Source organism: Mesorhizobium sp. M1252 (assembly GCF_040318265.1).
Lineage (GTDB): Bacteria > Pseudomonadota > Alphaproteobacteria > Rhizobiales > Rhizobiaceae > Mesorhizobium.
Map to the genome: position 1 here is coordinate 1 of NZ_JAMYLX010000020.1, position 81,096 is coordinate 81,096.

Here is an 81,096-nt window from a genome sequence, read left to right on the forward strand (position 1 = left end):
CCCCCACCGCGGCGTGGGGGGTGGCTGGGGGCCCCCTTCGTCGCCCGGGTGGCCCCCCCCACCGTCCATCACATCCGCCTGATTGCCTGCTTGCCGGCGTTTCGCGCTCGCTTCCGTCGCTCCTGTTTTGCGGCGACCGTGGGTTCATGAGCGCCTTCCCCCATTCCGTCGCCGCTTCGCGGCGCCACCTCTCCCCCTTCCGGAGGGAGAGGAAAATGCCAGCTCGCATAAGCTTGCGCCCTTCCTCGGGGGAGAGGAAAAGAAGCTAGCTCGCCAGCCCATACACCAGGCTCACACGTCCATCCGAAAGCGCCTCGGCCTTGCGCAGTTCCAGTCCGTGCCGGGCGTGCACCATGCCGAACAGCGCCTTGCCGTCGCCGGCGAGCAGCGGATAGACGATCAGCCGCATTTCATCGACCAGGCCGGCTTCGATCAGGCTGGCGGTGATGCGGGCGCCGCCCATGAGGTAGATGTTCTTGCCGGGCTCGCGCTTCAGCGCTGCGACGTCGTCGAGGCGGCGCAGGAAGCGCGTCGAGGCCCAGGCTGACGTCGTCATGGTGTTCGACAGCACATAGTGCGGGGTTTTCGCGGCAAAGCGCGCCCATTCGAGTTCGGCCGGGTCGACCAGTCTGCCGGTCATCGGCAATGGCTGGTCCGGCTCGTTCTGTTGGATCGCGCTCCAGTAGCGCTCATAACCGGCATACATGACGCCGCCGAGCAGGCAGGCGTCGATCTCAGGCATCAGGCCGTATTCCTCCGACCAGTTGTCGACCCAGTCGGCGAAGCCTTCGGGGCCTTCGATCTTGCCGTCGATGGAGATCTTCATTCCGGTGATCAATTTACGCATGACTTCCTCCTTCGGGCTTGCGGGATGCAAGCACGTTGCCTGGTTTCACTTCCGATGACGCGCCGCGGTGTCTGGCGAAGGCGCGTGTTTCGCCGGCCCTTGCGCCGGCATCCGGCGCAAGGGATCGATGGTGCCCGGTTGGACCGGGCGATGCGTCAGGTCAGGTCAGGCCGGCAGGCGCCGGTCGTAGTCCGCCACGAGACGGCTAAAGCTGTCCCAGAACGGTTCGGGTTTCTCGGCCGCCACGCGGGCAACCAGGAGGTCGAGATGCACGTGCCAGCCTGCGGCATGCATCATCAGGCTCGAGCGGTCCGGCAGGCGGCGGTGGACCAGGGTGAGCAGAACGTCGTCGCCGCGCTGCGCCAATTCGAAGGTGACATTGCCGCTGCCGTTCCAGGTGATGGTGAGCTTGCGCGGCGGATCGCACTCGACGATCTGGTTGTGCATCCGCTGCTCGCCGCCACTGAAGCTGGCCGGCCTGTCGCCGGGCGGGTCGGTCAGTTCGTCATTGCGCCAGACCAGCTCGAAGGAAGAGCCTTCCTCCATCTCCATGTCGCCGGCCGCCAGCCATTGGCGGCGCAGGTCGCTCTGCGTCAGATATTCCCAGACGCGCTCCCTGGTTCCGGGCAAAAGCCGTTCGATCCTCAAAGTGGCCGGCTGGATCAGCTGGGCGTAGCCGTCGAAGCTGTTCATCTGGTTCATCGGTCGTCTCCCTTGGAAGGTGTTGGCCTGGGTGATTCCGGCTTCGATGGTTCTGGATTTGCCGGTGCCGGCGTCGTCGACGTTTTGCGCCCCGCCTCCTCGCGCAAAAGCTGTTCGAGGACATCGAGGCGGCTGTTCCAGAAACGCGCGTATTGGCCGAGCCACTGATAGGCGGTGGCCAGCGGGCGGGCCTCGAGGCGGCAGACATGGGTGCGCCCGCGCACTTCGCGCCGGATCAGCCCGGCATGCTCCAGCGCCTTGATGTGCTTGGAGGCGGCGGCCAGCGACATGGCAAAGGGCTGCGCCAACTCGCTCACCGTACGCTCGCCGCCGGCGAGGTGGTTAAGCATGTTCCGGCGCGTGGCGTCGCCAAGGGCGTGAAAAACCTGGTCCATCTGGGGCGTCTCTAATTCAACCATGTAGTTGAATATAGAGGCGAGATTTTAGATAGTCAACTAGTTGGTTGAATGTTTTTTGGGGAGAGGCGCTGGCCCCCTACCTCCCCCTTGTGGGGAGGTCGGACCGTAGGTCCGGGTGGGGGTGCTTGGCGCAGGCGAGCGCGAGGAGCGCAATCTCCCCCCTCGTGGGGGAGATGTCCGGCAGGACAGAGGGGGGCGCGAAGGATCGCTACGTCTCAGCGAATCCAGATCTTCGGCAAAGCCGTTGCTACATGTAATTGACAGGCCAGCGGGACAGCGCCCCCCTCTGGCCTGCCGGCCATCTCCCCCACAAGGGGGGAGATCAGCAGCTTCAATCTCACCCGGCCATGGCCAGCGGCACTGCGCTCTTGTTGGGGATCTGGATGTCGATCTCCAGCGTCGACATGGTCTCGCCGCGGTCCATCGAAACTTGCAGATAATCCTGGTCGATCTGCACATGCTTGGCGATCACCGCCATGATCTCTTCGCGCAGGATGGAGACGAGATCGGGCTGGCTGCGGTTGCGGCGCTCATAGGCAAGCAGCACTTGCAGCCGTTCGCGCGCCACCGGCGCGCTGGTGCGCCGCTTGAAGATGTCGAGCAGGTTCATGCCGCCCTCCTTCCCAAAAGACGATCCAGGAAGCCCTTGCGCTCGAAGGGCACGATGACCGGCAGCTGTTCGCCCTCGAGCCGCTTGGCCGCGTCGATGTAAGCCTTGGCAGCGGCATTCAGCGGCTCCGACAGCGTCACCGGCGAACCGAGGTTGGAGGCGCGCAGCACATCCTGGCTCTCGGGAATGATGCCGAGCAGCGGCACCGACAGGATCTCCAGCACGTCGTCGATCGACAGCATTTCGCCCCGCGCGGCGCGTCCCGCGTCGTAGCGCGTGACCAGCACATGCTTGGCGATCTGCTCGCCCTCCTCGGCCCGCAAGGTGCGGGAATCGAGCAGGCCGATGATGCGGTCGGAATCGCGCACCGACGACACTTCCGGATTGGTGACGATGACCGCCTCGTCGGCAAAGCGCATGGCGAGCTGCGCGCCGCGCTCGATGCCGGCCGGGCTGTCGCAGAAGACATAGTCGAACACCGAGCGCAGCTTGCCGATGACCTCGGCCACGCCCTCCTCGGTCAGCGCATCCTTGTCGCGCGTCTGCGAGGCCGGCAGCAGGAACAAAGTCTCGACCCGCTTGTCGCGGATCAGCGCCTGCGACAGCTTTGCCGAGCCCTGGATGACGTTGACGAGGTCGAACACCACGCGCCGTTCGGCGCCCATGATCAAATCGAGGTTGCGCAGGCCGACATCGAAATCGACCAGCGCCACCTTCTTGCCGGTCTTGGCGACCGCCGCCCCCAGAGCCGCGGTAGAGGTCGTCTTGCCGACGCCCCCCTTGCCCGAGGTGACCACCACTACCTTGCCCATCAATAAAGCCTCCGTTGTTGTTCGTTATGTCGTTGTCGGGCGAGACGCATTAGCTGAAAGGGGCGATGCGCAGCATGCCGTTGTCGAGAAATGCCTGCACAGGCTTGCCCCGGACTGACGGGTCCATCTCCTCGGCCGTGCAATACCAGCCATCGACCGAGAGAAGCTCGGCCTCGTTCCTGCGGCAGAAGACACGCGCGGCGGTATTGCCCTGCGCCCCTGCCGACGCGCGGCCGCGCAGCGTGCCATAGACGTGGATCGAGCCGGTGGCGACGATCTCGGAGCCGGACGCGACGGAGCCCAGCACGATGACATCGCCATGCGGGTGGAAGATCAGCTGCCCTGAACGGATCGGCGAGCGGATCATCAGCGTGCCAGCGTCGGGTGCGGCAATTTTGGCGTCTTTCGGCTGTGCCTTGGCATCGCTCGCCGATTTCAAATCGCCCGCCTTCAAATCGCCGGCCTCTGCCTTGATGTCACCGGCCGCCTTCATGTCGCTTACCGCAGTGTCCTCCTCCGCCCTGCCCGCCTTGCGGCTCGGCTGCAGCAGCCCGTCGGTGGTCGCCTCCTTGGCGCCGACCAGCACCGGCGGCAGATGCGTGCCAAGCTCGGCGCCACCATCGAGTTCCATGGCATAGATGCGGATTCCGCGCTGGCCGAGCAGATCGACCAGCGCTTCGATGGCCACGACATCGGGCTTCAGCACGTTCAGGTCGAGCACCACCGGGCGCCCGGCAAAATAGCCCGGCGAATTGCCGACCCAGCGATCGAGGCTCTCCAGCCAAACGTCCAAAGGCGCCTCCGGCGTCAGCGTGAATGCGACGAAGGAGCGGGCGCGAAAGCGAATGGATTTGGCCTCGAGGGGAGCGGCAAAGGTCACAGCGGGCGATTCCTTACTGAGAGGTAAACGCTAGCCGTGGTATGGTTAATGAAAGGTTAATGAACTGAATAACCGCATGGCAGATCGGACGCCAATTGGCGACACAGACCGCGACATTCACGAAACTAAGCGCGATTGCTAAGGAACAACGCTGGCGTTGCAAGGGCTATCTAAAGTATCACCACTGGGTGAAATCTGGGGCTTGGCGAGATGAAGTTCTTTCGTGTGGCGTTGGCGGCAATCACCGCCGCGGCAATCTACCTGCCGTCCGCGGCAAGCGGCGGCGAGATCGCTTGCGCAACCACCTACGCCGGCCGGCGAATCACCCTCGTTGTCCCCAACGCTGCCGGCGGCGGCTATGATACCTATGCCCGTGCATTTGCGCCGGCCCTTGCCAGCACGACCGAGCTCGATGTCAGGGTCGTGAATATGCCCGCGGCAGGCGGATTTGCGGCGCTAAAGCGTGTAACCAATGCGCCATCCGACGAACTGGTCCTTATGATTGAAAGCGTCTCCGACATAATTTCGCAAGGTGACATTCCGGCTGGCGTCGACAACTGGATGAATCGGCTAAATCCGATAGGACTGATTCACATCGATCCCGAAGCGTGGATCGTTCGGAACGATGTCGATTTGCAAAGCGCCAAACATCTGGTCGCGTCGGTTTCATCGCTTGAAGCCGGCATCCTGCCGATAGTGCTCACCGCGCACCTCCTCGATATCAAGGTCGACGTGGTCTCGGGCTATGAAGGCAGCGGCGCACTCATGTCCGCGCTCCTGCGTGGCGAAGGCGATATGACATCCAATTCATTGACGACAGGCTTGCGCTCGACCGCCGCAGGCGAAGCCAAAGTCGGTCTGGTTCTCACGGAGGGACCTGACCCGAACGCGCCAGGCGTGGCTTTCCTGGCGGGTGAAGGAGGGTTGGTGTGGCAGCGCAGCCAAGGCCTTTCCAAGGAGAAGCAGGAAGAACGATTGCGGTTGGCCATCGCCGTCGCGAAAGCTTCGGCGACAGCGCGGGGATTTTTTGCCCCTGCCGACATGGAGCAGAAATCGCTAGGTTGTCTTCGTGACGCCGTCTCCGCCGCGGTCAAGAGCGATGGGTTCAAGGTGGCGCTTGAAGCTCAGAAACGTCCAATCGAGCCGCGCGACGCCGACGAGACCGTCATCGTGATCAACGATATGCTCAGTGCCTTCCATGAGGCGGAAGCGTATCTGAAAAAACACCCGGAACTCGAGCGGGATGCGCGAGCAACGCGCTGATGACCGGATATTGGGCTGCCCTCGGCACTGGACTGGGCAATGTATTCTCCTGGCCGAACATACTGATCCCGGTGCTTGGCACCTTGGTTGCCATGGCTACGTCCTTTCTTCCAGGGATTGGCGGCGCCAGCCTTGCAACCCTTCTGCTGGTCGCAACCGTGCATTGGGATCCGGTATCGGTGTTGTTGCTGTTTGGCGCCCTGACCGGCGGCGCGACCTTCATGGGATCTATAACGGCTATCCTCTTCAACATACCTGGCAACGCGCCAAGCGCGGCAACCCTGCTCGACGGCCATCCGATGTCCAGGGCCGGCCTGCCTCGCACCGCGATAGCCGCCGCGGCAACGGCCTCGGCCGTCGGATCGGTTTTTGGCGTCCTCGTCCTCATAGCGCTCATGCCGATCATTCGGCCGTTCATCCTGCAATTCGGACCGTTTGAATACGTGCTGCTCGGCGTGTGGGGCCTGTCGACGATCATTGCGGTTCCAAGCGCGTCCCGTCTGAAAGCGCTGGCGATGGCGCTGCTGGGGCTTTTGGTCGGTCTTGTCGGAACTGATCCGACCTATGGCCAACCACGCTGGACGTTTGGGAGCATCGCTCTCTTCGACGGCGTCGACATGGTCGCGCTGCTGCTTGGCTTTTTCACCGTTTCTGAAATCATCTCGTGGCGAAAAAGATTGCAGCTTGAAAAAGCGGCTGGCCTGGAAAACGCGAACGACTCGATCTGGACCGGTATGCTTGCTGTCTTTCGTCATTGGGGACTAACAATGCGATCGTCGGCCATCGGCGTGTTGGTCGGCATCATTCCAGGTGTTGGAGGAACGGTCGCCAGCTTCGTTGCCTACGGGCAGGCGATCCAGACAACCCCCAAGGACCAGCGCTCAAGGTTCGGATCTGGTGATATCAGGGGCATCATTGCGCCGGAAGCGGCCGTCGATTCGAAGGACGGAGGCTCGCTTCTGCCGACCGTTGCCTTCGGCCTTCCCGGCAGCGAGGGCGGCTTGATCCTGCTGACAGTCCTGACGGTACACGGCATCGTTCCGGGCATACCGATGCTGACGACCGGCTTGCCCCTGACGTTCACGTTGATTACCGCGCTGCTGCTGTCGAACCTGCTGACGTCCGCAGTGGGATTGGTGTTGACACCATATTTTGCGCGCCTGACTGCTCTCAGGATCGACCGCATCGCGCTCCCGATCATTGTCGTCAGCTTCGTGACGATCGTGCAGCTAAACGGGCTGCTGATCGATCTGTACGTAGCCGTCGCTTTCGGGCTGGCCGGCTACATGCTGAAGCGCCTCGCCTGGCCGCAAATTCCTTTTGTCATATCATTCGTCCTGGGCGGCTTCATCGAGCGAAACCTGGCGCTCAGTGTGGAGTTGGCCCGTGTCGGCAGGCTGAACCCTCTACAACGGCCGGCGTCGTTGACGATCATGGTCATAATCGCGCTTTCCCTCGCATGGATCGTGCGCGGTGGTGTTTTGCCGCCGCGACGTGTCAAGCCAAAGCGTGCCGATGCCGCAGTCGCATGGCTGTTGACCGGTGGATGCGCTGTGATGGCAGCGATATCGCTCCAAGGGCAGCCAGGCTATTCGATCTTCGCGCAGGCCGTGGCCTGGTGTTGTCTGTTTGCGATGCTCGCGGTCGCCCTTGTGCAAACGATCTCGCTTGTTGGCCACGAGAAACAGGGAGGCGAACGGACCCATACGATCCCGGAAAGCCATCGTGTGCCGTTGATGATGATGCTCCTGTTGCCGGTCGCTGTCTGGCTGGCGGGCCTCCCGCCGGCGCTGTCCCTGTTTACCCTGGTATGGATTTCAGCCGGTCAGAAGCTGACCTTGAAGTTGGCGACACTGGCATCTTGCACCTCGGTTGCGGTCGCAGTGGCGACCTGGTTTTATCTCGATCGGATAGCCGCTATCGACCTTCCCGCTTCTGCGATGTCGCACTTATTCTAGTGGTCGGGCTACATCCTGACGGCGACGATTTCGTATCTTGGAATTGTCTGGACGCTGTCGGCAGCGGCAAGCGGGGAAACGCTTTTCCCGGTATGATGCTGCTCCGAGCCGACAATCGTCAGGTTGGATTGCTTCAGCATATCCGCAAGGTCTGAATATGTAGTGCGATCTTCATGCAGCGGTTCACCCCAGAGCGCTTCGACGGCCGTCTTCAGCTCCGCCACGGCAGCGGCAGGAAAATGCGCCGCGACGGCGGCCTTCTCGATGGTCGAAAGCCTTCGGCCGATTTCAGCGCTGCCGCGAGGCCCCCTCGGCTGGTCTTTTTCCGATAGCAACCTCTGGGAGAGAAGCAGGCGTCCGCCAGGCTTGAGACTACGCGCCCAACTGTCGACCACCTGCTGGCGTGCGCTGCGGTCGAAGAAATTAAGAACGCTATGCGCGACAACTGCCTGCACCGGCGCACAGTCGCAACCGCGAATGTCGGCGCGGTGGGTCTCGAGCGCAAAACCGGCGGAGCGGGCAAACAGCCTGTTCTGTTCGACCGTCGTTTCACAGCGATCGATCAGCACAAATTCGGGCTCGATGCCGACCGGCCTCGTTTGGCCCAGAACCATTGCCGCCAGGCCGGTGTCGGCCGCGCCCGACAGGAGAATGCGACAGCGTCCCTCCTGGGCCACGGCAGCCAATTCACGCCCAAAGAACCCCCCGCCGGCCGGCTTGGCACCTTTCGATTCCAGCAGGCGGATCATGCTCCACGTGCGATGGTAGGGCATACACCCATGGCTCGGGTCACACAGCACCTCAGCCCAATCAAACGAAAAACGGGCAAGTTGCGTGAGTGGTTCGTCGGTGTAAATCGAGAGCCGTTGTCCTGCCGGTGGGCTTTCTCGCGGGCCGTTCATTGCGATTGCATCTTCCTTCGCCGGGCCATTCTTGTTCTCCAAAGCCATCTCACCGGCCATATCCAGCGGCCCGACTGAATGAATTGGTAAGATCCGGCTGAAGGCAGGAAGTCGATTCTCCCGGTGCCGGAACTGTCGATTGCCTCGAATGCAACTTTCAACGCCGCGATAATGTGGCCACGTCGTTCCTCACGGGCGGCTGCGCCACCTTTGAACTTCGGAAAAGTCGGATTGGGGTTGACCTCGAATATCACCAATGCGCCGTCTCGCAACGTGTAGTCCACGCGGCCGAACTGGATATGGCCCGTATTGCAGGCGCGAAGCAGGTCCTCAGCGTGCGGATTGTCCTTTACGAAGGCGAGTTCCTCGCGCACGAAATCCGGGTCGGTGCTGCTTGCCGATGACTTAACGTTCCAGTCGACGGACCTAAGTATGTGCTGAGACACAATCGCGTCCCCAATGCGGAATGCGCCATACTTTCGATAGTAGCCGTTCGAATCGCGATCGGCTTCGAAGGAGACGGCGATGCGCCGCTTCATCGGCTTGGCGTTGCCCTGGAGCACGGCGATCGCCTCTTCAAGTTGGCGTGGGTTTTCCAGAAGCTTGGTTTCCGGCCCCCAAAAGCCATCTTCCATCCGGATAAAAACAGGGTAACGGGTTGGTCGCTCATCCTGCTCCAGACGCGATACTTCGACCGGGTTGCTTCCTCTAATACGAAGCCGGCGGAGCAGGGCGAACCGCTCCAGGACAGTCGCGGGATGGTTTAGAATTCGAGCATCAGGGTCGGCGCGCTTTGCGGCTTCGGCAATATCCGCCGCCGCCATCATTTCCATGCCATTCAGATACTCAAAATCAGTAAAAACCAAGGTACCCGCGGGAAAGTTTAGCCGGCGGAAGACTGACTGATAGGTTTCCATGCGCAAAAGCGGCAACAAGTGCCCTGCCGACGAAATCAGCCGCCGCATCGGCGTCTGATTCAACTCGTGCACCAACACTGTGATCATCGTTGCTCGCCACCCCGTCTCGACGTCGTATAGAGAAAGTGGCGAGAGTGTCTACAGGCACGCTGGTGCCGCGAAGTGGTTGGCACTTCGTATCGCGGCATCTGGGCTGCTTCGCCGGCGTCGGCACCGTCCGCTTACGGATGTTGCTATGGCCAGCACGGATCAATTTGGGCGCAAAGCTGTCGGAAATGACGGCCTCTGTCGCGACTGCCAAGTGATAAGTGTCAACAAGACACTCTGAAAGATCGTCCTAGCCCTCCGATCAGGACGTTGCCCGCCTCTTTCCCTCAATCCCCCTCGCCGCCTGCTCAACCGCCGCCCTGTCCGTGTCCAGTCTGTCGATCAGCTCCTGCGCCTCGTCGCCCGATATGCCGGTGCGCACGGCGAGTTCCTCGACGGTCAGGACGTCGGTGCTGGCGATCTCGCGCGGCAGGGCGTCGTCGGCGGTCAGCGGCAGCGCCGCCTCGCGGTCGATCTCGGCCTCGGCCCGGTGCCAGTGGTGCTCGGGGTCGCCAGTGCCTTCGCGCTCCCAGATCTGATAGGCGCGCTGCTGTATCTTGTGATGCCGGTCGTCTTCCATGGTGGTTCCTCCCCTGGGCTTCGAGGACGATCCGAACGATCCCAGAAATCGCGCGGTCGCAATCGTTCGCGGCGCCCTTCGCGCTGGCTACTCGCATTGCCGTCTCGGCCCGCCGGAGTATGGCTGGTAGCTGTTGTCTTCCGGACGGTACGAGCGATAGCGGCTGAAGCAGGAGGCGACATGGTCCGGTTCGCCGCCGGCAGCCGCGTAGGCGCCCGCGCCCTCGACATAGCTTGCCTCTCGCGGCGCGACGCGGTCGGCGGCGAGATAGGGCGAGACGCAGGTGCGCTGCTGTCCGCTATAGGACATGTAGCTGTTGTCGTCGGGATCGTAGGAGCGGTAGCGGCTGGCGCACCAGGCGAGATGCGGCGGCGGCAGTTCGGTCCGCGCGATGGCGCCGGTGACTGTGGGATCGGGCTGCTGCCTGGCCGGGTCCTGGGCTGGCTCCCTGGCGGCGATGTCGGCAGGCGCGGACTGCCCGGGCGGCACACGTTCGAAGTCCTGCGCCGTCTTGTTCACCGGCCGCGCTTTCCGGGTCCACAGTTCCGCCACGCTGACGGTGGGCCTTGCCTCCCGCGCTGGCTTGGCGGCAAGCAGCCAGGCTGCGAAAACCAGCCCGCTGCCGAACACCGCAAGGGTCAGCACGAAGCCGCCGACCAGTCCCAAAATCGCTTTCACTCGACACTCCTTGTGTCCCTGCCAATAAAATGCGGGACATCACGGCTTGTTCCAGAAAAGCAGGCGCGAGGGACCTAAGTCTGACCGACCGACGACCGGCAGCTCGCCGAGAACCGGGTGCGGCGCGATTTTTTTCGACGGTGAAAAATCAAGGGAGCGGTCGAGCAGCCATTGGGCCACGTCGCAGCCGCTATTCCGCCGCCTCGGCATAGTGCTGAGGGACATAGTTGAGGATCGGGCCGAGCCAGCGCTCGACATCGGCCAGCGGCATGGCTTTGCGGCGGGCATAGTCCTCGACCTGGTCGCGTTCGACCTTGGCGACGCCGAAATAATAGCTTTCGGGATGGGCGAGATAGATGCCGGAGACCGACGAGCCCGGCCACATCGCATAGCTGTCCGTCAGGCTGACGCCGGCATTGCGCTCGCCGTCGAGCAGCCGGAACAAGGTCGCCTTCTCGGTATGATCGGGCTGCGCGGGATAGCCGGGCGCCGGGCGGATGCCGCGATAAGGCTCGCCGATCAGTTCGTCGGGCGCCAGCTTCTCGTCTGATGCATAGCCCCAGAATTCCTTGCGCACCTTCTCGTGCATGCGCTCGGCAAAAGCTTCGGCGAAACGATCGGCCAGCGCCTTGACCATGATCGAGGAATAATCGTCATTGGCGCGCTCGAAGCGCTCTGATATCGCCACCTCCTCGATCCCCGCGGTGACGATGAAGCCGCCGATATAGTCCGGCTTGCCGCTGTCGGCCGGCGCGACGAAATCCGACAGCGCGACATTGGCCTTGCCGTCGCGCCTGGTCAGTTGCTGGCGCAGCGTGAAGAAGCTTGCCAGTTCCTGCGAGCGTGCCTCATCCGTGAACAGCCTGATGTCGTCGCCGACGGCGTTCGCCGGCCAGAAGCCGATGACGGCGCGCGGCGCGAACCATTTTTCCGCGATGATCTTTTTCAGCATCGCCTGCGCATCCTCGAACAGCTGGCGCGCCGCCGGTCCCTGCTTCTCGTCGTCGAGGATCTTGGGGTAACGCCCCTTTAGCTCCCAGGTCTGGAAGAACGGCGTCCAGTCGATGTAGCGCGCGAGCTCCGTCAGGTCCCAGTTGCCGAAAACCTTGACGCCGGTGAAGGACGGCTTCGGCGGCTCATAGGTCGACCAGTCGACCTTGTGCGCATTGGCCCTGGCCTTGGCCAGCGGCAGCCGCTGCTTGTCGGCCTCGGAGCGGGCATGCGCGTCGGCGACCTTTTTGTACTCGGCCCGCACTGTGTCGACGTAGCCGCCCTTGGTCTCGTTCGACAGCAAGGACGAGACGACGCCGACCGCCCGGCTGGCGTCATTGACATAGACCGTCTGTCCCCTGGAGTAGCGGGGATGGATCTTCACCGCCGTGTGCACGCGGCTGGTTGTCGCGCCGCCGATCAGCAGCGGAATGTCGAAGCCTTCACGCTCCATCTCGGCGGCCATGTGCACCATCTCGTCCAGCGACGGGGTGATCAGGCCGGACAGGCCGATGATGTCGACATTTTGCTCACGCGCCGTCTGCAGGATCTTCGCCGCCGGCACCATGACGCCGAGATCGATGATCTCGTAATTGTTGCAGGCCAGAACGACGCCGACGATGTTTTTGCCGATGTCGTGGACATCGCCCTTCACCGTCGCCATCAGGATTTTGCCGGCCGTCTGGCGCTCGCCATTGTCGATCCCATTGGCGGCATTCGCCAGTTTTTCCGCCTCCATGTGCGGCAGCAATCCGGCCACCGCCTGCTTCATCACGCGCGCCGACTTCACCACTTGCGGCAGAAACATCTTTCCAGCGCCGAACAGATCGCCGACGACATTCATGCCGGCCATCAGCGGGCCTTCGATGACATGCAGAGGCCGCTCGGCCGCAAGCCGCGCCTCTTCGGTGTCGGCGTCGATGAATTCGGTGATGCCGTTGACCAGCGCATGCGAAATCCGCCGCTCGACCCTCCAGTCGCGCCAGGCGAGATCGCGCTCCCTGGCTTCCTTGCCGGCGGTGCCCTTGAAGCGCTCGGCGATCTCCAGCATGCGTTCGGTGGCGGTGCCGCCGGCCCTGGGCACCCGGTTGAGCACGACATCCTCGCAAGCCTCGCGCAGTCCCGGTTCGATCGTGTCGTAGACGGCAAGCTGGCCGGCATTGACGATGCCCATATCCATGCCGCGCTGGATGGCATGGTAGAGGAACACCGCGTGCATCGCCTCGCGCACCGGCTCGTTGCCGCGGAAGGAGAAGGACAGGTTCGAGACGCCGCCCGAGATATGCACATGCGGCAGCGTGGCGGTGATCTCGCCGGCGGCCTCGATGAAGTCGACGCCGTAATTGTCGTGCTCCTCTATGCCGGTGGCGACCGCGAAGACATTGGGGTCGAAGACGATGTCTTCGGGCGGGAAACCCGCCTGTTCGGTGAGCAGCTTGTAGGCGCGGGTGCAGATCTCGACTTTGCGCGCCTTGGTGTCGGCCTGGCCGGCCTCGTCGAAGGCCATGACGACCACCGCCGCGCCGTAGGCGCGCACCAGCTTCGCATGATGCAGAAAGGCTTCCTCGCCTTCCTTCATCGAGATGGAGTTGACCAGTGGCTTGCCCTGCACGCATTTCAGCCCGGCCTCGATGATCTCCCATTTCGAGGAGTCGACCATCACCGGAACACGGGCGATGTCGGGTTCGGCGGCGATCAAATTGAGGAACTCGACCATCGCCTTTTTCGAATCGATCAGGCCTTCATCCATGTTGATGTCGATGATCTGTGCGCCATTGGCGACCTGGTCGCGCGCCACGTCGAGCGCCGGAACATAGTCGCCCGCCGTGATCAGCTTTCGGAACCTGGCCGAGCCGGTGACGTTGGTGCGTTCGCCGACATTGACGAAGGGAATCTCATCAGTCAGCGTGAACGGCTCCAGCCCGGACAGGCGCATCTTGCGCTCGATCTCGGGGATGGCGCGTGGCGGATATTTCTTGACAGCCTCGGCGATGGCGCGGATGTGGTCCGGCGTCGAGCCACAGCAGCCGCCGACGACGTTGACGAGCCCTTCCCGCGCAAAATCCTCGATCTGCGCGGCCATGAAGTCCGGGCTCTCGTCATAGCGGCCGAATTCATTGGGCAGGCCGGCATTCGGATAGGCGCAGACGAAGGTGTCGGCGGCGCCTGAAATTTCGGCCAGATGCGCGCGCATCGCATTGGCGCCGAGCGCGCAGTTGAGGCCGATGGTGAAGGGGCTCGCATGGCGCACCGAATGCCAGAAGGCGGTCGGCGTCTGGCCCGACAGGGTGCGGCCGGAGAGATCGGTGATGGTGCCGGAAATCATCACCGGCAGGTGCACCTCTTTCTCGAAGATCTCGTTGCAGGCGAAGATTGCCGCCTTGGCGTTCAGCGTGTCGAAGATGGTTTCAATGAGAATGATATCAGCGCCGCCGGCGATCAGGCCGCGCAGCTGCTCGCTATAGGCCAGGCGCAATTCATCGAAGGTCACGGCGCGATAGCCGGGATTGTTGACGTCGGGCGACATCGAGGCGGTGCGGTTGGTTGGCCCGAGCGCGCCGGCGACGAAGCGCCGCTTGCCGTCTTCCTGCTCGGCGCGAATGGCGGCGCGCCGCACCAGCCGCGCGCCGTCGCGGTTCAGCGCGTAGACGGCATCCTCCATGCCGTAATCGGCCTGGGCGATCGAGGTCGAGGAGAAGGTGTTGGTCTCGAGGATATCAGCGCCGGCGATGGCGTATTGATAATGTATCTCCTCGATCGCCTTCGGCTGCGTCAGGATCAAGAGGTCGTTGTTGCCCTGCTGGTGGCAGGCGCAGCCGGCAAAAGCCTCGCCACGGAAATGCTCCTCGTCGAAACCGAGACCCTGGATCTGCGTGCCCATGGCGCCGTCGAGGATGAGGATGCGCTCGCGTGCCGCTGCCGTCAGCGCCGCAAGCACTTCGGACCCATCGGGTCTGGCCGCGACGGGGCCGAACAATGCGTCCAGCGATGCAGAATTCTGCGACATTTTTTATCCTTGAGGCGACAACCATCACATAAGGATATCTTTATGTCAACATACGGAATGCAGGCGAACGCGTCGTGGCGATAGTTTGGTGCGATCGGTCGTTCTGATCGACAATGTGGGGCGGTCATTGGCGCCGCTGCGCCGTGCCTACACCACCACCTCCCGATATACCCTCACCTCGCCATCCTGGCCGCGGATGCGCCAGTCCTGCCCTTCCCGTCCCTCGACATGGCATGGCCCGAGCGGCACCTTGCCGCCGCCTTCCGGCAGGTCCAGCACATAGATCGGATTGCAGATGCCCGACAGGCGGGCGCGCAGCGCGCCGGCCAGCGCCTGTCCCTGCGCAATCGTGGTGCGCCTGTGCGCCATGCCGCGCGCGAGGTCGCCATGGTGCAGGTAATAGGGTTTGACGCCGAGCCGGTACATCAGTTCGCGGCAGAGTTCCTCCAGCACCTCGACCGTATCGTTGACGCCCTTGAGCAGGACGGTCTGGTTGAGCAGCACGAAGCCTGCCTGGCGCATGACGCGACAGGCCAATTCGGTGGCCGGCGTGATCTCCCGCGCATGGTTGAAATGGGTGACGATTGTGACCATCAGCCGGCCCTGCAAGGCGCGAACCAGCCCCGACGTGATGCGCGCCGGCAGCACGACAGGCACGCGCGTGTGGATACGCAGCAGCCTGACATGCGCGATCGCCTCGATGCGGGCGCGGATTTCAGCCAGCGCCTTGTCGGGCAGCGAAAGCGGATCGCCGCCGGTCAGGATCACTTCGCGGATTTCGGTATGGGCTTCGATATAGGCAAAGGCGTCTTCGAGCGCCTCGCGCGTATAGCCGCGGCCGATCGAGGTCAGAGACTCCTTGCGGAAGCAGAAGCGGCAATAGACCGCGCATTGGTAGGTCGCAAACAACAGCACGCGGTCGGCGTGGCGATGCGTCAGTCGCGGCACCGGACCGAAGGCATGGTCGGCGATCGGATCGTCGAGCTCGCCTTCCGTTTCCGTCAGCTCATCCGGCGATGGAATGATTTGCGCGCGGATCGGGTCGGCGGGATCGTTCCAGTCGATCAGGTCGAGATAGGTTTTGGGGGCACGCACCTTGTGGCGTACGACCGCCTCCTGCGCCGCCGCGCGCTCGGCGGGTGACAGCGGCAGGGAGGCGAGATCGCGGACGCGGCGCACGCCCGCGCGGATGTCGTTTTGCCAGGCGGTGTCGGCATCGCGTTCTTCGTCGGCTGTGGCCGCGTCATCGAAAGTTGAGTCTGGGGTCATTGGGGCCTCGGGGCAATTCTGGCGGTGCTATCGGCCGGATGGACGGTTCGGTCAACTCCAGTGGCTGCGCGCGGATTGTCGCTGCGCTGCGATCCTTCGCATCCCCCGACTATCGCCGTAATCGACCAGCGCAGCAATTTCAGGCAATCTGACCGATAAGGCGCTCCAAGGGGAGATGGGCGCCGCCTAGGGGAGGACCGCCATGAGCAAAATGCCGCGCTATGAGGATGCCGCTCAGCGCTTTCGCATCGAAGATGAGATCGCGCGGTTGTATGGCAACCCTGGAACAGGCATCAATGCCTATGTCGAATGCTGCGGCCGCTACACCGGAGAAGACCGGCTGGCGCTGCGCGCGATCTCGGCCGGCGGTGAGCTTCGCGAATTCAGCTTCGACGATCTCGCCGACATGTCGGGGCGCGCCGCCAATGTGCTCAAGGCCGCCGGCGTCGGTGCCGGCGATGTCGTCGCCGGCATGCTGCCGCGCGTCCCCGAACTGGTGGCGCTGATCCTCGGGACGTGGCGCATCGGCGCGGTCTACCAGCCGCTGTTCACCGCCTTCGGTCCGAAAGCCATCGAGCACCGCCTCGGCTATAGCGGCGCCAGGATCGTGGTGACCAACCCGGCCGATCGCGGTAAGCTCGACGAGGTCGAGACATCAGCGCAAATCGCCACCATTCTTGGCAATGGCGATGTGCTGCCTGCAGGCGACATCGATTTCCGCGCCGCGCTTGCCGCCGCCTCGCCCGACTGCCAGCCGGTGATGCGCAAGGGCGACGACTTGTTCATGATGATGTCGACGTCGGGAACGACCGGCCTGCCCAAGGGCGTGCCGGTGCCGCTCCGCGCCCTGCTCGCCTTCGGCGCCTATATGCGTGACGCGATCGGCTTGCTGCCCGACGACATCTTCTGGAACATCGCCGACCCCGGCTGGGCCTACGGCCTCTATTACGCCATCACCGGCCCGTTGCAGCTCGGCATCGCCACGACCTTCCATGAAGGCGCCTTCAACGCCAAGAGCACTTACGACATCATCGAGCGGCTCGGCGTCACCAGCCTTGCCGGCTCGCCGACCGCCTATCGCCTGCTGATGGCGGAAGGCGCGGAAGCTGCGGCCCGCGTCAAAGGCAGACTGCGCGTGGTGAGCAGCGCCGGCGAGCCGCTCAACCCGGAAGTCATCCGCTGGTTCGACGCAAATCTCGCCGCGCCCATTCACGACCATTACGGCCAGACCGAGAACGGCATGATGGTCAACAACCATCATGGGCTCTCGCATGTCGTTCGCGCGGGCTCGGCCGGCTTCGCCATGCCCGGATATCGCATGGTGGTACTGGACGAGGCCGGCAACGAGCTCGGCCCCAACCAGCCCGGCATCCTCGCCGTCGACATCGCGAAGTCGCCGCTGCGCTGGTTCGACGGCTATCACCAAGCCGAGACGCCGGCGATCAGGGGCGGCTACTACCGCACGGGCGACACGGTGGAGTACGAGCCGGACGGTTCGGTCTCCTTCATCGGCCGCGCCGACGATGTCATCACTTCGGCCGGCTATCGCATCGGCCCGTTCGACGTCGAAAGCGCGCTGATCGAGCATCCGGCGGTCAACGAGGCGGCCGTGGTCGGCGTACCCGATCCGCAGCGCACAGAGATCGTCAAGGCCTTCGTCGTGCTGGTGCCGGCTTACAAGGGCAACCCCGACCTCGCCGAAGAGCTTGCCCAGCACGTCAAGAAACGGCTGTCGGCGCACGCCTACCCGCGCGAGGTCGAGTTCATCACCGAACTGCCGAAGACCCCGAGCGGCAAGATCCAGCGCTTCCTGCTGAGGAAGGCGGAGGTGGAGAAGCGCAAGGCGTGACTAGGCGCCAATCTCCCCCCTCGAGGAGGAGATGTCGCCGAAGGCGACAGAGGGGGTCGTTGCGCGTGAAGCGCTAACGTCGTCTCGCGCTGCAAAAGGAGTCAGCGCTTCACGCGCGGCGACCCCCTCTGGCCTGCCGGCCATCTCCCCCTCAAGGGGAGAGATCTGCAGCTCCAACGCCGTCTTTTTTCAGCCCAATGTTGTCATGTATCCTTGGAATCGAACGTAGAGCAGGGTTTATATCATGCGGTGGGTCTGGACGTTTCTGTTTGCGCTGGTGAGCAGCGTGGCTTTCGCGGCCTCGCCGGAGGACGACTATGTGGCCGCGCGTGACAAGGCGATTGCTGATATCGCGGCGCTGAACAGTGCGAACGCGGCAATCGAGACCATCGACGCTGAGAACGAGAAGGCGCTGGCCGACCTCCAGCAGCGTCTTGCCGGCATTATCGGGCCGCTGGCGGTCAAGGACTTTCCGCCAACCGGCACAATCAATATCGAAAGCCTCAGCGACTCCGATATCGGTTATGGCATGCTCGATGGGCTGCGATACACCAAGGGCGACGACGGCCCCAGCCTGGTGGCAACGACGCGAGGGCTGCTGGAGCGCTGGCTCCAGTCCAGAACCGCCGAGACCGACGAAAGTTTCAAACTGCCCGCCGGCATCGATGAGGCGCTTAAGCTCGATGCCTTCTACACCCAGGCGATCAACAGCGACGCCGCCTTCGAGGGAACGCTCGACTTTCCATTGAAGAAGCCCGAGGGCGCCGACATCGCCTTCGCACGGCTCGGCGGCTGGACGCAGGACGTCGGGCCGATCTACGAGCAGGAAGTCGTCGTTACGCTCGTCAAAGGCAACAGCGTGAGAATTATCGCAGCGCCGGCAGCCCCTGCAGTTCCGAAGATCGCCGCCTGCGACGCCGTGTGGGCTGCTGCGGACGCCGCCGCGCAGAAATTCCAGGAGGCCTACCAGGCATCGGACCTGAAGGACGAAAAAGCGTTCGATTCCTCCAACGCCGCCTGGGACAAGGGCGACAGCGACTACCGGGCCTGCATGGCGCAGCGCCTGCCGGCTGACCCGGCTTTCCCGGCGCTGCTCGCCCAGGCGCAGGCGCTGGCCGATCAAATGGCTGGGAAGTAAGCCTACCGCAAGGGCCCGCGCGGCAAGATCAGGCGGCTTGTTGCAATCTCCGACGAATATGACTCGCCGCTGGGTTGCAGAACTCTGCAACCTGGCGTCCTACTTTCGGACACTCATTCAGATTTCGGCTGGACCCTGGCAGCCAAAAGCTTACCGTTTGTTCTCGGATTCGTCTCGAAGCTCAAACTTAAGCTTTAGCTACTATGGTCGACCGAAGGACTACTGTCCTGGAAAGGTCTTCGGATCGAGTTGGCAGGTGCAATGCTCAATTCCGGCCGGTTGAAACGGGCCGTTTTTTCTTCCGCCAACTTGCCGGCGGCGATTGCCTTTGTCGTGCTTCTCGTCTGCGCCCTGGTTGCCGACCAGAGGAACAGAGAGGTCTCCGATCAGCTGGCGCGCGCCGACGTCCTGGCAAAGGTCAACATCATACGCGCCAAGCTCGAAGGCAACATAGGCGGCAATCTCCAGCTGGTTCAGGGTCTCGTTTCGACAATTGTTACCGAGCCCTATATGGGCCAGCAAAGATTTGCGGCACTCGCCCGTAATTTGTTCGAGCAAAAATCGCAGTTGCGCGATATTGCCGGCGCCCCCGACCTCGTCATCGCGCTGATGTATCCGCTGGAAGGCAATGAAAAAGCCATCGGGCTGGACTACCGCAAGAGCGATACGCAACGCATGGCCGCGCTTCGCGCCCGTGACCAGCGCGCGCTGGTGCTCGCCGGGCCGGTCAAACTGGCGCAAGGCGGACGTGGCTTCATCGGCCGTATCCCGGTCTTCGTGCCGACGGCGGGTGGCGGCGACCGTTTCTGGGGTATCGTCTCGGCCGTGATCGATGTCGATCGGCTCTACGCTGCCAGCGGACTGACCGACCCTGATCTGGATATCGATGTGGCGCTTATCGGCAAGGATGCGCTCGGCGGCGGCGGGGAACTGTTCTTCGGCGGCGACAATGTCGTGTCCGGCAATCCGGTGACGGCAGAGGTGCAATTGCCTTCAGGCTCCTGGCAAATTTCGGCCATACCGAAGGGCGGTTGGCCGACCGCTCCGAAAAATGAGTGGCTGTTGCGTCTGCTCATGGCGCTTGCCGGCGCGCTGGTCGTGCTGCCGATCCTCGTGGCAGGACGTCTTTTCGGTGAGCGGCAGAAAAGTGACGCCGAGTTGAGGCGCCTGTCCCGGCGGCTGGAGTTGGCGTTGGAAGCCTCTGCTATAGGCGTGTGGGAGCACGATACCGTCAGCAACGAACTCGTATGGGACGACCGCATCAACGAAATCTATGGCAAACCCGGCGGCGGCAAGACCCGTAGCTATGACGACTGGGCGCTGGCGATCCATCCCGAAGACTTCGAACGGGCTAAAGCAGATTTCGATTCGGCTGTTGCAACACAAGGCCCCTACTCTTCGCAGTATCGGCTCCTGCGGCCGGACGGCACCATTCGCCATGTGCGCACCCGCGCCAGTTTCTTCCGGGACATCGACGGCACGCCAAAAATGATCGGCGCCGAATGGGATGTGACAGGCGACGTGCTGCTCAACGAGAATCTCGTGCGTGAACGTCGCCTTTCAGAATCGAAAAATGCCGAACTGAACCTGGCCAAAGCCCGCATCGAGCATGTCGCGATGCATGATTCGCTGACCGGTCTGCCCAACCGTCGGTATCTGGACGAGATGCTTGCCGAAAACCGCGAAGCCGACGGCCGCGCGGCGTTGCTGCATCTCGACCTTGACCGGTTCAAGCAGATCAACGACACGCTCGGCCATGCAGCGGGCGATGCATTGCTGGTGCATGCTTCGAAAGTCATCAAGGCCAGCGTCGGCAGTGCCGATTTCGTTGCGCGCATCGGCGGCGACGAGTTTGTCGTGCTGAGCCATGGACGCGACGACAAGAAACTCGCCGCGCTGGCCGACCACATTATCGATGCGATGCGCCAGCCGGTCGACTATCTGGGTCACCAGTGCCGGTTCGGCGTCAGCATCGGCATTGCGGCCAATAGCGGCGTCGATGCAAGGCAGTTGCTTGTCAATGCCGATCTGGCGCTGTACCGGGCGAAAGGCCGCGGCCGCAACCGCTACGAGTTTTTCAACGAAGAGCTGCAGAGCGAGATCGTGCGGACCAAGCAGACCGCCGACGAGATTCTGGGCGGGCTCGAGCGGAACGAATTCATCGTCTACTATCAGCCGCAGTTCGACGCCAAGACGCTGGAGATCGTTGGCGTCGAGGCGCTGTCGCGTTGGGATCATCCGCAACGCGGCATGCTGACTCCCGACGCCTACATCAAGGTGGCTGAAGAACTCAATGTCGTGTCGCTTATCGACCGCACCGTCCTGGAGCAGGCGCTCGATAATTTCGAGCGTTGGTCGCGCAGCCACCTCAACATCCCGCGCGTCTCGGTCAACGTTTCCGCCAGGCGCCTGGAAGACAGGGATCTGATCAAGGGTTTGCGCAAGCTTCCCATCAAGGAAGGGACCGTGTCGTTCGAACTGGTGGAGTCGATTTTCCTCGACGAAAACGACGAGCTGGTCAGCTGGAACATCGAACACATCAAGGGGCTCGGCATCGACATCGAGATCGACGATTTCGGCACCGGGCATGCCTCGATCGTCTCGCTGTTGAAGTTGCGGCCGCGTCGCCTCAAGATCGACCGCCAACTGGTCACCCCCATCTCCAGCTCAATCGCACAGCGGCAGCTGGTGTCGTCCATTATCGACATCGGCAAGTCGCTCGGGATCGAAGTGATCGCCGAGGGTGTCGAGACGATGGAGCACGCGCGCATTCTGAAAGAGCTTGGCTGCGATATCCTGCAAGGCTTCCTTTTCGGCTACCCGATGGACGCAAAAGCCTTCAAGACGTTCGCTCAGTCCCGCAAATGGCTGGCGGCGAGCTGACGGACCCGGGGCTTTGTTTGATGCAGAAGCGGACGCAGGAACTGCGTCAGCTGCGCAGGCCCGGCGCTTCCTGCCCGGTGCGCTCGACATATTCGGTGTAGCCACCGCCATAGGTGTGGATGCCTTCGGGTGTCAATTCCAGCACGCGGTTGGAGAGTGCGGCCAGGAAATGGCGGTCGTGCGAGACGAACAGCATCGTGCCTTCGTATTGCGACAGCGCTGTGATCAGCATCTCCTTGGTGGCGATGTCCAAATGGTTGGTCGGCTCGTCCAGCACCAGCAGATTGGGCGGGTCGAACAGCATCAGCGCCATTACCAGGCGCGCCTTTTCGCCGCCCGACAGCACCCGGCATTTCTTCTCGATCTCGTCGCCGGAAAAGCCGAAGCAGCCGGCGAGTGCCCTGAGCGGCGCCTGGCCGGCTTGCGGAAACGCGTCCTCCAGCGTCTGGAACACGGTGCGCTCGCCCTCCAGCACCTCCATGGCGTGCTGGGCGAAATAGCCCATTTTCACACTCGGCCCCCGAGCAACTGTGCCGGCATCCGGGTCAGACGCGCCGGCCACCAGCTTCAGCAGCGTCGACTTGCCGGCGCCGTTGACGCCCATGATGCACCAGCGCTCGCGGCGGCGGACCTGGAAGTCCAGCCCCTCATAGATCGAGCGGCTGCCATAGCCCTTATGGACGTTCTTCAGCGTCACGACATCCTCGCCGCAGCGCGGCGCCGGCTGAAAATCGAAATTCACGATCTGACGGCGCTTGGGCGGCTCGACGCGATCGATCTTGTCGAGCTTCTTCACCCGGCTCTGCACCTGGGCGGCGTGTGACGCCCGCGCCTTGAAGCGCTCGATAAAAGCGATCTCCTTGGCCAGCATGGCCTGCTGGCGCTCGAACTGCGCCTGCTGCTGCTTGTCGGCGATCGCCCGCTGCTGCTGGTAGAATTCGTAATTGCCGGAATAGGCGGTGAGCGAACCGGCGTCGATCTCGACCACCTTGTTGACGATGCGGTTCATGAACTCGCGGTCGTGCGAGGTCATCAGCAGCGCGCCCTCATAACCCTTCAGGAACTGCTCCAGCCAGATCAGGCTTTCGAGATCGAGATGGTTCGACGGCTCGTCGAGCAGCATCACGTCGGGCCGCATCAACAGGATGCGGGCCAGCGCGACGCGCATCTTCCAGCCGCCGGACAGTTTGCCGACATCGCCGTCCATCATTTCCTGGGAAAAGCCGAGGCCGTCGAGCACTTCGCGGGCGCGGCCATCCAGCGCATAGCCGTCGAGTTCCTCGAAACGGTGCTGCGCCTCGCCATATTTCTCGATGATCTCATCCATCCGGTCGGCCTGGTCGGGATCGGCCATGGCCGCCTCGAGTTCCGCCATTTCGGCCGCCACGTCGCTGACCGGCCCGGCGCCGTTCATCACTTCGGCCACAGCACTGTGGCCGGCCATGTCGCCGACATCCTGGCTGAAATAGCCGATGGTGACACCGCGATCGACCTGGACCTGGCCCTCATCAGGCTGCTCCTGGCCGGTAATCATGCGAAACAGCGTCGTCTTGCCGGCGCCGTTCGGCCCGACAAGGCCGACCTTCTCGCCCTTCTGTAGCGAGGCCGAGGCCTCGATGAAGACAAGCTGGCGGCCGTTCTGCTTGCTGATGCTTTCAAGACGGATCATGCGACTGGAAGAACCTTGGAGGATTTTCCCCGGCCCTTACGCGATCGGCCGCGCCAGAGGAAGCGCCCATTTGACGCCGCGCGCAAAAGCCGCTGCGGTCCGCACCTCCAGAATGCAAAACAGCCCGCCGCGCGATTTTGCGCAACGGGCTGTTTTTGAACCAGCTTCTGTACTCAGTTCCGTGCGGGCACTTCCGCTTCTATTGACGGCACCTGCTGGGCGGCGAGCGAGGCGAGCTTGCCCCGTCTGACGAGTGTCGGCTTCTCATAGGATCGTTTCATAAATTCCCCTCTCTTACACAAGCGGAGACTGTTCCGCCGAACTCGCCATGTCAATAAGCAGCCGGTAGTGAAGTGCTTTGGCTGTGTCCGACGAATTGTCACTTCGCGTCGTGGAAAATGATTCCCACCGTATGCCGCCGTCCCGAGCGCAGGCGGCTGACGCCGTGCCTGAGGTTGACGCGGTAATGGCCTTTCGTGCCTTGCACCGGGCGGTTGTGGACAGCAAAGATCACCGCATCGCCCCGGGTCAGCGGCACCACTTCGGCACGGCTTTGCATGCGCGGGCGCTGCTCGGTCAGCACGAATTCGCCGCCGGCGAAATCCTCGCCCGGCTGCGACAACAGGATTGCGACCTGCAACGGAAAAGCGAGGTCGCCATAGAGGTCCTGATGGAGGCAGTTAAAGTCGCCGGGGCCATACTGGAGGAGAAGCGGCGTCGGCCGCGTTTGGCCGCTTTCGTGGCAAAGCTGGAGGAAGGCGGCGTGGTCATCGGGATAGCGCTGTGCCACGCCCATGCGTTCGTTCCAGTCGTTGGCGACGCCGGCCAGCCTCGGATAGAGCGCGGTGCGCAGGCCACCGACCAGATCCGGCAGCGGATAGCGGAAATAGCGGTACTCGCCCTTGCCGAAGCCATGGCGGGCCATCACCACATGGCTGCGGAAATGGTCCTCATGCGGATAGAGACCGGCGATCTCGGTGCACTCCTCGGGTGAAAGCAGCGCCGGCATGACGGTGCTGCCGTGGCTGTTCAGTTCGCCGATCAGAGCACTCCAGTCCTGCGCTGCGACGCGCGCTTCGGCCGAATGGGCTGCGCGTTTGGTGCTTATCGAATGGATGGTCATCGATGCCTCCTTTGATGTGATCAAAGTGGGGCGAACGGCGGGCGTGAACCACCCGATTCCTGCGGAGGTGAAGCGCGATCTTCCCCTTCGCCCCCTGTGGGAGAAGGGAAAACGCGCTTCACCGCTTGCGATACACCTCCAGCTCCGGGTCGAGATCAACGCGCACCGCATTCGTGAACAAGCAGGTCGCCACCATGATGCCGGCGAAGGCGACGAGGTTGACCAGCAGTGTGTCGTCGTAGCTAGCCTTGAGTGCCGCCCAGACATCGTCGGGAACGGCGTTGGTATCGGCAGCGACTGCGTTGCCGAATTCGATCAGCAAAGCTTCTTCAGCGCTGGGCTCGATCGCCTCGGGATCAAGACCGCTGTCGATCAGCGCGCGGCGGAAGAAGGTAAGCGGTATCTCGGCGCGGCATCTCTCGGAGATCGCCAGCGACAACAGCCAGACAGCGCGGTCGTCGAGTGCGGGCTTGAGCAGATCGCGCAGGGTGAACCATTCGGCATAGATGCGGTGGGCCGCCGGTGAATGCAGCAGGATGCGCTTCATGTTGGTCATGCGTCCGCGCAGGCCAAGCTCCCTGTCGTGCTCGGCGCGGATGTCATGCGATGCCGAGGCGTAGTCGATCGGCGGGATCATGGCCATGGGACGGTCCTTGGTTGGTGGCAGCGAGGCATTCTGCGAAGCCCTCACCCAAGCGTCGTATGCAATTGCGGCGCGGCGCGCAGCGTGTTGGACACCGTGCAGATCGCTTCGGCGTCCTCGACGATCCGCTGCTTGGTCGCAGCGTCGAGATCGCCTGAGATGTCGAGCCTGATGTTGAGCCTTTCGACGCGCGACGGTTCGTCCTTCGCCTTCTCGCCGCTGACCTCGGCGCGTACTTCGCCAAGCGCGGCGGCGACGCCGAGGCGTGAGGCGGCGATGCGCGCGCTCAGCACCATGCAGGCGGCGAGCGAGGCGTAGAGCAGGTCGAGCGGATTGAGGCCCGGCGCGCTGACGCCGGTGACGACATCGACTGCACCGCCGGTCGGAGTGGTGATGGAAGGCAAGCCGCCGGGCTGCAGCGTCGCCGTCGCGCCGGTGACGCGGGTCCTGACCTTCAACTCAGCCATCGCAAAAACCTTTCAGCCGGCAGCCCGGCAAAGATCAGGGGCACTGTGGCGCGCACACGAGTGCGATTTGCACACGCGTTGCGGTGCCGAACAACATGCATGTGATTAGACACGACCGGCAAACAGGTGCCTACTGCATTGTCCACGGGGATGCGGATAACCGAGGAGAGGGCCATGATTGCGCTCAATGTAAATGGCGAGGATCGCAGTGTCGACGTGCCGGACGATATGCCATTGCTGTGGGTGCTGCGCGATGTCATCGGCCTGACCGGCACGAAGTTCGGTTGCGGCATCGCCCAGTGCGGCGCCTGCACGGTGCAGCTTGACCGGCAACCGGTGCGATCCTGCGTGTTGCCGGTCGCGTCGGTTGGGTCGCGCCATGTCACCACCGTCGAGGCGATCGGTGCGACGTCGGCGGGCAAAAAAGTGCAACAGGCATGGCTCGACCTTGAAGTGATCCAGTGCGGCTATTGCCAGTCCGGCCAGATCATGTCGGCCTCGGCGCTGCTGGAGCGCAACCCCGACCCGAGCGACAGCGATATCGATGCCGCCATGTCCGGCAATATCTGCAGGTGCGGCACCTACACGCGAATAAGAGCGGCCATAAAACAGGCCGCGAAGGCCTGAGGGAGATAGCCAGCCATGAGCAAGCCGTCCTCCTCCCCCACCCAAAAACTCACCTCGCGCCGTGCCTTCCTGCAGGGCAGCGGCCTTCTGCTCGGCTTCACCATGCTGGGCGCCGGCACCAGGCCCGGTTTTGCCGCCGCCGAACCCGTCGAGGGCGACGTCACCGCCGCCTTTTCACCCGATGCTTTTATCCGCGTCGACAGCGACGGCAAGATCACTTTCATCCTGCCCAACATCGAAATGGGCCAAGGCACGCACACCGGCGAAGCGACGTTGATTGCCGAGGAACTGGAAGTCGGCCTGGACCAGGTGAAGGTCGTCGACGCGCCGCCCAACGACAAGCTGTACGCCACCGCTGCGCTTGGCGGCCAGGCAACGGGCGGCTCGACCTCGATGCGGGCAACCTGGGAATCGCTGCGCAAGGCAGGCGCCGTTGCCCGCACGATGCTGGTTGCGGCAGCAGCCGCGCAATGGGCGGTTCCGATTTCGGAATGCAGCGCCAAGCTTGGCGTGGTCACGCATCTGCCGACAGGCCGGCAGCTGGCCTATGGCGCGCTCGCCGACGCGGCCGGCAAGCAACCGGTGCCGAGCGACGTCAAGCTCAAGGACCCCAAGGATTTCCAGCTAATCGGCAAGTCGCTGCGCCGGGTCGACACGGCGGGCAAGGTCAATGGCGCGGTGGTCTACGGCATCGATGTGCGCGTGCCCGGCATGAAGGTGGCGACGGTCGCCGCCTGTCCGGTGATCGGCGGCAAGCTCGGCGATGTGGACGAGACGGCGGCACGCGCCGTTCCAGGCGTGCGCGATATCGTCAGGCTGGACAATGCGGTCGCCGTGATCGGCGATCATTTCTGGGCGGCCAAGAAAGGCCTCGAGGCCCTCACCATCACCTGGGACGAAGGCGCCAACGCCAGGCTTTCAAGCGACGATATGATGAACACATTGAAGGCTGCGTCCAAAAACAAGACACCGATCATGGCGCGCCAGGAAGGCGACGTCGCCGGCGCGCTGAAAGCCGCCGTCAAGACGGTCGAGGCGAGCTATGAGCTGCCGTTCCTCGCCCATGCGCCGATGGAGCCGGTCAACTGCGTCGTGCATGTGCGCGCCGATGAATGCGAGATCTGGCTCGGCACCCAGGTGCCCACCCAGGCGCAAGGCTGGGCGGCACAGGTCACGGGCTTTCCGCTCGACAAGATCATCGTGCACAATCACCTGATCGGCGGCGGTTTCGGCCGCCGGCTGGTCGCCGAATATGTCGGCCAGGCGGTGGCGATCGCCAAACAGGTGAGCTACCCGGTCAAAGTTATCTGGACGCGTGAAGAAGACATCCAGCACGATCTCTACCGGCCGACCTACTACGACCGGATATCAGCCGGTCTCGGCGCCGACGGCTTGCCAACCGTGTGGATCGACCATGTCGCCGGCGGTTCGGTGTTGGGTAATTACATCCCCGGCGGCTGGCCTCAGGACAAGCTTGACGACGATGCCGTCGAGGGCGCCGCCAAACCGCCCTATGATCTGCCGGTCATCCAGGTCGACTGGGTGCGCGAGGACCCGCCGGTGCCGATCACCTGGTGGCGCGGCGTCGGACCGACGCACAATGTCTTCGTGGTCGAAAGTTTCATGGACGAACTCGCCAATGCGGTGGGCAGGGATCCGGTAGAGTATCGCCGGGCGCTGACGAAGAACCAGCCGCGGGCCGCAGGCGTGCTCGAGCTGGCGGCCGAAAAGTCGGGCTGGGGCTCGCCGCTTCCGGCCGGCAGCGGCCGCGGCATTTCCCTGCACGATGCCTTCGGCAGCTTCATGGCCGCGGTGCTGGAAATCTCGGTGTCAGCGGCCGGCGAGATTACGCTGCAGCGCGCGGTGGTGGCCGTCGATTGCGGCATCGCCATCAACCCAAACACGGTCGAAGCCCAGATCGAAGGCGGGTTGATCTTCGGCCTGTCGGCGGCGCTCTACAGCGGCATCACTTTCAGCAATGGCCGCGTCGACCAGAGTAATTTTCACGACTACCGCATCCTCCGCAACAATGAGGCGCCGAAGATCGAGGTCTATCACGTCAAGAGCCTGGAATCGCCCGGCGGCATCGGCGAGACGGCAACGGTTTCGGCCGGTCCCGCCCTTGCCAACGCGATCTTTGCCGCGACGGGAAAACGCCTGCGCAGCCTGCCCATCGACCGCAACCAGCTGAAGAGCGACGGCGCCGATAAGACCAGCGTGTCGATGGTGCCGCCGCCCTCAGCACCCTTGCTGGCGGTGCTGGCGAACAGCAGGGAGCGCCCGGAGACCGGCATCGAAACCGAAGCCGAAGCGCTGTGAGGGCCAGGCCATGAGAAGCTTGGTCCGCATCCTCCTCGCTGTCGTGGTCGTCATCGCTGTCGGCGTTGCGATCTTCCTGTTCAAGCCGGCGCCGCTGCCGGACGTCTCCGCGGCGGAGGCAAAGCTGCCGGCCGGCCAGGCGCTGATCGATCGCGGCGAATATCTGACGCGCGCGGCCGATTGCGTCGCCTGCCACACAAACGGCGGCGGCACGCCCTATGCCGGGGGCCTTGCCTTCAAACTGCCGTTCGGCACCGTCTATTCCCCAAACATCACCGCCGACAAGGAAACCGGCATCGGCGACTGGAGCGACGCGGAGTTCGTGCGTGCCTTGCATCAGGGCATCGACAAGCAAGGCCGCAATCTCTATCCGGCCTTTTCCTATGCGGCCTACGCCAGGATGACCACCGAAGATGCGCTGGCGATCAAGGCCTATCTGTTCAGCCTGCCGCCGGTGCACGCCGAGGCGCCGAAGAACGATCTGAGTTTTCCGTTCAACCAGCGTTATGTCCTGCGGTTCTGGAACCTGTTGTTCGTTCCCGACGGTCCGTTGCCGCAAGACGAAAAGCAGAGCGCGGAATGGAACCGCGGCGCCTATCTCACCGAAGCGATGGCGCATTGCGGCGAATGCCACACGCCCCGCAACCTGTTCTATGGGCTAGACAACGGCAAGAAATTCGCAGGCGCCGAACTGCAGGGCTGGAAGGCCTACAACATCAGTTCGGACAAGACGACCGGCATCGGCAGCTGGAGCGATGAGCAGTTGTCCAACTATCTGTCCAAGGGTCATGCGGAAGGGCGTGGTGCGGCCACCGGCAGCATGGGCGAAGCCGTCGACTACAGCCTGCGCCATTTGACGCCGGAAGACATCAAGGCGATCGTCGCCTATGTGAAAACCGTGCCGCCGCAAGTCAGCAGCGACAAGGCGATCGTCGAAGTCGAGCCGCCGGCAACACTGACGACGTCCATCGCCTACGCTCCGTCTGCCGATTCAGTGGCGCAAGGCGGGCTCGGCCTGAAGCTGTTCCAGGGCGCCTGTGCCAGCTGTCACGGATGGAACGGCGAAGGGCTGCAGACCCTTATGCGGCGCTGCGCGGCAGCCGCACGGTCAATGACCCCGATGGCACGAACCTCATCCAGGTCATCCTGAAGGGCGCGCATATCACGACGCCGCTCGGCAAGCAGGCGATGCCGGCTTTCGCCAATGCCTATTCGAATGTCGAGATCGCGGCGCTCGGCAACTATGTGCTGGCGCATTTCGGCGGCAAGCAATCCGCCATCACGCCGGCCGACGTCGCCAAGGCGCGGGCGCAGTGAGGACGGCGGTGGTGGTCTCTTGGCTCACCGCCAGCCACGCAAAATGTGTTTCTGGATCTTGCCGGAGGCGGTGCGCGGCAGGGCGTCGGTGAGCAGGAATTCCTTCGGCACCTTGTAGCGGGCGATACGGTCCGCGCAGTGCGCCGCGAGCGCGGCCGGATCGAGGACGCAGCCAGCCTTCAGTACAACGAAGGCGCGACCGACCTCGCCCCAGCGCCCGTCGGCGATGCCGATGACGGCGACGTCCGAAATGTCGGGATGATCGAGCAGCGCCATCTCGACCTCGGCTGGATAGACGTTCTCGCCGCCCGAAATGAACATGTCCTTGCGGCGGTCGACGAGGGTGACGAAACCATCTTCGTCGCGGCGCGCAATGTCGCCGGTGCGGAACCAGCCATCCGATGTAAAGGCCTGCGCCGTCTCATCGGGCCGGTTCCAGTAGCCCGGCGTGACATTGGGGCCTGACAGCCATATCTCACCCGGCTCGCCGGCTGCGGCGTCCTGGCCATCTTCGTCCACGATGCGCAGCGACAAAGACGGCGCCGGCAGGCCGGCGGAGCCGGCCTTGCGGGCGATCTGGTGTGCCTCGACCGGCATGCCGAGCACGGTGCCGGCTTCGGTCATGCCGAAGCCGTCGACCATGCGCACGCCCTGCTCCAGCCACCAAAGGATGTCGGCGGCGGGATTGGGCGCGCCACCGGTAAAGATGGCCGTCAGCGTGGTCCAGTTCGCCGGCGCGAACGCGGTGCCGTCGCGCAGCATCCGTGCCATTTGCGGGACGCAGAAATAGTGGGTGACGCCGAGGTCCGGGTCTGCCAGACGGCGGTTGGTGAGACCGGCCTCGAAGCCGGGCGAGATCAGCACGGTGCCGCCCTGCAGCAAGGGCGGACGCAGGCTGGTGATGAGGCCTATGACATGGAACATCGGCGCGTCGCAGAGGAAGATGCTGGAATTGCCGACCCGCCCCAGCACGCCGAAATTGACCGCGGTGGCGAACGCATTGGCCTCGGTCAGGATGACACCCTTGGGCCGGCCCGATGTGCCGGAGGTGTAGAGGATGATCGACGGTACATCGCCCGCCGGCAAAGCGCGTCGTAGCGCGGGCGCTTGCGCTTCGACCGCCGCGGCAAAGGCCCTGACCTCCACAGGTACACAGCCTTTTGGCAGCGCCGTAATCAGCGCCGCGTCGTGCAGCAGCAGCACCGGCTCGCAATCGGCCAGGACCGTCTGCTGCTCGACGGCGGAAAGGCGCCAGTTGACCGGCACGAAGATGGCGCCGAGCCGCATGGCGGCCTGCTGAGCGATGAGTAGATCGGCGCTGTTGCGGGCGAGCGTCGCGATGCGTTGTCCCGGCTCGATGCCGTAGTCTTCCAGCACAGCCATGGCGCGCTGGATGGCCTCGTCGAGCCCGCGATACGTCCAACGCCGCCCGGAAGCCAGGTCGACGCAAGCGAGGCGCTCGGGCTGCGTCGCGGCATGCAAGGCCACGGGATCGGGCGTCGTCCAGGCCGGCATCTCGCTTCTCCTCCCCGATTGGATATTGGCTGATCACCTCGCCTTGTCATAGGCGCCGAGCCCGGGCTTGTAGCTCTTTTCGTCGATGAACTGGCGGATGCCTTCCTTGCGGCCGTCATTGTCGAAGGAATTGGCCGCTTCCTGCGCGCGCACCAGATAGTCCTCGGCATTGTCATAGGTCATCTCGCCGACGCGGCGGATGGCGTCCTTTGTCGCCTTCAGCGCCACCGGGTTTTTCTTCAGCAGGATGTTCGCCACCTCGGTAACTCGTGGCTTCAGCTCCGCCAGCGGCAGGCTTTCATTGACCAGCTTCCAGGCCGCCGCCTTCCTGCCGTCGATCAGCTCGCCGGTCAGCGCGTGATACATGGCGTCGCGCATCGACAGGAGATCGACCACCACCTTGGTGGCGCCGCCGCCGGGCAGGATACCCCAGTTGATCTCCGACAGAGCGAATTGCGCCTCGTCGGCGGCGAAAGCGAGGTCGCAGGCAAACAGCGGGCCGTAGCCGCCGCCAAAGCACCAGCCATTGACCATGGCGATGGTCGGCTTGCGATACCAGCGCAGCCGCCGCCACCAGCCATAGGCCTCGCCTTGCGCCTTGCGGACGGCGCCCAGCCCCTTGGCCTCGGTCTCGCGGAAATACTCCTTGAGGTCCATGCCAGCCGACCACGCACTGCCCTCGCCCGACAGCACCAGCACGCCGACATCATCGCGGTATTCCAGCTGGTCGAGCACCTTCATCATGCGCCGGTTGAGCGCCGGGTTCATGCAATTTCGTTTTTCAGGCCGGTTGAAGCGCACCCAGGCGATGCCATCCTCGATGTCGAAGGCAACGGTCTCTTCGGTCATGGCAACTCTCCTCCGGCTTGCGTTCCTGTGTGGCGGGGAGAAGAGTTGTGCTCTTCCCCTGCATCAATCGCTATGTGACATAGCTTTTAGAACTGCTATGTTGCATAGTCTTTTTTGCTTGACAAGAACCTTGGTCGCAGCGATCGGTTGCAGCATGGACGAGACATCGGACCGCAGCGGCAAGGTGGCTAGGGTGGCGCCTGAAGACAGGCTCGACGCACAGATCGGCTACAATCTGCGGCGAGCTTCGACCCTGGCGCTCAATGATTTCACCGCCGAGATGGCCGATGCCTCACTGCGCCCGGTCACCTACGGGATGCTGGCGCTGATCGACGAACGGCCCGGCATCAGCGCCGCCGAGCTTTGCCGCCGGCTCGGCATGAAAAGCGCCAACATGGCGCCGCTGCTGGCCGAACTCGAGGAGCGCGGGCTGGTCGACCGCGACGACCATGCGCAGGACAGGCGCATGCAGGTGCTCGCTCTGACCAAGGCAGCCAAAGCCGTCATGCCGGCATGGCGGCTCAAAGTGCGCAACCACGAGGACCGGTTCCTGCAACGGCTGACGAAAAAAGATCGGGCAACACTGCTGCGGCTGTTACGGCTGATCTGGAGCGACGAAGACTGAAGGCAGGCCGAGCGGCGGCGCTGAAACTGCCAATCTCCCGCTCAGGTGGATGTCCGGCAGGATAGAGAGCGCGAGAAGGATTGCAGCGTTGCAACGAGTGCCCTGCGCAACACCCTGTCAGCAATCTTCACCACGCCCGTTCCCTCTCCGCCCTGCCCTTTGCTAGGCTCGCCCATCGGCAACAGGATCGCGAGAGCCATGATCGTCCAGACCTGCATCAACGGCGCGCGCGCCGCCGATTTTCACCCCACGCTGCCGCTCGACGCCGAGGCCATGGCGCGCGACGGCGCGGCCTCTGTCGCCGCGGGTGCGGCCGAGCTGCATGTCCATGCCCGCGGAGCGGACCGCCGCGAGAGCCTTGCGCCGGCAGCGATGGACCTGACGATCGCAGGGCTGCGCCGTGCCTGCCCTGGTACGCTGATCGGCGTCTCCACCGGCGCCTGGATCGAGAATGACGATACAAGCACGCTGGTCGCCATCGCCGGCTGGCGCGAATTGCCGGACTATGCCTCGGTCAATCTCAGCGAGGCGGCGGCACCGATCGTCATGGAGAGCCTGCGCCAGCGCGGCATCGGCATCGAGGCGGGTCTGGCGTCGGTCGCCGACGCCGAGCGGCTGGTCGGCCTCGACCATGGCGGGCGCGTGCTGCGCGTGCTGATCGAGATTTCCGAGCAGACGCTAGACGAGGCTTTTGCGGTCGCTGGCGGCATCGAACAGGTCCTGGAGCGCGCCGGCATTCGCCGTGCCATCCTGCTGCATGGCGAGAACGCGACGGTGTGGCCGTTCGTGCGCCGTGCCGCGGATCGCGACTGGTCGACGCGCGTCGGGCTGGAGGATGGGAAGCATCTGCCGGATGGCACGGTTGCGGCCGGCAATGCCGCGCTGACGGCGGCAGCGGTGGCGATCTTCCAGGCCGGGCGATAGCGCATACAAGCAGCGCGCCAAGGCATCGCCGAGACGATGGCGATCGCAAGGCCCGGGCCGCGAAAGTCGGTGAAAGCTATTCAAATTTTATGTATTAATTAAACCGGCAGTTAATCGTCGCATCAACGATCTCATCTGTGTTAATATTCTCCGGCATCGGGGACATTTTTTAATGAACGTCATTCCGGATAATGATCACGCTGCGCCGCGTCGGATTCAACAATATACATCGATACAGACCCTGCGGGGGCTAGCAGCCCTAATGGTTGTTATCTATCATCTTCCGGCCGCACTAGGCGTGCTCGATTTGCCTATTCCCATTCTAAACAGCGGCGTCGACCTGTTTTTCGTCATCAGCGGTTTTGTCATGGTTCTCTCGACGGAGAACAGACATCGCGACCACCGTGCTTTTTTGATGCAGCGGTTCACGCGCGTCGTTCCGTTCTATTGGGTCATGACCTTCCTCATGGTCGCCGCACTTTGGCTGTTTGCCGGTCGTGGAGTGTCCTTTGAGCAGATTACCAATAGCCTGCTTTTCGTGCCCTATCTCGATACGGCCACAGGCTATGTCCAGCCAGTGCTTGGTGTGGGTTGGACGCTCAATCTGGAAATCCTGTTTACATTCTGTTCGCGGCGACTATGGGTTTTGGTGCGCTGACGCAAATGGCCACGATTGGCGTTGTCTTTGCAATCGCCGTAGCCGCACGCATTATCTTCAAACCCGCCGCCGACACTGTGCTGTTTTTCTATACCACGCCAATCCTGTTTGAGTTCCTTGCCGGCATGGCTGTCGGCCATCTGGTCGGCAGACTGGTGCGTTTGCCCGCTTTCCTGGGTGCCTCGGCTGTCGGGTTCGCTATTGTGTCCACACTGGTGATGGTACTTGGCTTCAACTTGCCGCGAACCCTTGCTCAAGGTATCCCGGCGCTGATCCTTGTCGCGGGTTGCATCAGCCTGGAGAGCTACTTCCGACTTTTTGCTCCTCGCGTGCTGGCAAGGCTGGGAGATGCTTCCTACTCTCTCTATCTGACCCATCCTATCGTGCTGCTCGCGATCGCTCCTGTCGTTGCAACCGCCAATGTGTCACCATGGCTTGCAAGCATAGCTATTGTCACCGCCTGCATCGCCGTGTCCCTGGCGAGTTATAGTTTTATCGAAAGGCCGCTTTTGGCCATGTCGCGAATGAGCCTCTCCGCTTATCAGGTGAAGGCGTGAGTTGCGGCTACGCCGCAGCTCGGTCGGCCTGCCATTCGGGTGCGTTGCTCACTACGACCTACCGTCGCGTTCAAGCGACCACGGCCGCGGCAAGATCGTCTTCGAACTCCGTCACCTAGTGCTGTCGCGCACATCCTCGACTGCCCAAAAATGTGCAGCGGTTTTGGGACGACATGCATCCTGTCTTGCCTGAACGCACACGGGAACTGGCACAGAGGGATGACATAGCTCTTGCTGCTGTTAAAAATTTCCCATAATGTATTTTTCATATCCGAAAGAAAATCCCATCGTTTCTTTCCCTTTATGAAAGCCTTGCCTTTTGCGTGAGCATCTCGATCAAACCGATCGACGGCTGGTAAAGCTGTTGTCGCAGGATGCCCAGCCCGGCATCAACCGGCTCGCCGAGACGATGGCGATCTCGGTGCCGACGGTGCGCTCAAGGCTGCGCAATCTGCTCGACCGCAACCTCTTGAAGATCGTCGGGCTGCTCAATCTGACCGAACGCCCCGAGCTGATCTCGGCCATTGTCGGCATCAATGCGCAGGGACGTGGCCGCGCCCGGGAACTGGCGCAGCGCATTGCCGAACTGCCTTTCGTCAACTCGGCCTCGGTGGTTACCGGGCGCTTCGACATCATTGTCGATGTCACCGTGGCCGGCGATGTCGCCGACCTCTACCGCATCACCAGCGAGCTGATCCCCGGCGCCGGCATTCCCGGCGAAGTCGTGCGCAGCGAAACCTTCGTCGTCATGGCTTCATGCAACAAATGGGTCAGCCTTCCCGAAGGCTGCTGGTCGGAAGAAACACCGTCGCGCAAGGAGCCGGCATGAGAATAGCTGTTCTCGGCGGCCTCGGCCTGCAGGGACGGGCGGCCATCGCCGATCTCGTCGCCAGCGCCGGCGTCGAGGAAGTCGTCTGCGTCGATACGTCGGCCGACGGCCCTGCTCGGCTTGCCGGGCTGACCGACCTTTCCCGCGTGCGTTTCGTCATGCCCGAGGGCGCGATCGGTCCGGCGCTTGCCACCGTGCTGGCGGATGTCGACGCCGCCATCGATCTGCTGCCGCAGCCATTGATGCGCGAGGCGGTGCAGGCCGCGATCGCAACGCGCACGCCGCTGGTCACCACCAATTACGGCAAGGCGATTGCCGATCTGGCGCAGGAGGCTGAACAGGCCGGCGTTTCGATCATGACCGAATGCGGGCTCGACCCCGGCATCGACCTCGTGCTCTACGCGCGCGCCGCAAAGCAGTTCTCTACGATTTCTTCGATCGATTCCTATTGCGGCGGCATCCCCGAACCGAAGGCGATGGCCAAGCCGCTCTGCTACAAGGTGAGCTGGAATTTCGACATGGTTCTGGTCAGCCAGAACCGCGACAGCGTGATGATCGAGCATGGCAAGCGCGTCGAAGTGCCGGCCGGCCGACAGCACGACAATGCCTTCATCCACGAAATCGAGGTCGCGGGCCTTGGCCGACTGGAAGCTTTCCCCAATGGCGACGCGCTGCACTATGTCGAGATGCTGGCGGCCGCCAAGGGATTGCAACGCTCGGGCCGCTATACACTGCGCTGGCCGGGATGGTCGGCGTTCTGGGCGCCGCTGAAGGAACTCGGCTTCCTCTCCGAAGACAAGGTGCCCGGCACCGGCGCCAGCCCGCGCGAATTTCTCGGCCGTCTGCTCGGCCCGCAACTGCAATATGGCGCCGACGAGAAGGACCTTTGCGTGATGCGCAATGTCTTTTCCGGTCTCGAGGGTGGCCGCGCCAAAACGGTGACGTCGGACCTGATCATCGAACGCGACCTGGCATCCGGCCTGTTCGGCATGAGCCTCGGCGTCGGCTATCCCGCCAGCATCGTCGCGCAAATGCTGGCGCGGCGCGAGATCGCCACACCTGGCCTGCTCAACCCGCTGCTGCATGTGCCGGACGAACCCTTCTTCGACGAGCTGGCCAGGCGTGGCATCAAGGTGACCGAAACGGTGGCCCGGGACTGAGGATTTTCGAACGGTGGCTGCCGCCGGCAAACGGTGCTGCCGCTCAAAAAACACCCAAAAGGGTGGAATAACAAAGTGGAACAACAACGATAACAGGAGGAATGCCAAATGAAGATTGCCAAGCTTTTCATCGCCGGACTTGCGCTTGCGGGCCTGACCGCTGCTGCCAGTGCCGGAACCCTCGACGAGATCACCAAGCGCGGCGAACTGCGCGTCGCGGTGCAGACGCAGGGACCGCCCTTCTCGCTGGTCGGCGCCAATGGCGAACGCACCGGCAGTTCGGTCGAACTCGCCGAGCTGATGGCCAAGGAAATGGGCGTCAAGATCACCTTCCTCGACTATGACTGGGACGGGCTGATCCCGGCGCTGCTTTCGGGCAAGGCCGACCTGCTCGTCGCCGACATGACGCCGACGCTGGCGCGCGGCATGAAGGTCGCCTTCACCACACCTTACATGTATACGGGCAGCACCGTCTTCACCAAGGCCGGCAGCAAGTTCAAGACAACCGAGGACTGCAAGGCCAAGGGCACCAAGATCGCCGTGCTGTTGGGCGCCACCGGCGAAAAGGAAGCCAAAAACGCCTTCCCGGATGCCGACATCAAGAGCTACAAGGGCGGCGGCCCGCTGCTGCTCGACGCGGTCAACAACGGCCAGGCCGATTGCGGTGTCAACGACGTCTCGGCGGTCAAGGGTCAGTCGACAGCCTATCCCGCCGGCACCTTCACCATCATGCCGGACCTGTTGTCGAAGGAGCCGCTTGCCTTCGCCACCCGCTACGACGAGCCGGACCTGTTGATCTGGATGAACCTGTTCCTCAACCAGGTCAGCATCGACGGACGCCTGCAGAAGAACCTAGACTACTGGGTCAATTCCGACGCCTGGAAGAAGGATCACTAAGCAGAGGTAAGCAGGGAGTAGTGAGTAGGAAGTAGTGAATGGTGAATGGTGAATGGCCATTCCGGACGCCCTTCACTGCTCACCACTCACTACTCACTACTGCCCATTACCATTCACAATTCACCGCCATGCTCGAAAATTTCAGCTTCCGCACCATCATCGAATATCTGCCTTTGTTCGGGCAGGGTCTGATCACGACCGTATGGCTGTCGGCGCTGTCCTTTGCGGGCGCGCTGGCCGTCGGCATCGTGCTCGCCGCCATGAACCTGCAGCGCGGCCAGCTGTTTCGCGTGCTGGCCAAGGGCTATATCGATGCCGTGCGCGCCACGCCGTTGCTGGCGCAGCTCTACTTCCTCTATTTCGGCCTGCCGCGTCTCGGCTTCGTCCTGCCCGAGCTGGTCGTCGGCATCATCGCTCTGTCGCTGAACAGCGGCGCCTATGTCGCGGAAATCATCCGCGCCGGCATCCTGTCGATCCCGCGCGGCCAGGTCGAGGCCGGCGTCGCCTCGGGGATGACCTATGTCCAGCGCATGCGCCTGGTCATCCTGCCGCAAGCCTTCAAGGTGACGATCCCGCCGCTGCTCGGCCAGGCGATCGTGCTGGTCAAGGATTCCGCGCTTTTGTCGCTGATCTCGGTTTCCGAACTGACGCGCGCCGGCCAGTTGCTGGCGTCCGACCGCTTCATGCCGGCGGAAGGTTTCATCACCATCGCCGCTTTCTATCTGCTGCTCTATTACGGCCTCAAAGGACTGGCGGGGCTGTCCAGTCGCTGGCTCGGTCTGCAGCCGGCAAGGAGCAGCACATGATCTGGCAACAGCTGCAAAGCCTGGCCGGCAGCTACCCCCTCGCCTTGCGCGGCCTTGGCATGACCGTGATGCTGTCGGCGATCAGCCTGGTGCTGGGCACGCTGCTTGGTTTCGGCCTCGGCATATTGCGCACCGGCGGCAACCGGCTGATCTCGAGCGTGATCGGCGCCTGGGTCGACCTGATCCGCGGCACGCCGTTCCTGGTGCAGATCTTCCTGATCTTCTTCATCCTGCCGGAATTCGGCATCGAGCTCGATGCCTTCACCGCCGGCATCATCGCGCTCACCAACCTCGCCGCGTGCTTCATCTGCGAGATCGTCGCCGCCGGCATCCGCTCGGTGCCGACCGGCCAGGTCGAGGCAGCTCTGGCGTCCGGCCTGTCGCGCTGGCAACGCATGCGCCAGGTGGTGCTGCCGCAGGCGATGCGCATCGTGCTGCCGCCGCTGGTCGGGCAATATGTACTGTTGATCAAGGATTCTTCCGTCGTCTCGGCGATCGGGCTGACCGACCTCACCCGCGTCGGCTGGCTTGTGGTGCAGCGTGTGCCCAACGGCCTGCTGGTCTTCTTCCTGGTCGGCGTCGGCTATTTCGTCGTCTGCTATCCGCTGATCATGCTCGCCCGCCGGCTGGAGCGCCGCATGGGCGCGGGGCATGGCGAGGTGCAGCTGTGACATCGAACCCAAAGGGCTGACCGCCATGACCAATCCAAGCCCGACCAAGACAAACCTGACCAAAACGGGCATGATCGACTTTCGCGGCGTCAACAAATGGTTCGGCTCGCTCAATGTGCTGAAGGACATCACGCTCAGCGTCGAGCCGCGCGAAGTGGTCGTCGTCTGCGGCCCAAGTGGTTCGGGCAAGTCGACGCTGATCCGCTGCATCAACGGCCTGGAAGCGATCAAGGATGGCGACCTCGTCGTCGACGGCCAGCGCCTCGGCGACCCCGCCACCAACATGACGCAGCTGCGCACCGAGATCGGCTTCGTCTTCCAGTCGTTCAACCTCTACCCGCACAAGACGGCGCTGGAAAACGTCACGCTGGCGCCGATCCATGTGCGCAAGATCCCCCGCGCCGAGGCCGAGCAGGCCGGGCGCGACTTGCTGGCCAAGGTCGGCCTCGCCGACAAGGTCAACGCCTACCCGTCACAGCTGTCCGGCGGCCAGCAGCAGCGTGTGGCCATCGCGCGCTGCCTCGGCATGCGCCCCAAGATCATGCTGTTTGACGAACCGACCTCGGCGCTCGATCCCGAGATGATTTCCGAAGTGCTCGACGTCATGGTCGCGGTGGCCGAGGAAGGCATGACCATGATGGTGGTAACGCACGAAATGGGCTTTGCCCGCAAGGTGGCGCAGCGCGTGGTGTTCATGGACTCCGGCGCCATCGTCGAAAGCGGCACGCCGGAAGCGTTTTTCTCCGACCCGAAGACCGACCGCAGCCGGGCTTTTCTAAGCAAGATTCTAAGGCATTAGAGCTTAGCCAAAGCCGGTCGTCCGAAAGGCCGCGGGGCAGGAACTGTCGACGCACAGCGCCAAACAACGAGCCGCCGGTAGAGTGGATCGGCTACGTTTAGGTCTCCGGCTACGCCTCTGGGACCTTCCACGTGCCGTCCAGAACCTTCGCGCGTGGTCGATAGAGCCGTACCATCCAGTTCCAGCCGGGCCACCATCGGCTGTACGGTCAAGCCACCGGCGCCGCGCCGCGCCGCTCGAGCGCGGTCCTGCGGATGATTTCCGCGATTTCCGGGCTGCTGCTGCACAGCATCTGGAAATCCGCCGCGTGCAGCGACAGGAGTGAGACAGAAGTTGCGGCAGTGACGGTCGCCATACGCGGTTCGCCGCTGATCAGCGCCATCTCGCCGAAGAAGGCGCCAGGGCCAAGCTCCACCGGGTTCGGCGTCGCGACGCTGACGCGGCCCTCCACGACGAAGAACATCCGATCGCCGGTCTCGCCGCTGCGGCAGATCACGGCGCCCGCCGGCACCGTGCGGGGTCTTAACGCGCGCACGATCTCGACCAGCGTGGCCGGGCCAAGCTTCTGAAACAACGGAACGCCGGCAATCAATTGCCAATTGCGGACGAAATCCTCGCGACGGACTTCTTGATAAAAGCCGGAGGCAAGAATGCCGGCCCAGAGCCCGAAGATGCCGATGCCACACATCATGACAGCCCCGGCAAGAACGCGGCCGGCGAAGCTTTGCGGAATGTCGTCGCCATAGCCGGTAGTGGACAGCGTGACCACCGCCCACCACATTGTCTCGGGGATGCTGCCGAACTTTTCCGGTTGGACGTCGCGCTCGATGACATAGGCCGCAAGTGCGACACCGAACAGAACCAGGCCGAAGACCGTGGTGACGCCGACCAGGTTGCGCGCTTCGTTGGCCAGAACCCTGCCAAGCAGCGGGAAGAACGTCGAGTCGCGCAGCGGCTTCAGCAGCCAGACAGCACAGTAGAGGCTGCGGTCGGGCGTGCCGTCGAGCAGGAATGCGGCGAGTGGAACCAAAACCGCGAGCACATCGATTGCGATTGCCGGCGTCCTGTCCCGAAGGTCTCCCGCCCAGCGCTTGAGCAGGGTCTCGGCCATCTGCAGAAGATAGGCGGCCCAAATGACAGCGAGCACGGCAGCCAGAGCCAGTCTGCTTCGTCCGGACATGTTCGGCATCGTGAGCGCAGCCACCGCCAGAAGCCCAGGCGCAGCGAGCACCGCATTTAGCGGTGCGTAGATTCTCAGAAAAGGCAGTACCGACATTCTATCCCACCAGCGGCCACTGTGCTCCAGAATAGAGGCCTTCCGGGCAAGCGCAAAGGGTGCTTTGCGATCGCAAGATCAGGTCACGCCAATGGCTTTCGGGCGCCGCTATCGGCGCTCCACGGTCGCACCGCAGGCGACGGATCAGCTCGGGAGCCGCCACATTCGCACGCGACCCGCACCGCGCAATTCCGTTTCCTCGAGTGGGTCGCAAGCAAATTTCGGTCCAAGCAGTTGGCAAGTTGCATCGGAAATACGGATTTCATCGGGCTCCGCGGACGTTTGAATACGTGAGGCGAGATTAACGGTCTCACCCCACAGGTCGTAGGCGAACCGCCTCTTGCCTATGACGCCGGCGACGATCGGTCCTGAGTGAATTCCAATTCTCAGCCTTATCGGTTCTCCTGCGAAGCGTTCCCGCTTGACCGCTTTGCGCAGCTCAATCGCATAGCGCGTGAGGGCCTTTGCATGATCGGATCGCGCCGTGGGCAGGCCGGCGACCACCATCACACAATCGCCAATTGTTTTGATCTTTTCGCAGCCGTATCGCTCAGAGAGCCGATCCGCCGCCTTGAAGAAGTAGTTTAAAATAGCGAGCGTCGTCACCGCTCCGACGCTGCGCGCTCGTTCCGTAAAACCGACGATGTCGGCAAAAAGCACACTCACCTCTGCGTGGTTGTCGGCAATTTTCTTTTGCGCTTTCAATCGCTCCGCGATCGACGCCGGGAGAATGTTGAGGAGCAGGTTTTCGGCGCGCTGGTATTCACGCGCCAATCCCTCCTGGCTCTTTCTCAGTGCCTCGTTCGTCGATTGCAATTTTTCGTTGAGTTGACGCTCCCTCTCTTGCAGGAGCGTCATTTCATAGGCCTTCTGTTGAAGCCGCTGCCTGTTGTCTCGTTCGGCAGTGGCGTCTAGAAAAAGCAGCCACACGAACGCATTGTCAGCAAAAAAATGGAGGTCGGCGACACGCCCGCCGGGCAGTTCAACCATATCCATGCGAAACGGAAGCTCCGGGCAAGGCAGCAAACCTTCCATGAATTCAAGCTGCTCCGCAACAGGCTTGCCGATGCGAAGCGATGACAGCCCGTAATGTTCAACATTACCGCCCTTGGCAGCTATGCAAAGCTCAGCGTCGATTTTCAGATAAGCGACAGCGTGCCCGTCGAAGAAGAAATTGAAAAACCAATTTCTGACTTCTTTTGGCAATTCATGCATGGTCTATTTGGTGACCATCAAGGCAAGTTGACGAAAGGCGTCATCGACCTGCTCGCCCGAAAGCGCACTTGTTAGATAGATTTGCCATCCACGTTGCCTCAACTCGTTGATCTCACCATCCGATATCGCCCACCGATCGGCCAGATCGGACTTGTTGAACAGCAATACGAACGGCATGGCGCCGAATTCGGCCTCGACCCGTTCGCGCAGCGTGAGTGCCACGGCAAGAGTAGCAGCGCGGGTTCCATCGACGACTAGCACGAGCCCGGTTGCACCTCGAACATAGCTGACGCGGAATGAGCCGATATCGTCCTCGCCGGCCAAATCCCACAAAATCAGATCCACGGTTTTGTCCGGGAGCGCGACGCTTTTCTTGTCGATTTTCACTCCGACGGTGGTCAAGTAGGTTTCTGAGAAGATGCTCTGCACAAACCTGCGGACCAGACTCGTCTTTCCGACGGCGAAGCCGCCCAGCATGCAGATCTTTTTTTGCAACATGTTGGGCTCCGCTAGTCCAGGTTTACCGTAATCGAAACCCGGCGATTGGTGGAGCTACCGGTTAGACTGTTTTCAGGTACAGCCGGCTCAAAAGTGCCCGCGCCCCGAACCAGCAGCAGTTCGGGAGCAACGCCGCGCTTGTTGAGAAGCGCACGAACTGTCTCGGCGCGGGCGGCGCTGATCGACGCGTTGGCCGTCTCACGGCCCGTGGTGTCCGAATGCCCGGTCAACATGAACCGCGCCGTTACGCCGGAATTGCGGGCACTCTGGGCGAATTCCTTTATTTGATCCGCCAACCTGTCGAGAACCGGCGTCTGCTCCGGTCCCGGCACAACCTTGCCGGAAGAGAAGAAAATATCGGTCGTCTGGATCGCCTGCCTCAAATGATTAAGTTCTGCGAGGTTCAGCTCACGCAGCTGCGAGACATCCAGAACCACTCCGTCCGCCGAAAGTTGTTCAGCGGCGGCCCGCGCGCGGTTGATCCAGCCGGCAGGAGCCTCACCCACGGCCACAATGCGACCCTGGATGATCGAGAGCTGAACGGTTTTCGGCGGGGACAGCGCCGCCGTCAGCCGCTTCACCACAAACTTCGGATCAAGGCTCTGATAGAATTGCCACTGTGCATGAACGCGGGCAGGATCAACGTCCGTTCCGGACAGCAGGGCTTGCGGGTCGGCGGCAAGCGGGTCTCTCAAGCCGGAAATATAGAAATGTCCGCCCCTCGCCGTTTGTTGGGCGACGATGATTCCCGGTTGGGCCTCAAGTCGCGACACATAATACTGCCAGTGCTCCGCCGCGCGTGCTTCGGGGCTCACGTCACGAACCTTGGAGATGTCGAATTCGGGTCCGCCTGCCGAAAGCTGCCGGGCCGCCGCGCGCGCGCGATCGATCCAGGTGTCGGGAGCCTCACCCTCGGCAACGATGCGATCATCGACGATCGAAAGTCGTACTGTTTCCGGCGGATACAGTGACGCCGTCAGCCGCTTCAGCACGAACTCCGGCTCAAGGCTCTGATAGAACTGCCACTGCGCATGAACCCGGGCGGGATCGACCTCTGTTCCCGACAACAGCGACTGCGGATCGGCGCCAAGCGGGTCTCGCAGGCCGGCAATATAGAATTGGCCGTCGCTTATCTTTTGGTCTGCAACGATGATGCCCGGCTGGGTCTCCAGTCGCGACACATAGGCGTGCCAGCGCTCCGCCTCGCGCACTTGGGGACTTACGTCACGAACCCCCGAGATATCGAAGACCGGCCCGCCTGCCGAAAGCTGCTGGGCCGCCGCGCGCGCCCGGCTGATCCAGGTGTCGGGAGCCTCACCCTCGGCGACGATGCGGCCATCGACAATCGAAAGTCGCACTGAATCCGGCGGAGCCAGCGACGCCGTCAGCCGCTTCAGCACGAACTCCGGCTCAAGGCTCTGATAAAATTGCCATTGCGAATGAACCCCGGCCGGATCGACTCCCGTGCCTGACAACAGCGACTGCGGGTCGACGGCAAGCGGGTCCCTCAGGCCGGCAATATAGAACTGGCCATCGCGTACCTGCTGTTCGGCAACGATGATGCCCGGCTGGGCCTCCACTCGCGACACGTAAGCCTGCCAGCGCGACACGTAAGCCTGCCAGCGCTGCGCTGATTGCCAGGAAAGAAAGTACCAACCGCCTGCCAGACTCAAAAGCAGCAGGGCAACGGCCGCCACCAGCCACGGAAATCCGTCGTTTGATTCCTCCTGCTTCAGCTCGACGCAGGTCTGCAACTGCGCCTCTACGCTGGCCAGCTGCGAACCGTCGCCGTCAAACTGCTCTAAGGCCTGTGAGCTTTCCTCATGGATGCGAAGCAACACATCGCGAACGATTTCATGCAATTCCTCCGGCGGATTTCCCCGGATCACCGAAACCAGGGTCGCAAACGGTCCAACTTCCGACCAGAGACGAAGCTCGCCGAAACGGATTGTGTCCAGGCCGCTCTGCTCTTTCTCGTTAAATGAGTCTTTTACAAAATCCTGAATCGCACTGAGCATCGAAGAAATGAGCTGAGGATCTTCGCTCGTTGCATTGTCGGCCGTTACATGCGTTATCAAAAGGCCGGAATTCCGATGAATGAGAAACGCATGTTCCACACGGTAGACAAGGGAATGCTTCAGAACAACTGCCGAGAAGCTTGCCCCTGTTCTCCAGGCTTCAAGTCTCCACTTGAGCCCGTGCCAGGTGAATATGTGCCTTAGAGTTTCATTCAGCGACTGAAAGGTCTGGTCGATCTTTTCGCCGATTGACTTGCGAATTGCCGGCAGAAACACCGGGTACAATATGTCCGTCAGCGTGCGCGGGCTCTTCTGGATCGACCGTTGCACAGCCCGTTCGACAGCTGGCGCAAGCGCCTCGCCGAGTTGCGCGTAAGGCGCTCGTCCGGCAGCACTGGGAAGAACGTCGCCCACGGCCGCCGCAAGCTGCTCGGGTTCGTCGAGCAGATGCGTGACGCGTGAAAGCTCGGAGATTTCGCGGCTGACCAGCAACTGCCGCAGCGTTTCCATGCGCGGATCGGCGGTTGGAACCGCCTCGAACTGCGCACGGTAGTCCGGATCAACGTTCCGGGCAATTTCGATCAAAAGACGAGCCAGAGCCTCGCGATCAATCTCTGTATCGTTCGAGGCTGTTCTTTGCGGAAGGTTGAATGGGTCGACGGTGGACGTCAAGGTCCCATCAACTCACTTTCCAGCTACGGTCCGAGTTGCTCTTGCTCCCGACGGGATCCTGATTGAGACACTTTGCAACCTCGACAAACAGGCCAGCCAAAAGATTTCGGTCGGTCTTGACGTTGCTGAGGTCGGCAAACATCTTCTCGATCAGCATCTGAACGCCTTCATTCTTCTGCTTGATTTCCTCACGCAGCAAATGATCGTTTCGATTTATCCGGTCCGAAACATCGCGCTCGAGCGCGCTTAACTGATCCGACAACGTGCGCACCTGCTTTTCAAGAGCCTGGTTTTGCTCGCGAAGATTCCGGTCGATCTCCTTGTCGGCATCGGCTCGTGAATCTTTTTCGCTCCGCAATTGCCCTGCAAGCGAATCGATCTGCTTCTTTGCATTCGACTCGTACATTTCGAGATTGCGCTTGGCCTCGGATTCAACATCCTTGAAGCGCTGCAACACCCGTTCTTCAAGCTTGGAAAAGCGGCGGTCATAGTCCTGCATCTGGTTGCCGAACAGCAGGTCACGGATCTTGTCGACACCGACGGCGTCGCCGGCGGTTCCGTTTTCGCGGGCCTGAACTCCCATGAAGTTCAGCCCGTTTCCTTCTGTGTTACCTATCAGATTTACGTCCGCCTTCTTTTCTGAAGAAGCGGAATTCGAAGATTCCTTAGCCATCCATATACCCCCATTGAACACATGCCGTCAGGTAAGCATGTCAGCAATCGGGCCGCAAGCCGGATTCGTCTTGACTTATGCCTATTCATGGGGCAGCCGAGCGCGATGGCTAACGGCCCGGCAATGGCAATCAGGGGCGATGCCCTCTTGAAGGCGCGGAGCGTGCGGACGGTTCCGGGTATCCAAAAAGCGGCCTTCAGTCGAACGTCGCCAGCGGCTCGGCATTGATCTCGACCCACTCACAGCGACGGCTTTCGTGGTAAAAAGACTGGAAGGGCGGCGGAAACGACGGGTCGGCGAAGGCGCCGACGGGAATGGCGATCACACCGGGCTGCGTGTCGATGCGATAGTGGACGGCGGCGCCGCACTCCGGACAGAAATTGTAGATGACGCGGCCGCCCTCGTCGCCGGCGCGCGTGAACTGCTTCGCCCGCCCCTCGATCGATACATCAGCTTGCGCAAACCGGACATTGTAGCTGAAGGCGCTGCCGGTGCGGCGCTTGCAGTCGAGGCAATGGCAGACCGAGATGCGCACCGGCTCGCCCGAACAGACGGCTGAAAGCTGGCCGCAGAGACATTGCGCGCGGCGCGTGACCATTGTTTCTTCCTCCCCTTCACATCACTGCGTATCGGTGCTGGCCCTCAGTTCCGTCCGCTTCTGTTCCGAAACCATGGCTAGATCCAGCACCTTCTGCAGTTCGGCGGCATGGTGGAATGAAGGCTCGGCCTGCACGCCGCTGCGAACCGCATCGACGAAGCGCTGGTAATTGGTCGGCACCGTGCCGGCGTCGAGCACCTGCCATTTGGCGTTCTCGATATCCTCGCCGACACACGCCTTCAGTTCCGAACCCTCGAGATTGTGCACGACTTCGATGCCGCCCTTGTCGCCATAGATGCGCAGGCGCAATTCGTTGATGTGGCCGGTCGCCCAGCGGCTGGCGTGAACGACGCCAAAGGCGCCGTTGGAGAAATCCAGCGTCATGGCGAAGCTGTCATTGGCGTCGAGGTCGTATTCGCCGATGCGGTTGCCTGGCGCCTTGTCGAAGGTGCGCAGCCGGCAAAACACGTGGTCGATGTCGAGTGCGGCGCCATAGCTGGCGAAATCGAGGATGTGGATGCCGACATCGCCGAGCACGCCGTTGGAGCCGTGGTCGCGCGACAGCCGCCACAGCCATTTCGGGTCGGTGCGCCAGTCGCCCCAGAATTTCGAGACCAGCCAGCTCTGCAGATAGGAGGACTCGACGTGGCGGACGGTGCCGATCTCGCCGACCAGCACCATCTGCCGCGCCTTCTGCAAGGCAGCGACATTGCGATAGGTGAGATTGACCATGTTGACGATGCCGGCCGCCTCAGCCGCTTTGGCCATCTCGCTTGCCTTGCCGAAGTCTTCGGCCAGCGGCTTTTCGCACAGCACCGGCTTGCCGGCCGCGATCAACGCCATGGTGGTCGGGTGGTGAATGCGGTCCGGCGTGACGTTGGCGACCGCATCGAACTCGCCCCACGCCAGCGCGTCTTCCAGCGATGTGAATCGCTTCGGTATCTTGAACCCGTCGGCGAATTCGCCCACGCGCTTTTCATCGACGTCGACAGCACCGACGATCTCGACGCCGTCGATGCCGCCGAAACGGCGGGCATGCTCCTGCGCCATCCAGCCGGTACCCAGTATCAAAAGCCGCATTCTCTGCACTCCGAGCGAATTGGTTCGATTCAATCATATGGCGCAGATACGGTCTAGGAAACCCATGCGGAAAACCGCTACGCCTTTTTTCCTGGATTTTGCTTTAGCGGAAGCCGGCCTCGCCCGAAGCGTGCAGCTTGCCGCCGCGCTCGACGATCGGCTCCAGCGCCTTCTCGACCGGCACGTTCGGCGCCTCGAGGATCGCCGACTTGGTGCCCTGCGGATTGTGCGCCCACTTCACCGCATTGCGCAGCACCTTGTGCACATTGGCGTCGTGATAGGTCGGATAGGTCTCGTGGCCCGGGCGGAAGTAGAAGACATTGCCGGCGCCGCGGCGATAGGTCAGCCCAGAACGGAACACCTCGCCGCCCTGGAACCAGGAGATGAAGACGGTCTCCAGAGGTTCGGGCACGACGAACTGCTCGCCATACATTTCTTCATTCTCGAGCTCGAAATATTCGCCGACGCCCTCGGCGATCGGATGGCTGGGACTGGTCACCCAAAGCCGCTCGCGCTCGCCCGCCTCGCGCCATTTCAGCGTGCAGGGCGTGCCCATCAGCCGCTTGAAGATTTTCGAGAAATGGCCGGAATGGAGAACGATCAGCCCCATCCCCTCCCAAACGCGGCGGGCGACGCGCTCGACGATCTCGTCGGCCACCGCGCCATGATCCTTGTGGCCCCACCAGACCAGCACGTCGGTCTCGGCCAGACGGTCGGCCGGCAGGCCGTGCTCCGGCTGCTCGAGCGTGGCGGTCGAGGCGGAGATCGCCTTGTCGGCATTCAGCGCCTTGGCGATGGTCGTGTGCATGCCCTCGGGATAGAGGGCTGCGACCACCTCATTGGTCCGCTCATGGATGTTCTCGCCCCAAACGACAGCGCGTATTGTCATGGATGTCCTCGTGGTGAAGCCGACCCGCAGGGGTCACTCATAGTCTGCCTGGGGGTGAAAAGGGAATAGGCAGTGGGGAATAGGCAATAGGGGCAGAAAAACAAGGAACAGGCGATGGACGCTCCTGGGCCCTACTGCCTACTGCCTACTGCCTACTGCCTACTGCCTACTGCCTACTGCCTACTGCCTACTGCCTTACGCTCCCCGGCCTTCCTGAGCGACCCGCGTCAGCGGCTTGGTCAGGCGCGGCACGACGACGAGGCGCTTGATCTTGCCCTTCTTGTAGGCGGCAAGGAAGCGGGCGTAGTCCTTGAAGACGACGCAGCCATTGGATTCCGCACGGCCGCCGCGCAGCATGTAGGTGTGGGCGAGCAGGCCGTCGCGGCCGTATTTATTGCCGCCGCTGACGGGAGTGAGACGGAGCGCCTCGACGCCATGGAAGCGGGATTCGCGCAGTCGCAGATCATAGGTGTTGGGCGGCGTCGGGCCGACATTCTTCTTGTGCACGAAGCGCGGCTGGTCGACCATCGAACCCAGCCCCGAATGGGCCTCCAGCCGCGAGCCGTCCGGCATATAGACGGTCTTGGCCGAGATATCGTACACGGCGACGCCGCCGCCCATTCCGGGCGTGGCGAACAGATCCTTGAAGGCGCGACCGACACCGCCCGCCGGGACGTCCGGCTTGGCATAGGCCAGCATCTCGCCGGCCTGTGTCTTCGACCGTTTGCCAGGCTTGATCCGGCTTGATTGGATGCTCTGGCTGTCTGGCACGCCAGGCAGTGCGGCGACCTCCGAAGTACTGCGTGGCGAGCGCGGCGACGAATTGCCCGGCGACTGGGGTGCGGGGCTCTCGGGCGTCCTGTCGGTCTGTGGCTTGGCTGCCCTGGGCTTGCTGGCTTGCCGAGCCTCGGCAGGCTGAGCGGTTTCGGCGCGTGGACGCCAACCGGGCAACGCAATGTTGTCGGGCAGATCGTCCTGCGGCGGCAGCGAAGCGACCTGAACCTCGGCCTGCTCAGGATCCTGCCCTCCGGCGATTGCTTCAACGGCCGGCGGCGGGGCCAGCATGTCAGCGTCTTCCGGCAAGCTGTTGGCCAGCGCCAGCGCCAGGCGCGATGAGCGTTCGATCTCAGCCACTTCCGGCCCAAAGCGTTCCGAGGCCGGGCCATGCTGATCGGGCAGCCGGACTTCGGCGAAACGGGCAGCGACCGGAAGGCTGGCAAGCATGAAGGGCGCATTCGAGGCCTTGGCGAAGGCGGCAGCCAGCTTTTGCGGCGACAGCTCTGCCTTGGCCACCACGCCGTCGAAGCGCATGCCGCGCGAAGTGGCGAGAGCGACGCTGGTGTTTGGCGCAATGTTTGAGGCGACACTGCTCGGGGCCACAGCGTGCGCGGCCGGCTTCAGCCGCGCCATCTTGCCGTCATGCGCGAAGTTCGCGGCGGCATGCGCGCAGCCGGCGTCGCATTGGCTGAGCAGCGAGGCCTGTGATTTTTGCGCCGAAAGCCGAGGCGCCCACGAATTGGCGAGGCTGCGGCGCGAATCGGCAAGTGCTGCGTTCGGCAGAAGCAGACTGTGCGGAAGGCTGTTGGAGGCTGCGGTGAGCGAGGTACCGAGCGAACAGAGGCCGGCCATAGTTGCCACCGACCACAGCGCCAAGGCCGCGCCGACAACCGGCACCACCACCCAGCGCTGGCCGGATCTCTTCGAAGTCAAACCCCGTTCAGGAGTATCGCCCCGGTCTTTCAAACGCAAAAACGCCATACAACCACTCTCAATCGGCATGCAGGCTTGCGACCCTCGCATCCGTGACATCCACAGTTCGCTGGTGCCCCCTGCACCTTTCGCGTCTGTTGCCGATTGAATCAAAAGATGGACAAAGTTGGTTAACCAATCCCTCCATCAGCCACCGATTATGCGGCGCCTGATACGAAAAAAAGAGCACTCCATGGTCTGCGCCACGGTAGAATGCTCTCCCTCACCCCCGCCTTGCTGCCCGTTTTTGCGATCCAAGTCAAGGAAACGCTGCGTCAGCCTGCTGCAAGCCTGTGCTGATTGCCCGCTGATCGGCCTTCTCAATCAGTTGACCTTCCGGCGGCTGGAAGGTCTATCTGCTCAGAGACGGAGACCTCCGGCGACGGAAATTTACCGATGAGAACCGGCATCACGACCGAAGAATCCGACTGCAGGTCGAACCCCTGCTGCGGCTGGCTGAGCACGGATGGATGGGGCAAGGACATGGCGCCGTGAGATGGACTGTGAAAGCGGCGCTGCTGTGGCTGGTCTGTGCCCTTACGGTGGGCGCCTCCGTCGGCAGCGGACCGATCGTCACGGCCCGCCAGGCGTCGATGAAGGAGATGGCGGCGGCTGCGAAAACCATTGCCGGCATGTTCGACCGCAGGCAAGCCTATGACGCGGCAGCCTTCAAGGCGGCAGCGGACACGCTGCGCGCGCGCACCCGCCCTGCCCTGATTGCCGAATTTCCGAGCGGCTCGCTTGGACCGCCTTCGCAGGCCAGGCTGGAGATCGATCAGTCACGGGCCGAATTCGAGGCCCTGGCAAATCATATCGGAACGCTGGCCGACGCTCTGGCCGCCAAGGCCGAAAGCGCGCCGGCCGTCATCACCGATGACATGCGCATGGGCACCGGCCTGGCGATGGGCGGCGGCAGCCTGCTCGGCAGCGGCCGAGCGCCGTTGAAGTCGATCCGACCAAACTGCCGGCGGAGCATATCCTGCATCTCATCCTGCAGGATTGCTCGACCTGTCATTCGAAATTCCGGCAAAAGGTACAGTGAAGCAACATTATCCGGCGGAGCATTTCCTTGCTGGCCTGCGCCACAGCCACTTTGCATACAAGTAAATTCGTTTGTGCTAATATATCGAGGATCGTGCATATCCATGCATGACGAGCATCGGGAGGATGCAATGAAAACCATGAATCGCAGGTCTGCAATTGCCCTCGGTCTGACGACCGCCGCGGTAGCGCCTTTGTTCACCTTGGCGGCATCGGCAAAAATCAAGAAATACGGCCCGAAAGAGGGCAAGGAGATTGCGCCCGGTGTCAGGGTGGTGGAGGTCGGCACCGGCAATGCAGACATTCCCGCCTACAAGAGCATCGCAATTATCGACGTTGTGTTTCAGCCCGGAGCACATGCTCCTCAAACCGTGATGGACAACGACATGGTGTGCACCATTACCTCAGGTGCATTCACGATCAAGAAAGCGGACAAGGAATTCAAGCTCAAGACGGGTGATATGTACACCTGCTCCAAGGGCAAGACCGATGAAGCGACGAATACAAGCAAGGAGGTCGGCGTGCATCGCATCGCCGTATTGATACCCGCATAGCAGATGGAACTCCGGCCGGACCACGCCGTCGCGAGTCCGGCCGGCCAGACGAGGCGATCTCGTTCCGTCGTCAGCGCGGCCATCTCACGCCAGCCACTCCCTGATCGCCGGGCGGGCGGGAACGGCGCGCATGTGGTCTTCGCGCTATGGCTTTGGGCATGATCTTTTGGGGAAGCTGGCTTCGTTTCAAAATCAACGGCTAGGTCGAATGGCTGATCAATCAGCGCATCCACGTGGCCAATACGGAGATCGAAAACCGCACGAGTTTTGCCGGCCACCAGGCGGTGTTCGAGGCGATCGAGCGCCGCGACCCGGAAGCGGCCGGCCAAGCGATGCGGGCGCATCTGGAAAACGCCCGGCGCAAGTTCAATTCAGGTTCGGGCAGATTGGACTAGCCGGCAGACGCGGCAGCGCTCTGGAGCAAAGCAAAAAGCCCGCCGTTCAAAGCCGGCGGGCTCCCTTCAATCATACAGCGCGATCCGGTCGTCGAAAACCAGGACGACCGAATTTCGGCCTCAGCGGCTGGTTGCGCTCAGGGGGCGGGCTTCGACGGGTTTGAAGCGACCAGCGATCCGAGTTTGCCGGCTTTGGCCAGACTCGGCTTTTCGTAAGTTTTCTTCACAGAATCCCTCCTCTAACGGCATCAATTTCCTCTGCCGGGCCTGTTTTGTCAAATCTGGCAGCAGTCCGTTACAGGTCCCGGCGGCAATTCGTGCCCTTACGCCGGCTCGCGCTTGAGCGCCTGCGCCATGCAGTGAATGCCGCCGCCGGTCTTGGAAATCTCGCTCATGTCGACGGCAGCAACCTCGAAGCCGCGTGCCTTGAGCTGGCCGATCAGCGACTGGCTCGACGTCGGCGCGATGACCCTGTCCTTGCCCAGCGACATGAAGTTGCAGCCGAGCGCCATCGTGTCCTGGAAGGGCACGTCGATGATCTCGTGGCCCTTGCCCTTCAGCCAGTCGACGATGCCGGGCTCGGTGCAGGCGAGGCACACCGCGGTGAGCTTCTCGGCGATCGGCACCACCATCAGGTCGATATGGACGTAATATTCGTCGATGAAGGCGAGGCGCGTTTCCCAGCCTTCCTTTTCGAACCAGTCCTGCACCTGGCGGGCGCCCTCTTCCTGCGTCCGGGCGCCGCCGCAGCCGATCAGCACCACGCCCTCCTCGATGACGTTGAAGTCGCCGCCTTCGAAGGTGCCAGCCGTGACCATGTCGTAGATGGGGATGCCGAGCTTTTCATAGGTGCGGATGGCGGCATAGTTCTCGCCGCGCCGCCACCAATTGGCCATGGCGGTGATGAAGGCGCCGTAGGGCGTCATGACGCTGGAGTCTCTGGAATAGACCTGCATCGGCAGTTCCGGCGTCGGCTCGTGCCAGTGGATTTTGACGCCGAAATGCTCATAGGCGGCGACGAGGTCCTTGTGCTGCGCTTGGGCGATCTGAACGTTGCAGGGCGCTTCGCGCAAATGCTTGCGCGAGAGCGAGCTGGTCGAGAGGTGGCGCAGGAAGTTTGGCGAGCCGAGCAACACGTCTGTCAGCACGTCGGTCTCGTTGGCAAAGCCCCATGATGTCAGCGGCTTGGTGCCGCCGGCGGGATTGCGGCGCTGCAGCGAGAACGGTTCGGCGACGATGCGGTCATGGACGGTCATAAGGTTCTCCTCGATTATGCAGCTTGATTGGGTTGGCTGCTCGGAATCCACCAATCGCGCCCCCGCGCGGTGGTGACATATTCCGGCCAGCGGAAATTGATCGGCGGGTCATAGTCGCAAAGCGGCGCGATCCAGTTGGAGCCACCAATGCCGCCGCCGGTGCGGGTGACGAATTCGTCCATGGCCGCATCGCGCGCGGCCTTGTCCTCGAGCAGGCGGAGGGCTGCAAGCGCAACCGTCTTGGCGGCGCAAATGACCATCGGGTCGATGGTGGCCGAGATACCGCCCAGCGCGTTCATCGCCCAGGATGGATAGGCATGGCCATTCGCCGAGCGCAGCGCCGGGCGGGCGACATAGAAGCGTGCGGTCGGCGTGTGCCACGACATGTCGGTGTAGTCGTCGGAGGTCGAGTTGATCTGCCACGGAGGCAAATCGCGGCGCAGGATTGCCTCGGCCTCTTGCGGCGCAACCAGCCGCTCCATCTCGTCGATGAAAGGGTTGTCGGTCGCGGTGCCGCCGGCATTGACCTGGACCTCGCGACCGATCGCTTTCGCCGCGTCGTCCCAGCTCGGAGCGCCAACGGTGGACAGCGCCTCATAGGCAATCCCCGCCATGGCGTGATTGGCGAGGCCCGGCCTCGACTTCGACACCCAATGGCGCTCATAGCGACAACCGCTGATCGCCGCGGCCGCGGCCGCATTACGGTCGAGCACCGCGGTGACCTGCTCTGCCATGGCAATGGTCGGCACGCGGATCATGTACTGGATCTCGGCCAGCCCCGCCGGCAGATTGTCGGCGGTCGCCTGCCCGGCGGTGAGGATCGCCTCGCTGATCGACCAGCCGCCCTGGTGAGGCAGCATGGAATCGCGCAGCGCCTTGGAGGTCATGTACATCGCCATCAGCGCGTCATTGGCACCGGGCGCCCGCACCGCCGAATGCGCCTGCGGGATCGGCGCGCCATCGCTTGCGCGAACCCAGTTTTCGGGTTCGTCGCAGACAAAACGGTAGATCATCGCGTAGGCCGCGCCGCAATGCGTGTCCCAGCGCGCCGTGTTGCAGAGCGGCAGCATATAGAAGGGGTGGAAGGAGATCATGCCGGCAAGGCCGTCATAGTAGCCCTTGGCCGCATGGATCGGCTTCGAGCCCCTGACCTTCTCGGCCGGCTCGCCGGTGAAGCGCAACGTCCCCTCGATGCCGTGGCGTTGCATTGCCGCCTTGGTGGCGAGAAGTCCGCCGAGGCCGGCAATGCCAAGCCCGGAATGAGGATCGGTGTGGCCGCCGGCCTCGCTGCCGAGGCCCGGCCGCGATCGCTTCACCGTTGCCGCGTCCTGGCAGTTGCCGGGCACGGCGTCGTATTCGCCGTACATGCCGATGGTCGGCCCCGGGCCGTTCGTCCAGTGGGCGCAAAAGGCGGTCGGCATGCCGGCCGACCCTTCCTCGACCGAAAAGCCCTCATGCTTCAGCCGCGCGACATACCAGGCCGCCGACTGGTATTCGCGCCAGGCTGTTTCGCCGAAATCGAAAATGGTGCGCGTCCACGCCGACAGCGACGGCTGGATGCTATCGAGACAGGCAAGCGCGGTGGCTTGCGCCGAGGTCGTCACCGGTTTCTCCATGCGGCCCAAGAAAGCAGTGAAGCGGCATTGCAAAAAGTGATATGTTTTTCCGGTTCATGCAAATTCGGTTCACCTGAGGCCTCTTGCGAATACCTTCCACACAGGCGCTGCGCGCCCTCGACAGTTTTGCCCGTCACGGCAGTGTCTGGCGCGCAGCCGATGAACTGCATTTGACCCGCAGCGCCGTCAGCCATCAGTTGCGGCTGCTCGAACGCGACCTCGGCTTCGACCTGCTGGAGCGCATCGGCAAGGGCGTGGCGCTGACACCGCGCGGCCAGCGCTATGCCGCCGATGTGAGAAAGGCGCTGACGGTGCTCGGCGATGCGGTGACGCGCCAGGCCGGCACGGGCGTCGGCGGTTCGTTCGCCGTTTCCTGCACGCCGGGCTTCGCCTCTCTGTTCCTGTGCACGCACATCGGCGAGTTCCGGCAGATGTATCCAGACGTGGCGCTGTCGATCCTGACGCCGCGGCGGCTGGACGATGTCAGCAATCCGGACGCCGATGCCTTCATTGCCTTCGGCGTCGGCAACTGGCCGAACCGCTCGGTGGAGTTGCTGTGCGAAATCTCGTTCACGCCACTTTGCAGCCCGACACTGCTCAACAAGGTCGGCGGCTTTTCAAAACCGGCCGACGTGCTGCGCGCCAATCTCCTGCATCTCGGCGACACCGAGGACTGGGCGCGCTGGTTGGCGCTGTCCAAGGTGGAAAACCCCGACACCGAAGGCGGCATCTTCTTCTCGGACATGAACCTCGTTTTTTCCGCGGCGATCGCCGGCCAGGGCATCGCCATGGGCGACGAGTTGACCAGCCGCCGGGCGCTGAGCGAAGGCCGTCTGGTGCGCCCCTTCGATATCGCGATCCCCTCGCCGCGCTCGTATTTCCTGGTGTCGGAACATGCCAAGGCCAGCCACCCGGTGCTGGAAGCATTCAATGGGTGGTTGAGGTCGAAGCTGTCGGAGAACCGGATCAGCCCGTACTAGCCTCCCATCCGTGAATCAAATTTGCCGATCAGGCGAAAACTATTCGGTTGCGGTGAGCCGGGGCCCTGCCCTACGCTCAAGCCACGACCAAGGAAGAGGCAGGATGCAGCAACCCGGCCGGGCCGCAGAGATCAAGGCAATCGGGATCGGCAAGAGCTTCGGCTCGTTCCGGGCGCTGGACGACCTGACGCTCAATATCGGCCGCGGCGAGTTTTTGACGCTGCTCGGTCCCTCCGGCTCGGGCAAGACCACATTCCTGATGATCCTCGCCGGCTTCGTGCAACCGACCGCCGGCAAGCTTTTCAGCGACGGCATCGACATCACCGAGCGGCCGGCCGAACAGCGCGCCGCCGGCATGGTGTTCCAAGGCTATGCGCTGTTTCCGCATATGTCGGTCGAGGCCAACATCGCCTTCCCGCTCAAGGTGCGCAAGAAATCGGCCTCCGAGATCAAACGCCGCGTCGCCGAGATGATCGAGCGCGTCGGGCTGAAGGGCCATGAGACGAAACTGCCGGCGCAGCTTTCCGGCGGCCAGCAGCAGCGCGTGGCACTGGCGCGCGCGCTGGTGTTCGAACCCGGCGTGCTGCTCCTCGACGAACCCTTCTCGGCACTGGACAAGGGCCTGCGCGGCCAGATGCAGGCCGAAATGAAGCGGCTGCATCAGGAGACCGGCACCACCTTCGTCTTCGTTACCCACGACCAGAGCGAGGCGCTGGCGCTGTCGTCGCGCGTCGCCATCTTCAACCATGGCAAATTGCTGCAGGTCGGTGCACCGGACGAGGTGTATGACCGGCCGGCCAATCGTTTCGTCGCTGAGTTCCTGGGCGAGATCAACATGCTGCCGCTCAAGGGCGTGAAGCGCGCCGACAATGGCGCCACCGCGCTCTGCGAAGACCGCGCGATCACGCTGCGCGGCAATGCCGAGGCGGTGAACGGCAACGCCATATTGGCGATCCGGCCCGAACATATGTCGATCGCGCGCGAAGCCGCCGCCGGCGAGAACGGCATTGCCGCCACCGCAATCGGCTCGACCTATCTGGGTGCGGCGACCAAACTCGATCTGACGACGCGCCAGGGCGCCAAGGTGACCGTCTCGGTGCCGAACGAGGTCGCGGCGGCGGCGCTGAGCAAAGGCAATTCCGTCTGGCTGACCTGGCCGGCGGAAAAGGGTTTCCTCCTTCCGGACGGAGGATGACGACGAGAACGGCGAAGTCTTCCAGCAAAGAATCTGGAGCGCGCCATAACCACCGGAACCAACAACGAAAAAGGGGAACTAAAATGACAGACCAAAGCAAAAAACAAGCCATGGACGCGCTATCCGCCCGGGCTGTGCGCGGCGAGATTTCGCGCCGGCAATTCACCCAGCTTGCAGCCTTCGTGCTGGCCGGCACGCCGATGCTGCTGCGCTCGACCGGCGCGTTTGCGCAGGCCAAGGAACTGGTGCTGGTCAACTGGGGTGGCGATGCCCTCACCGCTTATGACGCCGCCTATGGCCAGGCCTTCACTAAGGAGACCGGCATCGCCGTCAAGATGGACGGTTCGGGCCCGACCGAAGGCGCGATTGCCGCACAGTTCAAGAGCGGCGCGCCGACCTGGGACCTTGTCGACGTCGACCCGTTCTCGGCCATCACGCTCGGCGCGCAGGGTGCGCTCGAGCCGATCGACTACGCCGTCGTCGACAAGAAGAAGATGCGCGAGGGGTTCGGCTGGGAATACGCGGCGTCGACCTATTTCTTCTCCTATGTCATCGCCTATGATTCCGAGAAATACGGCAAGGACGCGCCGACCGGCATGGCCGACTTCTTCGACGTGAAGAAGTTTCCGGGCAAGCGCTCGCTCTACAAATGGGGCGTGTCGAGTTGGGAAGCCGCACTTCTCGCAGACGGCATCGCGCCGACCTCGCTCTACCCGCTCGACCTGAAGCGCGCGCATGACAAGATCGCCGCCTTCAAGGAAAACGTCGTGGCTTACTGGGGCGGCGGCGCCGAGAGCCAGAGCGTGCTGCTCAACGGCGAAGCCTCGATGGCGATCGTGTGGTCGACCCGCGCCTCGCTGATCGAGCAGGACTCGGGCGGCAAGATCAAGTTCATCTGGGATCAGGGCCTGATTTCGCCCGGCGCGCTGGCCGTGCTCAAGGGCAACCCCGGCGGCAAGGACGCAGCGATGAAGTTCATCGCCAGCGCCCAGGATCCGGAGAAGCAACTGGTGATGTTCGACAAGCTCGGACAGGGTCCGGCCAATCCGGCCGCCGATGCGCTGATCCCCGCCGACAAGAAGCGCATCAACCCGGTCGATCCCGAAAACATGAAGAAGCAGATCGCGCTCGACATGGACTGGTACGCCAAGAATTACGGGGCAGCACTCGACGAATACACCAAGATCATCTCGGCCTGACCAGGCCGGGCACGAGCTTCGATGAGAGGCACCCTCTCCGACAGGATGGGCGCGGCGGTGCTGATGGCGCCGCTGCTGCTGTTCCTTGTGCTGGCCTACGCCTGGCCGTTCCTCGGCGTCGTCAAGTGGAGCGTCACCTTGCCGACACCGGGGCTCGGCCAGTATGGCGCGCTCGCCACCGATGCCCTGGTGCAGTCTGTGTTCATCCGCACGCTGCGCATCGCGCTGATCGTCACCGTGGTTTCCGTGGCGGCGGCATACGCCATCACCATGGTGTGGGTGCGCGGCAGCCCGGCACAGCGCATAATCGCTGAATTCTGCATTCTCGTCCCCTTCTGGATCTCGGTGCTGACCCGCGCCTTCGGCTGGGTGGCGCTTTTGTCCAACCGCGGCCTGATCAACACCTGGCTGCAATCGATCGGCTTCATCTCCGAGCCGCTGGCGCTGGTGCGCAACGAGTTCGGCGTCATCGTCGGTATGACGCATTTTTTGATCCCATTCGCGGTGTTCCCGCTGGCCTCCGCCATGCGCAGCCTCGACGAGCGCGTGCTGCTCGCGGCGCGCGGGCTCGGCTCCAGCCGCATGCGCACCTTCTGGACCGTGTTCGTGCCGATGACGCGCTCCGGCATCATCGGTTCGGCGATGATCGTGTTCGTCTTCTCGCTCGGCTTCTTCGTCACGCCGGCGATCCTCGGCGGCGGCCGCAGCGTGATGATCGCCGAGCTGATCTACCTCAGGATATTCCAAAGCCCCGACTGGGGACTGGGTGCGGCGATCAGCGTCGTGCTGGTGCTGTTCGTCGGCGCGCTCATGGCGCTGCTGTTCCGCTATGTCAGACCGAAGCAGCTGATCTGATGCCGACCTATCGCCCCGGTCCCGTCTCGCTGATCCTCGCCGTGCTGGTGGCGCTGTTCCTGCTGCTGCCGCTGCTGGCGGTCATCCCGGTGTCGCTGACGCCAAGCCGCATGCTGGCTATGCCGACGGGCGAACTGTCGCTGCGCCACTACCGCGCGCTGATCGAGGATCCGCGCTGGCTCGACGCCATCCTGCTGTCGGTCCGCATCGGCATCGTCAGCAGCGTCATCTCGACCGTGCTGGCGCTGTGCTTCAGCCTTGGCGTCTGGATGTTCCAGCCGCGCTTCACGGCCACCCTTGTCGGCTTCGTGCTGTTGCCGATGGTGGTGCCGCCGGTGGTCTCGGCGATCACGCTCTACTTCCTGCTGACGTCGATCTCGGGCATGAGCTCGTTCTTCGGCTACGACACCTGGCTCGGCGTCGCCATGGCGCATTCGGTGATGACGGTGCCTTTCGCCACGGTGCTGATCCTGGTCTCGCTCAGCCAGCTCGACCGCCGCATCGACCTTGCCGCGCGCGGCCTTGGCGCCGGCGTGTGGGAACGCGCCACGCGCATCATCATGCCCAACATCAAGTTCGGCATCGTCACCGCCGCGCTGCTGTCCTTCGTGCTGTCCTGGGAAGAGATCGGCGTCACCCTGTTCATCACCTCGGTCAACGCCATCACGCTGCCGCGGCTGATGTGGATGGGCCTGCGCGACAACATCGACCCGGCGATCGCCGCGCTCTCGGTGATCCTGATCATCATCACTGTGCTGGTGCTGGCGGTGAGGACTGTGGTGGTGAAGATGCGCGGCGGGCACTGAGCCAAGGTGGCCAACAACAATCGGCGATAGCCAAGCCGCTGTGTGAAGGGCGTTACGGACGGTGAGCGCCGGGTACATTACGCGGCGTCATGGGAAACCTGCCGCTGGTGACATTTGCCTTCGTGTCGGTGCTCGGAATGGCGGTTCCGGGACCGGACGTCGTGCTCGCCATCACCAACGGCTCCCGCTACGGTTTTCGACGCGCGTTTCTCGGCATGGCCGGCGTCGTACTGTCTGATTTCGTTCTTATCAGCATCGTCGCGCTGGGCTTCGGCGCTCTTCTGCTGGCTTCGGAATTCTATCTCTCGGCTCTCAGGATGTTCGGCGCGGGCTATCTGCTTTTCGTCGCCATCGGTACCCTGCGCGCCGCATCCCGACCTTCGTTCAACCCTAACCTTCCCGAAACACGCCATTCAGCCAAGGCACTCATTGGGCGCTGCTTCCTGGTGGCGGTCACAAATCCGGCGGCCTGGCTGCTTTTCCCCGCGATCCTGCCGCATTTTGTCCGCGTGGATGAGCCGATCGCGATCCAGTATGGCATCCTGGCCATTATCGCCGCGCTTGCCGATGTGTTTGTGCTGACGTTTTACGCAGCCCTTGGCGCGCGGGCTGCAAGGCTTCTGGCTGGGCCAAACGCCGTGTGGATCGACCGGTTTTACGGTATCGCCCTGCTTGGTCTTTCGAGCACTTTGATCCTGCAATCCCTCGGCCATCTGAGATAGTCGACACAGGAACACACAGGCCCGGATTTTAGCAATCGGCCCGCAGTCAGCTTGCGAAGAATCTCGACAGCCTTGCAGCCGTGTCTTCGGGGTGCTCTTCCGGGAAGAAATGCCCACCCTTGACCGAGCCGCCTCCGACGTTATCAGCCCATTGCCGCCAGATCGCCAACGGGCCGCCCTCCTCCGCATACCAGTTCTCCAACCCGCCCTCGCCGCTCCAGAGCGCAAGCAGCGGGCATCTGATGCGACAGCCATTAGCCTGGTCCTGCGCGTCGTGCTCGCGGTCGATGCCTGCGGCGGCGCGATATTCCTCGCAGATGGCGTGGGCATGGGCGGGATCACGCAGCGCCTCGATATAGGCGGCCCTGACCTCAGCGGGAAAAACATCTGGAGCCGAGCCCCAGCCGGCGATCGCATTGTCGACAACTGCGTCGGGTGCTGCGGACAACAGGCGCTCAGGCAGCGGTTCCGGCTGGGCGAGCAGGCTCCACGGCCAGAAGGCCAGCGCCAACCTGGCATCGGCCCGATCCCAGGCGGAGGCCGTGGGGACGATGTCGAGAACGGCGACTTTCGACACGGTTTCGGGATGGTCGAGCGCCAGCCGGTAGGCGACGCGACCGCCACGGTCGTGGCCGGCAACCATGAAACGGTCGAAACCGAGAACGTCCATAACCTGCACCATGTCGCGCGCCATCGCTCGTTTGGAATAGGCGGCATGATTGGCTCCGGAAGCCGGACAGGCGCTTTGTCCGTAGCCTCTCAGATCGGCGGCAACCACGCTGAAGTGCGGCGCCAATGCCACGGCGATGTCCCGCCACATAACATGCGTTTCGGGAAAGCCATGCAGGAGCAGCAGCGGCGGCCCTGAGCCACCGGCCCTGACGAAGATCGATGTCTCCTCCATTTGAACGGTCCTGGCGTCAAAGCCCGCAAACATCAGCTGCCGCCAACCATTCCGTGGCTGGAACGGATTCGCAGCACCTGGACACCCTTCGGCAATTCGATCAGGAACTCCTTGTCGCGGTCGAGATGGTGGATGCTTTGCGGATCGCCGCCGGTAAAGGCGGCCATCGCCTCGACGCTCTCCCAATAGGAGATGGTGATGAATTCCGAATGCGTCGGCGTGTCCTCGCGAAAAGTCTGCACGCCCAGCGCTTTCTCGATCAGCGGCTTGATACCGACCTCGTAGTTGTAGCGCTCATAGGCGTCGGCCTTGTCGGGCAAGGTCCTGCCGCGCCAGATGCGCGCAATGGTCGGGGTTGTCGGTGCCATCAGCAACAAACGCCTGAACGCGAGCCGCGTTCCGAACATCTCGACTGGTGGCAGCCGGATCGCGGTCCGAACCTGCGAGCAGAGGCCGGCCAAGTTGACTAGCTGTCGCGGTCAATGCACAAGGAGCCATGGTCTGAGGGCGGGACGGTGACGCATCGGTCTGCAAAACCGACGTAGTGGGTTCAATTCCCACTCAGGCCTCCACACTATCTCTTTGAAGTTGTTGGCGATCCCGACAGGATTCGAACCTGTGACCATCGGCTTAGAAGGCCGGTGCTCTATCCAGCTGAGCTACGGGACCGCTGGCCGGCATTTGATATCTTGGCCGGCTGGTGTCTATGTGCCAGGCGCTGACCGCCGGTCAATGCGTCCAGGGTATCCTGCGGTCATAGCGGAAATTTTCCGCATAGGAAATCTGCCGGCGCTTGGTCTCTTTCGGCTCCTCGACACGGAAGGCCAGCCCCTGCTTTTCGGCATAGGCCACCGCTTCTTCCCTGGTGTCGAAGGTCAGCCTGATCTGGCTCAGCATGTCGCCCGATGTGGTGTAGCCCATCAGCGGGTCGATCTTCTTGCGTTGGGCGGGATCGAATTCCAGCACCCAATGGCCGGTCTTGGCCTTGCCGGACTGCATCGCGGTTTTGGCTGGGCTGAAAATTCGCGCGGACATGGGCACCTCGTAGCTGCGTTGGCGGTAGCGCCGCCTTATTTCAGTCAATACTGTGCAACACTGCCGACGGCAAGGCCGAAGCGGCCTGCAACCAGGCCGCTTCGGCAGCGGCATCGGCCCGATACACTGGCGTAGCATCAAAAGTCATGGTCATGATGGCGACACAAAGAGGCATGGACGCAGGGATTTTGCACGCCGAGGCCGACAGCCAAGCGATTTTCGACGGCGCGATCGTGATCGGCGCCGGGGCAGCCGGCTTGACCGCAGCCCATGCGCTGCTCAAGACCGGCGTGCCTGTGATGGTGTTGGAAAAGGAAGCCCGGCTGGCCGAGCCATGGCACGGGCGGCACGAGCGACTGCATCTCAACACGCATCGCGACCTTTCGGCGCTGCCGGGCGTTTCCTTTCCTGCCGGCACCCCTGCCTTTCCGCACCGAAACACCATCATCGGCCATTTGAACGAATTCCACGCCATGCACCGGCTGCCGGTCGAGTTCGGCATCGCGGTCGAGGAGATTGGCTTCGAGGGCGACCACTGGCTTGTGCGGACCAGTGCCGGGCCGCGGCTGGCGCGCCATGTCGTCATCGCCACCGGGCGCGACCGGCAGCCCTTCATCCCGGCCTGGAAAGGCATGAAGGCCTTTGCCGGACGCATCATCCATTCGGCCGCATTCGGTAACGCCAAGGCCTATGCGGGCAAGAAAGTGCTGGTCGTCGGCGCCGGCAATTCCGGCTTCGACGTGCTCAATCACCTGGTGGCAGCCGACGCGGGACAGATCTGGCTGTCGGCGCGCAACGGTCCGGCACTGCTGCCCAAGCGCCTCGGCCAGATCGCCGTCCACCGATTTTCGCCGATCCTGGCGCGGCTGCCGTTCAAGCTCGCCGATGCGGTGATGGCGGCGACGCAGCGATGGGCCTTCGGCGACCTCACGGCCTACGGCCTGCCGCCGACGCCTTCGGGCGGCGCAAGCCGGCTGGCGTCGGATTATACCGCCATCGCCACCGATGACGGCGCCGTCGATGCCATCAAGGACCGCAGGATCATCGTGCTGCCAACCGTGCGGGAATTTACCGGCGACACGGTCGTTTTCGACGATGGCGCGACGATCCAGCCCGATATCGTCATCGCCGCGACCGGCTACCGCACCGGGCTCGAGGCCATGCTGGGCAAGCTCGGCGTGCTCGACCAAAAGGGCGTGCCGCTGTTCAACGGCGCCGACAGCGACCCGAAACTGCCGGGCCTGTGGTTCACCGGCATGCGGCCAAGCATCCGTGGCTGCTTCGCCAATGCTCGCATCCAGGCCAAGGCGATCGCAGCCAGGATTGCGCGGGAGCGCATACCGCCAAGCCCCGTTTGATGTTTTAGGGGTTGCGCGACAGGGTCCGGAACCGTATACGCCGCAGGGCCTCGGAGTGTAGCGCAGCCTGGTAGCGCATCTGGTTTGGGACCAGAGGGTCGGGAGTTCGAATCTCTCCACTCCGACCATTTTTTCCCACAAAGCCAGTCCTTGCCCAAGGTATCACTCCCAAGGTCGCCAATGGCTGCCTCGCCGGTAGCGCATGGCGGCACGCATTGCCCAAGCAGCAGCCGCTCGCCGATCGGACCCTACATTGGAACACCAGTTCGCTCCGAGAGTTGTGTATGTTCAACCCAAGGAGCAAACAATGAAAACCCTTCTCATCGCCTCGATGATCGCGTTCGCCGGAACGGCGGCTTTGATCGCACCGGCGCAAGCCGCCAGTCTGACTATCCAGTCCGATGACGACGATCAATATTCGTCCGACGATGGCGATATACAGATTCTTCGCCATCACCAGCGCCACAAAGACTATAGCGACGACTATGGCGACGACTACAGCGACAACCAGGATGGCCAATGGCGGCGCCACCATCGCCATCACCGCTGCCATATCGAACTGGTCAGGCACTGGCGCCATCACCACAGGGTCGTCGAAGAGGTCAGGGTCTGCGGCTGATCCGATCGCTTTAGACCTGCTACGGCCGAGTTTGGCGACCGGAGCACCAATCTGACCTAAAGCGCGTCTCATTTGAACGGACTCACGCGACGCGCTTGAGGTCTTGTTTGATGCATGTTTGATGCATGCGGTTCTCTCAAAACCGGGGCCACTTGAGCGACATGCATCAGGCGCCCGTGTCATCGAACAGCATCCCTTCGGCGGGTTTGGCTGAAAATCGACGCAGGGATAATCCCCTCGCTTCCACCTCTATCGCCGGTCTAAAAGCGCGTCGCGCTGAAACGTATCCAGGCGACGCGCTTTGATTTTTGTTTTGATGCATGTCGTTCTCTCAAAACCGGGACCACTTTTGAGCGACATGCATTAGACTCCGGGCAAGGGGAGATTCTGGATGCTTGGTCTCGAGGCATGGCTTTCGCTGATTGGCCCTGCCTACTTCGCTTACATCCGCATCACGGTTCCGTTCGTCGTCGTCTGGGCCATTATCTGTGCAGCCCTGTGGATCTGGAACAACCGGCCGAGCAAGAGGCAAGGCCGTCCCCGGTCGTGGCCCGCCAGCGTGCTGTTCTTTGTCGTCGTCGTCGCGTGCTACGTGGCAGCGCATACGGTGGTCTATCTGCTGGTCCGGTATCTGGCGGCGTTGTGGCTATAGGGCACCCTCCCGGACACTCCGGTGACTGCTCTACGAAGGTAAGCTCGCCGGGCGAGAACCCCAATCATCACTCCCGGCGAGCCTACAACCCGATCAGGAACGCGACCAGGACCGGGGTCAGCCGGCAAGTTCCCAGGTGCAAGACGGATGCCAGATAATGTTTCCCGAAATGGGACAGCGGCCCTCATGCGGCGGTGGGCACGGAGAGATCGAGTGTATTCATTCGAACACGCTGTCGTCGCTGTAGAGGAAATCCTGCGGAAACGCATGTTCGCAGCTCGCGCTCTGGTCGGGCTGCCGTACCTGATTACGGCTGCCAAGGATCGATGACAGGCACGCCGGCCGCATGGAATGGCGCCGTGTCACGCGAGGCGAGATGAAAGCCGTTTGCGGAGGCGATTGCCGCGATGTAGCCGTCGGGCACAGGAAACCCCTTGCCGGCTGCCCTCGCCTTCACTGCAAGTCGGGCATAGTGCCGGGCCGCCTCGGTATCGAAAGGCAGGATGCGCCGCTCAAACACGGCGCACACACCGGCGAAGGTTTCAGCGAGCGCAGCCTTGCGACGACCCGCCGGCATGGCCTCGATGCCGAACAGCACTTCGGCGAGCGTCACACTGGAGAGGTAAAGCGTTTCCTCGGCCTGGTTATCAAGCCAGGCCAACACAGCTTGATGCGGTTCGGGCTTCATGGCCTCCGAAACGACATTGGTATCGAGGAGGATCATTCGAACCCCAGCGGTTCGGCCGGCGCCTTGTCGCGAGCCTGCTCCAGAACCTCCACGTCTTCATTGGTCAGCCCGGCGCGTCGGGCAATGTCTGCCAGAACGGAGCCGAGTTTCACACGGCCGTCCGGCCGCACCGCGTTTTCCAGAATGTCGCGTATCTCGGCCTCGGTGCTGCGACCGTGCAAGGCCGCCCGTACACGCAGAGCTCGGTGGGTCGCTTCCGGAAGATTTCGGACGGTCACTGCAGGCATTGATATCGCTCCGATGTCATTGATTGAAAGTATCATATTGTTTCAGGTGATGTCACCATGCATGTTTTGAAAACGTCGCACGGGCGGGATCGACAATCGCCGTCCAGGGAATTGCAGCAGGATCTAAACCTCGAACTCGCCCTGCCCTTCGTCCATTGCGCTGACGGTTTCGGCGGCGAGCGCCCTGGTGATCGGCGTCTTGCGCTCGAGCGCGGTGCGGTCGAGGCGCTCGACCACGCGCATGGCGGTGGCCAGCGAGCGCTCGATGCGGCGCACCAGATATTGCACGACATGCGGCTCGACCTCGACCTGGCGGTCGGCGAAGAGTTTGGTGATGACACCGGCCAGAAGCAAATCGTCCGGCTCATGGATCTCGACGGTTGCCGCCGCCTTCAGCCGCGAGGCAAGATCGGGCAACGTCACCCTCCAGGCGGCGGGGAAGCGCCGCGCCGTCAACAGCAAGGTGGCCCCGGCGCCGCGCACTTCATTGATGAGATGGAACAGGCCCGCCTCGTCGATGGCTGTCTTGTCGACATCGTCGATCAGCGCGGGCCTGCCGCCAAGCCCGGTGATGGCATTGCCGATGCGCTGGGCATCGACCGCCACAGCGTTGGCCCGCGCCTGCCAGATCGAGCCCAGATGTGTCTTCCCGGAACCGGCCGGGCCGGCGAGCACGATCACCGGCGACGGCCAGTCCGGCCAGCGGTCGACAAGGGCTGCCGCCTCGCGGTTGGTGGCCGACACCACCAACTCGTCGCGCGAATAGCCGGTGCCATGCCCAAGGTCTAGCGGCAGCTGGCGCGGCGGTTCGGTCTTTTGATCCGCCACGTTCAGCCGCGCGGCGAGCGGTGGCCGCCGCCGCGATCGGCAGGCAGCGGCGGGACTGGCTCGGTGGAGTGTCCCTTGTAGAGCGGCGATTCGAGATAGCGGGCAATGGCAAAGCGCACCAGCACGGCAACCGCCGCCGAAGCAGGAACGGCGATCAAAAGGCCGACGAAGCCGAACAGGGCGCCGAAAGCGAACAGCGCAAACATCAGCCAGACCGGGTGCAGGCCGACGCTTTTTCCGACCAATCTGGGCTGCAGGATGTTGCCTTCGATGAACTGGCCGATGAAGAACACCACGGCGACAGCAACGATCATGGTCCAGTCCGGCCAGAACTGGACGAAGGCGACGCCGACGGCCAGGACCAGTCCGGTCAGCGAGCCGACATAAGGGATAAACGAGATCAGCCCGGCGAAGAGGCCGATGAGGATGGCGAAATTCAGCCCGGTCAGCGTCAGGCCGGTGGCATACATGCCGCCGAGCACCAGGCACAGCGTGCCCTGGCCGCGCACGAAGCCGGCGGTCGCGGTGTTGATGTCCCTGGAGATCGCCCTGACCGTCCCGACATAATCACGCGGCACCCAGCTGTCGACGACCGCCACCATGCGATCCCAGTCGAGCAGCATGTAGAAAGCGACAACCGGAGTGACCACGAACAGGCTGACCACCGACACCAGAGCAACGCCGGAACTCCAGATCGAGGTGAAGACGGTGCTCAGCAGGCCGAAACCGGAAGTGAGCAGCGAATTCAGCCCGTCGCGCAGGCCATTGGCATTGACGCCGAATTTCTGCTCCAGCCATTTCGGATCGAAGCTGGTGATCAGCGACTGCAGCCGGGTCAGATATTCCGGCAGCTTGCTGGCGAAATCGGCCATCTGCGTGGCCAGTACCGGAACCAGGATGACGAAGGCCAGCACCAAAAGGACGATGAAGGCAATCAGGATGACCACCGTCGCCATCAGCCGGGAGAGGCCGAGGCGTTGCAGCCGGTCGGCGACCGGGTCGAGAAAATAGGCCAGCACCATGCCGGCAACGAACGGCAACAGGATGCTGGAAAAAATGTAGAGGAACAGCGCCAGGAAGATTGCCGTGCCCAGCCAGAAGAAAATCTGGCGGCGAAACGCCAGGGACGCAGCCGCGTCTGCTAACGCGGCAGTCGCGGCATTCTTGTCAACTACCCGGGGTGGAGCCTTCGCCATAGCCGCTCATATGCCTCAGCCAAGCCACGAGATAGGCCGCGGCCGAAGCCACGGTCAAGACCCCGGACAGCAATATGAGCGCAGGCCTGAGCGGGTCGAGGCGGAGGCCAAGGGCAAGTTCGCCCAGCACACGGCGCCAGCACGATCTGGGCGGCGGTGTTGGCCTTCGACACATAGAGCGGCTTCATCTCGACCGGATGCGCCATGACCGTGGACAAAAGCACGGCGCAGATGATCAGCGCACGCGTGACACCATGGTCACCACCAGCCACAGCGGCAATTGCCCGATGAAGCCCATGACCACGAACACCGAGACCAGAAGCACCTTGTCGGCCATCGGATCGAGATAGGCGCCGAGTTCGAATGCTGGTTGAAGCGGCGGGCGATGAAGCCGTCGACGCCATCGGAAATTCCGGCAACGAGAAATCCGGCAAAGGCCCAGTCCCAGCGCATGTTCAGCATCGCCAGCACCAGCACGAAGCGCAGGATGGTGATGAGGTTGGGAATGGTCAAAGGCATGTCCCGCCATGCTTGTTCTGCAGATCGATGGTGGAGATGGATTGTGGCTGCAAGGACCAGCGGTGAAGGGGCGACTGTCCACGTATTTATCTTGGGCAAAAGCCCGGTATCCTGTCGTCATCCTTGCCCCCCGAAACCATTCATGCGAAGAGCCGCCGAGGGAAACAGGGATGCGCCGACGATGAGCAAGGGCGACCGGGCCAAGCGCAAGAACGGGCTCACCTATGCCGAGGCGGGCGTCGACATCGATGCCGGCAACCTCATGGTCGAGAAGATCAAGCCGCTGGTGCGCGCGACGCGCCGGCCGGGCGCCGATGGCGAGATCGGCGGTTTTGGCGGCCTGTTCGACCTCAAGGCGGCGGGTTTCACGGATCCGGTGCTGGTTGCCGCCAATGACGGCGTCGGCACCAAGCTGAAGATCGCCATCGATGCCGGCAAGCACGACACGATCGGCATCGACCTCGTCGCCATGTGCGTCAACGACATCGTCGTGCAGGGCGCCGAGCCACTGTTCTTCCTCGACTATTTCGCCACCGGCAAGCTCGACCCCGACCAGGGGGCGGCAATCGTCGGCGGCATAGCAATCGGCTGCCGACAGGCCGGCTGCGCGCTGATCGGCGGCGAGACGGCCGAAATGCCCGGCATGTATCACGACAAGGATTACGACCTGGCCGGTTTCGCCGTCGGTGCTGCCGAACGCGGCCAGTTGCTGCCGACCGACGATATCGTCGAAGGCGACGTGCTGCTTGGCCTGGCTTCCTCGGGCCTGCATTCGAATGGCTTTTCGCTGGTGCGCCGCATCGTTGGCGTCAGCGGTCTTGCCTGGGGCGATCCGGCGCCGTTCAACGATGAGGCGACGCTGGCAGAGGCGCTGCTCGAGCCGACCCGCATCTATGTGAAGTCGGTCCTCAAAGCGATCCGTGGCACGCACGGCATCAAGGCGCTGGCCCACATCACCGGCGGCGGTTTCCCCGAAAACATCCCGCGCGTCCTGCCAAAGGACTTTTCCGCAGAGCTCGATCTCAATGCCATCGATGTGCCGCAGGTGTTTTCCTGGCTGGCGAAGACTGGCGGCGTGGCGCCGGAGGAGATGATGCGCACCTTCAACTGCGGTATCGGCATGATCCTCGTCGTCGCCTCCGGCCAGGCCGCACAGGTCGCAGCCGTGCTGCAGGAGGCCGGCGAGACGGTGACGCCGATCGGCCGCATCGTGCCGCGCCGCGACGCCGGCGTTATCTATCGGGGCTCGATCGGCCTATGAGCAGGAAACGCACGGTTGTTTTGATCTCGGGACGCGGCTCGAACATGACGGCGCTAATCGCGGCGGCGAGCGACCCGGCCTATCCCGCCGAGATCGTTGGCGTCATTTCCGACCGGGCCAACGCCGCCGGCCTCGGCATCGCGGCCGCGCGCGGTATCCCGACCAAGGTCATCGTGCGCGCCGACCATGCCAGCAAGGAAGCCCATGATGCGGCGATCGACGCCGCGCTGATTGCGTTCAATGCCGAGATCGTGGCGCTGGCCGGCTATCTGCGCATTCTCTCCCGCGGCCTGGTCGAGAAGTGGCAAGGGCGCATGCTCAACATCCACCCTGCCCTGCTGCCGGCCTTCAAAGGGCTCGATACGCATGCGCGCGCCCTGCGCGCCGGCATTCGCATTCATGGCTGCACGGTGCATTTCGTCACATCAGAGATGGATGACGGCCCGATCATCGCGCAGGCAGCGGTGCCGGTGATGGTCGGCGACAACGAAGACACGCTGGCCGCCAGAGTGCTGAAGGCCGAGCACCGGCTTTATGCGCTGGCACTCGGGCTGGTCGCCGACGGCAAGGCGCACATGGAAGGCGGCCGCACCGTGCTGGCGCATTTCGCCGACGATGCCGAAAACGGAACTTCCGTGGTGATGGCGCCCGACCCGCTGCGCGAAGAACGCGATCTCGAACATCTGGCGCGGATCACGCCGTAGGCCGACATGGCGACACCGAGACAATTGCTCCTGCTGCGCCACGCCAAGTCGAGCTGGGACGACCCGGCGCTTGCTGATTTCGACCGGCCGCTCGGGCCGCGCGGGCTGAAGACGGCGCCGCTGATGGGGCGCGAACTGGCCCGGCGCAGTTGGCTGCCTGACCTGGCGCTGGTGTCGCCGGCGCTGCGTACGCGCGAGACATGGCGGCTGGTCTCGGCGGAACTGTCGGCGAGCGTAACGGTGGAGTTCGCCGAGGCGCTTTTCGAAGCCACGGCTGGCGACATTCTGGCCGAGCTGCAGCAGGCAGTCGCATCGGCTAGCTGTCTCCTGGTGCTCGGCCATAATCCCGGCCTGGAGGACTTTGCCCGCCGGCTCGCCGGTCCGCGATCGGGTGTGGCTGCTCTCAGGAAACTTGAAGAGAAATTCCCGACCGGCGCCCTTGCCCGCTTTGACATCGACGGCGACTAGGCGGATCTCGGCTTCGGCGCGGCCCGGTTGACGCATTGCATCAAGCCGAAGGATCTAAGCTAGACCAAGCTGCCTAACGGGCTAGCCGCAGGTGACAGCCGCAAACCGTGTTTTGAAAAGACCACGGTCAAACAAGGAGATAGGACCAATTGCTGGCGGATTGATTCAAGATCTTTGCGGCCCCGAGTCGATTGCATAAAAACAAGAGCGGTGGGCCGGGCCCACCGCTCTTTGTGGTCGTAGATTTCTCAGAAAATCAACGACCCCAGATGCCCTGGCCGGATTCCGGCTGGTTCGAGTCGCCCTTGATCGTGAAATCGCCGAGGCTGGCCGGCTTGCGGATCGAGGCGGTATAATTGTGATCGATGTTGCCGGCGGGCGCTGTTACAGCAGGCTGGTTGACGCTGTCGGAGCCGTAGTGGTCGCTGCCTGCGAAAGCGGTGCCGGTGGCAAGGAGGATGGCAGCAGCGGTAAGTGCGATCTTGGTCATTTCAGGTAATCCAGATTTTTCAGTTCTGTCCGTCAAGTGGCGTGCCTTGGGAGGAATTCGCGTCGCTCGGACCACCCCGAAATGGGTGTGCGTTGCTGCCATTGCCAATCACAAAAATGTGCGAACCGAACCGTTCGGTTCGGTCTAGGAAGGCGCGAAATGGCGTAGTTGTTGCTATATTCTATTCTCTATACGGCTCCGACCTCGCAACGCCCTCGTTGCGTTACCATTGCATCTCAAAAGGCCGTGAACCCCAGTACGTCGCGCATGTCGTATTCGCCGGGCGGCCGGCCAGAGACCCAGCGTGCTGCCGCAATGGCGCCGCGCGCGAACATCGAGCGGTCGCCGGCTGAATGCGAGAGCGTAAGCGTTTCGCCCTCACCGAGGAAGCTCACGCTGTGCTCGCCGACGATGCTGCCGCCGCGCAGCACGGCAAAGCCGATCTCGCCGGCAGGGCGTGGACCTGTAACGCCGTCGCGGATGCGTTTCGCCACATCGTCCAGCCTGACGCCATGTCCGCGAGCGGCCGCCTCGCCCAGCATCAGCGCCGTGCCCGACGGTGCGTCGACCTTCATGCGGTGATGCGCTTCCAGGATCTCGATGTCGGTGGCGGGACCAAGTGCTCGCGCCGCCTGTTCGACCAGCCCAGCCAGCATGTTGAGCCCCAGCGAGTAGCTGCCTGAGCGAACGATGGCGACGGACTTCGAAGCAGCAGCGATGGCGGCGAGATCGGCAGGTCCGAAGCCGGTCGAGCCGATGACCAGCGCCGGGCCGCCGCGGGCCGCGCAAGTCTTCGCCAATTCGATGGAGGCCGCAGGCGTGGTGAAATCGATGACGACGTCCGCAAGCGCCAGTGCTTCGTCGCGCTCGACCAGCCCCTCGCCGGCGCTGCCCGGCCTGTGAAAGCGGGCGACGAGCGCCAGCCTGGGATCGGTCTCGACGGCCAGCGCCATCTCCCTGCCCATGCGGCCGAGCGCACCGGCTATGGCTATTTTCAATGGATGCTGCATGGCGGCTTTCACTGGAAATGCGAGTCGCAACAATGATCTACCATGCCGCCCTGCCAGATTGATTCAGCCGGCGCCATGCGTCTTGAGCATCATGCCGGCGATCTCCTTGACCAGCTTGGCGGCAACCAGCGCGGTGAGATTGGAGACGTCCTGGCTTGCATTGTATTCGACGACATCGGCGCCGACGATGGGCTGGTCGATCCGCTGGATCAGGTTGATCACTTGCCGGGTTGTAAGACCACCGGGCTCGCGGTGCGACACGCCGGGCGCACAAGCCGGGTCGAGGCCGTCGAGATCGACCGAGAGATAGACCGGCGTCTTGAGATCGAGCTGCAGATCCTCGCTGAAATGCCGCGCCTCGATCATTTCGACGCCGAAGCGCTTGAGCTGGTCACGAAGCTCATCATTGAGGGTGCGCGAGCCGATCTGGATCAGCCGGTCGGCCAGCCCCTCCTCCAGGATGCGCGCGAAGGACGAGGTGTGGGACCGCCTGTTGCCCTGATAGGCATCGTAGATGTCGGGATGGGCGTCGATCTGGACGATCGTTAGCCTGGCATGGCGGCGGCGCACGGCACGCAGCACCGGCCAGGCGATGGCATGATCGCCACCGAGGCTGATCAACGGGTGGCCGGCATCCAGCGCGCGGCCGACCTCGGCCTCGATCCGCTCCCATGGACCGCCGGCGCCTGAAAAGTCGATGTCGCCGTGGTCGACGAAACTGTCCGCCACATCGAAGCCGGTTTCGCTCCACGAGCTGTGCGCGTCGCTTTTGAGTTCCCGCCGGATCAGGGCCGGCGCTGCGGCCGCGCCCTTGAGATAGGACGAGTTCTCGTCATGCGGTATTCCCAGAAGCGAAACCCTGGTCATCGGCGTGCGATCTCCGGCAACAGGCAATCTCCCTAAACCCGGCAGCTGGCTGGCGATAGCAGTGCCGCTTGGGCCAGTTGCGAAGGCGATCAGGCGTCATTTCCCGATCGCGCCGCCCAGTCTTTGCCTGACGATCGCGATATGGAAATCCGTGCCGTGCAACAGCCCGTCATCGTTGAAGTCGTAGCTGGAATTGTGCAGCGGCGGCGAGGTCTCGCCATTGCCGAGAAAGACGAAGCAGCCCGGTACGTGATCGAGGAAGCGGGCGAAATCCTCCGAGGCGGTCATCGGCTCCGCCGCGATGCTGGCGGCGCCATAGGCCAGCACGCGCCTTGCGGCGACAAAGGCCGCGTCCACCAGGTCGGCATCGTTCTGCAGCGGCACGAATTCCCTGCTATAGGTCACGTCGGCGGTGACATTGTAGGCAGCGGCGGTGCCTGCCGCGATGACCCGCATCTGGCGCTCGATCTCGGCGCTGACCTCGGGACGAAAACTGCGGGCGTCACCGAGGATGCAGGCGAGGCCGGGCAATGCGTTGCGGGTGCCGTCGGTGATCAGCTCGGTCACCGAAACCACCGAAATGTCGGCGGGACTCAGCCGGCGCGAGACGATGGTCTGCAGATTGGTGACCAGCGCGCAGGCGGCGACCAAGGTCTCGTTCCCGGAATGTGGCCGCGCCGCATGGCCGCCGATGCCCTTGAGCACGATCTCGAAATTGTCCTCCGCCGACATGAACGGGCCGGCACGGGTCTCGAAATGCCCGACGGGCAGGCCAGGCATGTTGTGCAGGCCAAAAATCTCGTCGAAGGGAAAGCGCTGCAGCAGCCCGTCGTCCAGCATCGCCAGCGCGCCCCTGCCCCATTCCTCGGCGGGCTGGAAGATGAAGCGCACGGTGCCGTGGAAACCGCCCTCGGCGGCCAGCAGCTTTGCCGCGCCGAGCAGCATGGTGGTGTGGCCGTCATGGCCGCAGGCATGCATGATGCCGGGGTTCTGCGAGCGATGGGCGGTCGCGGACTGCTCGGTGATGCGCAGCGCATCCATGTCGGCCCTGAGCGCAATCGCCCGGTTGCCGCTGCCGCGCTTCAATGTGCCAACGACGCCGGTGCCGCCGACCCCCTCTGCAACATCGTCCAGCCCGAATTCGCGCAGCTTCGCGGCGACAAAGGCAGCGGTGCGCTTTTCCTCAAAGCCGAACTCGGGGTGCGCGTGCAAATCGCGCCGCCAGCCGGTCATTTCCTGCTTCAGCACATCACGATCGAGCTCAGCCATTTTCTCCCCGACCTATTTTGCAAGCTCACTGGCGACATCAAGCAGGATGTTGGCGCCGGCGACAAGCTCGGCATCTTCAGTGTGTTCGCGCGGATTGTGGCTGATGCCACCGGCGCTCGGCACGAAGATCATTGCCGCCGGCGCGAGGCGGGCCATCATCTGCGCGTCATGGCCGGCGCCCGATGTCATGCGCCTGACGCCGAGACCGCGGTTCTTCGCGGCCGCCTCGATCAGTTCGACGATGCCGATGTCGAATAGCACCGGTTCGAAGCGGGCGAGCCGCTCGACCGAGATCGATACGTTCTCCAAAACCTCAAGCTCCTCGAGATAGGCAGCAAGGGCCGCCTCATGCGCCTGCAAGCGCTGTTCGTCGGGATCGCGCAGGTCGATGGTGAAGACGGCGCGCGCGGGAATGACGTTGATGGCGTTGGGTTCGAAGCGCATCGTGCCGACCGTGGCCACGGTTGGCCCATTTGAAGCCCTGGCCCGATCGTGCAGGAAGGTGATGATGCGGGCGGCGGCGTGGCCGGCGTCGCTGCGCATCGACATCGGCGTGGTGCCGGCATGGTTGGCGGCGCCGTCGATGGTGATGCGCTGCCAGGAAATGCCTTGCAAATTCTCGACCGCGCCGATCGGCACGCCTTCACGCTCCAGCACCGGCCCCTGCTCGATATGAAGTTCGAGATAGGCATGCGGCTTGAGGAAGCCGGGTTCGCGGTCGCCGGCATAGCCGATGCGGGCGAGCTCCTGGCCGAGCACGCTGCCATCCGTGCCGATGGCGGCCAGCACGGCCTCGGCACTGACGCCACCGGCATGGCATAGCGAGCCCATCATGTCAGGCGTGTAGCGCACACCTTCCTCATTGGTGAAAGAGGCGACCGCGACCGGGCGCGACGGCGAAAAGCCCGAAGCCTGCAGCGTCTCGATCACCTCCAGCCCGGCCAGCACGCCGTAGCAGCCATCATAGATGCCGGCATCGATAACGGTGTCGATATGCGAACCGATGAGCAGCGGCGCCTGCCCGGCATTGTCGGGGCTTTGCCAGATGCCGAAGATATTACCGACCCGGTCGATGGCGACTTCCAGCCTGGCCTGCCTGAGCCAGCCGACAAAGAGGTCACGGCCCTGTTTGTCTGTGTCGGAGGCGGCGAGCCGGATCAGCCTATCCTCACTGTCGCGGCCAACGGCGGCGAGTTCCCGGATGCGGCCAAGCAGACGCTGTGCATCGATCCCGATCATGGCTATGCCTCGGCCTTCAGCTTGCCGGCCAGCACATCGGCGGGGCTCTGCCCGACCAGCTCGGTATAGCGGTGCGGGTCTGTGGCGCCTTCGGTGTTGATTACAAGCACGCGGGATTTGTCGTCGAACCCGAGAGCGGCCTTGTGGTCGGCCACCGCCCGGATCAGCCCGGCCAGACCGACGCCGCCGCTTTCGCCGGCGACGATCACTGGATCATTGCCAGCCGGCCGTGCCAGCCGCCGCATCACCGCGACCGCCTCCTCCTCATCCACCGTCATGAAGGCATCGGCAACCCGCGCCAGAACGCGCCAGGCAACTTGCGAGGCCTCGTAGCATTCGAGCATCGCCATCACCGTCGGCTGGTCGTGTGCGACCTTGACCACGTGGCCCGCCCGGGCGGCTGCGACAACGCAGGCGGCGCGGGCCGGCTCGACGACGATGAAGGTCGGCCTGGCGTCACCGAGCACGATGGCGAGATGGCCGGCCAGGGCGGCGGCAATGCCGCCGACACCGGCCTGCACGAAGACATGGGTCGGCGGCTGCGGCAACTGGCCCAACGCTTCGCGCACGATCGCCGTATAGCCCTGCATGACCAGACCGGGGATGCGCTCGTAGCCCGGCCAGGAGGTGTCGGACACCACGGTCCAGCCTTGCTCCGCTGAAACCTCGGCGGCCTGCCTGACCGAGTCGTCATAATTGCCGTCGACGCGGATCATCTCGGCGCCATAGCGGGCTATTGCTGCAATGCGCGCCTCGCTGACGCCGGCGTGAACGAAGATTGCCGCTTTCGCGCCTACCAACTGTGCACCTTGCGCGACCGAGCGGCCATGATTGCCGTCGGTGGCGCAGGCAACCGTCATGCCGGCAGCGACCGCCCGGACGTCGAACCGGTTGAGATCGGCCACGTCAACGGGCCGATGAAGCGATCGGCTCGCCTCCTCCAGCACCAGTCGAAAAACGGCATAGGCGCCGCCGAGCGCCTTGAAACTGCCGAGACCGAGGCGAAAGCCTTCATCCTTGATGTGGACGGAGCCGAGGCCGAGTTCGCCGGCCAGCGTCGGCAATGCAAGCAACGGAGTTGCCAGGTGATTGTCGCGATGGGCAAGAAAGCGCTCGACCGTATCGGCACCGGCATTCCCCAGCGTTTCGGCATCGACCGGATCGAGCGGCCGACGGTGCAAGGCATTGCTGTTGAGCAGGAACACGGGTGGCCTCCTTTGGGTGTGACGAAATCATATTGCAGCCGAGGCGCAAATAGCGCTGTTATTGGCGCTTCGAAATGCAAGTTTGTTTCGCCAGGATAGCGCTTTGCCTCGATCGCCTTCGCTCGACAGTTTCGACCTCGCCATCCTTGCCATCCTGCAGCGGGACAACACGATGCCGCAGCGGCTGATCGGCGAAGCCGTCAACCTGTCGGCGCCGGCGGTGCAGCGGCGCATCAAGCGCATGGAACAGTCCGGCGTCATTGCGGGCAATGTCGCCGTGGTCGACCCGGCGGCGGTCGGCCATCCCATCACCATTTTCGTCGAGGTCGAACTGGAGAGCGAACGCTCGGACCTGATCGACGCGGCCAAGCGGCAATTCTCGGCAGAGCCCGAAGTGCAGCAATGCTACTACGTCACCGGCGAGGCCGACTTCATCCTAGTCATCACCGCGGCCGACATGGGGGCCTATGAGGCCCTGACGCGCAGACTGTTCTTCGACAGCAAGAATGTCCGAAAATTCCGCACCTTCGTTGCCATGGACCGTGTCAAGGTGGGGCTGACGGTGCCTCTGCCGGGATAGCCAGTCTCTTTTACGCAATTCCGGACGGAAAACCGCTCACACTTTTCCTGGAATTGCTTTAGCCCGCCGGCCGCAGCCAGACCTTGTTGTCGTGGAAGGCCGCACCGCCATAGGGCGCTGGTGCGTCGGCGCCGGTGAGCACATTGACGCCTTCGCCACGCTCATGGGCGCTGTTTGGCCAGATGCCCTCGGCGATCACCACGCCGCGCTTGAGGCCTTCGAACAGCTTTGCGTGCAGCACCACCTCGCCGCGCCGGTTGCCGACCTCGATACGGTCGCCGTCGCCCAAGCCAAGCGCGGCAGCGTCGTCCGGATGCACCAGGAGTTCCGGCCGGCCTTCCTTGGCTCTCGACACCGGTGTCTCGGCGAATGTCGAATTGAGAAAATTGCGCGCCGGCGATGTGGCGAGCCGGAACGGATGCTCGGCGTCCGCGACCTCGATCAGGTCGACATGGTCGGGGAATTCCGGGAGCTCCGCCACCGGCCCGAACAGGCCCATGCTTTTCGGCGGCCGGTTGGGCGCCGCCTGCCCGCTCCAATTGGCGCGGAAATGGAATTTCTTGTCGGCATGGCCGAAACCATCGATGAAATGCGCCGCCTCGAAATCCGGCTGCAGGTCGACCCATTTGTCTTCCTTGAGGCTGGCGAAGGAGCCCAGCCCGCGCTTGCCCAGGATGATGTCGATATGCTGCTGCTCGGTCAGGCCAAAGCCCGGCCGGTCGGAGACGCCGAGACGCTGCGCCAATTGCTCGATGACGAAATGGTTGGTGCGCGGCCCTTCCGGCGGGTCGATCAGCTTGGGACCAAGCGTGATGTGCTGGTTGCCGCCGCCCTTGTAGACGTCGTCATGCTCGAGAAACATCGTTGCCGGCAAAACGACATCGGCGAGCTTTGCCGTGTCGGTCATGAACTGCTCGTGCACGCAGGTGAACAAGTCGTCACGCAGGAAACCCTGCTTCACCAGCCGCTGCTCGGGCGCGACATTCACCGGGTTGGTGTTCTGGATCAGCATCGCCGTCACCGGCGGGCCGCCATAGAGCGCGTCCGCTGCACCGGTCAGCACCGGGCCGATGCGCGACTGGTCGAGATGGCGAATATTGGGATCGCGCATCGCGGCGCCTTCCAGCACATCCTGGTTGAGCTTGAAGATGCCGGAATTGGAATGGAAGGCACCGCCACCCTCATATTGCCAGGCGCCCGTGACGGCGGCGATGCAGGATGCCGCGTGCATGTTGACCGCGCCGTTGCGCTGGCGGGCAAAGCCATAGCCGAGGCGGAAATAGGTTTTCCTCGTCGTGCCGACGAGGCGTGCGAAAGCCTCGATCTCGGTGACGGCAAGACCGGTGATGGCGGAAGCCCATTCCGGCGTGCGCGTCTCCAGATGCGCTTCCAGCCCCTTCGGATCGTCGGTGTATCTTTCGAGATAGGCGCGGTCGGCCATGCCTTCCCTGAACAGCACATGCATGACCGCGCAGGCCAGCGCGCCATCGGTGCCGGGCTTCAGCACAAGGCCTATATCGGCCTGCTTCATCGTCGCGTTCTCGTAGACATCGATGACGACGATCCTGGCGCCACGCTCCTTCCGCGCCTTGATGGCGTGGGTCATGACATTGACCTGCGTGACCACGGCATTGGTGCCCCAGATCACCACGCAGTCGGACTTCGCCATCTCGCGCGGATCGGGACCGCGCAAGGCGCCCGCTCCCATCATCCAGCCGGTCCAGGCCAGATTGGTGCAGATCGAGCCGAAGAAGCCGGAGTATTTTTTCGCATGGCGCAGCCGGTCGATGCCGTCGCGCTGCACCAGCCCCATCGTGCCGGCATAGAAATAAGGCCAGACGGTCTCGGAGCCGTATTTTTCCTCGGCCGCGATGAAGTTCTCGGCGACGACGTCGAGTGCCGCTTCCCAGCTGGATTCCTTCCAGACGCCGTCGCCCTTGGCGCCGGCGCGCATCAGCGGCTTCAGCAGTCGGTCCGGATGATGGACACGATCGGCATAGCGCGCGACCTTGGCGCAGACCACACCAGCCGTATACGTATTGGACTTGGCGCCATGGACACGGCCGATGCGGTTGCCATCGAGCAGTTCGACCTCGAGCGCGCAGGTCGAAGGGCAATCATGCGGACAGGCGGAGTGGCCGATTCTGAGCTTGGCGTGCTGGTTCATGCGGCGTTTTTAGCGGGTTTCGCGGGCGGCGTGTAGGGCCAGATCTTACCCTCCCCTTGATGGGGAGGGTCGGCGCGCAGCGACGGGGTGGGGTGCGGCGCGGGGGGGGGGGGGGGCGGCGGGGGCGGGGGGGGGGTCCTCCGCGAAGTGCTCCATCCTGCTAAGTCATGGGTTGAGGCAGTTGAGGTGACCCCACCCGCCTCGCTTCGCTCGGCAC

General features: G+C 63.1%; 74 protein-coding genes, 3 tRNA genes and 3 pseudogenes. 35 read left to right on the top strand and 45 right to left on the bottom strand.

What is annotated here, in order from left to right:
* Positions 1-265 precede the first annotated feature (265 nt).
* The 6 genes from NKH22_RS27530 to minC all read right to left on the bottom strand — a co-directional run bounded on the left by NKH22_RS27530 (position 266) and on the right by minC (position 4,270).
* Positions 266-847, bottom strand: coding sequence for a dihydrofolate reductase family protein (locus NKH22_RS27530; protein WP_352805447.1), 582 nt, complete (start codon positions 845-847; stop codon positions 266-268).
* Positions 848-1,012: 165 nt separating this feature from the next.
* On the bottom strand, positions 1,013-1,549 hold the full coding sequence (locus tag NKH22_RS27535; protein ID WP_023711862.1) for an SRPBCC family protein: 537 nt from the start codon (positions 1,547-1,549) through the stop codon (positions 1,013-1,015).
* Positions 1,546-1,968 carry an ArsR/SmtB family transcription factor gene (locus NKH22_RS27540; protein WP_352805451.1) on the bottom strand — a complete coding sequence of 141 codons (423 nt, stop codon included), beginning with the start codon at positions 1,966-1,968 and terminating at the stop codon, positions 1,546-1,548. Before NKH22_RS27540 ends, NKH22_RS27535 begins: the two co-directional genes overlap by 4 nt.
* A gap of 337 nt (positions 1,969-2,305) precedes the next feature.
* Entirely contained in the window at positions 2,306-2,578 is a 273-nt protein-coding gene (gene minE, locus NKH22_RS27545) for a cell division topological specificity factor MinE (protein ID WP_023684809.1), read from the bottom strand.
* On the bottom strand, positions 2,575-3,390 hold the full coding sequence (gene minD, locus NKH22_RS27550) for a septum site-determining protein MinD (RefSeq protein WP_023670342.1): 816 nt from the start codon (positions 3,388-3,390) through the stop codon (positions 2,575-2,577). Before minD ends, minE begins: the two co-directional genes overlap by 4 nt.
* Positions 3,391-3,439: 49 nt before the next feature.
* The gene (minC, locus tag NKH22_RS27555) at positions 3,440-4,270 is read right to left on the bottom strand and encodes a septum site-determining protein MinC (protein ID WP_023693879.1); all 831 of its coding nucleotides are present in this window, start codon (positions 4,268-4,270) and stop codon (positions 3,440-3,442) included.
* 210 nt (positions 4,271-4,480) lie between these two features.
* On the opposite strand from minC, the gene NKH22_RS27560 reads away from it, so the two are divergent.
* Together NKH22_RS27560 and NKH22_RS27565 are read left to right on the top strand one after the other, a co-directional pair.
* Complete coding sequence (locus NKH22_RS27560) at positions 4,481-5,533, top strand: Bug family tripartite tricarboxylate transporter substrate binding protein (protein WP_023693880.1); 1,053 nt, start codon at positions 4,481-4,483, stop codon at positions 5,531-5,533.
* Positions 5,533-7,491, top strand: coding sequence for a tripartite tricarboxylate transporter permease (locus tag NKH22_RS27565; RefSeq protein ID WP_023807781.1), 1,959 nt, complete (start codon positions 5,533-5,535; stop codon positions 7,489-7,491). The genes NKH22_RS27560 and NKH22_RS27565 overlap by 1 nt, the downstream gene beginning before the upstream one ends.
* A gap of 8 nt (positions 7,492-7,499) precedes the next feature.
* Here the strand turns inward: NKH22_RS27565 and NKH22_RS27570 are convergent, their stop codons facing one another.
* The 6 genes from NKH22_RS27570 to NKH22_RS27595 form a co-directional block, all read right to left on the bottom strand.
* The gene (locus NKH22_RS27570; RefSeq protein ID WP_196814116.1) at positions 7,500-8,441 is read right to left on the bottom strand and encodes a class I SAM-dependent methyltransferase; all 942 of its coding nucleotides are present in this window, start codon (positions 8,439-8,441) and stop codon (positions 7,500-7,502) included.
* On the bottom strand, positions 8,390-9,397 hold the full coding sequence (locus tag NKH22_RS27575; RefSeq protein ID WP_023693882.1) for a hypothetical protein: 1,008 nt from the start codon (positions 9,395-9,397) through the stop codon (positions 8,390-8,392). Before NKH22_RS27575 ends, NKH22_RS27570 begins: the two co-directional genes overlap by 52 nt.
* Positions 9,398-9,659: 262 nt before the next feature.
* Positions 9,660-9,977, bottom strand: a complete 318-nt coding sequence (locus NKH22_RS27580) for a DUF2934 domain-containing protein (RefSeq protein ID WP_023693883.1) — start codon at positions 9,975-9,977, stop codon at positions 9,660-9,662.
* A gap of 87 nt (positions 9,978-10,064) precedes the next feature.
* On the bottom strand, positions 10,065-10,655 hold the full coding sequence (locus NKH22_RS27585) for a BA14K family protein (protein WP_023821271.1): 591 nt from the start codon (positions 10,653-10,655) through the stop codon (positions 10,065-10,067).
* A gap of 190 nt (positions 10,656-10,845) precedes the next feature.
* Entirely contained in the window at positions 10,846-14,652 is a 3,807-nt protein-coding gene (gene metH, locus NKH22_RS27590) for a methionine synthase (protein WP_023821272.1), read from the bottom strand.
* 147 nt (positions 14,653-14,799) lie between these two features.
* Positions 14,800-15,921, bottom strand: coding sequence for a KamA family radical SAM protein (locus NKH22_RS27595; protein WP_031198093.1), 1,122 nt, complete (start codon positions 15,919-15,921; stop codon positions 14,800-14,802).
* Between the two features lie 202 nt (positions 15,922-16,123).
* Here NKH22_RS27595 and NKH22_RS27600 point away from each other — a divergent pair, with 202 nt between their 5' ends.
* The 3 genes from NKH22_RS27600 to NKH22_RS27610 all read left to right on the top strand — a co-directional run bounded on the left by NKH22_RS27600 (position 16,124) and on the right by NKH22_RS27610 (position 21,791).
* Positions 16,124-17,770, top strand: a complete 1,647-nt coding sequence (locus NKH22_RS27600) for an acyl-CoA synthetase (protein WP_352911822.1) — start codon at positions 16,124-16,126, stop codon at positions 17,768-17,770.
* A 244-nt stretch (positions 17,771-18,014) separates the two neighbouring features.
* Positions 18,015-18,908: a hypothetical protein gene (locus NKH22_RS27605; RefSeq protein WP_352911824.1), complete on the top strand. Its 894-nt coding sequence runs from the start codon at positions 18,015-18,017 to the stop codon at positions 18,906-18,908.
* Between the two features lie 261 nt (positions 18,909-19,169).
* Positions 19,170-21,791 carry a bifunctional diguanylate cyclase/phosphodiesterase gene (locus NKH22_RS27610; protein ID WP_031198095.1) on the top strand — a complete coding sequence of 874 codons (2,622 nt, stop codon included), beginning with the start codon at positions 19,170-19,172 and terminating at the stop codon, positions 21,789-21,791.
* Between the two features lie 46 nt (positions 21,792-21,837).
* Here NKH22_RS27610 and NKH22_RS27615 read toward each other — a convergent pair whose 3' ends face one another.
* From NKH22_RS27615 to NKH22_RS27630, 4 genes are all read right to left on the bottom strand, one after another.
* Entirely contained in the window at positions 21,838-23,460 is a 1,623-nt protein-coding gene (locus tag NKH22_RS27615; protein ID WP_023821278.1) for an ABC-F family ATP-binding cassette domain-containing protein, read from the bottom strand.
* Positions 23,461-23,839: 379 nt separating this feature from the next.
* A complete protein-coding gene (locus tag NKH22_RS27620) occupies positions 23,840-24,583 on the bottom strand; it encodes a 2OG-Fe(II) oxygenase (protein WP_023821279.1) in 744 nt (247 codons plus the stop codon).
* 118 nt (positions 24,584-24,701) lie between these two features.
* Positions 24,702-25,226, bottom strand: coding sequence for a carboxymuconolactone decarboxylase family protein (locus NKH22_RS27625; RefSeq protein WP_352911827.1), 525 nt, complete (start codon positions 25,224-25,226; stop codon positions 24,702-24,704).
* A 44-nt stretch (positions 25,227-25,270) separates the two neighbouring features.
* The gene (locus NKH22_RS27630; RefSeq protein WP_023693893.1) at positions 25,271-25,693 is read right to left on the bottom strand and encodes an OsmC family protein; all 423 of its coding nucleotides are present in this window, start codon (positions 25,691-25,693) and stop codon (positions 25,271-25,273) included.
* Positions 25,694-25,867: 174 nt separating this feature from the next.
* Here NKH22_RS27630 and NKH22_RS27635 point away from each other — a divergent pair, with 174 nt between their 5' ends.
* The 3 genes and pseudogenes from NKH22_RS27635 to NKH22_RS27645 all read left to right on the top strand — a co-directional run bounded on the left by NKH22_RS27635 (position 25,868) and on the right by NKH22_RS27645 (position 29,956).
* Entirely contained in the window at positions 25,868-26,320 is a 453-nt protein-coding gene (locus NKH22_RS27635; RefSeq protein WP_031208662.1) for a (2Fe-2S)-binding protein, read from the top strand.
* A 15-nt stretch (positions 26,321-26,335) separates the two neighbouring features.
* Entirely contained in the window at positions 26,336-28,639 is a 2,304-nt protein-coding gene (locus NKH22_RS27640) for a xanthine dehydrogenase family protein molybdopterin-binding subunit (protein WP_352911830.1), read from the top strand.
* A 10-nt stretch (positions 28,640-28,649) separates the two neighbouring features.
* A pseudogene (locus tag NKH22_RS27645) lies at positions 28,650-29,956 on the top strand (c-type cytochrome).
* A 24-nt stretch (positions 29,957-29,980) separates the two neighbouring features.
* Here NKH22_RS27645 and NKH22_RS27655 read toward each other — a convergent pair.
* Together NKH22_RS27655 and NKH22_RS27660 are read right to left on the bottom strand one after the other, a co-directional pair.
* Positions 29,981-31,471: an AMP-binding protein gene (locus NKH22_RS27655; RefSeq protein ID WP_352911837.1), complete on the bottom strand. Its 1,491-nt coding sequence runs from the start codon at positions 31,469-31,471 to the stop codon at positions 29,981-29,983.
* 33 nt (positions 31,472-31,504) lie between these two features.
* Positions 31,505-32,320 carry a p-hydroxycinnamoyl CoA hydratase/lyase gene (locus NKH22_RS27660; protein WP_023693896.1) on the bottom strand — a complete coding sequence of 272 codons (816 nt, stop codon included), beginning with the start codon at positions 32,318-32,320 and terminating at the stop codon, positions 31,505-31,507.
* A gap of 154 nt (positions 32,321-32,474) precedes the next feature.
* On the opposite strand from NKH22_RS27660, the gene NKH22_RS27665 reads away from it, so the two are divergent.
* The 10 genes from NKH22_RS27665 (at position 32,475) to NKH22_RS27710 (ending at position 40,246) form a co-directional block, all read left to right on the top strand.
* Positions 32,475-32,945 carry a MarR family winged helix-turn-helix transcriptional regulator gene (locus NKH22_RS27665; protein WP_352911840.1) on the top strand — a complete coding sequence of 157 codons (471 nt, stop codon included), beginning with the start codon at positions 32,475-32,477 and terminating at the stop codon, positions 32,943-32,945.
* A 198-nt stretch (positions 32,946-33,143) separates the two neighbouring features.
* A complete protein-coding gene (locus NKH22_RS27670; RefSeq protein WP_352911843.1) occupies positions 33,144-33,869 on the top strand; it encodes a 3-keto-5-aminohexanoate cleavage protein in 726 nt (241 codons plus the stop codon).
* A gap of 172 nt (positions 33,870-34,041) precedes the next feature.
* Positions 34,042-34,527, top strand: a complete 486-nt coding sequence (locus NKH22_RS27675; protein WP_352911846.1) for an acyltransferase family protein — start codon at positions 34,042-34,044, stop codon at positions 34,525-34,527.
* Complete coding sequence (locus NKH22_RS27680; RefSeq protein ID WP_081726180.1) at positions 34,509-35,084, top strand: acyltransferase family protein; 576 nt, start codon at positions 34,509-34,511, stop codon at positions 35,082-35,084. The genes NKH22_RS27675 and NKH22_RS27680 overlap by 19 nt, the downstream gene beginning before the upstream one ends.
* A gap of 319 nt (positions 35,085-35,403) precedes the next feature.
* Positions 35,404-35,913: an Lrp/AsnC family transcriptional regulator gene (locus NKH22_RS27685; RefSeq protein WP_023670324.1), complete on the top strand. Its 510-nt coding sequence runs from the start codon at positions 35,404-35,406 to the stop codon at positions 35,911-35,913.
* On the top strand, positions 35,910-37,073 hold the full coding sequence (locus NKH22_RS27690; RefSeq protein ID WP_023693900.1) for a saccharopine dehydrogenase family protein: 1,164 nt from the start codon (positions 35,910-35,912) through the stop codon (positions 37,071-37,073). The genes NKH22_RS27685 and NKH22_RS27690 overlap by 4 nt, the downstream gene beginning before the upstream one ends.
* A gap of 108 nt (positions 37,074-37,181) precedes the next feature.
* Complete coding sequence (locus NKH22_RS27695) at positions 37,182-37,970, top strand: ABC transporter substrate-binding protein (protein WP_023693901.1); 789 nt, start codon at positions 37,182-37,184, stop codon at positions 37,968-37,970.
* Positions 37,971-38,098: 128 nt separating this feature from the next.
* A complete protein-coding gene (locus NKH22_RS27700) occupies positions 38,099-38,776 on the top strand; it encodes an amino acid ABC transporter permease (RefSeq protein WP_023693902.1) in 678 nt (225 codons plus the stop codon).
* The gene (locus tag NKH22_RS27705; RefSeq protein ID WP_023821289.1) at positions 38,773-39,447 is read left to right on the top strand and encodes an amino acid ABC transporter permease; all 675 of its coding nucleotides are present in this window, start codon (positions 38,773-38,775) and stop codon (positions 39,445-39,447) included. The genes NKH22_RS27700 and NKH22_RS27705 overlap by 4 nt, the downstream gene beginning before the upstream one ends.
* A gap of 70 nt (positions 39,448-39,517) precedes the next feature.
* Entirely contained in the window at positions 39,518-40,246 is a 729-nt protein-coding gene (locus tag NKH22_RS27710; protein WP_352911870.1) for an amino acid ABC transporter ATP-binding protein, read from the top strand.
* A gap of 208 nt (positions 40,247-40,454) precedes the next feature.
* On the opposite strand, the gene NKH22_RS27715 is transcribed toward NKH22_RS27710, so the two are convergent.
* From NKH22_RS27715 to NKH22_RS27755, 9 genes are all read right to left on the bottom strand, one after another.
* Positions 40,455-41,522 carry a cyclic nucleotide-gated potassium channel gene (locus NKH22_RS27715; protein ID WP_023693904.1) on the bottom strand — a complete coding sequence of 356 codons (1,068 nt, stop codon included), beginning with the start codon at positions 41,520-41,522 and terminating at the stop codon, positions 40,455-40,457.
* 144 nt (positions 41,523-41,666) lie between these two features.
* Positions 41,667-42,737: an adenylate/guanylate cyclase domain-containing protein gene (locus tag NKH22_RS27720; RefSeq protein ID WP_023821290.1), complete on the bottom strand. Its 1,071-nt coding sequence runs from the start codon at positions 42,735-42,737 to the stop codon at positions 41,667-41,669.
* Between the two features lie 3 nt (positions 42,738-42,740).
* On the bottom strand, positions 42,741-43,235 hold the full coding sequence (locus tag NKH22_RS27725; protein ID WP_023670316.1) for a Rab family GTPase: 495 nt from the start codon (positions 43,233-43,235) through the stop codon (positions 42,741-42,743).
* Positions 43,236-43,246: 11 nt separating this feature from the next.
* On the bottom strand, positions 43,247-45,925 hold the full coding sequence (locus NKH22_RS27730) for an OmpA family protein (RefSeq protein WP_031197149.1): 2,679 nt from the start codon (positions 45,923-45,925) through the stop codon (positions 43,247-43,249).
* Between the two features lie 7 nt (positions 45,926-45,932).
* The gene (locus NKH22_RS27735; RefSeq protein WP_023670314.1) at positions 45,933-46,598 is read right to left on the bottom strand and encodes a hypothetical protein; all 666 of its coding nucleotides are present in this window, start codon (positions 46,596-46,598) and stop codon (positions 45,933-45,935) included.
* A 196-nt stretch (positions 46,599-46,794) separates the two neighbouring features.
* Positions 46,795-47,196, bottom strand: a complete 402-nt coding sequence (locus NKH22_RS27740) for a GFA family protein (protein WP_023715108.1) — start codon at positions 47,194-47,196, stop codon at positions 46,795-46,797.
* A gap of 21 nt (positions 47,197-47,217) precedes the next feature.
* On the bottom strand, positions 47,218-48,276 hold the full coding sequence (locus NKH22_RS27745; RefSeq protein WP_352911850.1) for a Gfo/Idh/MocA family protein: 1,059 nt from the start codon (positions 48,274-48,276) through the stop codon (positions 47,218-47,220).
* 103 nt (positions 48,277-48,379) lie between these two features.
* The gene (locus tag NKH22_RS27750) at positions 48,380-49,165 is read right to left on the bottom strand and encodes a ThuA domain-containing protein (protein ID WP_352911853.1); all 786 of its coding nucleotides are present in this window, start codon (positions 49,163-49,165) and stop codon (positions 48,380-48,382) included.
* A gap of 195 nt (positions 49,166-49,360) precedes the next feature.
* On the bottom strand, positions 49,361-50,923 hold the full coding sequence (locus NKH22_RS27755; RefSeq protein ID WP_502908607.1) for a DUF2778 domain-containing protein: 1,563 nt from the start codon (positions 50,921-50,923) through the stop codon (positions 49,361-49,363).
* A 494-nt stretch (positions 50,924-51,417) separates the two neighbouring features.
* On the opposite strand from NKH22_RS27755, the gene NKH22_RS27760 reads away from it, so the two are divergent.
* Positions 51,418-52,509 carry a cytochrome c gene (locus NKH22_RS27760; protein ID WP_352911859.1) on the top strand — a complete coding sequence of 364 codons (1,092 nt, stop codon included), beginning with the start codon at positions 51,418-51,420 and terminating at the stop codon, positions 52,507-52,509.
* Positions 52,510-52,742: 233 nt separating this feature from the next.
* Complete coding sequence (locus NKH22_RS27765) at positions 52,743-52,904, top strand: FCD domain-containing protein (RefSeq protein ID WP_023752549.1); 162 nt, start codon at positions 52,743-52,745, stop codon at positions 52,902-52,904.
* 323 nt (positions 52,905-53,227) lie between these two features.
* On the opposite strand, the gene NKH22_RS27770 is transcribed toward NKH22_RS27765, so the two are convergent.
* The gene (locus NKH22_RS27770; protein WP_352805507.1) at positions 53,228-54,160 is read right to left on the bottom strand and encodes a dimethylarginine dimethylaminohydrolase family protein; all 933 of its coding nucleotides are present in this window, start codon (positions 54,158-54,160) and stop codon (positions 53,228-53,230) included.
* Between the two features lie 14 nt (positions 54,161-54,174).
* Complete coding sequence (locus NKH22_RS27775) at positions 54,175-55,776, bottom strand: zinc-binding metallopeptidase family protein (RefSeq protein ID WP_352911861.1); 1,602 nt, start codon at positions 55,774-55,776, stop codon at positions 54,175-54,177.
* An 83-nt stretch (positions 55,777-55,859) separates the two neighbouring features.
* Between NKH22_RS27775 and NKH22_RS27780 the strand changes: the two genes are divergently transcribed.
* The 6 genes from NKH22_RS27780 (at position 55,860) to NKH22_RS27805 (ending at position 61,533) form a co-directional block, all read left to right on the top strand.
* Complete coding sequence (locus tag NKH22_RS27780) at positions 55,860-56,756, top strand: LysR substrate-binding domain-containing protein (RefSeq protein WP_023684774.1); 897 nt, start codon at positions 55,860-55,862, stop codon at positions 56,754-56,756.
* 103 nt (positions 56,757-56,859) lie between these two features.
* Entirely contained in the window at positions 56,860-57,951 is a 1,092-nt protein-coding gene (locus NKH22_RS27785) for an ABC transporter ATP-binding protein (protein ID WP_352805511.1), read from the top strand.
* A gap of 83 nt (positions 57,952-58,034) precedes the next feature.
* Positions 58,035-59,150, top strand: a complete 1,116-nt coding sequence (locus NKH22_RS27790) for an ABC transporter substrate-binding protein (protein ID WP_023727815.1) — start codon at positions 58,035-58,037, stop codon at positions 59,148-59,150.
* Positions 59,151-59,171: 21 nt separating this feature from the next.
* Positions 59,172-60,005 carry an ABC transporter permease gene (locus NKH22_RS27795; protein ID WP_023670301.1) on the top strand — a complete coding sequence of 278 codons (834 nt, stop codon included), beginning with the start codon at positions 59,172-59,174 and terminating at the stop codon, positions 60,003-60,005.
* Positions 60,005-60,811, top strand: coding sequence for an ABC transporter permease (locus tag NKH22_RS27800; protein WP_023695543.1), 807 nt, complete (start codon positions 60,005-60,007; stop codon positions 60,809-60,811). Before NKH22_RS27795 ends, NKH22_RS27800 begins: the two co-directional genes overlap by 1 nt.
* Positions 60,812-60,918: 107 nt before the next feature.
* Complete coding sequence (locus tag NKH22_RS27805) at positions 60,919-61,533, top strand: LysE family translocator (protein ID WP_245259945.1); 615 nt, start codon at positions 60,919-60,921, stop codon at positions 61,531-61,533.
* Positions 61,534-61,579: 46 nt separating this feature from the next.
* On the opposite strand, the gene NKH22_RS27810 is transcribed toward NKH22_RS27805, so the two are convergent.
* Together NKH22_RS27810 and NKH22_RS27815 are read right to left on the bottom strand one after the other, a co-directional pair.
* Positions 61,580-62,470 carry an alpha/beta fold hydrolase gene (locus tag NKH22_RS27810; RefSeq protein ID WP_023821297.1) on the bottom strand — a complete coding sequence of 297 codons (891 nt, stop codon included), beginning with the start codon at positions 62,468-62,470 and terminating at the stop codon, positions 61,580-61,582.
* Positions 62,470-62,805: an antibiotic biosynthesis monooxygenase family protein gene (locus tag NKH22_RS27815; RefSeq protein WP_031198108.1), complete on the bottom strand. Its 336-nt coding sequence runs from the start codon at positions 62,803-62,805 to the stop codon at positions 62,470-62,472. The genes NKH22_RS27810 and NKH22_RS27815 overlap by 1 nt, the downstream gene beginning before the upstream one ends.
* A gap of 130 nt (positions 62,806-62,935) precedes the next feature.
* On the opposite strand from NKH22_RS27815, the gene NKH22_RS27820 reads away from it, so the two are divergent.
* A tRNA-Cys gene (locus tag NKH22_RS27820) sits at positions 62,936-63,009 on the top strand.
* Between the two features lie 20 nt (positions 63,010-63,029).
* Here the strand turns inward: NKH22_RS27820 and NKH22_RS27825 are convergent.
* Both NKH22_RS27825 and NKH22_RS27830 read right to left on the bottom strand, forming a co-directional pair.
* Positions 63,030-63,106: transfer RNA gene (locus NKH22_RS27825), tRNA-Arg, on the bottom strand.
* A 60-nt stretch (positions 63,107-63,166) separates the two neighbouring features.
* Positions 63,167-63,472 carry an ETC complex I subunit gene (locus NKH22_RS27830; protein WP_023670294.1) on the bottom strand — a complete coding sequence of 102 codons (306 nt, stop codon included), beginning with the start codon at positions 63,470-63,472 and terminating at the stop codon, positions 63,167-63,169.
* A gap of 173 nt (positions 63,473-63,645) precedes the next feature.
* Between NKH22_RS27830 and NKH22_RS27835 the strand changes: the two genes are divergently transcribed.
* The 4 genes from NKH22_RS27835 (at position 63,646) to NKH22_RS27850 (ending at position 66,101) form a co-directional block, all read left to right on the top strand.
* Positions 63,646-64,830, top strand: coding sequence for a flavin-containing monooxygenase (locus NKH22_RS27835; RefSeq protein WP_023695547.1), 1,185 nt, complete (start codon positions 63,646-63,648; stop codon positions 64,828-64,830).
* Between the two features lie 51 nt (positions 64,831-64,881).
* Positions 64,882-64,958: transfer RNA gene (locus NKH22_RS27840), tRNA-Pro, on the top strand.
* Between the two features lie 179 nt (positions 64,959-65,137).
* Positions 65,138-65,449, top strand: coding sequence for a hypothetical protein (locus tag NKH22_RS27845; RefSeq protein ID WP_023689055.1), 312 nt, complete (start codon positions 65,138-65,140; stop codon positions 65,447-65,449).
* A gap of 391 nt (positions 65,450-65,840) precedes the next feature.
* Positions 65,841-66,101, top strand: a complete 261-nt coding sequence (locus NKH22_RS27850; RefSeq protein ID WP_023689056.1) for a hypothetical protein — start codon at positions 65,841-65,843, stop codon at positions 66,099-66,101.
* Between the two features lie 307 nt (positions 66,102-66,408).
* On the opposite strand, the gene NKH22_RS27855 is transcribed toward NKH22_RS27850, so the two are convergent.
* The 5 genes and pseudogenes from NKH22_RS27855 to NKH22_RS27875 form a co-directional block, all read right to left on the bottom strand.
* A complete protein-coding gene (locus tag NKH22_RS27855; RefSeq protein WP_023695548.1) occupies positions 66,409-66,825 on the bottom strand; it encodes a type II toxin-antitoxin system VapC family toxin in 417 nt (138 codons plus the stop codon).
* Positions 66,822-67,076, bottom strand: coding sequence for a FitA-like ribbon-helix-helix domain-containing protein (locus NKH22_RS27860; protein ID WP_023670289.1), 255 nt, complete (start codon positions 67,074-67,076; stop codon positions 66,822-66,824). The genes NKH22_RS27855 and NKH22_RS27860 overlap by 4 nt, the downstream gene beginning before the upstream one ends.
* Before the next feature lie 123 nt (positions 67,077-67,199).
* Positions 67,200-67,904 (bottom strand): DnaA regulatory inactivator HdaA, encoded by a 705-nt coding sequence (gene hdaA / locus NKH22_RS27865; RefSeq protein WP_023689058.1) that lies wholly within the window; start codon positions 67,902-67,904, stop codon positions 67,200-67,202.
* Between the two features lie 2 nt (positions 67,905-67,906).
* Complete coding sequence (locus NKH22_RS27870) at positions 67,907-69,100, bottom strand: AI-2E family transporter (protein ID WP_023695549.1); 1,194 nt, start codon at positions 69,098-69,100, stop codon at positions 67,907-67,909.
* A pseudogene (locus NKH22_RS27875) lies at positions 69,072-69,613 on the bottom strand (CDP-alcohol phosphatidyltransferase family protein). The gene NKH22_RS27870 and the pseudogene NKH22_RS27875 overlap by 29 nt, the downstream one beginning before the upstream one ends.
* Before the next feature lie 187 nt (positions 69,614-69,800).
* On the opposite strand from NKH22_RS27875, the gene purM reads away from it, so the two are divergent.
* From purM to NKH22_RS27890, 3 genes and pseudogenes are all read left to right on the top strand, one after another.
* Entirely contained in the window at positions 69,801-70,880 is a 1,080-nt protein-coding gene (gene purM, locus NKH22_RS27880; protein ID WP_023689059.1) for a phosphoribosylformylglycinamidine cyclo-ligase, read from the top strand.
* On the top strand, positions 70,877-71,584 hold the full coding sequence (gene purN, locus NKH22_RS27885; RefSeq protein ID WP_023689060.1) for a phosphoribosylglycinamide formyltransferase: 708 nt from the start codon (positions 70,877-70,879) through the stop codon (positions 71,582-71,584). The genes purM and purN overlap by 4 nt, the downstream gene beginning before the upstream one ends.
* A 6-nt stretch (positions 71,585-71,590) precedes the next feature.
* Positions 71,591-72,049 (top strand): annotated as a pseudogene (locus NKH22_RS27890) (SixA phosphatase family protein); the annotation flags it as partial.
* A gap of 259 nt (positions 72,050-72,308) precedes the next feature.
* On the opposite strand, the gene NKH22_RS27895 reads toward NKH22_RS27890, so the two are convergent.
* The 6 genes from NKH22_RS27895 to NKH22_RS27920 all read right to left on the bottom strand — a co-directional run bounded on the left by NKH22_RS27895 (position 72,309) and on the right by NKH22_RS27920 (position 78,132).
* A complete protein-coding gene (locus NKH22_RS27895) occupies positions 72,309-72,542 on the bottom strand; it encodes a DUF680 domain-containing protein (RefSeq protein ID WP_023689062.1) in 234 nt (77 codons plus the stop codon).
* A gap of 236 nt (positions 72,543-72,778) precedes the next feature.
* The gene (gene dapB, locus NKH22_RS27900; RefSeq protein ID WP_023693927.1) at positions 72,779-73,552 is read right to left on the bottom strand and encodes a 4-hydroxy-tetrahydrodipicolinate reductase; all 774 of its coding nucleotides are present in this window, start codon (positions 73,550-73,552) and stop codon (positions 72,779-72,781) included.
* A gap of 63 nt (positions 73,553-73,615) precedes the next feature.
* Positions 73,616-74,419: an agmatinase gene (gene speB, locus NKH22_RS27905; RefSeq protein WP_023693928.1), complete on the bottom strand. Its 804-nt coding sequence runs from the start codon at positions 74,417-74,419 to the stop codon at positions 73,616-73,618.
* Positions 74,420-74,515: 96 nt separating this feature from the next.
* On the bottom strand, positions 74,516-75,688 hold the full coding sequence (locus NKH22_RS27910) for an amidohydrolase (protein ID WP_023821299.1): 1,173 nt from the start codon (positions 75,686-75,688) through the stop codon (positions 74,516-74,518).
* Positions 75,689-75,700: 12 nt separating this feature from the next.
* On the bottom strand, positions 75,701-76,927 hold the full coding sequence (locus NKH22_RS27915) for a Zn-dependent hydrolase (RefSeq protein ID WP_031198112.1): 1,227 nt from the start codon (positions 76,925-76,927) through the stop codon (positions 75,701-75,703).
* A gap of 2 nt (positions 76,928-76,929) precedes the next feature.
* Complete coding sequence (locus tag NKH22_RS27920; RefSeq protein WP_023821301.1) at positions 76,930-78,132, bottom strand: diaminopropionate ammonia-lyase; 1,203 nt, start codon at positions 78,130-78,132, stop codon at positions 76,930-76,932.
* 103 nt (positions 78,133-78,235) lie between these two features.
* Here NKH22_RS27920 and NKH22_RS27925 point away from each other — a divergent pair, with 103 nt between their 5' ends.
* Complete coding sequence (locus NKH22_RS27925; RefSeq protein WP_023684753.1) at positions 78,236-78,712, top strand: Lrp/AsnC family transcriptional regulator; 477 nt, start codon at positions 78,236-78,238, stop codon at positions 78,710-78,712.
* A 58-nt stretch (positions 78,713-78,770) separates the two neighbouring features.
* Here NKH22_RS27925 and NKH22_RS27930 read toward each other — a convergent pair whose 3' ends face one another.
* Entirely contained in the window at positions 78,771-80,879 is a 2,109-nt protein-coding gene (locus tag NKH22_RS27930) for a molybdopterin-containing oxidoreductase family protein (protein ID WP_023821302.1), read from the bottom strand.
* Positions 80,880-81,096 lie beyond the last annotated feature (217 nt).

Excerpts from the sequence above, each read along its gene's own strand:
- NKH22_RS27910 (WP_023821299.1), bottom strand. The coding sequence starts at position 75,688 with ATGGCTGAGCTCGATCGTGATGTGCTGAAGCAGGAAATGACCGGCTGG.
- NKH22_RS27610 (WP_031198095.1), top strand. The coding sequence starts at position 19,170 with ATGCTCAATTCCGGCCGGTTGAAACGGGCCGTTTTTTCTTCCGCCAAC.
- minD (WP_023670342.1), bottom strand. The coding sequence starts at position 3,390 with ATGGGCAAGGTAGTGGTGGTCACCTCGGGCAAGGGGGGCGTCGGCAAG.
- NKH22_RS27860 (WP_023670289.1), bottom strand. The coding sequence starts at position 67,076 with ATGCCTGCAGTGACCGTCCGAAATCTTCCGGAAGCGACCCACCGAGCT.
- NKH22_RS27705 (WP_023821289.1), top strand. The coding sequence starts at position 38,773 with ATGATCTGGCAACAGCTGCAAAGCCTGGCCGGCAGCTACCCCCTCGCC.
- NKH22_RS27715 (WP_023693904.1), bottom strand. The coding sequence starts at position 41,522 with ATGTCGGTACTGCCTTTTCTGAGAATCTACGCACCGCTAAATGCGGTG.
- NKH22_RS27835 (WP_023695547.1), top strand. The coding sequence starts at position 63,646 with ATGGACGCAGGGATTTTGCACGCCGAGGCCGACAGCCAAGCGATTTTC.
- NKH22_RS27565 (WP_023807781.1), top strand. The coding sequence starts at position 5,533 with ATGACCGGATATTGGGCTGCCCTCGGCACTGGACTGGGCAATGTATTC.
- NKH22_RS27870 (WP_023695549.1), bottom strand. The coding sequence starts at position 69,100 with ATGGCGAAGGCTCCACCCCGGGTAGTTGACAAGAATGCCGCGACTGCC.
- speB (WP_023693928.1), bottom strand. The coding sequence starts at position 74,419 with ATGACCAGGGTTTCGCTTCTGGGAATACCGCATGACGAGAACTCGTCC.
- NKH22_RS27785 (WP_352805511.1), top strand. The coding sequence starts at position 56,860 with ATGCAGCAACCCGGCCGGGCCGCAGAGATCAAGGCAATCGGGATCGGC.
- NKH22_RS27740 (WP_023715108.1), bottom strand. The coding sequence starts at position 47,196 with ATGGTCACGCGCCGCGCGCAATGTCTCTGCGGCCAGCTTTCAGCCGTC.
- NKH22_RS27855 (WP_023695548.1), bottom strand. The coding sequence starts at position 66,825 with ATGATCCTCCTCGATACCAATGTCGTTTCGGAGGCCATGAAGCCCGAA.
- NKH22_RS27745 (WP_352911850.1), bottom strand. The coding sequence starts at position 48,276 with ATGCGGCTTTTGATACTGGGTACCGGCTGGATGGCGCAGGAGCATGCC.
- NKH22_RS27850 (WP_023689056.1), top strand. The coding sequence starts at position 65,841 with ATGCTTGGTCTCGAGGCATGGCTTTCGCTGATTGGCCCTGCCTACTTC.
- NKH22_RS27695 (WP_023693901.1), top strand. The coding sequence starts at position 37,182 with ATGAAGATTGCCAAGCTTTTCATCGCCGGACTTGCGCTTGCGGGCCTG.
- dapB (WP_023693927.1), bottom strand. The coding sequence starts at position 73,552 with ATGCAGCATCCATTGAAAATAGCCATAGCCGGTGCGCTCGGCCGCATG.
- NKH22_RS27605 (WP_352911824.1), top strand. The coding sequence starts at position 18,015 with ATGCGGTGGGTCTGGACGTTTCTGTTTGCGCTGGTGAGCAGCGTGGCT.
- NKH22_RS27540 (WP_352805451.1), bottom strand. The coding sequence starts at position 1,968 with ATGGTTGAATTAGAGACGCCCCAGATGGACCAGGTTTTTCACGCCCTT.
- NKH22_RS27575 (WP_023693882.1), bottom strand. The coding sequence starts at position 9,397 with ATGATCACAGTGTTGGTGCACGAGTTGAATCAGACGCCGATGCGGCGG.
- NKH22_RS27770 (WP_352805507.1), bottom strand. The coding sequence starts at position 54,160 with ATGACCGTCCATGACCGCATCGTCGCCGAACCGTTCTCGCTGCAGCGC.
- NKH22_RS27755 (WP_502908607.1), bottom strand. The coding sequence starts at position 50,923 with ATGGCGTTTTTGCGTTTGAAAGACCGGGGCGATACTCCTGAACGGGGT.
- NKH22_RS27775 (WP_352911861.1), bottom strand. The coding sequence starts at position 55,776 with ATGGAGAAACCGGTGACGACCTCGGCGCAAGCCACCGCGCTTGCCTGT.
- NKH22_RS27810 (WP_023821297.1), bottom strand. The coding sequence starts at position 62,470 with ATGTTTGCGGGCTTTGACGCCAGGACCGTTCAAATGGAGGAGACATCG.
- NKH22_RS27750 (WP_352911853.1), bottom strand. The coding sequence starts at position 49,165 with ATGACAATACGCGCTGTCGTTTGGGGCGAGAACATCCATGAGCGGACC.
- NKH22_RS27675 (WP_352911846.1), top strand. The coding sequence starts at position 34,042 with ATGAACGTCATTCCGGATAATGATCACGCTGCGCCGCGTCGGATTCAA.
- NKH22_RS27720 (WP_023821290.1), bottom strand. The coding sequence starts at position 42,737 with ATGCATGAATTGCCAAAAGAAGTCAGAAATTGGTTTTTCAATTTCTTC.
- NKH22_RS27600 (WP_352911822.1), top strand. The coding sequence starts at position 16,124 with ATGAGCAAAATGCCGCGCTATGAGGATGCCGCTCAGCGCTTTCGCATC.
- NKH22_RS27660 (WP_023693896.1), bottom strand. The coding sequence starts at position 32,320 with ATGACCGAAGAGACCGTTGCCTTCGACATCGAGGATGGCATCGCCTGG.
- NKH22_RS27725 (WP_023670316.1), bottom strand. The coding sequence starts at position 43,235 with ATGTTGCAAAAAAAGATCTGCATGCTGGGCGGCTTCGCCGTCGGAAAG.
- NKH22_RS27640 (WP_352911830.1), top strand. The coding sequence starts at position 26,336 with ATGAGCAAGCCGTCCTCCTCCCCCACCCAAAAACTCACCTCGCGCCGT.
- purN (WP_023689060.1), top strand. The coding sequence starts at position 70,877 with ATGAGCAGGAAACGCACGGTTGTTTTGATCTCGGGACGCGGCTCGAAC.
- NKH22_RS27535 (WP_023711862.1), bottom strand. The coding sequence starts at position 1,549 with ATGAACCAGATGAACAGCTTCGACGGCTACGCCCAGCTGATCCAGCCG.
- NKH22_RS27570 (WP_196814116.1), bottom strand. The coding sequence starts at position 8,441 with ATGGCTTTGGAGAACAAGAATGGCCCGGCGAAGGAAGATGCAATCGCA.
- NKH22_RS27690 (WP_023693900.1), top strand. The coding sequence starts at position 35,910 with ATGAGAATAGCTGTTCTCGGCGGCCTCGGCCTGCAGGGACGGGCGGCC.
- NKH22_RS27845 (WP_023689055.1), top strand. The coding sequence starts at position 65,138 with ATGAAAACCCTTCTCATCGCCTCGATGATCGCGTTCGCCGGAACGGCG.
- minE (WP_023684809.1), bottom strand. The coding sequence starts at position 2,578 with ATGAACCTGCTCGACATCTTCAAGCGGCGCACCAGCGCGCCGGTGGCG.
- NKH22_RS27620 (WP_023821279.1), bottom strand. The coding sequence starts at position 24,583 with ATGACCATCCATTCGATAAGCACCAAACGCGCAGCCCATTCGGCCGAA.
- NKH22_RS27895 (WP_023689062.1), bottom strand. The coding sequence starts at position 72,542 with ATGACCAAGATCGCACTTACCGCTGCTGCCATCCTCCTTGCCACCGGC.
- NKH22_RS27635 (WP_031208662.1), top strand. The coding sequence starts at position 25,868 with ATGATTGCGCTCAATGTAAATGGCGAGGATCGCAGTGTCGACGTGCCG.
- NKH22_RS27615 (WP_023821278.1), bottom strand. The coding sequence starts at position 23,460 with ATGATCCGTCTTGAAAGCATCAGCAAGCAGAACGGCCGCCAGCTTGTC.
- NKH22_RS27735 (WP_023670314.1), bottom strand. The coding sequence starts at position 46,598 with ATGGCTAAGGAATCTTCGAATTCCGCTTCTTCAGAAAAGAAGGCGGAC.
- NKH22_RS27795 (WP_023670301.1), top strand. The coding sequence starts at position 59,172 with ATGAGAGGCACCCTCTCCGACAGGATGGGCGCGGCGGTGCTGATGGCG.
- NKH22_RS27625 (WP_352911827.1), bottom strand. The coding sequence starts at position 25,226 with ATGGCCATGATCCCGCCGATCGACTACGCCTCGGCATCGCATGACATC.
- NKH22_RS27830 (WP_023670294.1), bottom strand. The coding sequence starts at position 63,472 with ATGTCCGCGCGAATTTTCAGCCCAGCCAAAACCGCGATGCAGTCCGGC.
- NKH22_RS27670 (WP_352911843.1), top strand. The coding sequence starts at position 33,144 with ATGATCGTCCAGACCTGCATCAACGGCGCGCGCGCCGCCGATTTTCAC.
- NKH22_RS27680 (WP_081726180.1), top strand. The coding sequence starts at position 34,509 with ATGGGTTTTGGTGCGCTGACGCAAATGGCCACGATTGGCGTTGTCTTT.
- NKH22_RS27915 (WP_031198112.1), bottom strand. The coding sequence starts at position 76,927 with ATGATCGGGATCGATGCACAGCGTCTGCTTGGCCGCATCCGGGAACTC.
- NKH22_RS27560 (WP_023693880.1), top strand. The coding sequence starts at position 4,481 with ATGAAGTTCTTTCGTGTGGCGTTGGCGGCAATCACCGCCGCGGCAATC.
- NKH22_RS27580 (WP_023693883.1), bottom strand. The coding sequence starts at position 9,977 with ATGGAAGACGACCGGCATCACAAGATACAGCAGCGCGCCTATCAGATC.
- NKH22_RS27700 (WP_023693902.1), top strand. The coding sequence starts at position 38,099 with ATGCTCGAAAATTTCAGCTTCCGCACCATCATCGAATATCTGCCTTTG.
- NKH22_RS27655 (WP_352911837.1), bottom strand. The coding sequence starts at position 31,471 with ATGCCGGCCTGGACGACGCCCGATCCCGTGGCCTTGCATGCCGCGACG.
- NKH22_RS27710 (WP_352911870.1), top strand. The coding sequence starts at position 39,518 with ATGATCGACTTTCGCGGCGTCAACAAATGGTTCGGCTCGCTCAATGTG.
- purM (WP_023689059.1), top strand. The coding sequence starts at position 69,801 with ATGAGCAAGGGCGACCGGGCCAAGCGCAAGAACGGGCTCACCTATGCC.
- NKH22_RS27930 (WP_023821302.1), bottom strand. The coding sequence starts at position 80,879 with ATGAACCAGCACGCCAAGCTCAGAATCGGCCACTCCGCCTGTCCGCAT.
- metH (WP_023821272.1), bottom strand. The coding sequence starts at position 14,652 with ATGTCGCAGAATTCTGCATCGCTGGACGCATTGTTCGGCCCCGTCGCG.
- NKH22_RS27815 (WP_031198108.1), bottom strand. The coding sequence starts at position 62,805 with ATGGCACCGACAACCCCGACCATTGCGCGCATCTGGCGCGGCAGGACC.
- NKH22_RS27790 (WP_023727815.1), top strand. The coding sequence starts at position 58,035 with ATGACAGACCAAAGCAAAAAACAAGCCATGGACGCGCTATCCGCCCGG.
- NKH22_RS27530 (WP_352805447.1), bottom strand. The coding sequence starts at position 847 with ATGCGTAAATTGATCACCGGAATGAAGATCTCCATCGACGGCAAGATC.
- NKH22_RS27630 (WP_023693893.1), bottom strand. The coding sequence starts at position 25,693 with ATGGCTGAGTTGAAGGTCAGGACCCGCGTCACCGGCGCGACGGCGACG.
- NKH22_RS27665 (WP_352911840.1), top strand. The coding sequence starts at position 32,475 with ATGGACGAGACATCGGACCGCAGCGGCAAGGTGGCTAGGGTGGCGCCT.
- NKH22_RS27800 (WP_023695543.1), top strand. The coding sequence starts at position 60,005 with ATGCCGACCTATCGCCCCGGTCCCGTCTCGCTGATCCTCGCCGTGCTG.
- NKH22_RS27595 (WP_031198093.1), bottom strand. The coding sequence starts at position 15,921 with ATGACCCCAGACTCAACTTTCGATGACGCGGCCACAGCCGACGAAGAA.